The 114589-nt window shown below is 65.2% G+C and carries 115 protein-coding genes, 3 tRNA genes, 1 other RNA gene and 1 pseudogene (2 of these 120 only partly in view); 41 read left to right on the top strand and 79 right to left on the bottom strand.

Annotated elements, in window-relative coordinates; genetic code table 11:
• From R2770_13385 to R2770_13360, 6 genes are all read right to left on the bottom strand, one after another.
• A protein-coding gene (locus R2770_13385; GenBank protein MEZ5281448.1) for a GNAT family protein crosses the window boundary here: on the bottom strand, positions 1–341 show its 5' end (the start). It extends 349 nt beyond the left edge of the window; only the first 341 of its 690 coding nucleotides appear in the window; its start codon is at positions 339–341; the stop codon falls past the left edge of the window.
• A gap of 10 nt (positions 342–351) precedes the next feature.
• Positions 352–1950: an amidohydrolase family protein gene (locus R2770_13380; protein MEZ5281447.1), complete on the bottom strand. Its 1599-nt coding sequence runs from the start codon at positions 1948–1950 to the stop codon at positions 352–354.
• A gap of 38 nt (positions 1951–1988) precedes the next feature.
• Positions 1989–2726, bottom strand: coding sequence for a PIG-L deacetylase family protein (locus R2770_13375; GenBank protein MEZ5281446.1), 738 nt, complete (start codon positions 2724–2726; stop codon positions 1989–1991).
• Positions 2726–5713, bottom strand: a complete 2988-nt coding sequence (locus tag R2770_13370; protein MEZ5281445.1) for a UPF0182 family protein — start codon at positions 5711–5713, stop codon at positions 2726–2728. Before R2770_13370 ends, R2770_13375 begins: the two co-directional genes overlap by 1 nt.
• A complete protein-coding gene (locus tag R2770_13365; protein ID MEZ5281444.1) occupies positions 5692–7836 on the bottom strand; it encodes a DivIVA domain-containing protein in 2145 nt (714 codons plus the stop codon). The genes R2770_13370 and R2770_13365 overlap by 22 nt, the downstream gene beginning before the upstream one ends.
• 67 nt (positions 7837–7903) lie before the next feature.
• Complete coding sequence (locus R2770_13360; protein ID MEZ5281443.1) at positions 7904–9037, bottom strand: S16 family serine protease; 1134 nt, start codon at positions 9035–9037, stop codon at positions 7904–7906.
• Positions 9038–9155: 118 nt separating this feature from the next.
• Between R2770_13360 and R2770_13355 the strand changes: the two genes are divergently transcribed.
• Both R2770_13355 and R2770_13350 read left to right on the top strand, forming a co-directional pair.
• Complete coding sequence (locus R2770_13355; GenBank protein ID MEZ5281442.1) at positions 9156–9425, top strand: hypothetical protein; 270 nt, start codon at positions 9156–9158, stop codon at positions 9423–9425.
• Positions 9422–10000 (top strand): HEAT repeat domain-containing protein, encoded by a 579-nt coding sequence (locus R2770_13350; protein ID MEZ5281441.1) that lies wholly within the window; start codon positions 9422–9424, stop codon positions 9998–10000. The genes R2770_13355 and R2770_13350 overlap by 4 nt, the downstream gene beginning before the upstream one ends.
• 31 nt (positions 10001–10031) lie before the next feature.
• Here R2770_13350 and R2770_13345 read toward each other — a convergent pair whose 3' ends face one another.
• The 4 genes from R2770_13345 to R2770_13330 are packed head-to-tail and all read right to left on the bottom strand — an operon-like array spanning position 10032 to position 13014.
• Positions 10032–11300, bottom strand: coding sequence for an ABC transporter substrate-binding protein (locus R2770_13345; GenBank protein MEZ5281440.1), 1269 nt, complete (start codon positions 11298–11300; stop codon positions 10032–10034).
• A 13-nt stretch (positions 11301–11313) separates the two neighbouring features.
• Positions 11314–12324 (bottom strand): rod shape-determining protein, encoded by a 1011-nt coding sequence (locus tag R2770_13340; GenBank protein MEZ5281439.1) that lies wholly within the window; start codon positions 12322–12324, stop codon positions 11314–11316.
• A 2-nt stretch (positions 12325–12326) separates the two neighbouring features.
• Entirely contained in the window at positions 12327–12524 is a 198-nt protein-coding gene (locus tag R2770_13335) for a hypothetical protein (GenBank protein MEZ5281438.1), read from the bottom strand.
• 1 nt (position 12525) lies between these two features.
• Entirely contained in the window at positions 12526–13014 is a 489-nt protein-coding gene (locus tag R2770_13330; GenBank protein ID MEZ5281437.1) for a molybdenum cofactor biosynthesis protein MoaE, read from the bottom strand.
• A 93-nt stretch (positions 13015–13107) separates the two neighbouring features.
• Here R2770_13330 and R2770_13325 point away from each other — a divergent pair, with 93 nt between their 5' ends.
• Positions 13108–14445, top strand: coding sequence for a trypsin-like peptidase domain-containing protein (locus tag R2770_13325; GenBank protein MEZ5281436.1), 1338 nt, complete (start codon positions 13108–13110; stop codon positions 14443–14445).
• On the opposite strand, the gene R2770_13320 is transcribed toward R2770_13325, so the two are convergent.
• Positions 14429–15505 (bottom strand): NAD-dependent epimerase/dehydratase family protein, encoded by a 1077-nt coding sequence (locus tag R2770_13320; protein MEZ5281435.1) that lies wholly within the window; start codon positions 15503–15505, stop codon positions 14429–14431. The genes R2770_13325 and R2770_13320 overlap by 17 nt on opposite strands.
• A 68-nt stretch (positions 15506–15573) precedes the next feature.
• Here R2770_13320 and R2770_13315 point away from each other — a divergent pair, with 68 nt between their 5' ends.
• Positions 15574–16773, top strand: a complete 1200-nt coding sequence (locus tag R2770_13315) for a zinc-dependent metalloprotease (protein ID MEZ5281434.1) — start codon at positions 15574–15576, stop codon at positions 16771–16773.
• Between the two features lies 1 nt (position 16774).
• Here the strand turns inward: R2770_13315 and R2770_13310 are convergent, their stop codons facing one another.
• Positions 16775–18148: an MFS transporter gene (locus R2770_13310; protein ID MEZ5281433.1), complete on the bottom strand. Its 1374-nt coding sequence runs from the start codon at positions 18146–18148 to the stop codon at positions 16775–16777.
• Between the two features lie 112 nt (positions 18149–18260).
• Between R2770_13310 and R2770_13305 the strand changes: the two genes are divergently transcribed.
• Positions 18261–20249 (top strand): hypothetical protein, encoded by a 1989-nt coding sequence (locus R2770_13305; GenBank protein ID MEZ5281432.1) that lies wholly within the window; start codon positions 18261–18263, stop codon positions 20247–20249.
• Positions 20250–20270: 21 nt separating this feature from the next.
• On the opposite strand, the gene R2770_13300 is transcribed toward R2770_13305, so the two are convergent.
• The 9 genes from R2770_13300 to R2770_13260 form a co-directional block, all read right to left on the bottom strand.
• On the bottom strand, positions 20271–21761 hold the full coding sequence (locus R2770_13300) for a neutral zinc metallopeptidase (protein MEZ5281431.1): 1491 nt from the start codon (positions 21759–21761) through the stop codon (positions 20271–20273).
• Between the two features lie 87 nt (positions 21762–21848).
• On the bottom strand, positions 21849–22553 hold the full coding sequence (locus tag R2770_13295) for a response regulator transcription factor (protein ID MEZ5281430.1): 705 nt from the start codon (positions 22551–22553) through the stop codon (positions 21849–21851).
• Positions 22543–23739 carry an ATP-binding protein gene (locus R2770_13290; protein ID MEZ5281429.1) on the bottom strand — a complete coding sequence of 399 codons (1197 nt, stop codon included), beginning with the start codon at positions 23737–23739 and terminating at the stop codon, positions 22543–22545. Before R2770_13290 ends, R2770_13295 begins: the two co-directional genes overlap by 11 nt.
• Before the next feature lies 1 nt (position 23740).
• Positions 23741–24454 carry a phosphate signaling complex protein PhoU gene (phoU, locus tag R2770_13285; protein MEZ5281428.1) on the bottom strand — a complete coding sequence of 238 codons (714 nt, stop codon included), beginning with the start codon at positions 24452–24454 and terminating at the stop codon, positions 23741–23743.
• 34 nt (positions 24455–24488) lie between these two features.
• Positions 24489–25331 (bottom strand): phosphate ABC transporter ATP-binding protein PstB, encoded by an 843-nt coding sequence (pstB, locus tag R2770_13280; GenBank protein ID MEZ5281427.1) that lies wholly within the window; start codon positions 25329–25331, stop codon positions 24489–24491.
• A 68-nt stretch (positions 25332–25399) separates the two neighbouring features.
• Entirely contained in the window at positions 25400–26473 is a 1074-nt protein-coding gene (pstA, locus tag R2770_13275; GenBank protein MEZ5281426.1) for a phosphate ABC transporter permease PstA, read from the bottom strand.
• Positions 26473–27453 (bottom strand): phosphate ABC transporter permease subunit PstC, encoded by a 981-nt coding sequence (gene pstC, locus R2770_13270; GenBank protein MEZ5281425.1) that lies wholly within the window; start codon positions 27451–27453, stop codon positions 26473–26475. Before pstC ends, pstA begins: the two co-directional genes overlap by 1 nt.
• A gap of 127 nt (positions 27454–27580) precedes the next feature.
• Positions 27581–28720 carry a phosphate ABC transporter substrate-binding protein PstS gene (locus R2770_13265; GenBank protein ID MEZ5281424.1) on the bottom strand — a complete coding sequence of 380 codons (1140 nt, stop codon included), beginning with the start codon at positions 28718–28720 and terminating at the stop codon, positions 27581–27583.
• A 212-nt stretch (positions 28721–28932) separates the two neighbouring features.
• Entirely contained in the window at positions 28933–29181 is a 249-nt protein-coding gene (locus R2770_13260; protein ID MEZ5281423.1) for a WhiB family transcriptional regulator, read from the bottom strand.
• 312 nt (positions 29182–29493) lie between these two features.
• Here R2770_13260 and R2770_13255 point away from each other — a divergent pair, with 312 nt between their 5' ends.
• Positions 29494–29772 (top strand): hypothetical protein, encoded by a 279-nt coding sequence (locus R2770_13255; protein ID MEZ5281422.1) that lies wholly within the window; start codon positions 29494–29496, stop codon positions 29770–29772.
• A gap of 7 nt (positions 29773–29779) precedes the next feature.
• On the opposite strand, the gene R2770_13250 is transcribed toward R2770_13255, so the two are convergent.
• The 4 genes from R2770_13250 to R2770_13235 all read right to left on the bottom strand — a co-directional run bounded on the left by R2770_13250 (position 29780) and on the right by R2770_13235 (position 31704).
• Positions 29780–30559 (bottom strand): zf-HC2 domain-containing protein, encoded by a 780-nt coding sequence (locus tag R2770_13250; GenBank protein ID MEZ5281421.1) that lies wholly within the window; start codon positions 30557–30559, stop codon positions 29780–29782.
• Positions 30556–31122: a sigma-70 family RNA polymerase sigma factor gene (locus R2770_13245; protein ID MEZ5281420.1), complete on the bottom strand. Its 567-nt coding sequence runs from the start codon at positions 31120–31122 to the stop codon at positions 30556–30558. The genes R2770_13250 and R2770_13245 overlap by 4 nt, the downstream gene beginning before the upstream one ends.
• A gap of 110 nt (positions 31123–31232) precedes the next feature.
• Complete coding sequence (gene tatA, locus R2770_13240) at positions 31233–31397, bottom strand: twin-arginine translocase TatA/TatE family subunit (GenBank protein MEZ5281419.1); 165 nt, start codon at positions 31395–31397, stop codon at positions 31233–31235.
• Between the two features lie 16 nt (positions 31398–31413).
• Positions 31414–31704, bottom strand: a complete 291-nt coding sequence (locus tag R2770_13235; GenBank protein ID MEZ5281418.1) for a WhiB family transcriptional regulator — start codon at positions 31702–31704, stop codon at positions 31414–31416.
• A 288-nt stretch (positions 31705–31992) separates the two neighbouring features.
• Here R2770_13235 and R2770_13230 point away from each other — a divergent pair.
• Positions 31993–33975 (top strand): annotated as a pseudogene (locus tag R2770_13230) (DEAD/DEAH box helicase).
• A gap of 9 nt (positions 33976–33984) precedes the next feature.
• Here R2770_13230 and R2770_13225 read toward each other — a convergent pair.
• From R2770_13225 to glnII, 8 genes are all read right to left on the bottom strand, one after another.
• Positions 33985–34488, bottom strand: coding sequence for a pilus assembly protein (locus tag R2770_13225; GenBank protein MEZ5281417.1), 504 nt, complete (start codon positions 34486–34488; stop codon positions 33985–33987).
• Positions 34488–34721, bottom strand: a complete 234-nt coding sequence (locus R2770_13220) for a hypothetical protein (GenBank protein MEZ5281416.1) — start codon at positions 34719–34721, stop codon at positions 34488–34490. Before R2770_13220 ends, R2770_13225 begins: the two co-directional genes overlap by 1 nt.
• 77 nt (positions 34722–34798) lie before the next feature.
• Positions 34799–35344, bottom strand: coding sequence for a type II secretion system F family protein (locus R2770_13215; GenBank protein ID MEZ5281415.1), 546 nt, complete (start codon positions 35342–35344; stop codon positions 34799–34801).
• Complete coding sequence (locus R2770_13210) at positions 35341–36057, bottom strand: type II secretion system F family protein (protein MEZ5281414.1); 717 nt, start codon at positions 36055–36057, stop codon at positions 35341–35343. Before R2770_13210 ends, R2770_13215 begins: the two co-directional genes overlap by 4 nt.
• A complete protein-coding gene (locus tag R2770_13205; GenBank protein ID MEZ5281413.1) occupies positions 36054–37139 on the bottom strand; it encodes an ATPase, T2SS/T4P/T4SS family in 1086 nt (361 codons plus the stop codon). The genes R2770_13210 and R2770_13205 overlap by 4 nt, the downstream gene beginning before the upstream one ends.
• A 121-nt stretch (positions 37140–37260) precedes the next feature.
• A tRNA-Sec gene (locus R2770_13200) sits at positions 37261–37356 on the bottom strand.
• A gap of 62 nt (positions 37357–37418) precedes the next feature.
• Complete coding sequence (locus R2770_13195) at positions 37419–38369, bottom strand: sigma-70 family RNA polymerase sigma factor (GenBank protein ID MEZ5281412.1); 951 nt, start codon at positions 38367–38369, stop codon at positions 37419–37421.
• Between the two features lie 300 nt (positions 38370–38669).
• Positions 38670–39683 (bottom strand): glutamine synthetase GlnII, encoded by a 1014-nt coding sequence (gene glnII / locus R2770_13190; GenBank protein ID MEZ5281411.1) that lies wholly within the window; start codon positions 39681–39683, stop codon positions 38670–38672.
• 177 nt (positions 39684–39860) lie between these two features.
• Between glnII and R2770_13185 the strand changes: the two genes are divergently transcribed.
• Positions 39861–41195 (top strand): glutamine synthetase family protein, encoded by a 1335-nt coding sequence (locus R2770_13185; protein MEZ5281410.1) that lies wholly within the window; start codon positions 39861–39863, stop codon positions 41193–41195.
• A 13-nt stretch (positions 41196–41208) separates the two neighbouring features.
• Positions 41209–41901, top strand: coding sequence for a response regulator transcription factor (locus R2770_13180; GenBank protein ID MEZ5281409.1), 693 nt, complete (start codon positions 41209–41211; stop codon positions 41899–41901).
• Here R2770_13180 and R2770_13175 read toward each other — a convergent pair.
• The 5 genes from R2770_13175 to erpA are packed head-to-tail and all read right to left on the bottom strand — an operon-like array spanning position 41895 to position 44623.
• The gene (locus R2770_13175) at positions 41895–42050 is read right to left on the bottom strand and encodes a hypothetical protein (protein ID MEZ5281408.1); all 156 of its coding nucleotides are present in this window, start codon (positions 42048–42050) and stop codon (positions 41895–41897) included. The genes R2770_13180 and R2770_13175 overlap by 7 nt on opposite strands.
• Positions 42051–42059: 9 nt before the next feature.
• Positions 42060–42413, bottom strand: a complete 354-nt coding sequence (locus R2770_13170; protein MEZ5281407.1) for a Rid family hydrolase — start codon at positions 42411–42413, stop codon at positions 42060–42062.
• Positions 42414–42466: 53 nt separating this feature from the next.
• Positions 42467–44020 (bottom strand): 2Fe-2S iron-sulfur cluster-binding protein, encoded by a 1554-nt coding sequence (locus R2770_13165; GenBank protein MEZ5281406.1) that lies wholly within the window; start codon positions 44018–44020, stop codon positions 42467–42469.
• Positions 44017–44322, bottom strand: a complete 306-nt coding sequence (locus R2770_13160; GenBank protein ID MEZ5281405.1) for a GNAT family N-acetyltransferase — start codon at positions 44320–44322, stop codon at positions 44017–44019. Before R2770_13160 ends, R2770_13165 begins: the two co-directional genes overlap by 4 nt.
• The gene (gene erpA / locus R2770_13155) at positions 44303–44623 is read right to left on the bottom strand and encodes an iron-sulfur cluster insertion protein ErpA (GenBank protein ID MEZ5281404.1); all 321 of its coding nucleotides are present in this window, start codon (positions 44621–44623) and stop codon (positions 44303–44305) included. Before erpA ends, R2770_13160 begins: the two co-directional genes overlap by 20 nt.
• Before the next feature lie 147 nt (positions 44624–44770).
• Here erpA and R2770_13150 point away from each other — a divergent pair, with 147 nt between their 5' ends.
• Positions 44771–45949: a P-loop NTPase gene (locus tag R2770_13150; GenBank protein MEZ5281403.1), complete on the top strand. Its 1179-nt coding sequence runs from the start codon at positions 44771–44773 to the stop codon at positions 45947–45949.
• 21 nt (positions 45950–45970) lie between these two features.
• Here the strand turns inward: R2770_13150 and R2770_13145 are convergent, their stop codons facing one another.
• Entirely contained in the window at positions 45971–46783 is an 813-nt protein-coding gene (locus tag R2770_13145; protein ID MEZ5281402.1) for a hypothetical protein, read from the bottom strand.
• The gene (locus R2770_13140; GenBank protein MEZ5281401.1) at positions 46783–47172 is read right to left on the bottom strand and encodes an FxsA family protein; all 390 of its coding nucleotides are present in this window, start codon (positions 47170–47172) and stop codon (positions 46783–46785) included. Before R2770_13140 ends, R2770_13145 begins: the two co-directional genes overlap by 1 nt.
• Positions 47173–47232: 60 nt before the next feature.
• On the opposite strand from R2770_13140, the gene selA reads away from it, so the two are divergent.
• Both selA and selB read left to right on the top strand, forming a co-directional pair.
• Entirely contained in the window at positions 47233–48489 is a 1257-nt protein-coding gene (gene selA, locus R2770_13135; GenBank protein ID MEZ5281400.1) for an L-seryl-tRNA(Sec) selenium transferase, read from the top strand.
• A 39-nt stretch (positions 48490–48528) separates the two neighbouring features.
• Positions 48529–50247 carry a selenocysteine-specific translation elongation factor gene (gene selB, locus R2770_13130; protein MEZ5281399.1) on the top strand — a complete coding sequence of 573 codons (1719 nt, stop codon included), beginning with the start codon at positions 48529–48531 and terminating at the stop codon, positions 50245–50247.
• Between the two features lie 21 nt (positions 50248–50268).
• Here selB and R2770_13125 read toward each other — a convergent pair whose 3' ends face one another.
• On the bottom strand, positions 50269–50523 hold the full coding sequence (locus R2770_13125; GenBank protein ID MEZ5281398.1) for a WhiB family transcriptional regulator: 255 nt from the start codon (positions 50521–50523) through the stop codon (positions 50269–50271).
• A gap of 99 nt (positions 50524–50622) precedes the next feature.
• Complete coding sequence (locus tag R2770_13120; protein ID MEZ5281397.1) at positions 50623–51855, bottom strand: NfeD family protein; 1233 nt, start codon at positions 51853–51855, stop codon at positions 50623–50625.
• Between the two features lie 75 nt (positions 51856–51930).
• Between R2770_13120 and R2770_13115 the strand changes: the two genes are divergently transcribed.
• From R2770_13115 to R2770_13100, 4 genes are all read left to right on the top strand, one after another.
• Positions 51931–52797, top strand: coding sequence for an ArsA-related P-loop ATPase (locus R2770_13115; protein MEZ5281396.1), 867 nt, complete (start codon positions 51931–51933; stop codon positions 52795–52797).
• A complete protein-coding gene (locus R2770_13110; GenBank protein MEZ5281395.1) occupies positions 52794–53894 on the top strand; it encodes an ArsA-related P-loop ATPase in 1101 nt (366 codons plus the stop codon). Before R2770_13115 ends, R2770_13110 begins: the two co-directional genes overlap by 4 nt.
• A gap of 1 nt (position 53895) precedes the next feature.
• The gene (locus tag R2770_13105; GenBank protein ID MEZ5281394.1) at positions 53896–54300 is read left to right on the top strand and encodes a response regulator; all 405 of its coding nucleotides are present in this window, start codon (positions 53896–53898) and stop codon (positions 54298–54300) included.
• A gap of 75 nt (positions 54301–54375) precedes the next feature.
• A tRNA-Pro gene (locus R2770_13100) sits at positions 54376–54452 on the top strand.
• 97 nt (positions 54453–54549) lie between these two features.
• Here R2770_13100 and R2770_13095 read toward each other — a convergent pair.
• Positions 54550–55437, bottom strand: a complete 888-nt coding sequence (locus R2770_13095; GenBank protein MEZ5281393.1) for a crotonase/enoyl-CoA hydratase family protein — start codon at positions 55435–55437, stop codon at positions 54550–54552.
• Positions 55438–55486: 49 nt separating this feature from the next.
• Between R2770_13095 and R2770_13090 the strand changes: the two genes are divergently transcribed.
• The 3 genes from R2770_13090 to R2770_13080 are packed head-to-tail and all read left to right on the top strand — an operon-like array spanning position 55487 to position 56430.
• The gene (locus R2770_13090) at positions 55487–55879 is read left to right on the top strand and encodes a hypothetical protein (GenBank protein ID MEZ5281392.1); all 393 of its coding nucleotides are present in this window, start codon (positions 55487–55489) and stop codon (positions 55877–55879) included.
• Positions 55880–55889: 10 nt separating this feature from the next.
• Positions 55890–56141 (top strand): DUF2277 domain-containing protein, encoded by a 252-nt coding sequence (locus R2770_13085; GenBank protein ID MEZ5281391.1) that lies wholly within the window; start codon positions 55890–55892, stop codon positions 56139–56141.
• A gap of 4 nt (positions 56142–56145) precedes the next feature.
• Positions 56146–56430, top strand: coding sequence for a MazG nucleotide pyrophosphohydrolase domain-containing protein (locus R2770_13080; GenBank protein ID MEZ5281390.1), 285 nt, complete (start codon positions 56146–56148; stop codon positions 56428–56430).
• On the opposite strand, the gene R2770_13075 is transcribed toward R2770_13080, so the two are convergent.
• A complete protein-coding gene (locus R2770_13075) occupies positions 56423–57448 on the bottom strand; it encodes an aspartate-semialdehyde dehydrogenase (protein MEZ5281389.1) in 1026 nt (341 codons plus the stop codon). The two genes, R2770_13080 and R2770_13075, sit on opposite strands and share 8 nt — an antisense overlap.
• A 134-nt stretch (positions 57449–57582) precedes the next feature.
• Between R2770_13075 and R2770_13070 the strand changes: the two genes are divergently transcribed.
• Both R2770_13070 and R2770_13065 read left to right on the top strand, forming a co-directional pair.
• Positions 57583–58716, top strand: a complete 1134-nt coding sequence (locus R2770_13070) for a Na/Pi symporter (GenBank protein MEZ5281388.1) — start codon at positions 57583–57585, stop codon at positions 58714–58716.
• 7 nt (positions 58717–58723) lie between these two features.
• Complete coding sequence (locus R2770_13065; GenBank protein MEZ5281387.1) at positions 58724–59392, top strand: PhoU domain-containing protein; 669 nt, start codon at positions 58724–58726, stop codon at positions 59390–59392.
• A 52-nt stretch (positions 59393–59444) separates the two neighbouring features.
• Here R2770_13065 and R2770_13060 read toward each other — a convergent pair whose 3' ends face one another.
• Positions 59445–60668: an aspartate kinase gene (locus tag R2770_13060; protein ID MEZ5281386.1), complete on the bottom strand. Its 1224-nt coding sequence runs from the start codon at positions 60666–60668 to the stop codon at positions 59445–59447.
• Positions 60669–60768: 100 nt separating this feature from the next.
• On the opposite strand from R2770_13060, the gene R2770_13055 reads away from it, so the two are divergent.
• The 5 genes from R2770_13055 (at position 60769) to R2770_13035 (ending at position 66059) form a co-directional block, all read left to right on the top strand.
• Entirely contained in the window at positions 60769–61632 is an 864-nt protein-coding gene (locus R2770_13055) for a peptidylprolyl isomerase (GenBank protein MEZ5281385.1), read from the top strand.
• An 82-nt stretch (positions 61633–61714) separates the two neighbouring features.
• Entirely contained in the window at positions 61715–62557 is an 843-nt protein-coding gene (locus R2770_13050) for a 3-hydroxybutyryl-CoA dehydrogenase (GenBank protein MEZ5281384.1), read from the top strand.
• A gap of 23 nt (positions 62558–62580) precedes the next feature.
• Positions 62581–63297 (top strand): leucyl/phenylalanyl-tRNA--protein transferase, encoded by a 717-nt coding sequence (gene aat, locus R2770_13045; protein MEZ5281383.1) that lies wholly within the window; start codon positions 62581–62583, stop codon positions 63295–63297.
• Positions 63298–63343: 46 nt separating this feature from the next.
• Entirely contained in the window at positions 63344–65287 is a 1944-nt protein-coding gene (locus R2770_13040; GenBank protein ID MEZ5281382.1) for a protein meaA, read from the top strand.
• A 61-nt stretch (positions 65288–65348) separates the two neighbouring features.
• A complete protein-coding gene (locus R2770_13035; protein ID MEZ5281381.1) occupies positions 65349–66059 on the top strand; it encodes a diguanylate cyclase in 711 nt (236 codons plus the stop codon).
• Between the two features lie 12 nt (positions 66060–66071).
• Here the strand turns inward: R2770_13035 and R2770_13030 are convergent, their stop codons facing one another.
• The 4 genes from R2770_13030 to R2770_13015 all read right to left on the bottom strand — a co-directional run bounded on the left by R2770_13030 (position 66072) and on the right by R2770_13015 (position 69245).
• Positions 66072–66254: a hypothetical protein gene (locus R2770_13030; protein MEZ5281380.1), complete on the bottom strand. Its 183-nt coding sequence runs from the start codon at positions 66252–66254 to the stop codon at positions 66072–66074.
• Positions 66255–66287: 33 nt separating this feature from the next.
• On the bottom strand, positions 66288–67841 hold the full coding sequence (locus tag R2770_13025) for an acyl-CoA carboxylase subunit beta (GenBank protein MEZ5281379.1): 1554 nt from the start codon (positions 67839–67841) through the stop codon (positions 66288–66290).
• A 159-nt stretch (positions 67842–68000) separates the two neighbouring features.
• Complete coding sequence (locus tag R2770_13020; protein ID MEZ5281378.1) at positions 68001–68357, bottom strand: VOC family protein; 357 nt, start codon at positions 68355–68357, stop codon at positions 68001–68003.
• A 9-nt stretch (positions 68358–68366) separates the two neighbouring features.
• Positions 68367–69245, bottom strand: coding sequence for a 5'-3' exonuclease H3TH domain-containing protein (locus tag R2770_13015; protein ID MEZ5281377.1), 879 nt, complete (start codon positions 69243–69245; stop codon positions 68367–68369).
• A gap of 77 nt (positions 69246–69322) precedes the next feature.
• Here R2770_13015 and R2770_13010 point away from each other — a divergent pair, with 77 nt between their 5' ends.
• Entirely contained in the window at positions 69323–70048 is a 726-nt protein-coding gene (locus R2770_13010; GenBank protein MEZ5281376.1) for a hypothetical protein, read from the top strand.
• Here R2770_13010 and dapD read toward each other — a convergent pair.
• The gene (gene dapD / locus R2770_13005) at positions 70023–70868 is read right to left on the bottom strand and encodes a 2,3,4,5-tetrahydropyridine-2,6-dicarboxylate N-succinyltransferase (protein ID MEZ5281375.1); all 846 of its coding nucleotides are present in this window, start codon (positions 70866–70868) and stop codon (positions 70023–70025) included. The genes R2770_13010 and dapD overlap by 26 nt on opposite strands.
• A 31-nt stretch (positions 70869–70899) precedes the next feature.
• On the opposite strand from dapD, the gene R2770_13000 reads away from it, so the two are divergent.
• The 6 genes from R2770_13000 (at position 70900) to R2770_12975 (ending at position 78456) form a co-directional block, all read left to right on the top strand.
• Positions 70900–71370 (top strand): hypothetical protein, encoded by a 471-nt coding sequence (locus tag R2770_13000; protein ID MEZ5281374.1) that lies wholly within the window; start codon positions 70900–70902, stop codon positions 71368–71370.
• A gap of 81 nt (positions 71371–71451) precedes the next feature.
• Positions 71452–72987, top strand: coding sequence for an AMP-binding protein (locus R2770_12995; GenBank protein MEZ5281373.1), 1536 nt, complete (start codon positions 71452–71454; stop codon positions 72985–72987).
• 72 nt (positions 72988–73059) lie between these two features.
• Entirely contained in the window at positions 73060–74994 is a 1935-nt protein-coding gene (locus R2770_12990; protein ID MEZ5281372.1) for an isochorismate synthase, read from the top strand.
• The gene (gene menD / locus R2770_12985) at positions 74991–76682 is read left to right on the top strand and encodes a 2-succinyl-5-enolpyruvyl-6-hydroxy-3-cyclohexene-1-carboxylic-acid synthase (protein MEZ5281371.1); all 1692 of its coding nucleotides are present in this window, start codon (positions 74991–74993) and stop codon (positions 76680–76682) included. The genes R2770_12990 and menD overlap by 4 nt, the downstream gene beginning before the upstream one ends.
• The gene (gene menH / locus R2770_12980; GenBank protein MEZ5281370.1) at positions 76679–77494 is read left to right on the top strand and encodes a 2-succinyl-6-hydroxy-2,4-cyclohexadiene-1-carboxylate synthase; all 816 of its coding nucleotides are present in this window, start codon (positions 76679–76681) and stop codon (positions 77492–77494) included. The genes menD and menH overlap by 4 nt, the downstream gene beginning before the upstream one ends.
• Positions 77491–78456 carry an o-succinylbenzoate synthase gene (locus R2770_12975; protein ID MEZ5281369.1) on the top strand — a complete coding sequence of 322 codons (966 nt, stop codon included), beginning with the start codon at positions 77491–77493 and terminating at the stop codon, positions 78454–78456. The genes menH and R2770_12975 overlap by 4 nt, the downstream gene beginning before the upstream one ends.
• Before the next feature lie 4 nt (positions 78457–78460).
• Here R2770_12975 and R2770_12970 read toward each other — a convergent pair whose 3' ends face one another.
• The 5 genes from R2770_12970 to R2770_12950 are packed head-to-tail and all read right to left on the bottom strand — an operon-like array spanning position 78461 to position 83189.
• Entirely contained in the window at positions 78461–79585 is a 1125-nt protein-coding gene (locus tag R2770_12970) for an AMP-binding protein (protein ID MEZ5281368.1), read from the bottom strand.
• Complete coding sequence (locus R2770_12965) at positions 79582–80325, bottom strand: sulfite exporter TauE/SafE family protein (protein MEZ5281367.1); 744 nt, start codon at positions 80323–80325, stop codon at positions 79582–79584. The genes R2770_12970 and R2770_12965 overlap by 4 nt, the downstream gene beginning before the upstream one ends.
• A complete protein-coding gene (locus tag R2770_12960) occupies positions 80322–81230 on the bottom strand; it encodes a pseudouridine-5'-phosphate glycosidase (protein MEZ5281366.1) in 909 nt (302 codons plus the stop codon). The genes R2770_12965 and R2770_12960 overlap by 4 nt, the downstream gene beginning before the upstream one ends.
• A complete protein-coding gene (locus R2770_12955) occupies positions 81227–82105 on the bottom strand; it encodes a PfkB family carbohydrate kinase (GenBank protein ID MEZ5281365.1) in 879 nt (292 codons plus the stop codon). Before R2770_12955 ends, R2770_12960 begins: the two co-directional genes overlap by 4 nt.
• A gap of 7 nt (positions 82106–82112) precedes the next feature.
• On the bottom strand, positions 82113–83189 hold the full coding sequence (locus R2770_12950; protein MEZ5281364.1) for an adenosine deaminase: 1077 nt from the start codon (positions 83187–83189) through the stop codon (positions 82113–82115).
• A 51-nt stretch (positions 83190–83240) separates the two neighbouring features.
• Here R2770_12950 and upp point away from each other — a divergent pair, with 51 nt between their 5' ends.
• A complete protein-coding gene (gene upp, locus R2770_12945; GenBank protein ID MEZ5281363.1) occupies positions 83241–83870 on the top strand; it encodes a uracil phosphoribosyltransferase in 630 nt (209 codons plus the stop codon).
• A gap of 48 nt (positions 83871–83918) precedes the next feature.
• On the top strand, positions 83919–84761 hold the full coding sequence (locus tag R2770_12940) for a phytanoyl-CoA dioxygenase family protein (protein MEZ5281362.1): 843 nt from the start codon (positions 83919–83921) through the stop codon (positions 84759–84761).
• 14 nt (positions 84762–84775) lie between these two features.
• On the opposite strand, the gene R2770_12935 is transcribed toward R2770_12940, so the two are convergent.
• From R2770_12935 to R2770_12900, 8 genes are all read right to left on the bottom strand, one after another.
• Entirely contained in the window at positions 84776–86050 is a 1275-nt protein-coding gene (locus tag R2770_12935) for an amidohydrolase family protein (GenBank protein MEZ5281361.1), read from the bottom strand.
• 1 nt (position 86051) lies between these two features.
• On the bottom strand, positions 86052–87125 hold the full coding sequence (locus R2770_12930) for an adenosine deaminase (protein ID MEZ5281360.1): 1074 nt from the start codon (positions 87123–87125) through the stop codon (positions 86052–86054).
• Between the two features lie 8 nt (positions 87126–87133).
• Positions 87134–88165, bottom strand: a complete 1032-nt coding sequence (locus R2770_12925; GenBank protein MEZ5281359.1) for a nucleoside hydrolase — start codon at positions 88163–88165, stop codon at positions 87134–87136.
• Positions 88152–89450 carry an ABC transporter permease gene (locus tag R2770_12920; GenBank protein MEZ5281358.1) on the bottom strand — a complete coding sequence of 433 codons (1299 nt, stop codon included), beginning with the start codon at positions 89448–89450 and terminating at the stop codon, positions 88152–88154. Before R2770_12920 ends, R2770_12925 begins: the two co-directional genes overlap by 14 nt.
• A complete protein-coding gene (locus tag R2770_12915) occupies positions 89447–90559 on the bottom strand; it encodes an ABC transporter permease (GenBank protein MEZ5281357.1) in 1113 nt (370 codons plus the stop codon). The genes R2770_12920 and R2770_12915 overlap by 4 nt, the downstream gene beginning before the upstream one ends.
• Positions 90556–92088, bottom strand: coding sequence for an ABC transporter ATP-binding protein (locus R2770_12910; protein MEZ5281356.1), 1533 nt, complete (start codon positions 92086–92088; stop codon positions 90556–90558). Before R2770_12910 ends, R2770_12915 begins: the two co-directional genes overlap by 4 nt.
• A 113-nt stretch (positions 92089–92201) precedes the next feature.
• A complete protein-coding gene (locus R2770_12905) occupies positions 92202–93311 on the bottom strand; it encodes a BMP family ABC transporter substrate-binding protein (protein MEZ5281355.1) in 1110 nt (369 codons plus the stop codon).
• A 200-nt stretch (positions 93312–93511) separates the two neighbouring features.
• Entirely contained in the window at positions 93512–94609 is a 1098-nt protein-coding gene (locus R2770_12900) for a cupin domain-containing protein (GenBank protein MEZ5281354.1), read from the bottom strand.
• Between R2770_12900 and R2770_12895 the strand changes: the two genes are divergently transcribed.
• Together R2770_12895 and R2770_12890 are read left to right on the top strand one after the other, a co-directional pair.
• A complete protein-coding gene (locus tag R2770_12895; protein MEZ5281353.1) occupies positions 94608–97034 on the top strand; it encodes a DUF87 domain-containing protein in 2427 nt (808 codons plus the stop codon). The genes R2770_12900 and R2770_12895 overlap by 2 nt on opposite strands.
• Positions 97031–97837: a hypothetical protein gene (locus R2770_12890; GenBank protein MEZ5281352.1), complete on the top strand. Its 807-nt coding sequence runs from the start codon at positions 97031–97033 to the stop codon at positions 97835–97837. The genes R2770_12895 and R2770_12890 overlap by 4 nt, the downstream gene beginning before the upstream one ends.
• Positions 97838–97841: 4 nt before the next feature.
• Here R2770_12890 and mce read toward each other — a convergent pair whose 3' ends face one another.
• Positions 97842–98243 (bottom strand): methylmalonyl-CoA epimerase, encoded by a 402-nt coding sequence (mce, locus tag R2770_12885; protein ID MEZ5281351.1) that lies wholly within the window; start codon positions 98241–98243, stop codon positions 97842–97844.
• 17 nt (positions 98244–98260) lie between these two features.
• Positions 98261–99613: a crotonyl-CoA carboxylase/reductase gene (ccrA, locus tag R2770_12880; GenBank protein ID MEZ5281350.1), complete on the bottom strand. Its 1353-nt coding sequence runs from the start codon at positions 99611–99613 to the stop codon at positions 98261–98263.
• A gap of 148 nt (positions 99614–99761) precedes the next feature.
• Between ccrA and R2770_12875 the strand changes: the two genes are divergently transcribed.
• A complete protein-coding gene (locus R2770_12875; protein MEZ5281349.1) occupies positions 99762–100952 on the top strand; it encodes an acetyl-CoA C-acetyltransferase in 1191 nt (396 codons plus the stop codon).
• A 21-nt stretch (positions 100953–100973) separates the two neighbouring features.
• On the opposite strand, the gene pip is transcribed toward R2770_12875, so the two are convergent.
• The 6 genes from pip to dnaX all read right to left on the bottom strand — a co-directional run bounded on the left by pip (position 100974) and on the right by dnaX (position 107070).
• Positions 100974–101927 carry a prolyl aminopeptidase gene (gene pip / locus R2770_12870; protein MEZ5281348.1) on the bottom strand — a complete coding sequence of 318 codons (954 nt, stop codon included), beginning with the start codon at positions 101925–101927 and terminating at the stop codon, positions 100974–100976.
• 34 nt (positions 101928–101961) lie between these two features.
• A complete protein-coding gene (locus tag R2770_12865) occupies positions 101962–102336 on the bottom strand; it encodes a hypothetical protein (GenBank protein ID MEZ5281347.1) in 375 nt (124 codons plus the stop codon).
• Between the two features lie 302 nt (positions 102337–102638).
• Positions 102639–104111 carry a glycine hydroxymethyltransferase gene (locus tag R2770_12860; GenBank protein MEZ5281346.1) on the bottom strand — a complete coding sequence of 491 codons (1473 nt, stop codon included), beginning with the start codon at positions 104109–104111 and terminating at the stop codon, positions 102639–102641.
• A gap of 50 nt (positions 104112–104161) precedes the next feature.
• A complete protein-coding gene (gene recR / locus R2770_12855; GenBank protein ID MEZ5281345.1) occupies positions 104162–104758 on the bottom strand; it encodes a recombination mediator RecR in 597 nt (198 codons plus the stop codon).
• Between the two features lie 16 nt (positions 104759–104774).
• Complete coding sequence (locus tag R2770_12850) at positions 104775–105098, bottom strand: YbaB/EbfC family nucleoid-associated protein (GenBank protein MEZ5281344.1); 324 nt, start codon at positions 105096–105098, stop codon at positions 104775–104777.
• Between the two features lie 34 nt (positions 105099–105132).
• A complete protein-coding gene (dnaX, locus tag R2770_12845; protein ID MEZ5281343.1) occupies positions 105133–107070 on the bottom strand; it encodes a DNA polymerase III subunit gamma/tau in 1938 nt (645 codons plus the stop codon).
• Positions 107071–107111: 41 nt separating this feature from the next.
• Between dnaX and R2770_12840 the strand changes: the two genes are divergently transcribed.
• On the top strand, positions 107112–107771 hold the full coding sequence (locus tag R2770_12840; protein MEZ5281342.1) for a VOC family protein: 660 nt from the start codon (positions 107112–107114) through the stop codon (positions 107769–107771).
• A 46-nt stretch (positions 107772–107817) separates the two neighbouring features.
• Here R2770_12840 and ffs read toward each other — a convergent pair.
• Positions 107818–107916: signal recognition particle sRNA small type (gene ffs / locus R2770_12835), an RNA gene on the bottom strand.
• A gap of 108 nt (positions 107917–108024) precedes the next feature.
• Between ffs and R2770_12830 the strand changes: the two genes are divergently transcribed.
• Positions 108025–108114: transfer RNA gene (locus tag R2770_12830), tRNA-Ser, on the top strand.
• A gap of 67 nt (positions 108115–108181) precedes the next feature.
• Here the strand turns inward: R2770_12830 and R2770_12825 are convergent.
• From R2770_12825 to R2770_12805, 5 genes are all read right to left on the bottom strand, one after another.
• Complete coding sequence (locus tag R2770_12825) at positions 108182–108697, bottom strand: DinB family protein (protein MEZ5281341.1); 516 nt, start codon at positions 108695–108697, stop codon at positions 108182–108184.
• 159 nt (positions 108698–108856) lie between these two features.
• On the bottom strand, positions 108857–109519 hold the full coding sequence (locus tag R2770_12820) for a nitroreductase family protein (GenBank protein ID MEZ5281340.1): 663 nt from the start codon (positions 109517–109519) through the stop codon (positions 108857–108859).
• A 10-nt stretch (positions 109520–109529) separates the two neighbouring features.
• Positions 109530–110339, bottom strand: a complete 810-nt coding sequence (locus R2770_12815; GenBank protein ID MEZ5281339.1) for an enoyl-CoA hydratase-related protein — start codon at positions 110337–110339, stop codon at positions 109530–109532.
• Positions 110340–110353: 14 nt separating this feature from the next.
• Positions 110354–111472 (bottom strand): acyl-CoA dehydrogenase family protein, encoded by a 1119-nt coding sequence (locus tag R2770_12810; GenBank protein ID MEZ5281338.1) that lies wholly within the window; start codon positions 111470–111472, stop codon positions 110354–110356.
• A gap of 4 nt (positions 111473–111476) precedes the next feature.
• Positions 111477–112631: an acyl-CoA dehydrogenase family protein gene (locus R2770_12805; GenBank protein ID MEZ5281337.1), complete on the bottom strand. Its 1155-nt coding sequence runs from the start codon at positions 112629–112631 to the stop codon at positions 111477–111479.
• 85 nt (positions 112632–112716) lie between these two features.
• Here R2770_12805 and R2770_12800 point away from each other — a divergent pair, with 85 nt between their 5' ends.
• The gene (locus R2770_12800; GenBank protein MEZ5281336.1) at positions 112717–113325 is read left to right on the top strand and encodes a TetR/AcrR family transcriptional regulator; all 609 of its coding nucleotides are present in this window, start codon (positions 112717–112719) and stop codon (positions 113323–113325) included.
• Here the strand turns inward: R2770_12800 and R2770_12795 are convergent.
• Together R2770_12795 and R2770_12790 are read right to left on the bottom strand one after the other, a co-directional pair.
• Positions 113303–113773: a GNAT family N-acetyltransferase gene (locus tag R2770_12795; GenBank protein ID MEZ5281335.1), complete on the bottom strand. Its 471-nt coding sequence runs from the start codon at positions 113771–113773 to the stop codon at positions 113303–113305. The genes R2770_12800 and R2770_12795 overlap by 23 nt on opposite strands.
• Positions 113770–114589, bottom strand: the 3' portion of a protein-coding gene (locus R2770_12790) for a TauD/TfdA family dioxygenase (protein MEZ5281334.1). 56 nt of this gene lie beyond the right edge of the window; only the last 820 of its 876 coding nucleotides appear in the window; its start codon lies beyond the right edge, outside the window — the gene reads right to left on this strand; its stop codon occupies positions 113770–113772. The genes R2770_12795 and R2770_12790 overlap by 4 nt, the downstream gene beginning before the upstream one ends.

Raw genomic sequence — 114589 nt, 5'->3', positions numbered from 1 at the left:
TCGATGGCACCACCGGCAGGGTCGATCCGCAGGTATGAGGCCATGCCCTGGACTGCTCCACCCACCTCGATGACGAAAGGCAACCAGTCGGAGCGACTGGTGAGGTCGGCGATCAGGGGCGACCAGTCGTCGACGCGGGTCAAGGCCTCGACCGGAAGGTATGTCCACAGCGACGGTGCGGCGCCGGCAAACGCCACGGCCAGAGCATCGGCGTGTTCGGCGGCCATGGGCACCAAGCGCACCCTTGCGCCGGCCAGAGCCATAGCCGGTGGATGCTGCGGAGCCGCCCAATCGCCCAACCGCTCGCCCACAGGTTGCCCGTACTCGTTCACAACTGCCACGGTCGCTCCCTCAGACACGCCGAAGAACCCGGCCGCCACGCTCGCTGGTGCGAACTCCCCCGCTGTAGTTGACCACCCCGTTCACCAACACGTGATCGATGCCGCTGGCGTACACGGTGGGATTCTCGAACGACGAGTTGTCTCGCAGCCCACCCAGATCGAACACGACCACATCGGCAGTGGCCCCTAAACGCAGATATCCGCGGTCGACCAGCCCCAAACGGTCCGCGGGCAAACCCGACAACCGGCGCACACCCTCTTCCAGGCTCAACAAACCCTCGTCGCGCACATAGTGGCCCAGGAACTTGGGCACCCAGTTGTAGCCCAACACGCTCATCATGCGGCCCGCAAGCGGCCCATCGTTGGCCAGCGCCATCGTGTCGGACTCGATCGAGCACAGCGGGTGCTCGAGCACCATGCGATTGTCGGCCTCGTCGAACGCCTCGCTGGTCAACATCAGCCCCTTGACCCGCTGACCCTCGTCGATCATCAGGTCGAACAGTGCGTCCCAGCCGGTGGCCGCGTTGCGCACGGCGGTGATGTCTTCGATGGTGCGCCCCACCAGATCGCTGTTGGCAGACGAGGCCAACAGCCGGATCTTGTCCCAGCGCTCCTGCACCACCAGCTGCCACATCGGCAGCGGGTTCTTCCGCAACCTCCGGCGCCCGTCGGGCGACTTCATCAGCTCTACCAGTTCGTCGTTGGTCAACTCGAACGACCACGCAGGCAGCATCGACGTAGCCGAGGTGTGGTTCCAGTTGGTGGGCATCATGTCCATCGCCACATCGACGCCCTCTTCGCGGGTCCACTCGATCATCTGCAACGTGTTGCGCATGGTGTGATCTGGACGCCCGTACTTGGGGTTGATGTGGCTGATCTGCAGGCGAGCGCCCGTGTCTCTGGCCACATCGAGCGCCTCGCCGAAGCCGACGAAATAGCGCTTGTCGCGGTTGCGCGAATGGGTTGCGTACAGGGCGTCGGCGTCGGCCACCGCTGCGCACAGCGCCCTCAGCTCGTCATATGTGGCCGTCTTGCCGGGGTGATACTCGAGCCCGGTGGTGAACCCGAAAGCACCTTCTTCGAGCGACTGCTCCAGCAGCTTGACCATGTCCGCCACCTCGTCGTCGGTTGCGGGGCGAGGCTCGTTGGGCCCCATCACCGCCTGGCGAAGCGCACCGTGGCCGACCATGCCGACCACATTGGTCGCTATGTGAGCTTCGTCCATCTCGGCGAGCAACTCGCCATAGGTGTGCCAATGCCGAACAGGTCGAGACCCCAGCGAAGCGAACAACGAGGTTCGGCTCTCGGGTGTACACGGGGCCAGGCTGATGCCGCACTGGCCTATGGCCTCGGTGGTGACGCCCTGGCGGATCTGGCTCTCGGCCCGCGGGTCGATGAAGTGGGCCATGTCGCTGTGGGTGTGGATGTCGATGAAACCTGGGGCGACGACCTTGCCGGTGGCGTCGATGTCGGTGGCCGCTGCGGCCCCGGTGAGGTCGTCGATGGCGAAGATCCGCCCCTCATCGATTGCGACGTCGCCATCGCGGCCGGGCGATCCTGTGCCGTCGACAACAAACCCGCCCCTGATGATCACGTCGAAGTTGGCCATACCCAACCGTAGCGATCACCACACCCGTGCCTGGGCCGTTAGGCGGTGTTGACGACCTTGAACGCCTCGGCCAGGCGCCCGTGGTCGAGCAGACCTTGCTCGGCCGTGGCCTCGCCCCACTCGCGCAACAGCACGGGCAGCCGATCACCCATCTTCAGGGTCTGGCTCTTGTGGGCCCGCAAAGCCTCGACCTTGCGGTCGAACACGTCGGTGATGTCGACGAAGCGATCGGCATCGAGCCCCGTCACCCACACCTCGGGAACAGTGTGAGGCTGCAGACCCTCTTCGAGCAGCTCGGGGAATGCGCGGGGGTTGCGCGAATCGGGATACACCGCCGAGATGGTGGCCTCGCCGGTGGCGAGGTGGTCGGGGTGGCTTCCGTAGATGCGGTTCCAGTTGCGCACCGCCGTCTGGGTGATGACCACATCGGGCTTGACCATGCGGATGATGCGCGAGATGTCGCGGCGCAGATTCAGGTCGGCGACCACAGCCCCATCGGGATGGCCAAGCCAGTGGAGCTCGAAGACGCCGACAAGGGCCGCGGCCTCGGTCTGTTCGCGCTGGCGAAGCTCGGCCAGCTCGTCGGCCGGGACGGTCATGTCGTCGTCGCCGGCCTCACCGCTGGTGACCAGGCAATAGACAACGTCTGAGCCCGCGGCCGTGAGAGCGGCGATGGTTCCGGCCGTGCCGAAATCGATGTCGTCTGGGTGGGCTACCACCACCAGAACCTTCTCAGGTGCCTCGAGCTCGCCCGGCGCGGTGATGATGGTGCCCATCAAGCAGACGCTCCCTCGGTGGTGGTCGTGGTGGGAATCTCGACATCGAGCTCTTCACGAGCCCGAATCAGGAACTCCTCGGCGCGGCGCACAGCGTCCTGGTAGCCGGCGAGGTCACCCTCGCGCAGGGCAACGTCGGCCTCGTCGAACGCCCTGGCAGCCGCATCGAGCAGATCGGCCACCGTCTCGGCGGGGATGGTGGTTCCGGGCGGGTCCTGGCCGTCATCGGTGCCACCACCATCGTCGGTTCCTTCGCCGCCATCGCCACTGTCTGGGATGGGTTCGAAGTCGGCACGCCCGACATCGACCATCTCGGGGGTGAGGCCGGGAACGATCGCCGCCAGAGCCTCCTCGAAGGTCTGGCGCATGACGACCTCGTCGCCGACGCCCACGATGACCTGGTTCAGTTCGGGTACCGCGGTGCCGCCAGTGGCCTCGACGAACAGCGGCCGGACATAGAGCAGCGAGTTCTCGACCGGCACCAACAGCAGGTTGCCCGGCCGCACCGCCGAGCCGCTGGCGTTCAGCAGCGTGATGGTTTCGGAGATCTCGCGGTCGGTCAAGATGTTCGAGTTGAACTGCGCCGGACCGTCGACCTGGCTGCCCGGCGGCAACTCGAAGACCTCGAGCCGGCCGTACTTGCCCGGGTCGGAGTGAGCGACCATGAAACCGGCCAGATCCTTGCGGGTGTCCTCCTCGGAGAACGGCACAAACGGCCGGAAGTTCAGGAACGACTCTTCGGCCTCGTTGGGCAGCTTGATCAACAGATAGTGCGGGTCGATACGCCGCTCGGAGGTGGAGATGATGCCGGTCTCGGCGTCGATCTCCTGAGTCTCCTGGGGGGTCACACCGATCTGGTTGCCCGGATCCTGGGCGACGCTCCAGCGGCCCACGGCGTCATAGAACTCTCCGCCATCGTCGATGCGATAACGACCCCACATGTTGGTCTGAACCCGGAACAGATCCTCGGGATAACGGAACTGGGCCTGCAAAGCATCCGAGGCCGGCTCGGCCGAGAACAGATCGGGGAACATGTTGCGATACGACCGGGCCAACGGATCGGTCTCGTCGATCACGTAGAACTCGACGGTGCCGTTGTAGGCGTCGACCACGGCCTTGACCGAGTTGCGCACATAGTTGAACCGGCTGTCGAGCCCGCTTCGCGACGACACCTCGCGGGTTTCGGCGCTCTGCGAGTACGGGTAGCGGTTGGTCGTGGTGTAGGCGTCGATTATCCAGAACAGACGACCTTCGACGACCACCGGGTAGGGGTCTGCGTCGTATGCCAGGAACGGCGCCAGCTCCTTGACCCGCTGATCGATGTCGCGCACATAGATGATGCGGCTGTCGCCGGTGACCTGACCTGAGATCAACAGGTTGGTGTCGGCGAACTTCAGCGCGTAGGCGGCCCGCCGCAAGAACCCTCCGACGTCGACGCCACCCGTGCCGTCGTAGCGGGTTTGGCGGGTCGTGTCCTCGGCGGTCTGATAGTCGACCTCGTCGCGCTGGGCGCCGACGATGGCGTAGCCGCCCAGACCCTCACCGAAATAGATGCCCGGCTGTTCGATCTGCAATTCCGGAGCATTGGAAGGCGAACGCGTCGGGATGTCACCGACCACGAAGCTGGGTCGGCCTGCGACGGTGTCGTTGGCCGGCGCCACCGCGATGCTGTAGCCGTGGGTGAACGACACGTGCTCGCTCTCCCAGCTCTTGTTCGGCAGTCCAGACAGCAGCAGCTCGCGTGCCGACAGCACCACCTGGGTGACCTCGCCATCGACTACGTAGCGGTCTACGTCGACGTCGCGGAACTGATAGAAGCCGCGGATGCCCTGAAGCTGGTTGAACGTGTCGTCGATGATCTCGGGGTCGAGCAGACGAACGTTGGTGACGGTGTCGATGTTGTCGACGACCTGGGTCGAGCTGAGCGTGTCCTCGTAGGCGAACTGGCGCTCGACCACCTCGTCGAGACCGAAGGCGTGCCTGGTGGCCTCGATGTTGCGGGCGATGTACTGCTCTTCCTTGTTCGACTCGTCGGGAACCACCTGGAAGCGCTGAACGATTGCCGGATAGGCGGTGCCAGCGATGGTTGCGACCAGCGCCCACAGGCCCACGGCGATGATCGGATAGGTGAATCCGCGGCGCCAGATGTTGAAGATCAACAGCCCGAACGAGAACAAGCTGATGATGATGAGCAGCCTGATGGCCGGCAGCTGGGCGTTGACATCGGTATACGACGCGCCGTGAACGAACCCCCGGGTCGAAAGGGTCAGCTCGAACTGGTCGAGGTAGTAGCCCGCTGCACGAACCAGGGCCAGCATGCCCAACAGCAGCGACAGGTGACCCTTGACCGGCGCCGAAACCCGGCGCCCGGTGGTCTGCAGGCGGATGCCGCCGTTGAGATAGTGGGCCACAGCGGTGACGACGAAGATGATGAAGAACGCTGCGAACAGCCAGCCGACCAAGTACGACAGGAACGGCAGCTGGAACACGTAGAAGCCGACATCACGACCGAACAGAGCGTCCTCGACGCCGAAGTCTTCGGAGTTGATGAACAGCAGCCACTCTTGCCACTGCGACGACACACCCACGCCGGCGATCAGGGCGAACAGCAGCGAAACGACCACCTTGACCAGGCGGGTGCGGTTGCCTACTAGGGCGTGGTAGCGCTCGACCAGCTCTTCTTCGGGCCCGCGCGGTCGCACCGCTGGGCCCAGTCGATCGGCGACCCAGAGGTTGACGATCATCAGGACGAAGAACACGGCCGTGAACAGCACTGCCAGCATGACCCGCGAGAAGATGACCGTTCGCCAAACCGACGTGAACCCGAGCGAGTCGAACCACAGGTAGTCGGTGTAGAAACCGGCGAGGCCCCGCAGCGACATCAGCAACAAGAACGCTGCGATGGCTGCGAGCGCGAGGATGACCCGACGCCGGTTACTGGGACCCCGGCCGCCCTGCGCGGCCCTCATCTCTTCTGGTGGACGCATACTTCGTCGAGGCTAACGGTCGGACGGCACGACCAGGCATCGACACCCGGCCGACACGGGGGTACGACATGGCCCGAAGGGAACACCGAGCCGGGCGCCACGGGGCCCGCATTGGTGTTGGCCGCACACTCTTCGACAGGACAGTCGCCATCGCGCATGGTCCAAGCGACTGAGGTGCCGTCGGGAACGATCGCCAGGGCGCCCAGGTTGAACGCGGCCGTGGTCGCCTGCCTGGCGACCTCGTCGACCCGCTCGCGTCGCCACTCGCGATAAACCGCCCGCACGCGCACGTCCAGATCGTCGGTGCCCGACTCGACCAACCGAGCGACCCTGCGCCGCAGGGCCTGGCCCACCTCGGCCGACACCGCTGCTGCGACCGGCGTGGGATCCCAATCGGGCACCAGACCCCGGTGGCCCCGCTGGGCGGCCTCGGCGATCATGGTCGCAATCGCATCACCGAACACGGTGGTCTGACTGGGCAACAGGTCGTCGATGCTGACCGGGTGATCGACCCTGCGTCTGGCGTCCAGTACCTCGTTGAGTTGGTCGGCCAGAACCCGTTTGAGGGCCGAGGTGGCCGCAGCCTTGATCGGGTCGAGGTCGTCGACGGCCGCGAACATGGCCTGCCCCGTCCACAAGTGCTCGGCTGAGGTCGAAGAGCCGGCCGGATCTTCTGGCGACAAACCTCCGATGCCCTCGCGACCCGCAGCTTGCTGTGGTTCGGGCTCGGACCCCTCCGATGCCGATGGGCGAGCCGACCGAATGCGTTTGAAGAGCTCATCGATGTTGCTGTCGCGAGGCCCGAACAGCGGAGGCGACGCCATCGGACGGACCGGCGCTACCTCGCCAGACGGCGCCGGCGTATCAACTGCTGGCTCGTCGTCCGATTCTGTTGCGACAGCACTCGAGGCACCGCCGAGAGCACCATCGAGGATGGTGTCGATCATGATCGATTCGAGATCGGCCTCGCCCTGATCGGCGGTGTCATCGCTGTCGTCGATGGGCTGGATGATCGGAACAGTGCCGGGCGGCGGCTCTGGCCGGCGCTCGCGTTGAACAATGGTTCGTCGCTCGGCTTCGCGCCGCTGCCGAGCCGTCATCGGCGGCTCTGGTTCTGGCTCGACAGGTTCTGGCTCGACCAGCTCGTCCTCGATGGGCTCTGGCTCGACAGGTTGTGGGCCGGCGGGCTCTGGCTCGACAGGTTGTGGGCCGGCGGGCTCTGGCTCGATGGGCTCGGTGTGATCCGATTCTGGCTCGACGGGATCTGGCTCCTCGACTGCCTCCTGCGTCTCCAGGGGCTCTGACTCGGCGGGCTGTGGAGCGGGTTCCTCGCCCGTCGACGGTTCATCGACCTCGGGCACCGATGCCTGTACCGCTGCAGCGTCGTCTTCGGCATCGTTGCGGTCGAAGCTCTGAGCAGCCGAGATAGCCGCGTTGCGTGCGTCGTCGAGCGAACTATCGAGCACCCTTACCGACGAATCGAGCAGGCTGCGGAGCTCGTCATAGGTCTCGCGAAGCTGGTCGATTCCGGCTCTCAGCTGGGTGATCTCGCGGCGGGCTCGCTGCCTGCGATCGGCCAGATCCTGCAAGATCTCCTTGCGGGCGGTCTTGGCCTCGGCGACGACGTTTCTGGCGTACTCGTAGGCGTCGGTACGCACCTTCGACGCACCCTCGACCGCTGCCGTGTGGCGGACTTTGGCATCACCTTCGAGGTCTTTGGCGCGCCTCTCGGCGGTCTCGAGAACGTCGGCGACGTCTTGCTGAGCGTTGGAGCGAATCTCGGCGGCCTCCGAGCGTGCCTCGCGCAACATCTTCTCGACGTTCTCTTCGGCGCGGCGCTGGATGTCGCGCCCGGCATTTTCGGCCGTCTGGATGATTCGAGCCGCGTCAGCCCCGAGCAGCTCAGTGGCTTGCTGGGGTGTCAAGCTGACCGGGGCCGCCGACTGTTGCCTCGCCATGACGAGTTCGGCGCTCAGTCGCACGACCTCGTCGGTCAGCCTGGCCATCTCCGAAGCGGCCTTGCGCAGGTGAGAGCGAACCTCTTGGACGTCATAGCCCCGAAAGCCGTGTGAGAACTCCTGCGATGCCACCTCATCGGGCGTGAGTCTCGACGTTTCGACCATGCCGCGCCAGAGTACGGAATTGAACGCCGTTTCGCGGCCAAAGCCCCGTCAGCGGGCCACGAACACGTCAGGCCGCAGGGCTCAGCGCGGGCTCACTCATCACCTCGAGCCCATTTCCACCCCGTTCGGACAGCACCGTCAGCGCCTCGAGGAAGTTCTCGACCGCCACGATCTCGACCTCACCACCAGAGGCCGCCAAGGCCTCGTCATAGTTGGCCACCGGCACCAGGAACAGGTCGATGCCAGCCCGCCGAACGGCATGGGTCTTCTGGGTTATGCCGCCGATGGGCAAGACATTGCCGGCCAGGTCTATCTGACCCGTGGTCGCGACCTCGATGCCACCGGTCGCATCGCCAGGGGTCAACAGGTCGAACATCGAGAGGGTCAAGGCCAGGCCCGCAGATGGGCCGCCGACCGAAGCCGTGTCGACCTGGATGTCGAAGGGCAGCGGAACCAGTTCGATGGCCGTCGAGACCTGCACACCCATTTGGGTGGTGCCGTCGGCCTCGCTGGCGCCCAGCACCACCGACACTTCGATGCGCTCGGACTCGTCGACGCTGAGCGGGCGCATCACGACCATGTCCAGAGTGTCGCCGGGTGAACGGGCTTGAATCTGATCGACCAGGCCGTCGCGTTCGGTCACTTCGACGCCCCCGGCCTCGACCACCACATCGCCGGCCTTCACGACGTCCTGAGCGCCGGAGCCTTCGACGACACCCGCGATGAGGGCGCCGTTGGGCCTGATCACGTCGTACCCGAGGTACGACAAGGCGACCCGCTTGGCGACCTCTTGAGACTCGGTCATCAGCGCGAGGTTGTGGGCTCGCTGTTCTTCTCTGGTCTGGCCTTGCAGAACCTGCTTGCTCTCGACCAACTCGACCGAAGAGTCGAACCAGGCACCGATGTACTCGAGCACCGACAGCTCGCCGGTCAGTCGTACGGTCGTGAAGTAGACCTCGCCGTCGCTGGGGTAAGACGGCGCTCCCTCTACGACCACCAGCGATTCGAGCGGGGTGGCCGACCCGGGCGACTGTGAGAAATAGGGCACGGTCACCAGCGACATCGTCACCAGGGCGACGCCGAGCAGGCCGGCCCCAATGGCGAGGTAGCGCGCGATATTCAGCCCACCCGACCCCGGTCGTCGTTCGGTCGAGCTGGGTAGGCTGTCGCTGTTGGCCTCGATTTCGGTTATGTCGGTCACTTAGGCCTCCCGAGCCGCTCCAGCCTGCCAGAATTCTGCCGATGGGCAACCGCAGGCGGTAGCCCCAAGGCCTGCAGGTCGACCCGTCGGCTGCGACGGGCAGAACGAAACACTCGCAATGGAAGAATCGGTTACGACGTCTAACAACCGCAGAGCGGGCGATCCAGTTCCCGCAGCTGCGCCACCGCCGCCAACCAAGGGCTGGGCGGGCAGGCGCGCCCGCAGGCGCGACTGGGACGAGCAGTACCGACCCGCACCCCTCTGGAAGCGGTTGTTCTCGCTGGCCTCGCTGGGTGCCATCTCGCTGGCGTCGGGCCTGGTCATCGCCACCCTGATCGCCGCTGCGATCACCGCCGCGGCGATTGCACTGCAGTCGCTGTTCACGTGAGCGATCTGGCCCGCCAGATCGTCGCTGCCGGCCACCGCGGCGACCCCTCGCCCGCTTTGGCCGAACTCACCAACCCAGAGGCAGCAGTACGCATCGCCGCACTGGGCGCTCTGGCCAGGTGCCGAGCCCTGGAAGACCATCATCTGGCGGCCGCAATCCGCGACCCCGAAGCCGCCGCGAGGCGCCGAGCCGTCGAGTTGGCCGTTGCCCACCCCTCTATACCCCTGGGCCCCAGCCTGCGCGACAGCGACCCATTGGTGGCCGACACCGCCGCCTGGGCATGCGGAGAGCGTGTGAGCCTCAGCGACGAAGACTTCGCCGAGTTGATCACCTGTGCCACGGATCACCCCGACCCCGTGTGTCGTGAGTCGGCCGTCGCCGCGCTGGGCGCGATAGGCGACCCACGAGCTCTCGACACCATCCTCGCCGCCACCAACGACAAGCCGGCCGTCCGCAGACGTGCCGCGCTGGCGCTGGCACCCTTCGACGGCGCGGCCGTTGAGCAGGCCCTTCACCGACTGCTCGAAGACCGCGACTGGCAGGTGCGCCAAGCGGCCGAAGACCTGCTGGGTTAGACGGGTTGCCAGGGTCGCTTGGCGTCCCGCGTCACGACCCGAACAGCACCTCGAGGGCCTCCACACCCGGAGGCTCATAGGGGCCCACCGGCTGCAGACCCAGCGGATCACCACCCACCGGCACCACCTCGTGGATGGTGACCGACCTGACGTATCCCCCAGACCCTGCCGAGAAATCGGGTGAACCCACTAAGCCGTCCGTATCGATGCGGGTCAGGCTGTTCGCTAGCTGAGCCAGGTCTTCTCTGGCCACCGATCCCCGGCGAACCGACTCGGTCAAGAGAGCGTCTGTGACGTACTGGGTCGAGAAGCCGACCCGAATCCACGGATCGGGCCAGGCGTCGGGAAGGTACCGGTCGAGCGCCGAACGCAGCGCGGTCGGGCCTGGCTGGTCGTCGCCCCATCCGGGGGCGTCGGTGGCCACGATCATGCGCCCCTGGGCCCACTCTTCAGTGGCGTCGCTGAGCGGCAGAGCGATCTCGGTCCCGACCGCGACCTCGAGGTCGGCCGACGCCGCGGCAAGTGCTTCGACGATGGGCGCTGACATGCTGCCGCTGGTGGCCACAAGCAAGCGCTGGCACGCGGCACCCACCACCGCTTCGGCAACAGAGGCGGGGCTCGACTCGGCCGTGATGTCAAAGGCCATCGGGTCGGCGATGTTGGGCTGCGACGACGCCGCCAACAGCGCACCCACCAATAGGTCATCACCCACCGGCGTGGAGTCGTTGACAGTGCAAAGCGCGGCCGGCGCTGCGTCGGCACGGCTCATCCACGACACCGCAGCGAACGCTTCGACCGCGTAGCTGGCGCCCATAGGCAACAGGTTCTCTGCCACCAGCCAGGTGGACTGGCGGGTGGCCGGCACCAGCAAGACACCGTCGAAACCCGCCGCCGTGCGAATTGCGTCGATGGCAGGAGTGTCGCCAACCAGCGAGAAGAGCGAGACGTCGGGCTCGAGTTCGCGAAACGCCGAAACTGCTGCGCCCGGAGATCCACCGGTGTCGCGCACCACCAACTCGACCGGGAACCGCGAGTCGATACCACCAACGGCGTTCACGGTCGACCAGTACGCCTCGGCGCCTGCCAACAGCGATGCGCCCGACGCCGAGTTGGGGCCCGTCAGATCGACCAGTACGCCGACCCTGAACACCTCGGTGTCGAATCCAGTGGTTCGGGCGGGTGACTGGGGTCGGGGGTTCTCGATGACGACCGGTTCGGCCGACTCGTCGGGCTGGTTGCACGACGCGCCTACCAAGGCGAACGCAACCAACAGCGCGAGCCACCGCAGAGAGGCGGTCACTCGCCCAGACCCGTCATCGAGGTCCGTGCGACCCCATGAAGACACCGCTGAGGCTGTCGAAATTCTCGAGCACACGACCTGCACCAAGTACCACGGCTTCGAGGGGAGCGTCGACCACCCTGACAGGAACCTTGGTCGCATCGGCCAAACGGGCGTCGAGCCCGCGCAGCATTCCACCGCCTCCGACCAGGTGTATTCCGTTGTGAATGAGGTCTTGGGCCAGCTCGGGAGGCGCTTCGGAAAGACAATCGAGCACCGACTCGACCATGGCGGCCACGACCTCCTCGATGGCTTCGCGAGCTTGCCCTGGCTCGAGGATGAAGGTGCGAGGTAGGCCGGTGGTGAGATCTCGGCCACGAATCTCGGCCCTCATCTCGTCCTTGCCCGGCCAGGCCGAACCGATTGCGATCTTGATCTCTTCCGCGGTGCGCTCGCCGATTGCTACGCCGTGGTGTCGGCGGGCAAAGGCCTGAAGGGCCGAGTCGATCTCGAACGAGCCCAGGCGTATCGCCTTTATCGACACGATGCCGCCCAGCGAGATCATGGCCGTCTCGCTGGTGCCACCCCCAATGTCGACCACCATCGAACCGATCGGCTCGTGGATGGGAAGCCCAGCACCGATGGCGGCGGCCATGGGCTGCTCGAGCAGCCTCACGTCGGAGGCACCCGCACGTCGGGCGGCCTCGGTGACGGCGCGGCGCTCGACCGCGGTGATGACCGACGGCACACACACCACCACCCGGGTGCGACCGAAGCGACCGACGCCTACCCGCTGGAGGATCAGGCGGATCATGCGTTGCGTGGTGTCGAAATCGGTGATGGCGCCCTTGCGCAGTGGCCGCACGGCGACGATGTGGGCCGGGGTGCGGCCGATCATCTGCCAAGCCTCGTGGCCTACGGCCAGCACGTCGCCGGTCTTTTCGTTGAGAGCGATGACCGACGGCTCGTTCAAGACGATTCCCCGGCCGGCCTCGAAGACCAGTGTGTTGGCGGTGCCAAGGTCGATTGCCAAGTCGCGAGCCATCGCTAGCGCCTCCGCCTGCGACCGGACGCGGCAGCCTTGCCGTCGCGATGGTGGAAGTTGGCCAGGGCGTCTCGAGCCACCTTGAACTCGTGGATTCCGGCGTCGTGGCGGGGTCTGTTCATGAGTTGGTAAACGCCGATGCCGAGCAGGCCCAACAAGACGATGCCAACCGCTATCAACAGGAAGAAGACGTTGTGCACTTCAGGTTCCCTCGACCCCACCAGGCGAGAGGTCGTCGATGTCGGCGATGTCGGTTGCACACAGTCCCCAGTCGACCCCGCCTTCCCACGTTTCACGCTTCCAGATCGGCACCGTCGCCTTGATCGCATCGATACCGAATCGAGCTGCCTCGAATGCTTGGGGCCGATGGGGCGAACTGACGGCGACCACGACCGAAACCTCACCCAGACCCAGCGGACCGATGCGGTGCCACAGTGCCACACGCCCCAGGTCGGGCCAGCGCTCGCGCATGGACCGAGCGATGTCGTCGAGCTTTGGGATCACTTGAGATTCGTAGGCCTCGTACTCGAGAAGGCTGACACCGGTGCGGTGTTCGGCGTGGTCGCGCACCGTTCCGCTGAACACGACGACGGCTCCGCAGTGGTCGCGAACAGCCCAGTCGTGGGCTGCTCCGACGCCTAGTTCGGCTGCCGTGAGCTCTAGCCACGTATCGCCGGCGGGTGCATTCACGGCCTGCATCGTATTCGTAGAGTCACCACGGGGCACACACATGGTCACAGGGCGCGGTATTTAGTGTCGCGCGAATGGCTACAGTCGGCCCACGTGGAAGGTCCCATTCGCGGCGAAGAGCCTGGCGACTCCGACCCAGAGCCTCATGAGGCTTTCGGCTGGTGGAACGAGATCCACGGAATCGACGGTTTTGGCCTCGACGATCTGGACGACCTCGACGATGCCGACGTCGTAGGCCACACCACGGCCGATGCGCTGTCTACCGCTCCCCTTCCATTGCCGCCCGACGATCGCCTCTGGCGTCATCCCAGCGAGCTCAGCCTCATTCAAGAGGATCCACCGGCCCCAGCGTCCAACAACCGCCTTCTGATAGGAGTCGCCCTGGCCACAGGCCTGATCGGAGCGGTGATAGGCGCAGGCGCGATTCTGGCCTTCGGGTCGGGCACAGATCGGGTGGTCGAGACGGTCGTCGAGCGAGAACTCGCCGAGCCGGTGGCCCGATTTGCCTCGAACTCGGTCAACACCGTCGATGTGGTGGCGATCGCCGACAGGGCCCGCCCCAGCATCGTCAGAGTCGAGATACAGGACGCCGACGACAGGCTGGTCAGGTCGGGCTCGGGAGTGGTCTTCAGAGACGATGGCCACATCTTGACCAACGCTCATGTCGTCGAAGGCGCCTCGACCATCCAGGTGGTCACCTACGACGGTCGGATCATTTCTGCAGACCTGGTGGGTGCAGACACCCTGACCGACATCGCTGTTTTGAAAGTAGACGCCAGCAACGGCCTGGTTCCGGTGGTGCTGGGATCGACCACCGAGACCCGGGTTGGTGAACCTGCCGTGGCAATCGGATCTCCCCTGCGCCTCGAAGGCGGCCCCACGGTCACCGTTGGCGTCGTGTCGGCCATCGGGCGATCGTTGCAGCGCCAAGATTCGGGCCGGCTCTACGACTTGGTACAGACCGACGCACCAATATCGCCCGGCTCGTCCGGCGGAGCACTGCTAGATGGCGACGGCGCCCTGATCGGAATCACGACCGTCATCGCCGTTTCCGACGTAGGCGCTGAAGGCCTGGGGTTTGCCACTCCAGTCGAGATCGCTCGCGACGTCGCTGTCGACCTGATCACCGACGGTCGGGCGCTGCACGGATTCCTAGGGGTGGGCGGAGAGGACCTACCGGCCGATCGTGCCAGCGAACTGGGCGTGGCGGGTGGTTCGGTGGTGACCTCGGTGGGAGAAGACACGCCGGCGGCCCAGGCCGGCCTGGCATCTGGCGATGTCATCGTCAGCATCGACGGCACGCCGGTCGAAAACATGTCGGCCCTCGTGGTTCAGATTCGACGCGCCGATCCGGGGCAGACCATCCAGATAGGCATTGTGCGCGAAGGCACCATGCTGACCGTGGCAGCGCAGCTCACCGAGCGGCCGTGACGCTGCGGCGCCGCCGCACCACCATGGCCGCTACAGCGGCTGCAGCCGCCACGATCAACGCAACCAGAGCGCCAAGCGACAGGTATTGGCGCTGCCTGGCGTTCAGAGCAACCCACGGCGGGGCCTGATCGGCCTCTACAAACGCCTCGTCGTTCTCGGACTCGGGCTTCCAGCCAGCCCTGCGCAGACGGTCGTTCGCCACAACCCACGAATGCATGGTGTAGGGCAACAGACCCGCGGGCCTCGGAAACCGCGGCGAGCGAGCCAGGGCGGCCTCGACCCTCTCGGCCACCGCAACGGGCAACCGAACCCTGGGGCGCGGGCCGAACAGGTCGCGCAGCTCTGCACCGGTCAGCCATCCGTCGGGGGCCACGTTGTAGGGGCCGTCGAGCTTCTCGCATGCGGCCACTGCGACCGCCCGGGCCAGGTCGTTCAGATGCAGAAACTGCGACGGCGGATCGTCAAGGCCCGCCCTCATCGCCGCAGCATTCATCACTGCGTCGCCGAGCCAACTCACATGACCGTCGGCCACGGCGGGCGCAGGCCTCAGAACGCTGACGCCGATTCCGGTGCGACGACGCCACTGGACGATCATCCGTTCGTGCTCGGCCTTGACCTCTGCATAGAAAAATCCCGGATTGGGTCGCAGCGGTTCGATCTCCGACATCGGTATAGGCGAGTTTGGCCAGGCGCCATATACCGTCGCCGACGACATCACCACCAGGTGTGAAACACCGCCGGCTTCGGCGGCATCTAGCACCATCGACAGGATCGTGCGGTTGGGGTCGATTCGGTTTTCGTCGCCTGGATCGATCCAGGCGAGATGCACGATGACGTCGGCGCCCGCCGCCAACGATGCGAACCGCTGCGGATTCGCCCGCAGATCCAGCCGCACAAACTCGATGTCGGGGTCGCGCAACCCGACCGGACCACGCGCACCCACCGGGTCGATGTCCAGAGCGATCACCCGACACGAGTTGTCCATCGCCCTCAGTTCGCGCGCCACCAGCGCGCCCAGTTCACCCGCTGCTCCGGTCACCAGAATCGTTCTCGAGCTCAACTGCGGCACCCTTCCAGGCGAACTGATGGCGAGGTGTGTACCGCGCTCATCGGACCTACGATGCCCTTGTGAGCGACTCAGGTTCAAGCAACCCGGAAGATCCCTTCTCTGGCCTGCCCTTCTTCGCAGATCTGGGCAAGCTACTGGGTTCGTCGTCGGGCCCGGTCAATTGGGACGCGGCCAGGCAGTTTGCACTGGGCCTGGCTACCGACGGCGGCTCAGAACCCAACGTAGACCCAGCCCACCGGGTCAAGCTCGCCGACCTGTCACGCATCGCCGAGCTTCACGTCGCCAAGTCGACCGACCTCGACCTCACCGTCGAGGGGGCATCGGCGGTGGTTGTTCCTGTCACACGTTCTGAGTGGGCGCGCCGCACCCTCGCCGACTACAAGCCCCTGTTCGAGAGCTTGGCCCAGGGGCTCAACGCCACACCGCAGGGCGCTGGCGACGACGACCCCGCGGCCCAGCTGCTGGGCGGAATCATGAAGATGATCGGCCCGATGACCACGGCCATGAGCATCGGCTCGATGGTGGGCCACCTGGCGGCCCGCGGACTCGGCGGATACGACCTGCCGATCCCACGCCCGAGCTCTCGCGAGCTGATGGTCGTCGACTCGAACGTCACAGCCTTCGCCACCGAGTGGAGCGTGCCCTTCGACGACGTGGCTCTGTGGATGTGTATCCACGAGTTTGTGCACCACGCGCTGTTCGGCGTCGAACACGTCCGCGAACGGTTCGAGACATTGCTCAACGCCTACACGGCCGGGTTCCAGTCTGCGGATGGGTCGGCTCTGGAGGCCAAGCTCGGAGACATCGAGCCCACGACCGATCTGGCGGGCCTGCAGCAACAGCTTCAGAGCCTGTTCGGCGACCCTGAGGTGCTGCTGGGCGCAATGCGCACCCCGGCTCAAGAGGCCGTGGTCAGAGACCTCGAAGCACTGCTGGCAGTCGCCGTCGGCTGGGTCGACTACCAGATCGACCACATCGCCACCGGGCTCATCGCCAGCTCGGGCCAAATCGCTGAAGCGATCAGGCGCCGCCGCGTCACCGCGGGGCCCCAAGACCGCTTCGTCGAAAAGATGCTGGGCCTGGACCTTCGACGAGATCTGGTAGAGCGGGGCCGAGGATTTGTGTCGGGCGTGATCGAGCGCTCAGACCACGACCAGCTCGCCAAGCTGTGGCACGACCCCCGCTGGATACCCACCCCCAACGAGGTCGACGCTCCAGGCCTGTGGCTGGCCCGCATCGAGCTGCCCGACCTGGACTGAGTCAGGCATCGCCGTCGCGCGGCGAAGCCTCGTCTGGTCCTTCCGCACCGTCGCTATTGCGGAACCGCTGGCGCAGACGGTCGACGCGGGGATCGGTCATGACCCGCCGCTTGAGCCTGTCGGCAGGTGTATCGGCGCCGCGAGCGACAGCCTTCAGGCCGCCCAGGTAGAAGAACGCTCCGATGCTGGCCGCAAAGGCCAACACCAGAAAGCCGATCTGGATGGGCAACGAGGCGAAGCCGAGCACCGGCACCAGCGCCGAGATCACCCAGACCAGCTGGAAGCGGGTCTCGAACTGGGCGAATGATCGGCCCTGGTTGGCGTCGGGGGCATCGCGCTGGACTATCGCGTCGAACGAGAGCTTTCCCAAGCTGGTCGACACACCGATGCTCAGAGCCAACACCGCAGCCAGGCCGCGGGTAGGCGACGCTGCCGCTATGAAGGCTACGAACGCAGCCAGCACCAGCACGCCACCCAGGATGTGTTCTTCGCGAAGCATCCGACGCAGGCTGGGGGCCAAGATCGCGCCGGTCAGCGAACCAACCACACCCAGGGCCCCGATCAGACCGAACCAACCGATGGCGGCATCCTCGGCCCGCAGCCAGAACACGACCAGGAAGGTCAAGAAGCCGACCATGCCGCGCAGCAAGGCCATTGCGGATGCGGCCAACAAGATGCCTGCGCTTCGCAACTCGGCGCGCTCGAGGTCGTCGACGGCGTTCTCGGCAACCACGCTCGACGGCAGCTTGGATGCCATGACGGCGGCTCCGACGAACGCCGCACAAGCCAGCACCAACGGCAGTCCGCCGCTGAGCCACTGCAGGAGGCTTCCGGGCAAGAAGGCCAGCGAGCTGGCGACACCTCCGACGAGTACCAGCTTCGAGTTGGCCTCGATGAACTCGGATTCGCGGTGCACCAGGGTGGGCACGATGGCGCTCTTCGACACGTGATAGGTCTTGCCCATCACCAGCATCAAGAACGCGGCAGGGTACAGCAGGAGGCTGGTCAGGAACCTCAGCATCACCAAGGTCAGAACAGCGCGGGCGATGGTGGCCACCATCATCATCGTGCGGCGGCCGCCGCGAGCCCTGTCGATGATCGGACCTATCAGGGGGCCCACCACCGCGAACGGAGCCGCTGTGAGGGCCAGGTACAGCGCCACACGGCTTCGGGCAGCGTCTGGGCTGACCTGAAAGAACAACGACCCGGCCAACGCGATGGTGACCAGAGTGTCGCCGGCGACGCTGAGAACGTGGGTTCGGGCCAACCTCATGAAAGGCGTGACGATGAAGGCCTCGGCGCCCCGGCCGCCGCGGTAATTGCCTGGCTCACCCGACGAGTCGCTGTGACGCTGTCGGGGAGCTCGGTCTTCCACGATGCCCCACTCTAGGTTCCGCATCCCCAGACCCGCGAGCACAGCAGAGGGGTCGCGCCGCGGCTGCCCACGTATGGGCTTAAGGCAAGCCCGGGCCCGGTCGACTCACCAAATGATGTCTGGACTGAACGACGTGCTGGGCAACGTCTACGGCACCGCCGCAGACAAGCCCCAAGAGACAAACCTCGAGGATGTGAAGGAGTCCATGGACGCACTCCTCGAGCACGCGGACAAGTCGATGGACGCGCCCGCGTCCGAGTCCACAACAGAGGTCTCCGAGGCCGAGCCACCCGCCGCGCCCGAACAACCGGAAGCATTCGACGCACTACCTGACGAGATCTCCGACGACTGGGTGCCGGGCGGCGAAGACCCGATCGACGACGATTTGTTCTCGGCCGACGAAGAGATCGGCTTCGACGACGACTCGGCGTTCGTCGGTTCGGCCACACCCGAGGTCGACGACGCACCGTCGGACACCTCGGCCGATGTCGGCGCTCCTGCGGCAACCGACGACATGTCGGATGACCTGGGTTTGCTGGACCTGTTCGAGGACGAGACCTCGGCCGGAGAAGACTTCTTTGCCGGTCTCGAACCCGAAGACGACTTCTCTTCAGACCAGACCGACTCCCCAGAAGAGGCCTCCAGCAGCTGGCTGCAGGACGTCGACGTGGCCGACGACGTCGAAGGATGGATGGACGACTTCGGCGACATCGCCGAGCCCGCCCCTCCTCCATCCGCCGCAGCAGCCGCGACCCCCGCCGACCAGGACGACTCAGACGACGAGGCTCACGAGCCCCAGACGTACGTCGAGGACGGCTCCGAACTGGACGATCTAGCCGAACTGGACGATCTAGCCGATCTGGCCGACTTCGAACTGGTTGCGGCCGACTCCGAGACCGAGGCCGGAGAAGCTCTTCCCGCCAACGTCATCGAACAGGCCGCATCCGACCACTCTGACGACGCAGATCTGTTGGACGAATCGGATGAGGCCTGGCTCGACGACCTGTTCTCAGTCGAGGGGATAGAGGCCGCCGGCGCTGCCCCGACACCTGCCGAGCCCGAAACGGTTGCCCCGGCACCGGTCGACGGCACCGACACAGCATCGACACCCGAGGTCGTCGACCCGCCGGCCCCGCACGAGCCCGGCACCGCAGCCACCGTGGGATTCGACGTCGCCTCACCCCCGCCAGCCCCGGCACCCGTCGCCGGGCTCGATGCGACCGATCATCAGGCCGCGCCGCAGGTGTTGGCCGAGGTCGCCCAACCCGAGTCGACCACCGACGAGCGGCCCTTCGCCATCGCGTACAGCGGCTGGGTTCGGGTCGACGACGACATCTTGCCCAAGAAGTCAGGACGCGGCACCAAGCGTTCGAAGAAGTCTGACGATGTGGCCATCCAGATCGACACATCCCAGATCGATCTTGCCAACGCGGCATATCGCGCGCACGACGGCGACGACTATCGACCACCGGCCAACTCGCTGGCCACAGCCATCGCGACCAGTGACGAGGTCGATGCCGATGATCCGGTGCACCTGTTCTCGCCGGCCGAGGACGAGCCCAAGCGTGGGCTGTTCTCGAAGTCGGGTTCCAAGTCCAAGGCCAAGGCCAAGGCCAAGGCCCCAAAGAAGCCCAAGAAGTCGAAGAAGTCCAAAGACTCGAACGATTCGACCGACCCGAGCGACCTGTCCACAGACGAGCTGGAAATCGACGTCGAACCCGTGGTCGCCACGATTGCCGAGGTCGAGCCCGAGGCAGAGCAGCCGTCCAAGCCCAAGCGCAAGATGAGCCTGGGCCGAAAGAAGCAGAAGAACGAGTCGCCCGACGACAGCACCGAAGCCCAGCCGGACGAACCTGAGGCAGTGGAAGAAGACACGCCGAAGAAGCCGAAGAAGGGGCTGTCGTTCAGCCTCTCTCGTAAGCCCAAGAAGTCCGACGCCGAGATCGAAGCCGAACTGTTGGCAGAGGTCGACGCCGCCGAGGCGGCCGCGGCTCGCATGAACACCGAACCCGGAGTTGCGAGCCCGGACCAGCTTCCCGAGGGTGTCGCCGATCCGCTCGAATCGGCCCTAATGAAGCCGCCCCCTTCGGTCGAAGGGTAAGAGGCCTGGGCCCTGGTGGGCCTAGCTGCAGAACTCGACGGAGGCGGCTGTACCAGAACCTCCCTCGAGGAAGAAACCCCGTTTAAACGCGTCGACGCGGTCGAACAAAGACGCCGCGTCGGCGCGTTCGGGGTCATCGATCAATGTGGCCAACGCCTCGTCCAGGTCGCCGCCGGTCAGCTCGAGAGCTCTCGTCGACTCGTAGGCAACGTTTCCGGCCCACACTCCAGCCAGACAGTCGGCCACCAGGCCGGTGCGGTCGGCCACACCAGCCTCGGTCGCAGCCGCTTCGCCGTACAGGCGAGCCAGGTGTAGCCCGGTCGAGAAGTCGCCGATGTCGGCGTGCAGCCGCGCCAGCGTTGCCTGGTTCAACTGCACCGAGGCATCGCTGGCGCAATAGTGGAAGACCTGTCCGTCAGAGCCAGAGTCTGGGCACGGGATGGCCGAACCCTCGAACCATCTAGCCGAGATGCCCGAACCCAACCCGGCCTGGGCGAAGAACGGCTGCCAGAACTCGTCGAGGTCGGCCACAACGGCGTCGACAGCATCCTGGAAGGCCAGATTGCCGCCGCCAACGTCCCCCTGCTCGAGGGCGATGTCGACGATCTCGACACCCTCGGTGGCGAAGTCACGGCAGCGGGCAGCCCCGTCGGTGTACCCGCTTTGGAAGGCGTTCACCCGGTCGAAGGCCGAGCCGTGAGCGCTTTGGCTGTCGGTGGGGTTTCCGGGCGGGTCACGCAACAACAAGAAGCCCGAGACGGCCCCCTCGAGATCGTTCTCGCCCAGCTCCACCTGTCCAGATCCGTCGATGGCTCGCCTGATCCATGCACCTGCGAAACAGTCTGCCTGGAGGTCTCGGATGATGGGTGCCGCGTCGAGGCCACCTCGCGTCTGGACGGCATGACCGTACTCATGAGCCAGGACCACCCCTACGGCGGCCTTGCCGAAGTTGGCGTAGAAGTTCGGGATCAGGAAGTTGTCGTCCCAGGTGATGTAGTCCTCGGGCGGGCAGTAGATCGCATTGCTGTTCAAGATCCGCGGATCGAGCGGCTGGCCACAGCTGATCTGCTGGTTGCCCGTCGGGTCGAACGGGAAGATCGCGCTGAGCGGTTCGAATCGTGCCCCGTAAACGTCTGGATACTCGTCTGTCCAGAAGACCAGCAGGTCGTCGACCGTCGCCTGGAGGAACCGGTCGAGATCGTCTCGCTCGGCTCCCGACAGGGTCGAACGGGTCGTCTTGTCCACGTCGACAAGTTGGGTCCGCTGGCCAACGACGTCTCCGTCGCCTGTTGTCGACGTGGTGCCGCCGCCACCGCGCATGGCGAGGAAGGCCACCACCAAAGCGATCAGGATGCCCGCGACACCACCGCCCTTGCCCAGATTGCCCAAACCGCCACCCGCGCCACCCAACGCGGGCCCACGGACACCACCCGAACGGCGCTTGGGAGCATTCATGCGCTCGCCACGCGACCCGGCGGCACGGCGCGACTCACCCTCACGACGAATCCTCATCGAGACCTCTCCAGTCTTTGGCGACGATGACGCTACCCCAACGACCCCGGCAGGCGTCTCGCCGCGGGGCGCGGTTCACTGCATGCGTCAGCCGCTGCGCTCGAACCGATACCCGACCCCACGCACGGTGGTGATGAGCTCGTTGGAGCCCTGCTCGCCCAGCCGCTTGCGCAGACGCTTGATGTGGACGTCGAGCGTCTTGGTGTCGCCTACGTAGTCGTGGCCCCACACGACATCGATCAACGAACCCCGCGGCACCACCCGCCCCGCGTTGTCCATCAGGTGCTCGAGCAGCTCGAATTCCTTCAGGGGAAGGTGCACGGGAGCCCCGCCGACACGCACCTCGTGACGGCCGAGATCCAGGACGATTCCCGACACCTCGATGGTCTGATCGTCCTCGACGACCAACTCGGCAGGGCCGCCGCCCTGGCGGCGCAAGACGGCCCTCATGCGGGCGACCAACTCACGCAGCCGGTAGGGCTTGGTCACATAGTCGTCTGCGCCCATTTCTAGACCCAGAACAGCGTCGATCTCGGAGCCCTTCGCCGAGACCATGATGATCGGCACCGCCGACGTCTTTCGCACCTCACGGCACACGTCCAGCCCTGACATCTTGGGCAACATCACGTCCAGCAGCACCAGGTCGGGGTTGAGGCTCTCGAACATCTCGAGGGCCTGGACACCGTCGGCTGCAGGGTGAACTCGAAACCCTTCCCGGCGCAGCCCGGCCTCGAGCGCCTCCAGAAAGGCGGGCTCGTCATCGACGACGAGAACGTCGATCTCAGCTGGCATCTGGTTCATCCTCCGGAATCGAGATTGTGAAGGTCGAGCCCGCGCCCTCACGCGAAACGACGCGCACGTCGCCCCCGTGATTGGCTGCAATGTGCCGGACGATCGACAGGCCCAGGCCCGTGCCGCCGGTGGCTCGGCTGCGAGCCCTGTCGACGCGATAGAAGCGTTCGAAGATTCGTTCGAGGTCTTCGGCAGGGATACCTATCCCCTGATCGCGCACATAGAACTCGACCGCGTCATCGAGGTGTTCGGCTCCTACCTGAACCTTCGACCCCTCTGGCGAGTACTTGATGGCGTTGTCGAGCAGGTTCGCGACGGCATGCACCAGCAGATCGCGATCTGCCTGAACCCACACGTCGCGTTCGCCGACGATCTCGACGGGTACATCGCGGGTCCGCGACTGCAGCGCAACCCGATCTGCGGCCTCGCCGATGACGCCATACGCATCGACCCGGTCGGTGCGGATATCGCGCTCGAACTCGAGCCGCGAGAGGTCGAGCAGGTCGTCGATGATCGCAGCGACACGATCTGCCTCGGTCGACACCGAGCTCAGCAGGCGCTGTCTGACCGAATCGTCGGTCTCGCCGTCGAGCGTCTCGACCAGCAGGCCGATGGCGGCAACCGGCGTCTTCAGCTCGTGACTAAGGTTGGCCACGAAGTCGCGCCTGATTCGGCTGATGCGTTCGTCGTTGCTGGTGTCGGTGAAAACCACCACCGCTCCGGCAACCGAGCCATCCACGGCCAGGGGTGCAGCATCGACCTTGATCGACCGCGGGGGCGGGCCGACGATATGTATCGGTTCGGTGCCCGGAACCCCCCTCAAGGCGTCGTCGCCCAGGCGCTCGGCAGCGGCCCGGACGAGCGCCAGGCCTTGGCGGCCCTGCATGACCTCGCTGGCGAAACGGTTCGACGCCAGGACCGACCCGTTCTCGCCGACGACCCTGACACCCACCTCGACGCTGCGAAGCGCCGTCGCCAGTACGTCACGCTCGAGCGAACAGGCTCTGTGGTCGTGTTGGAGCCGCTCGATCTGGCGAACCAGCTCAGCGCCGCCGGGTCGAGTAGCGCCTAGGCCGACCCTTCCTGAGAGCTCCGCCAACAGGTTTGCTAGCCGGCGACGCTCGGCCAAGTAGAGGATGAACGAGGCAAGCGCCACCACACAGGCGACGATCGCCAGCGCCGTCATGTCAGTCTCCGGACCCCGCACCGTCGCGCCGGGCCTTGGCCCTTGCAGCACCTGCATGCTCGGGAAGCGACCCGGTAACCAGGTACTCGACCCGCTCGGCGATGTTCACGGCGTGGTCGCCGATGCGCTCGTAGAAGCGGCCGATCACCGCCAACTGCAGAGCCTGTTGGGTGTTCAATACGTGCTGGCTGCGAGAGTCGAAGATGCCCTGGATGTACTCGTCGTGGAGATCATCGAGACGGTCGTCGAGCTCGTGCAAGATCTTGGCCAAGCCCGCGTCGCGATCGTTGTAGGAGTCCATCGCGTGACCGAAGAGCCACACACACTGCTCTGACATCTGCGATATCAGGCCGCGCAGTTGCGGATCGAGCTCGGTGCCGTGGATCCGCGGGATCGCCTTGGCGATGTTGGTCACGAGATCACCGCTGCGCTCGATCTCGCCGACCATCTTCAGGTCGGTCACCGCCTCGCGCAGATCGGCCGCGACCGGGGCCTGGGTGGCCATGATCAGGACGATCTGCTCTTCTGTTTCGAGAGCGATGAGGTCGAGGTCGTCATCGGAGGCAACGATCTGATCGGCAGACGACACGTCGCTCGACAAGAGGGCCGCAGTGACCTTTCCGATGCCCTCGGTGACCAATGCGGCCATCTCACCCAGGCTGCGGCTGACCGCCGCCAGATCCTTGTGGAATGCACTCCTGGTGTCTTCGCTCACGAAGCTGCCCTCCCCCTGGTGCCGATGGCTCCCATCAGCCGAATCGTCCGGTCACATAGTCGGCGGTTGCCTTCTGGGTCGGATTGGAGAAGATCCGATCCGTAAGGCCGTATTCGACCAGTTTGCCCGGTTTGCCGGTGCCTTCGATGTTGAAGAAGCCCGTCATGTCGCTGACCCGCGCCGCCTGCTGCATGTTGTGGGTCACGATGACGATGGTGTACTTCTCCTTCAGCTCCATCATGAGGGCCTCGATAGCGAAAGTCGAGATCGGGTCCAGAGCCGAGCATGGCTCGTCCATCAATACGACCTCGGGCTCTACTGCGATGGTGCGGGCGATGCACAGACGCTGTTGCTGACCACCCGAGAGCCCGCTTCCGGGCTTGTCGAGACGGTCCTTGACCTCTTCCCAGAGGTTGGCGCCGCGCAGCGACTTCTCGACTATGCCGTCTGCTTCCGATTTGGACATACGACGCGAGTTGAGGCGCATCCCAGCCAAAACGTTCTCGTATATCGACATCGTCGGGAACGGGTTGGGCTTCTGGAACACCATGCCGATTTTGCGGCGCACGGCCACCGGGTCCACACCCGGACCGTAGAGATCGACACCATTGAGCTCGACTGTGCCATGAACCCGGGCGCCCGGAATCACCTCGTGCATCCGGTTGAGCGAACGCAAGAAGGTCGACTTACCGCAGCCGGATGGGCCGATCAGGGCTGTGATGCTTTGGGGCTCGATCTCCATGCTGACCGACGACACCGCCAGGAAGTCGCCGTAGTAGATGTCGAGGTCGTCCACGCGGATTCGGTGACCCGAGTCGCGTGCTGGTTCAGCGACCTTGGCTGTCGCCTTCTGGCTGTCGGTCGAGTCTTCAGACATCTGCCTAGCTTCGTTCATTTCGATCGGTCGCTCCAGGTCTGCCAAATCGATCGAGTGTGTCTGGTCTGTCATCGGAGCCCCTTGGGTTTGAGAACTCGTGCAAGCAGGCGCGCGATCGCGAACAACAAGGCCACGATCAGCACCAGCACGAGGGCGGCCGTCCAGCCGCGGTCGTAGCTCGCCTGAGGTGGAACGCCCGGAGTCTTGTACGAGTAGTAGGCCATCGTGGCCAGGGTGGTCATTCGGCCGCTGAACGGGTCGGTGTGCAGACTGTCGGCGAGGCCGGCTGTAACCAGCAGCGGCGCCGTCTCACCCACAACCCTGGCAATCGCCAGCGTGACGCCGGTGAGGATTCCGGCGATCGCTGTGGGGATGACGACCTTCACGATCGTCCTCCACTTGGTCACCCCGAGCGCATACGAGGCTTCGCGCAGTTCGTTGGGAACCAGCCTCAGCATCTCCTCGGAGGTCCGAACGACGATGGGCATCATCAAGACGGCCAGTGCCACACCACCAGCCATCCCCGATCGGTGCCCGGGGCCGGTGAACAACACAAATAGTGCGTAGGCAAACAGGCCGGCAACGATCGAGGGAATACCGGTCATCACATCAACCATGCGGGTGACGGCCTTGGCCAGCGGCCCTCGACCGTACTCGACAAGATAGACGGCGACCATGATGCCGATGGGCACCGAGAGCACAGCGGCGATGCCGGTGACGATCAGAGTGCCCGCAATCGCATGCTGGCCGCCTCCACCGTCGCCCAGTACGTTTCTGAGGCTCTCGGAGAAGAACATCGTGTCGAATCGGGCCGCACCTTTGGAGACCACGGTCCAAAGCACGGAGACGAGGGGAAACACGATGAGTGCGAACGAGCCCGTGACCACGCCTGCCATCAGCTTGTTGCTCGCCTCGCGAGCGTCCTCGAGCTTGCGCGTGAGGGCGTAGATCGAGATCAGGTACATGATGAACGACAGCAGCATCGTCATGGCGATGCTGAACCGTCCCATCAGCAGCAACGAGATCACGACGCCCGCCAAGGTCGAAGACACCGCAACCGCAGCGACGATCTTGCGGTCGACCTTTATCTGGGGCAGGGGCTCGGGTCCGAGATCCATCTTGTGATCGAGTGTGACGCCCATCAGTTTGCTCCAGAGAACTCGGCGCGACGCTCGATGACCCACCGAGCCGAGTAGTTGACTGCGAACGTGATGGCGAACAACACCAAGCCGGTTGCTATGAGGCGATTCACCTCGAGTCCCGTCGATTCGGGGAACTTGAGTGCGACGTTCGCCGCGATGGTGTTCGAGTTCTGGGTCGAGATCGTGTTGAAGCTGATCACATCTGCAGGGGACAAGACCAGAGCCACTGCCATGGTCTCGCCCAGCGCCCTGCCGAGGCCCAGCATCGCACCGCTGATCACCGCCGATCGCCCGTAGGGAAAGACAGCCATCCTGATCATCTCCCACTTGGTGGCCCCCAGCGCGAACGCCGCCTCTTCGTGCAGCCTCGGGGTCTGCAGGAACACCTCTCGCGACACCGCGGTGATTATCGGCAAGATCATTACAGCCAGGACGATTGCGGCGGTCAGCATGGTCCGACCAGACGGCGAAGTAGGTCCGGCGAACAAGGGGATGAATCCGAGGTTGTCCTCCAACCACGGATAGGGACCACGAGCGAGTGCCGGCGCCAGTACGAAGATGCCCCACAGGCCGTATACAACGCTCGGAATGGCGGCCAACAAGTCGACGAGAGCACCGAGTGATTGGGCCAGTCGCTTCGGCGCGTAGTGGCTGATGTAGAGAGCCACGAACACCGCCGGAGGCGTCGCCAACAGCAGTGCAAGGGCAGAAGCCCAGACGGTGCCGAACACCAACGGCGCCACATATTCGAAGAACGTGTCGCCTGGCTCGATCGCGGAACTGTCGTTGGTGAAGGTCGGCAGGGCCTCGGCGAACAGGAAGATCGCCACTCCCGCGAGGATCACCAGGATGGTTATTCCCGACGCGACGGCCGTCAAGCTGAACAGGCGATCGCCCAGCGACGACGGGGCCTTGTACGCGACGCCCTCGGAAGGAGTACTTCCTGTGGGTTCGGCAGGCCCTGCTTCTGTGAGGGTCAATGTGAGCACTCCTTGTCGCTGGAAGCGAGCGCCCAAGGTTGGGGCGTCGGCTTACAGCTCGTCAAGAGCAAGAGCCCGGTGGCGCCATCGACGACGCCACCGGGCCCTGGTTCGCTTCGCCGACGGCTCAGCCAGCGACGCCGATGGCGTCGATGGCTACGGCGAGGCGCTGACGGAACTCATCGCTGATAGGGGCTGATCCGGCGAACTCCGAGGAAGTCGCCTGGCCCTCGGCCGACCCGATGTAGGTCATGAACGCCTTGACCAGGTCGGCCTCCTCCTGGGTCGGATAGTCGAGGCAGACGATGTGGTACGAAACGAGGGCCACTGGATATACGCCAGCCTCTTCGGTCGTGCGGTTCACTTCGATGGCGAAGTCGAACTCGCCACGACCGGCCACGACCTCCGACACATCGACGATGCGACCGGCTGCTTCGGGGGTGAAGGCCACGAACTCGTTACCGACCTTGATGGCCACCGCTCCCAGACCGGCCACCTGGCTGGCGTCTGCGTAACCGATCGAACCCTCACCGGCGGTGATTGCGGCCACGACGCCAGAGGTGCCGTCGGCGCCCTCACCACCGAGATCGCCGGGCCATTCCTCGATCGGACCGAACGTCCATACGTCGGGAGCAGCAGCTGCGAGGTAGTCGGTGAAGTTCTCGCTGGTACCAGACTTGTCCGAGCGGTGAACCGGGTTGATCGCCAGATCGGGCAGCTCGACGCCTGGATTGTCTGCGGCGATGGCCGCATCGTTCCAGTTGGTGATGGTCTCGGCGAAGATGCCTGCCAACGTGGCGGGCGTCATGTTGAGGGTCTCGATGCCCGGAAGATTGAACGCGGCAGCAACCGGAGAGATGTAGTGGGGCAGGTTGATGGCACCGCGCTCGCCTGGGCATCGATCGACCGCAGCAGCGAGTTCTTCCTCATCGAGATAGGCGTCCGACCCGGCGAACATCGTGGCGCCGGACAAGAACTGCTCGCGTCCGCCACCCGAACCGATGGGGTCATAGTTCACGGTGACGTCGGGGTTAGCGGTCTGGAAGCCTGCCTTCCAGGCGTCCATCGCGGCTTTCTGCGAAGAGGCGCCTGCACCGATCAGGGTTCCGGCCATCGAGCCAGAATCAGAACCGGAGTCGCCAGCAGCGGTGGTGGTGGCGCCGCCATCATCGCTCGACGAGTCGTCGGAATCGCCGCATGCGGCTGCGACGAGGCTCAGGGAAAGGACAATGGTCAGGAACCAGACCAGTCGCTTCGTTTGCTTCACGGGGGTTGCCTCCTCGGCGGGATACATCGGGACCGCCGGCTTGGGGCGGTCATCGAGGCGACAACCTAGATATGGCTTATTGCGTTCAGCTGTTCGTTACCTGAACACGGCATGAACAAAGGTGAACGAAAGGCAAACTGCCTGGTCAGAAGGCATGAATGCGCTTACAGATCTCGTGTAACACCTGTCACACGCACCCTTGCGGTCTGGGTTCAGCCGGCGTTGACGGCCATGGCGGCCAGTCTGCGACGCTTCAGGATGCGGCGGCGTTCTCGCTCGCTGGCCCCGCCCCAGACGCCGTGGTCGATGCGATTGACCAGGGCGTATTCGAGGCAGACCTCCTTGACAGGGCAAGTGGCGCAGACCTTGCGGGCCCGGTCGACGCCGACTCCATCGCTTGGGAAGAATTCGCTGGGCGGACGGTCCGCACAGTTCCCCTTTGACATCCAGTTCGTGCTCATATGCGCAACCCCTCCGTTGACCTCTACGACGAACGAACTAGCCGTTCGGTTCCCGAGATCGCCAGGTTTTCCTGTCGACTGTTTTTCTGGGTTCCGCCCGCGGTCCGAACCTCGCACCCCGAGCCCAACAGAAGCTTCAGAATCTGCAACGCACGTCGGTCTCGGGTATTGCGGCTCGACCACCCCGAATCGGGATATTACAGAACGGTGACGGAATTGCTACGTTTTTGTTGAGACGATCTCGGTGCGGCACTCCCACGCAGCGTCGACGACGACGGGTAGGATTGTCGGTCGATCTCGTTAGGAGTGAGCGTGAGCAACATCGAGACCAGCGAAGAAACGATCCCGCCCGTCGCCGGCGCCCGCATCGTGTATCTGGGCCCGGTCGCGCCCCACTGGGAGGTCGAGTGCACCTTCGGAGACCAGACAGTGGTTGACGACTTCCGCACGCGCACCAATGCGAGGCTGTTGCTGCTGCCTCCCCACGATCCCCAGTTCCGCCGCAACCGCGAACGCGTTGCCCGCGACGCCGAACGCGAGAACATCGACCTGTCGTGGGACCTGGGCATCCCAGAAGACGGCCAAGACTGACCTTGGTCTAGGGCTCGAGGCCCACCAGGTCGACGAGGTGTCGGCTTGCGTCGACGACCTTGTCGCCCCATGACCGCTCGGTCTCAGGCATCATGTCGGTCATAGCCAAGATGTCGTCGATTACCGAGCCCGACAGCAGGTAGACCGAGTCGCCTCGCCCCACCACCAGGAAGTGGCGGTCTTCGATGGTGCCAAGCCATGCCGGGCTTCCGGCGACCTCGAGCCTCTCACCACCGGGCAGGCCACCCCAGTCGACGCGACCGCGCTGAACCATCACCGACACCTCCTCTCGACCGTTCGAGTAGAGGTAATGGTCGACTCCACCACGCCGCATTGCCGCAACCAGGGCAAAGCCCTCGGCCTCGGCAGGCATCGACTGATCGGCCTCCGCTGTCTCGTTCGAGCCGGCAGCCGCCTGGGCTTCGAAAGCAACCACACCGGCCAGATCGGGAAGGACCTCGGTCGATGACCCGGTTCCGACCAGCACGCCCCAGAAAGCGACCGACACCAGCGCGCTCAGTGCTGCAGCCCGGGTGCGGGTGCGGCGACGCGGTCGAGCGACCGGACCAAACGGTGAACGTCGATCGAGCGCCTGAGCGAACTCGGTGGGCATCTCGAGAAGCGGTAGATCTCGTATGCGCTGGCGGACGTCGCTCAGCTCAGCCATCCGAAGCCCCAGTTGAGGGTCTTCGAGCATCGCTGCCTCGACTGCGGCCCGTTCCGCGTCATTGAGCTCGCCGTCGATGTATGCGCTCAACAATTCAGAAACGTCGTCGGTGGATGTCACGCTTCGCTCCTGGTGGCGTCGAGCGCGTCCCTCATCTGAGACCTGGCTCGGTGGATTCGGCTTCGGATGGTGCCGAGCGGCGTGTCGAGCGCCTCGGCGATCTCGGCATAGCTGAGACCCACCACATCGCTCAGGACCAGGGCCGCTCGGAAGTCTTCGGAGAGTTCGGCCAACGCCTGTTGGACCTCGTCGGAGAAGGTTTCGCCTTCCAGGGTCACATCGGCAGGAGATGAAGTGGGCAGAACCCGTTCGGGGTTGTCCTCTGGAAGGGCGTCGGCCGGACGGCGCTTCTTGCGCCTGACTTCGTCCAGGAAGGCGTTGGTGGTGATACGCGACAGCCAGCCCTGCATGGATCCGGGCCGGTAGGTCCTGAGGCCGCGCTGCACGCGGACGAGAACATCCTGGACCAAGTCTTCGGCGTCGGCCCGGTTGCCTGTGAGTCGATAGGCGACCGTGTAGATGAAGGCACCGTGCTCGCGGGCGACCTCTTCCCAGGTGGGAACGGCCAGTCGAGCGTCAGCGTGTGATCTCGATCGCCGTCGGGCTCGCCGGGAGTCAGCCACGACAAACCTCGTGGCGGGAAGCAGAACTGTGGCGGTCACACGTCTGCAACGTCGGCCTCACTGTCGAGGTTCCCGCAGACCGACTAATTGCCCAAGCCCTGGCGAGATCGTCAATCCTGGTCGTCGCGAGGGTCCTCGGAACCCTCGCGGAGGCCGTCTTTGAACTCGCGCTGAGCCTGACCCAGCGAACGCGCCAGCTTCGGGAGCTTGGCGCCACCGAACAGCAAGAGCACGACGAGCAGGATCAGGATCAGTTCGGGCGGTCCGATATTCACGATTTGAAGGCTAGCGCTACTCCCCGGCCGCCGCGCGCCGCGCCAGTGCACGCTGGCGGCGCAGGCGCCGGCGCTCTCGCTCGCTCATTCCGCCCCAGATACCGAACTTCTCGCCCTGAACCAGCGCATACTCGAGGCAGTCCTCGCGAACCACACAGCCTCGGCAAACCTCTTTGGCTTCCTTCGTCGACGCACCCCGTTCTGGAAAGAACAGATCGGGCTCGACTCCGAGACAGTTGGCGAAGTCCCACCAGGTCTTCGGTTCAGCGTCCTCGAAATCGGGCGCAGATTCGGGGATGAGTGACATTGGGCTCCTGCTGCAACAACGGCCGGGGCCGATGTGCGCGATGGTTGGGTGTCGACCCGCTTAGGGTTTAGATGACGTCGAAGTAATTACAACCACGCGATTGTGGAGCCTTCATGACGGTTTCGCAAATAAATCCTCAAGGTCAACCACGGGTCGAGACATATCGCGCGCTCCGCAACCCACTGCCCACTCTGAGGCTTGAATCAGCCGACTCGAGCACACAAATTGACCACACCTGACGATTCCTTGGGGCTGGCGATCGAACGGCTCTCGAACGATCCCCGGCTCGTGTGGCGGGCGACCGAGCCGGCTCGGCGAGCCACATACGGTCGTCCAGCGCATCCGGGCGACGACACACCTCAGGGCCTCGCCGGTTTAGCCCCGAATGGTCTATGGCAGCACCAGGCCGAAGCGATCGACCTGATCGCAGCGGGCCGAGACGTCGTGGTGGCCACGGCGACGTCGTCGGGTAAGTCGCTGTGTTATCAGCTGCCGATAGTCGCACGTCTGAACACCGATCCGGCTGCGACGGCACTGGTCATACAGCCCACGAAGGCTCTCGCCCACGACCAGCTTCGAACGATGGCGCAGATGGTGGCGCCGGCCGTGTGCGTCGGCTACGACGCGGATACAGACGTCGAGCTCAGGTCAGAGGCCAGGCGAAGGGCCAACATCGTCTTCACCAACCCCGAGATGCTGCACACATCGCTGCTGGCAGGCCACATGCGATGGGCCCGCTTCTGGGCCAACCTGACCTACGTCGTGGTCGACGAACTCCACACCTATCGGGGCGGGTTCGGGTCGCACATGGCCCAGATCCTGCGCCGCCTCCATCGGGTGACACAGCTGCACGCATCGAAACCCCGGTTCGTCTTCACCAGCGCCACCATCAACGACCCTGGTCGCCTGGCCAGCGAGCTGCTCGGCTCGCCGGTCGAGGTCGTAGACGTCGACGGTGCTCCCAGAGGGCCCCGCACCCACGCCGTGTGGGACACCAGGCAGAGCCCGAATGGCCTCACCGAGGAGGCCGCCAGCCTGCTGTGCCACTTCGCTGCCGAAGGCCACAGAACTATCGTTTTTGCTCGATCCAGAGCCGGCGCCGAAGCGATCGCAGCCGCGGCCAAGAGACAAAACCCTCGAGTCGAGATCGAGGCTTACCGAGCGGGTTACACGCCTGACGAACGCCGGGAGATCGAGCACAGACTCAAGGACGGCCGACTTCAGGGAGTGGTGACGACCTCGGCTCTCGAGATGGGCATCGATATCGGAGACCTCGACGTGACCATTGCGGCCGGATTCCCGGGATCGCTGACGTCGCTGCGCCAGCAGACAGGGCGGGTGGGCCGGCGTGGCCAACACTCGGCCTCGATCCTGGTGGCAGGGAACAACCAACTGGACCGATGGTTCGCGACCCATCCAGACGAGTTGTTGTCCCGGCCGGCCGAGGCGGCTGTGTTGAATGTCGAGGCGCTGCACGTCGTCAGGCGTCACCTCGCGTGCGCGGCTCATGAAGTACCTCTCGACCCCATGACCGATCTCGCCTACTGGCCCAACACGCTGGACGAGGCTGTCTGCGACCTGGCAAGGGTGGGCCTGATAGAGGTCGCGGGCGGCAGAGCACGGTTGAGCGCCGGCGCCAACCCGGCCCGAGGCATTGGACTGCGGTCGAGCGACGGTGGCGTGGTGCGCATCGAAGACCGAAACGGTGCTCTGGTCGGAACGACCGACAAGTCGCGGGCCCGCAGCGAGGTGCACCCAGGTGCGAGATACGTACACCGGGGATGCGCTTGGCAGGTGGTGAGCCTGGACCTCGCCCGAGCCGTTGCCGTGGTCGAGCCCGACCAGCGAGGAGATATCTCGACTTCGCCGGTCAAGTCGATCGAGCTGGAGGTACTGGAAGCCGTTCAGCATCGATCAGGCAAGCCGGTGGCCGCCTTCGGACGAGTCGGACTGACCGAGAGCGTCGACGGCTATGTGCTTCGCCGCTCGGGGCGATCCGAGCGATTCGACCTGGCGGTCGATCCGCGCACGTGGACGACCGAGGGTCTGTGGATCGACTTCGGCGGACGCGCGCGGCCGACCTTGGCCGCGATCCACGCCGCCGAACACGCCCTTGTCGCCGCGGCCGGACTGTTCGCGATATGCGACACCGGCGACCTGATCGGCCACACCCGCCGGCAGTCGAGCCGCGTGCGGATGTGTATCCACGACGGCAGGACGGGCGGCAACGGCATCTCGGCACTGCTGTTTCGCAACCTCGACGCCGTCGCCGCCCAGGCCTCAGCCCTGGTGCGCTCGTGTGACTGCACCTCTGGTTGCCCCAGTTGTGTGGTCAGCGCCCACTGCGATCGCGGCAACACCCGCCTGGACAAGGTCCGAGCAATCGAGGTCCTCGACCTGATCGCACGATGACGCCTCGAGCATCATGGTGGCCTCGGCCGAGAGCTTCCTGTTGGCCAGTAGTGCTCCGAACAGGCCCAGCGATGTGGGAGGGCCGTAGACCACGGTGACCGTGACCACAGCTCGAGACTGCGAGCCTCGGCTCAGGTTCACCGAGAGCCTGCCCGGGTCGAGTGAGGTCGAGCCCAACGCCGCGGCACGAACCATCGACTCGTCACCTCCGACAGCGGCCGCACGCGCACCTTCGCGGGCGGCGTGAACCACCATCAATTGATCACGCCAGAGCAACCCGACCTGCAGCACCGCCAACGCGATGAACAGGATCGGGCCCAGCACCAGCGCCAATTCGACGGTGGCCTGGCCGTCGTCGTCTGCGGTCTGCATCAGCCGGCCGCTCTGACCAGACCGTCGAACACAGCGTCGAGCAGTGAAGAAACCTTTCCGGTACCTGCGGCCCAGGCGGCGGCTAGGCCCACCACCAGCGCGACGACTCCGGTCACGAGGGCGTACTCGGCCGTGGCCTGGCCGGCCTCGTCCTTGGTGCGTTGTCCGGTGGCGGGCGTTTCGCCGACAACACGGGCAGGCGCCCCGCTGTCTTGTGCGACTTCTTCGAGCATTGATCTGGTTCCCTTCGTTGGGAGGATGTGGAAGGGGGAAGTGGGGTTTGGGGATCGTGGCGACCGGTGCTGAGGCCTCATGGTCCGAGCACGGCCAGCAGCGACGGCACGACGGCAACGAGCGCGAACGCAGGCAGATGGCACATAACGAGAGGACCGCTGAGCCACACCGACAACCTGCGCGCCCGAGCAGTCAGTTCCTGCGAATCGAGCCGGCGCAGATCGGCGCCGATGCGATCGAGTTCGGCGGCCAAGGGCCGGCCCGAGGCCGCTGCATCGGCCAGGGCGTCGAGCGCCAGGCCCAGAGGGGTGGCCGGGTCGATTGCGGCCAGCCTGACGGCGTCGGTTGCACTGGTGCCCAGGGCCAAAGCTCTTTCGACAGGCGCCAACAACTCACTGCGCTCGGGGGGAGAGAAGCGGACACAACGCCCCAGGGACTCGCCGAGGCTGGCGCCACGCCGGGCCGATAGAGCCAGCAGATCGATCAGATCAGAGGCTTCACAAGCCCGGAGGGCCGGCCGGGCACGGCTTCTGCGGAGGCCGGTGGCCACGCGCCTGCGCAATGCCGGCGGCAACCACACCCAGATGGCCCAGGCAACCCCCGCCCACAACATCGAGGTCATACCGAAGCCTCGACCTGGGTTATCAACCGCAACGACCAGGCGGTGCCCACGAGCGACAGTGCAACTCCGGCGCTCAGCACCGTTGCGGCCAACGTCGCGTCGAGGTGAGGGTCGAATATGCCCGCTCGGCCGAAGAATCCGAACGCGACACCAGCCAGGGGCACGAGCGCCATCAGGAGGGCAGACGCTGTGGCTTGAGAGGCCTGTGCAGAAATCTCCGAGCGCCTGAGCCTGCGCTCGCGCATCGCCACCGCAGCACCCAAGAAGGTTGGCTCGGCATCTGACATGCGTTCGGCGGCCAACTCGATGGTGGCGCCGACGAAGCGCACGTCTGGGTCGGCGTGCGACCGCAACGGCTCGGTGGCCAGCTGATACGGCGCCCCGGCCTCGAGCCGGCCGACTACGTGACCCAACTCGGCGCCCAGGCCCGGCGCCAGGAGCGAAGCCCCTCTGAGCGCATCGGCCAGAGGCAAGCCGACCCCGAGGCTGGCCCCGGCGGCCTCGACAAACTCTGGCAACGCCTTACGAGCCCGCATCCGAGATCTGCGTTGTGCAACAGCACGCGCGATCTGGAAGCCAACCGCGACGTCGAAGGCCAGCAGCCCGAGCCAAATGGCACCCGACGCCGCGAACGCTGCCGCACCCGCAGCCGGGGGTATGAGCCGATGAGTGCGTGTCGCCGCCAGAGCCAGCACCCCGGCAACAACGGTCATCGGCGGAATCCGAGCCTGAACTCGGCCACATCGACAATGGCTCGGCGACCGTCTGGACAGCGGCCGAGCACCACCACCTTGTCGAAAGCCCTGGACAGCTGGTCGACGCCGGCGTCGTCGAGTGGACCCTCGACCCCCGCCCGGTAGAGAGAGGTCAGCCTGGCAGCTGCCGCGTGGGCATCTCCGGCATGTATCGAGGCCAGGCCGCCCCGGTGACCGGTGGAAAGGGCATGCACCAGATGGGTCGCCTCGGCGCCACGCACCTCACCAACGACGATGCGGTCGGGCCTGAGCCGCAGCGCCACGCGCACCAGATCGCCGAGGCCCACCGTGGGGTTGATGCCATCGTCGCGGGCCACCAGGCGGGCCACATCACCATGGGAGGTGACGATCTCGGCGACGTCCTCGATCACGACGACGCGCTCGCGTGGGTCGACCGCATCGAGTAGAGAGCCGATGAGGGTGGTCTTGCCGGCGCCGGTGACGCCTGCGACCAGGATCGACGAACCCTCCCCCACCAGCTCCAGGAGTTGGCCGATCAAACCCGACCGAGCTTCGACGAACGAGCCGATGCCGGCGAGGTCGGTGCGGCGTCGCCGGATGGCAACCACCGGGCCTCGCACTGCCACCGGCGCAACGACGACGGTCACCCTGTGACCCGACGGCAGCGAACTCTCGATCACGGGCGAGCGCACGTCGGGCCGGCGCCGGGTCAATGCCGAGATTCGGTCGACGAGAAGGCGCACACCGTCGGCATCGAGCACCACCGACGAAACCTCCAGCGATCCGTCGCGCTCGACCAGCACCGGGCCCGGGCCGTTGATCAACACATCCGAGACCGTCGGCTCGCCGAGCAAGGATTCGATCTCGCCCAAACCGAGCACGCGACGCCGTACTGCGGCGACCACGCTGGCCAATACGGGCTCAGAAGCCCATGGAGCGAACGAGCGGGCCAGTTCGGCCAGAGCCGAAGGATGTTCGACCCCATCGATTGCGGCACGGCGGTGAACGGCCGACACCAGCACGGATATCTCGCCGAACCCGGCATCGACACCGTCGAGCGGTTCGCTTGCAGCGACCACGCGGAGACTCCTCTTAGAGAGACGACTTCAACAGTGGGGGAAGTTGTCTGGAGGAGGAAGTTGGGTCAGACCCTATCGGGACACTGTGACGGTGACACGGCGGAGCGTGCGAGCGTGAACGTGGCGGAGGTGGACGGGAATCGAACCCGCCGGACGGGGATCACCCGTCCCACCCGCTTTGAAGGCGGGGGAGCCCACCAGGCGCTCGGACACCTCCCCGACCACGTTCGCTCGATTGGCCGAACAAGTTCGGCTGGGAGGCTCGACCGTAGCCCCGAATCAGACCGACAGGAGGTCTCGGGCACCGGTGTCGCTGGATGGATGCCTGAGCTTCGACATCGCCCGGGCCTCGATCTGGCGGATACGTTCGCGGGTGAGGCTGAAATGCTCACCGACCTCTTCTAGGGTGCGCGGCTCGCCCCGGTCGAGACCGAAGCGCAGCTTCAGGATTTCGCGCTCGCGCTCGTCGAGCGGGGCGAGAAGGCGGTTGATCTCTTCGGGCAGCAATGCCGTGGCTGCAACCTCGAACGGAGACTCGGCCGAGCGGTCCTCGACGACGTCGCCCAACTCGGCATCGCCGTCTTCGCGCAATGGCTCTGACAACGACAGCGGTTCGGCGGCGAACCGCAGGGCCTCGGTGACCTTGTCTTCTGGCATCTCGACCTCGGCCGCCAGCTCGGCCAAGGTGGCAGGGCGGCCCATCTTCAGCTCCAGGCGCGAGCGGGCCTTCTGCAGCCGGGCCAGGGTGTCGCCCGCGTGAACCGGAAGCCGAATGGTGCGGCCGGTATTGGCGATGCCGCGGGTGATTGCCTGGCGGATCCACCAAGTGGCATAGGTCGAGAACTTGAAGCCCTTGCGCCAGTCGAACTTCTCGACTGCGTGCATGAGCCCGAGGTTGCCCTCCTGGATCAGGTCCAGCAGAGGAAGGCCAGATGCCTGGTACTTCTTGGCGATCGACACGACCAGCCGCAGGTTGGACTGGACGAAGGTGCGCTCGGCCTCTTCGCCGGCACGAGCCGCCTTGCGGAACTCGCGCTTCTTGGCTGCGGTGAGCGGCTTGCCTTCCTCACAGGTTCCACGATCGAGGACCTCGCGAGCCTCGTTGCCGGCTTCTATCGCCTGGGCGAGCCGGACCTCGTCGTCCTTGGTCAGCAGCGGGTACTGACCAATGTCGGTGAGATACAGCCGGACGAGGTCTTCCTCATCCCGTTCTACCCGCTCCTTGGCCACGTGGTATCGCTCCTGTGAAGGCAGTCACTCTGCTCGTGTCGGTACCCTACCGAGACCGCACCGATTCGACACGAAACGATAGCGATCCAGTGCCGCACCAACACGGCCCCGCATCACATGCCCGCCGCCTTTTGGGAAACCCCCCGGCGACGGCCACGCGTTCAGGACAGATCGGCGAGTTTACCAGCGCGATGGAGCAATTCGCGGGGACACGCCGCCATTTGGTCGTTGCAGCCAGGCGAAAACGCGTACAGACCGGCACCAGTGGTGCCGGTCTGTATCCGAACGGAACGATCAGATTCAGGCGAGAGCGCTGCAGACCGTGTCGGTCATCAGGGCGGTGATGACGTATGGATCGGCGTTGGCGTTGGGCCGGCGGTCCTCGATGTAGCCCTTCTGGTCGACGGCGACCTGCCAGGGGATACGAATCGAGGCGCCGCGGTCGGAGACGCCGTAGCTGAACTGGTCATAGCGCTGGGTCTCGTGGGCGCCAGTGAGGCGGTCCTCGATGCCGTGGCCATAACCCGTGAGGTGCTTTTCGGGAACCCCTTCGGCGCCCAGGGCCTCGCAAGCAGCGATGATGGGCTCGTAGCTCTCGCGCATGGCCTTGGTGGAGAAGTTGGTGTGCATGCCGGCGCCGTTCCAGTCGCCCTTCATCGGCTTGGCGGCAAGGCTCATCTCGAGGTCGTACTCCTCGCCCACCCGATAGAGGAGGTAGCGGGCGATCCACATGTGATCGGCGACGGTGAGAGTGTCGGCCGGGCCGATCTGGAACTCCCACTGACCGGGCATGACCTCGGCGTTGGTGCCAGAGATCATCAGGCCCGCATCGATGCAGAGCTTGGTGTGCTCCTCGACCAGTGGGCGGCCGTGGATCTTCAGCGCACCAACGCCGCAGTAGTAGGGGCCCTGCGGTGCGGGGAAGCCGTTCGGCGGGAACCCTGCCGGCCAACCCGTGCGGGGGTCGATCATGGTGTATTCCTGCTCGAGGCCGAACAGGGGTTCCTGATCGCCGTACTTCTCGAAAGCCTCACGGGCCTTGGCACGGGTGTTGGTGGGGTGCGGGGTCTCGAGGTCGGTGAGGAAGGTCTCGCACATCACGATGATGTCGTCGCCGCCACGAATCGGGTCTGGGCAGCTGAACACCGGCTTCAAGACGACGTCGGAGTTGTCGCCGGTTGCCTGGTTGGTGCTGGAACCGTCGTAGCCCCAGATGCCGGGCTCGGCGCCGTCCTGGAGGATCCTCGTCTTCGAACGGATCTCGGCAGTCGGTTCCGTGCCATCGATCCACAAGTATTCAGCGCGATACGCCACTGCACGTCCTTAGTTGTGTGGGGGTCGAGTTCGTAGGTCGAACGCCGCAGACGTTCACTGCGACGGCCAAACTGTAGATCGGACCTGATTTCGTGAACATTGCCCGAATGTGAACGCAGTGTGAACCGATGGCCGGGGCCTTCCAAGAACCTGACGGATGGGTCGACAATGTGCGCCATGGAACGCCAAACCGAATACGTCATGCGCAAGGTGGAGGACCGCGGGGTGCGCCTGGTCCGCCTGTTGTTCACAGACGTGCACGGTCAGCTCAAGTCTCTGAACATCGGCCCGGCCGAGCTCGAGGCGGCGTTCGAGGAAGGCATGCTGTTCGACGGCTCGTCGATAGACGGATTCAGCCGCATCGCCGAAGAAGACGTTCTGGCCCGCCCAGACCCACACTCGTTCCAGCTGCTCAGCTGGACCGACAACGACGAGCGGGTCGCCAGGATGTTCTGCGACATCGACCGGGCCAACGGTGAACCGTTCGAGGGCGATACCAGGCAGGTTCTGCGCCGGCAACTGGATCGGGCCAGGGAGGCCGGATTCACGTTCTTCGTCGCCCCCGAACTGGAGTACTTCCTGTTCGAGAAGGGTGACCCCAGCCAGCCACTGGTTCCGCTGGACCAGGGTTCGTACTTCGACCTGACCACCGCAGACGTCGCCAGCTCGATTCGTCGGCGCACACTCCAGGCGCTGGAGAGCATGGGGATCAGCGTCGAGTACTCGTTCCACGAAGACGCCCCCAGCCAGCACGAGATCGACCTGCGCTATACCGACGCTCTGACCATGGCCGACAACGTCATGACCTTCCGCTTGATCGTGAAGGAGATCGCCATCGAACACGGCGTGCACGCCACGTTCATGCCCAAACCCATGGCGGCGCATCAGGGCTCTGGAATGCACACACACCTGTCGCTGTTCCGTGGCGACGAGAACGCCTTCCACGACCCCGACGACCCGATCGGGCTGACCCCGGTGGCCAAACAGTTCATGGCCGGTCTGCTGCGCCACGCACCCGACATAACCGCCGTCACCAACCAGTTGGTGAACTCTTACAAGCGGTTGGTTCCCGGTTTCGAGGCCCCGGTTTCGGTGTCATGGGCTCGGTCCAACCGGGCCGCTCTGGTGCGCGTGCCCTCGATAAAGAAGGGCAAGGCCGAGTCGGCTCGGGTCGAGTACCGCTCGCCAGACCCGGCGTGCAATCCGTATCTGACGTTCGCGCTGATACTGGCGGCCGGCCTCGACGGGATCGAGAACCAGATGGAACTGGGCCCCGAGGCCCCAGCCGATCTGTTCAAGATGGATCCAAAGCAGATGGCTGCGGCCGGCTATACCCCACTGCCCGACTCGCTGGGCGCCGCCCTCGACAAGCTGGAAGCATCCGAGCTGGCCAGAGACGTCCTTGGTGTTCATCTGTTCGAGTGGTTCGTCCGCAACAAGAGAGCCGAGTTCGCCACCTACAAGTCGCAGGTGACCCAGTTCGAGCTGGATCGCTACCTGCGCAACGTGTGAGGCTGGCAACCAAGTGGAACCGATTCTCGTCTACCCCTCACCGCCGCCGCCCGAGCTGGCTCGCAGCCTGGACCTCGCCGGCTATTCGTGGAAACCCGTCGCCGACGAGTTCGATGCGATTCGATCCGAGCCCGACGACGGCTGGTCGGGGGCAGTGATCTCAGCCGACGCTGTCGAGACCACCGACGAGGCGTGGGGCGTTTGCCGAGCGCTGCGAAGGCGCGACGACGCAGCCCCACCCTTACTGCTGCTGGTTCGCGGCAACCAGCTGGACGAGCTGGAGATGCGCGACGAGCTGTTCGACGACTTCTGCCTGGCCCCGTTCCACCCCCGTGAGCTGGAGGCCAGACTTCGTCACCTGTTCCAGCGCGAGGGCACGGCCGGCTCGGGCGAACTGGTCGAATATGGGCCGCTGGTGCTGAACCTCGAGACGTACGAGGCCGCCGTTGAGGGTCACCCGATCGACCTCACCTACATGGAATACGAGCTGCTGAAGTTCTTGGCCAGCCACCCCGGCCGCGTCTTCACGAGAGAAGTCCTGCTGAACCGGGTGTGGGGCTACGAGTACTACGGCGGCGCCAGGACCGTCGACGTGCACGTGCGACGTCTGCGATCGAAGCTGGGCGAAGAGAACGCCAACCTGATTCAGACCGTGCGCTCGGTGGGCTACAAGTTCGGCCAGTCGCGCTGGGCCCGAGATCAGTAGTTGGTTTCGAGCAATTCGCTGTCGGCGTGGCGTTCGGCGGCGTCGTTGTTCAGGACGCCGCCCAGAAGCGCTGCGACGATCGACATGCTGGCGACGATGATCACCGGGGCGACCAATAGCAGCACGACGATGATGATTCCTCCGAGCATGGCGACAGTCTAGCTCTGCTGGCCCACGTAGGCCCACGCCTCGATTTCGACCAGGCCGCCCAGTGGCAGGGCAGCAACCGCGATGGCCGATCGGCTGGGCTTGTGATCTCCGAAGGCCTCGGCGTAGATGCCGTTGATGGTGGCGAAGTCCGAGATGTCGGTCATGAACACGGTGCACTTGGCAACGTCGCCCATGGTGGCGCCCGCCGACTCGAGAACCGAGGCCAGGTTGACGAGAGCCTGGCGGGCCTGAGCTTCGACCCCCTCGACCAGGGCACCGTCGCTGAGTCCGAGCTGACCCGAGACGATCACCCAGTCACCGGCACGGTGGAACAACGAATAGTGCGCTACTGGCTTGGACATGGGTGAACCTCTGGTCGCGTCGGTCGGATGGAGCAACAGTAGCGGCGACCCGGCTAGGTCGCTGCGCTGACGGGAATGGCCTGGGGACGCCCTGCCTGCGCCCAAGCCGCCGACGCGACTGCACAGAACACCGCCTCGCCGACGGCCACAGGCGCGGCGTCAGAGTTGACGATGTCGACGTGAATCGGTGGGGTGTCGACTGCGCGAAGCACCCCGAACGAGCGGATGGTCAGGTCCTGGACCTCGCCTTGTGAGTCGACGGCCAGCGCCTCAGAGCCGACGAAACCCAACGCCTGGTGAGCGGCTCCGATCGTGTACGACCGCAACACCACCGGGTCTAGGGGTGCTCCGGCCGAGACCACGAGGTGGACTCCATCGGAGTCGACAGCAGCCCTGCACCACGCGCCTGAATCGAGGGTGACGGTCACCTCGTGGTCGTTGCGGATTGCGGCCATTGCCATCTCGAGTTCGGCTCTGATCGCCCCGCGGACATGTATCGATGTCGGCGGACCCGACACCTCGACCGGCTCGACCACAACGCCTGGAGCGATCGCGGCCACCAGGCCTTCGACCCCGGGCGTGGCTGCCACCCTGAGCACGCCAGACATGTCGGGCCGCAGCCCGAGGGCCAGCGGGGGCCGCTTGGCACCCCTGCGCACGACATCTTCACGGTCGTAGAGAACCCGCACGGGGCGACCGTGTTGGGTAGCAAGCTCGGCGGCAACGGCCCGAAGGTGGTCATCGACCTTGGCTCCGAACGCACCACCGTTGGTGAGGGGGCCGACGGGAACCCCTCCGGGCTCGCAGTAGACAGCATCTGGCTCGAGGTAGGCGGGCTCGGTCCAGCAGGTCTGCAGGGCGGCGGCCCAAGGGCCGGCCGGCAACTCGATCGGGGGCGTCGGAACAACAGACGAGCGCCGACCCTGCACCTTGCCCATGGCGGCGCGGGCCTCGCTTATCGATTCGGCGACGATCCACGAGTCTCCAGAAGGCAGCGCAACCAGGGAATCGCGACTGGCCAGGTCGTCGGCGAATCCTGATCGGCCTATGGCCACCGAAGGGCCGACCCTTTGAGGTGCGCCGCCCTCCAGCTCGGCCCGCCGTGACGCGGCTGCCACATCGCGGTCGTCTGGCTGCGTGGCACCTTGGGCCACCAGCGCCGCAGCCTCACGAATGGGCAACCAGCCCGTACACCTGCACAGATGCCCCAGCAGGGCCTTGTCGACCGTGCCGCGGTCGGTGAGATCGGCGCCCTTGGCCGCCGCCCCCTCCAGCCGGCAGATGATGCCAGGGGTACAAAAGCCGCACTGGCTGCCGCCGGTCGCAAACATTGCGTCGGCCCAAAGGTCGCGCCGCTGGGGCTCTATGCCCTCGACGGTGGTGACGGAACGTCCGCGTATGCGACGGGCCGGTGTCACGCAAGACACCCGGGGAGCTCCGTCGACCAGCACCGTGCAGCAACCACACTGGCCCTGTGGCGAGCAGCCGTCCTTGACCTCGATGCGGCCCAGCTGATCGCGAAGCACCTCCAGCAGGCTGAGCCCCAGATCGGGTACTTCGACCGGTTGGCCGTTCAGCTGGAAGCCGAGGCGCGCACCGTCGCTCACTTGGCGAGCAGCTCGCGATGGCGCGGATCGGCCGTCACGTGCCCGGCAGCGAACGAGCAAAGGGGCGTGATGGTGCGTCCTTGTTCGCGAAACATGTCGAGCATGCCGTCGAGTAGGCGAGCCGCGTATCCATTGCCACGATGTGCGTGCACCGTCTCGACATGGGGCACCACGACATTGTCGCCGTCGGCGTGAAACTCGGCGAAGCTGACCAGCTCACCGTCGCGCGTCAGCTCGAAGCGGCCGCGTGCCGTGTTCTCGAACAGGCCGAAGCCCGAGCCTTCAGCTGAAGCTGTTGCCACAACCACACGTGCGCTGGGCGTTCGGGTTGTCGATCGCAAACCCAGAACCCATCAGGCCGTCTTTGAAATCGAGGGTTGCGCCCTCGAGCAGCTGGGCGCTCATCGGGTCGGAGACGACCTTGACACCATCGAACTCGATGGCCATGTCGTCGTCGGCGAACTCAGAATCGAAGTACATCTCGTAGGAGAAGCCAGAGCACCCGCCGGGCCGCACAGCCACGCGCAGCGCCAGACCAGGCTCGTTCTCTTCCTTGATGAGCTCGCCGACCTTGCTGGCGGCACCTTCGGTCAGAGTGATCATCGAAACCTCCGATGGAGAAGCTCTTTGGGTGTCCCCGAGTGAAGGAAGCCTACCGGCACCGAGCCGCACCTCCACAAGCCGAAACCCTCGACACGAACCGACTCGAGAGCGGGAGGCGAACCAGCCCGTGCTCGGTACATTCCATTCATGGCCGAGACGAACGCCGCCACATCAGACGACGTCATCGCGATCCTCCGAGGGGTGATGGACCCCGAGCTCAACGACAACATCGTCGACTTGGGCATGGTCAGGGGTGCCGAGATCGCAGGCACCGAGGCGATCATCACGATCGCTCTCACCACCGCAGGGTGCCCGCTGCGCGCAACCATCAAGCGCGACGTGCAGCATCGGGTCGAAACCCTTCCCACCATCGACAAGGTCTCGCTGGTCTGGGACGAGCTCACCGCCGAGGAAAAGGCCCGAACCATGGAGCGCGCCCGCGCCAAGGCGCGCGAGGACGCCACACCAACGCGTGTACCCACCAACACTCGGGTGCTGGCAATCGCATCGGGCAAGGGTGGCGTCGGCAAGTCGTCGGTCACCGTGAACCTGGCTGCGGGCCTGGCTGCCCGGGGTCACTCGGTCGGCGTTCTCGACGCAGACATCTGGGGCTTTTCGGTGCCCCGCATGCTGGGGGTCAGCGACCGGCTGGAAGCCGAACGAGATCAGCAGTCGGGCCGGCCGGTCATTCGCCCCGAGACCACCCAGATCGGCGGCAACACCTTGCAGGTCGTGTCGATGGGGTTGCTTGTCGACAGCGAGGAATCGGCGCTGATGTGGCGTGGCCTCATGCTGGCCAAGGCCGTGGAACAGTTCCTGAACGACGTCGCCTGGGGCCCGATGGACTACCTGCTGATCGACATGCCTCCCGGCACCGGCGATGTTCAGATGGCGCTGGCCCGCCTGCTGCCCCAGGCCGAGATGGTGGTGGTGACAACTCCCGCGCGGGGGGCCCAGAAGGTCGCCACAAGGGTCGCCGACATGGCCCGCCGCAGCCACATGCCAGTAATAGGCGTCATCGAGAACATGGGCGCATTCGTGACGCCCAACGGCGAGACCTACGCCTTGTTCGGCGAGGGCGGCGGGCGTCGCCTGGCCGACGAGATCGGCGCTCCGCTGATCGGCTCGATACCGCTCGAAGCGGCCGTCAGCTCGGGAGGTGATGCCGGCAGCCCGGTGGCCATCGATGGTCAGGGGCCAGCCGCTGTGGCCATCCGCGACATCGTCGAGCAACTGGCAACCGAGATCGCGCCACCCAACGACCTGGGGGGCTGCAGCGCTCGGATGATGGCCGCCGTCGAGGCCGCCCTCGACGCCCTCGACTGAACCATCGAGGGGCCGTCGCGCTCAGCCGGCCTCGTCGAAACCGTCGTCACCGGGCAGCAGCGGAACGAGCTGGCCGTCTCGCTTGACCAGTCGGGGCATGATCGCCGGGATATCGCGGCGCTTGGCGACGTCGGCCATCAGGTCGTCGACGGTGTCGAACCGGGCCACGTCTTCGAGGTTCTTGATAGTGGGAAAGATCATCTCGAACTCGCCCTTACGCTGACGTTCGAGGGCCACCACCGGCGAGATCCAGGCGCTGTCGACCGTTTCGCCACCGTCGTGCAGGGGCGTCTGGCCCTCGGGCATGCGGGCTACGAAGAACCTCGTATCGAACCGGCGGGGCGGGCCCTCAGGGGTGATCCAGTGGCTGAAGTAGCCAACCTGGTCGACCTCGAGCTGAAGCCCGCGTTCGCGACACAGCTGGGCCAAACGCACCTTGCCGTCGTAGACGTCTTGGCGCGCAGATGCCCAGAACTCGGCGTCGGCGTCGAGTGCCACATGGCGACCGTCGCCATCGCGGGCCAAAAGCACACCCGCCTCTTCGAACGACTCGCGGATCGCGGCCACGTACTGGGCCAGACCGCCCGACTCGACACCGAGCCTGAGACTGGCCTCAGAGTCCGAGAAGCCTCCACAGACACCGGCCAGACCCGGATCGGTCTTGTCGGACTGGTCCACGGCACCTCCCGGAAACACATAGGCGCCGCCGACGAAGTCACTGTTGAGGTTGCGGCGCAGCATGAACACCTCGATGCCCGCGCTGGAGTCGCGTACCAACAAAACGGTCGCCGCCAGGCGCGGCACCAACTTCTCGGCACTGGGTGTTTCGGCCATCAGATCTCCTCGATATCCCAAATGACCCGGCGGGTGAACCGGCGAGCCAGCATCTGGCGTATCGCCGCCCGGATCGGGGGAATCAACAGTGACAGGCCCAGCGCATCGGTGAGGAATCCGGGGGTCAGCATCAGTGCACCGGCCACCAGGATCAGCACGCCGTTCATCAACTCGTCGGTGGGCATCTTTCCCTGGGCGAGCTGTTGACGCATGCGCATCAGCACACCCATGCCCTGGAACTTGACCAACCAAGCCCCGACAATGCTCACCGCGATCAACAAACCGAGCGTCGGCAGGACACCCACCGACGACCCGACCTGAATGATCACCGCCAGTTCGAGAATTGGCACGATGATGAAGGCCGCGAGCAGAACCGCGAGTGACGACATGACCTGACCATATCGTCGGGGCATTGTCAGTTTGCCGACGCGCTCCGTAACCTCGTGCCCGTGCGACCACCCTCCGTCGACGCCATCGCCCGATCCCGCGCCGACAGCGTGCTTCCTCACCCACTGCTGGTCGACGCCGCCCGCGCTGCGATCCGCGACGGCGCACACGAACGGTTCGACGAATACGTCACGACAGCCGAGCGCAACCTCCTGACCAGGGTCGTCAACGCCACCGGCGTGCTGTTGCACACAAACATGGGGCGCGCACCTCTGGCCATCGAGCGGGCGGCCGGCTACTCGAACCTCGAACTAGACCTGCAGACCGGCGAGCGGGGCAGCCGCCAGGACCGTGCTGGCGCCTTGCTGGCTCGTGCCTGCGGCGCCGAGGCAGCAATCGTCGTCAACAACTGCGCGGCTGCGGTGATGCTGGGGTTGGCAGCGGTGGCCCGCGGTGGAGCTGTGCCGGTATCTCGGGGTGAATTGGTCGAGATCGGCGGCGGATTCCGGGTTCCAGAGGTCTTGGAACAATCTGGATGTCGTCTGATCGAGGTGGGCACCACCAACCGCACCCGCATCGGCGACTTCGAGCGGGCGCTGGAAACCAACGACGATGTCACCGCGGTGCTGAAGGTGCACCCCAGCAACTATCGCATCGAAGGATTCAGCGAGTCGGTGTCGGTGCGCGCCCTTGCCGATCTCGATCGACCCCTCATCGTCGATCTCGGCAGCGGGTTGCTGGACGAGTCGTGCCCGTGGCTCGAACATGGACGACCCTCATGGCTGCTCGACGAGCCCGCTGTGCGACAAACCCTCGAAAGCGGCGCCGACCTGGTGATGTTCTCGGGCGACAAGCTGCTGGGCGGGCCACAGTGCGGAATCATCGCCGGCAAGGCCGAGTCGGTCGCGGCGTGCTCGCGCCATCCGCTGATGCGCGCGCTGCGGCCGGGCGACCTGACCATCGACGCTCTTCAACAGATAGCGCTGGCCTACCTGAGACGCCAGGGGAACCAGATTCCCTTCTGGGCCATGGCCACACGGCCCGTGGCCGAACTCGAGGCACGGGCAGCCGCAATCGTGCAAGCGGTCGGCACGGGAAGGGTCGTGCAGTCGCAAGCGGCACCAGGCGGTGGTTCGCTGCCCACCGCAACCATCCCGTCGGCTGCAATCGAACTGCCGGGTGATCACACCCAAACCTTGCGGGCCCACCCGACACCGGTTGTAGCGCGGGTGCACGAGGGGCGCACGCTGCTGGACCTGCGCACCGTCGACCCCGAAGAAGACGACATCGTGGCCCAGGCGCTGACCACGCTGGCGTAGCCCGCCGGTCGCCCACTGCCGACGCCTAGAGTCGTCTCGATGCATGTCGTAGCCACAGCCGGGCACGTCGACCACGGCAAGTCGACCCTCGTCAGGGCGCTGACCGACATCGACCCAGACCGCCTGGCCGAAGAAAAGGCCAGGGGCCTCACCATCGACCTGGGCTTTGCCTGGACACGCCTGCCCTCCGGGCGCGGCATCAGCTTCATCGACGTACCGGGCCACGTTCGCTTCATCAAGAACATGCTGGCCGGCGTGGGAGCGGTCGATGCTTGCATGTTCGTCGTTTCTGCCGTCGAGGGCTGGAAGCCTCAATCAGAAGAGCACCTGCGCATCCTCGAGATGCTCGACATCGCGTCTGGTGTGGTCGTGTTGACCCAGGCCGGCCTGGTCGACCCCGACCTGCTCGAGCTTGCCCACCTGGACGTCACCGAACACCTCGAAGGAACGTTCCTCGAGCAGGCACCCGTAATCGCCGTCGACAGCATCGAACGCACGGGCATAGACGACCTGATTTCGGCTCTCGACGACCTGACCGCAGCCGTCCCCACAGCGGCCGATCTCAAGAGGCCCCGAATGTGGATCGACCGTGCGTTCGCGGCCAAGGGCGCCGGAACCGTGGTGACAGGAACGCTCACGGGTGGCGTGCTTCGCGTCGACGACGAGGTGGTTGTCGAGCCCGGCCAGCGCCGGGCGCGCGTGCGGGCGGTGCAGTCGCAGGGTGCCGAGCGAACCAAGGTCGGGCCCGGCAACCGTGTGGCCCTCAACTTGTCGGGCCTCGACCGCACCGAGGTCAAGCGCGGTGACGTGGTCGTATTCGATCGTCAGTGGCACAGAAGCTCGCGGGTCGACGCCGAGCTGCGCGTGCTGGAGGGCATCGACCACGAAGTGTCCAGGCGCGGCGCGTACGCCATGTACCTGGGCGCGGCCGAGATCCCGGTGAAGATGCGGATTCTGGGGCCGTCGGCTTTGCTGCCAGGCAACACCGGAGCTGTTCGCCTGCATCTCGATCGCCGTTTGCCGCTGCTGCCGGGTGACCGCTTCGTCATCCGCGAGTTCGGCAGGGAAGAGACCATCGGCGGCGGTCGCATCCTCGACGTGGCACCGGTGCTGCCGGCATCAAAGGCCGCCCCCGACATGAGCGTCAAGCGAGTGATCTTCGAGCGAGGCTGGGTCGACGTGGCCGAACTCGAGCTGTTGACGGGTCAGCAACGGCAGCCGGATCTGGGCCGCTGGGCGGTCGACCCTCGGCTGCTGAACGACCTCACGAGTTCGGTCAAGCAGCGCGTCCAAGACAGTGGCGACCGAGGGGTCGATATCGCTTCGTTCGACGACCGCGAACGTGTGGTTCTGGAGACCTTCGAAGACGTGGTCGTCGAGTCGGGTCTGGCGCGCATGGCCACCGCGGCCGACGCGTTCTCGGATCATCCGTACGTCACGGCCGTCGACGCCTCACCGTTCAGTCCGCCAGACCCCGAAGGAGTGCCTGGCGACGAGCTGCGGACCCTGGTGCAGCGAAAGCTGCTGCTGCACATCGAGGGCCGATATTTCACGCCGACGGCCATCGAGAAGGCTGCTGCGGAGATCGCCAGGATGTTGGCAGATCAACCCGAGGGCATCACGGTGTCGGAAGTTCGCGAGCGGCTGGGGAACACGCGCAAGCACGCGCTTCCACTGCTGGCGCACCTGGACTCGACCGGAGTCACGAGAAGGCGCGGCGATGTTCGCATCGCCGGCCCGAGGTTGCCCCAGTTGTGATTTGCGGCGGTCGCCGCAGACCTAGACCGCTCTCAGGTAGCGGCGACGCTCGAGCTCGTTGTGACCACCCCAGATGCCGTGCTGTTCGCCGATGTCGATCGCGTATTCGAAGCAGGCCGATCGAACTGAACACTCGTCACAGATGGCCTTGGCGCGCCGTTCGCGCTCGAGCTTTTCGGCCTTGCGTTCATGCCGAGGCGGCGGGAAGAAGACGGCGGCCTGAGGCCCCCGGCAAGCCGCCCTGACCTGCCAATCGAGGTTTTGCGCTGCAACCAAATCCGGGCTCCCCCCAAATCGCGTTTCGATGTGTCCCCATCCGCGAATCTACCCAGCGTGTGACCGATTCCACAAGGGTTGTTTGGGCCCCTGCCAAGGTCAGCTTTTGTTGCGCATCTCGCGATAGTCGCGCGCGCCGCCGGTCTCGGGCTCGACCTCCAGGATGGTGCCGTGGATGGCGACCACACGGGCCACATCGCCTTCTCCGATGGGGGTCAAACGATTGGTTCGCGCCCGCCACTTGGCATCGCGCACCTCGACGACACCCTCGGGATCGATGCTGCTGACCGCCTTACCCATGAGCCCGATCATCCACTCGCGACCGATGGTGGTGGTCGAAAAGCGCGTCCGAACCAGAGCCGGCATTCCCGACAGCACGAACGCCACGGTGAGGCCGATGCCAGACAGCACCGGAAGCCATCCGATGCCGTAGCCGGGCAGCAGCGTGAATGTCCCCACCACCAGGGTTATGCAGCCGACCGCGGTCCAGAACCTCGGCACACCGGTCTGGATGTCGATGGCGAACGCCAACGAGGCGACGATCAGCAGGATCAGCCCAGTGGGAGACGCGCCGAGCACCCCCAGGCCATAACTCGACAACAGCAGCGAGACCGCACCGACGACACCGGCGACACCTATCCCGGCGGTATAGAAGTCGAGCAGGATCATCATCAGCCCGATCAACAACAGCAGGTAGGCGACGGGTGGGCTCGCGACCGTGTGCATGAGCTGGTCGAGCAGCCCCAGGCTCGAGAACCTGACCGTCACATCGTCCAGCAGCTGGCGCTGAGGAACCTCGGCATCGGGATCGGCGATCTCGGAAAGGGTGTCGGTGAGGTTGGCGTCTTCCAGGTAGAGCACCATGTCGCCGATGGTCGGAGCGAAGGCATCGACCATGCCCGCCTCGATGGCTGCGACGTCCTCGGCGCTGCGATCTACGTAAGAGTCGAACGGCGCTGGAAGGTCGATGTCGAGATCATCGCCGACGTCGCCGATGCGGCTGCCGGGTGCTATGCCCGAAACATCCGCGGCAGACGCCAGCAGAGCCGATGCACCCAGTGCGTCCGAGCCGGCTTGGCCCACCCACACGGCGACCAACACCGGCGAAGAGTCGATGCGGTCGAGCAGTTCGACGAACTCGTCGGTGCCGACCGTTGCGCCCGGGCTGTTCAGCTGGATGATGACCGCGGTGGCGCCTTCGCTTTCGGCTCGGTCGAGGTGGGCGTTGATGGACGCGACCTGGATCGGATCGATCAGCCCGCTGACCTCGAGCACGTCGATGTAGCGCCGCTGCGGCTCCTGGGCACCCGCTGGGGTGGCACCGATGAGCACCGTCGCCAACAGGGCGCACGTGAGTGAGATGAGTGTCGCTAGCCTGAGCAAGCCGAGGCCTCCGGAGATCGTTTGGTGCCAACGAATTACATCGCCGACTCGCAAGTCGTCATCGTCGCCGGAAAAGGCGGGGTCGGCAAGACCACGATCGCCGGCGCTACTGCGGTCGCTGCAGCCGAGGCCGGCCGCGATGTCCTCGTAGTGGAGGTCGACGGTAGCCGAGCCATGCGTCGTCTCCTCACAACTCCCGACGCGTCGTCGGATCCACAGCCCACGCCCACCCACGGCGATCGCCTGCTGATAGCCGCGATCGACCCCACCGAAGCCCTCGCTCTGTACCTCGAAGAGCACGGCTTGGGCCGCTTCGGAAACAGGTTGGCCAAGTCGGGCACGCTCGAACTGATCGCCACGGCCACGCCTGGCATCCCCGACCTCGTCCTGCTGGGCCGCCTGCGTCAACTCGCCGATCAACACAGCGACAGGCTGGTTGTCGTCGACGGCCCCGCGGCCGGTCACGCCATCGCTCTGTTGAGCACCCCGGCCGACATCATCGACGCCGTGCGCAGCGGCCGTTTGAGAGATCAGGCCGAGAGCTCGCATGCGTTCCTCAGCGACCATGATCGCGTCAGCGTCAACCTGGTCACCCTTCCGCAGACCACACCGGTGAACGAGACGATCGAAACCGCATTCGCCATCGAGGAGCGGCTGGGTGTGAGGCTCGGTCCGCTGGTCGTCAACATGGTCGAGCGCCCTCTGCCGCAGGGCGCGGGCCGGTCTCTGTCACAGCGATTCCTGGCCGAGCGCATCACATCCGAAGACGCCGAGATGCAGCGTCTGAGGTCGCAACTGCCGCTTCCGACCGTGATCGCGAGCCGACTCGACTCGGCTCCGGCTGCCGCCGCCGACCTGGCCGATCTGGTCGCAGAACTGGGGGCGGCATGAGCTCGACGGCCGACGACGACCCCGTCGCAGACGTTCAGGGCATCGATCTCGATGGCGTCGAGGTGCTGGTATGCGTCGGAAGCGGAGGGGTCGGCAAGACCACCACCGCAGCCGCTTTGGCCATCGTGGCCGCCGACCGTGGCAGGCGAGCGGTCGTCATCACGGTCGACCCCGCACGCAGGCTGGCCGACGCGTTGGGCCTCACCGGGGGGCTCACCGACGAACCCCAGAAGCTGACCGACACGCCGGCGGGTGGCCAGCTGTGGGCGATGATGCTGGACCCGCGCGCCACATTCGATCGCGTGGTGGCCGCCGAGGCGTCTGCCCAAGAGGCTGCCAGGATCTACGCAAACGGGCTGTACAACAACTTCGCCGATGGGATGTCGGGAACCCACAACTATCTGGCCACTGAGGAACTCTTCCGCCTTTCCAACGACGATCGCTTCGACCTGGTTGTGGTCGACACGCCGCCGTCGACCACCGTGCTCGACATCGTCGATGCGCCGCGGCGCCTGGTGAGGCTGATCGACAACCGGATCTATCGGGTGCTCAGCGGCCGAAGCACCGGAGTGGTTGGCGTCATGACCAAGGTCGCAAATCGCTTCGTGCGCTCGCTTGCGTCCGTGGTCGGCGCCGACGTCATCGAGGACGCCGTCGAGTTCTTCGGCCTGTTCAAACCGCTCGAGCAGGGCTTCAAGAACCGGGCGCTGGCCGTCGAGGAGTTGCTGGCGGGTGACGTCACCAAGGTCGTACTGGTCACGACGCCCAGGCCGGATGTGGTCGCCACCGCCAGTTCGCTGGCCCAGGACCTCGAGGCGAGATCGCTGATGCCCGACACCGTCGTGGTCAACATGGCACATCCCGACTTCGGCGAAGACCCCGCCGAGTTCGAGTCGGACGCCGACGTGTTGGCGGTGACCCGCCTCGCTCATCGGGTCTCGGCAGAGCATGCCGCCGTGCAGCCCCTGAGCCAGTTGATCGGCGTTGGTCGGGGCGGCGAAATGTTGTGGGTACCAGCCCTGTCCGGTGACGTTCACGACACCGAGGGCCTGCAACACGTGGCGTCGCACCTCGGCGCGGGCGACTACCCTTTGTGACGTGGCAGACGTACTTCTAGCAGCCGACGCCGATTGGCTAATCGCCGACGTCCGGTCGGCCCTCAGCGGGCCCGAGCACACCTTGCGCGCTGTACGCACCGGTGCCGAGGTGCGCGGTCAGGTCGAACAGCAGACCCCCGACCTCGTCATCCTCGATCTGCAGATCGGCAATATGGGTGGCATCGCCGCCTGCCTCGACCTGCGGCTCGAAGAGTCGGGTGGTCGTCTCCCCCACGTTCCGGTGCTGTTGCTGCTGGACCGTGAGGCAGACGTGTTCCTTGCCGATACCACCGACGCCGAGGGTTGGCTGGTCAAGCCGTTGAGCGCATTTCGCATCCGCAAAGCCATAAACGCCCTGCTCGCCGGAGGCACCATGCACGAGAATCGAGCCGCAGGGGTTTCCTGACGCCAATTCGGCTGGCACAATTTGCAGTCCGGTTCGCCGCTTCCAACCAGGTAGCGTTGGCCGGACTAAAAACATCGGGATGTGGCGCAGTTTGGCAGCGCGCTGCGTTCGGGACGCAGAGGTCGGGGGTTCAAATCCCCCCATCCCGACCAAAACAACTGAGACACCGCAGATCCCACCCGATCTGGGGTCGAATTCAGCCCACATGCGGCACATATTCGACCCCAGATCGGGTGGGCTCGTTTCTGGCTAGTGGTCGACCGCCCAATCGGCGTAGAACGGCGGCAAATCGCGCGGCACCTCAGAGCCGAACGCCGGATCGCGCTTCTCGAGGAAGGCTGCAACGCCCTCCTTGCCATCGCCGATGCTTGTGTAGAACATCGACAGCGAGTCGACCTTGTGCGCTTCGATCGGGTGGGCGGTCGCCGAGTTGCGGTACATCATCTGGCGGGTCATCGCGACCGCGACCTTCGACCTTCCCGCCACGAACTTGCGAGCCAACCCTTGTGCCGCCGCCAGAAGGTCTTCTGGCTCGTGGACAGATCGAACCAGACCACCGGCCAGGGCTTCGTCGGCGGTGAGGATGTCGGCGCTGTAGCACCACTCGAGCGCCCTCTGCATGCCCACGATGCGCGGCAAGAACCACGTCGAGCAGGCCTCGGGGGTGATGCCGATGCGACCGAAGACAAATCCGATGCGGGCTTGGGTGGACGCCATGCGGATGTCCATGGGCAAGGTCATGGTTGCGCCGATGCCCACCGCAGCTCCGTTGATCGCGCCGATCACGGGCTTGGTGCACCTGTAGATCGACAAGGCGACCCGGCCGCCGGTGTCGCGCACCCCCGACACGATCTGTGGATCGTCGAGGCGCTCGTCCATGTCGGCCATGTCGGGCTCGAGAGACTCGTCGAGGCCGAACACGTTGCCCTCACGGGTGAGGTCCATACCCGCACAAAAGGCTCGTCCGGCACCGGTGACGACCACGGCGCCCACCGACGGGTCTGCGCTGGCCCGGTCGAAGGCTTCGACCAGTTCGTTGGCCATCTCGACCGTAAAGCTGTTGAGTGCGTCTGGCCGGTCGAGGGTGAGGGTCAAAACGCCGTCGTCGACAGACCAATCGAGGGTGTGGAAAGACATCGCACCGTTCTACACGCTGGCGCCGGGGCGGCCGGTAGCGTTCGACCACGTGAACATCGACTTCGACTCGAGAATGCGTCGCTTCGCATGGCCGCTGGTCGGCTGGACCGTGTTCGTCTGGATAAGCCGTATCCGCAACGTCTTGAACGCGGATGGCATCGACACCACGGGCAAGTTCCTACGCCTGGTCGTCGTAGCCGTGTTCCTGGGCTTCGCCGCACTGGTGGGCGCCTGGATCGTCAGAGGAACGCCCCGATGGGCTCTCGCGGCCGGATCGTTGTGGTCGGTGGGGTTCTGGCTGGTGCGCGGCATCGGCATCCTGGCCGACCCCAATCACGATGCGGGCTTCAAGGCAATACACACCGCCTTGATGCTGGCGACCTTCGCCGTCGTGGCACTGGCTTGGTACCCAGCCCGATCTCGCCGACCCGTCGCGGCCTAGCATCGAACCCATGTGCCGCAACATCACCACCCTGCGGGGCCTGGAACCCGCCGCGACGCCCGACGAGATCGAGGCCGCTGCCCGCCAATACGTACGAAAGGTAAGCGGGGTTCAAAAGACGTCGGCCGCCACCGAGGAAGCGTTCGAGATAGCGGTCGAAAAAGTCACCCGGGCAACCCTGGAGTTGCTGTCACAACTGCCCCCTCGCAAGCAACCACCAAAGACCGAGCCACCGCTGCGCCGCATCGCCAGAACCGCCTGATCTGATGCATCTGGACGAACTGCGCGACCTGATGGACGCTACCTACGGGTTGCAAGACACCCAACGGGGTGTCCCGGCGACCATCGCCTGGCTCACCGAAGAACTCGGAGAGTTGGCACAGGCGGTACGCAAGGGCACACGCGAGCAGCAGCTACACGAGCTGGGCGACGTGTTGGCCTGGCTGGCATCGCTGGCAGCCCAGCTCGACCTGTCTATGGACGAGGCGGTCGGCCGCTATGCCGACGGTTGCCCCAAGTGCGCCATGCTCCCCTGCCAGTGCGCTAGCTGAGCCGAGGAATCAGCGCCTCGGCGATCTGCACCGTGTTCAACGCCGCGCCCTTGCGCAGGTTGTCGTTGGACACGAACAGGTCGAGGCCATTCTCGAGCACCTCGTTGCGGCGGATGCGCCCGACGTACGACGGATCGTTGCCGGCGGCCTCAAGCGGCGTGGGCACGTCGGTGTAGACGACCCCAGGGGCGCCCGACAGAAGATCAATCGCCCGCTCGACCGAGATCGGGTTGGCGAACGCACACGAGATGGCGAGTGAATGGCCGGTGAAGACGGGAACCCGCACACAAGTGCCCGAGACCTTCAAGCCGGGAATACCCAGGATCTTGCGGCTCTCGTTGCGCAGCTTCTGCTCTTCGTCGGTCTCGTGTGAACCGTCGTCGACGTAGCTGCCCGCGTAGGGCAACACGTTGTGTGCGATGGTCTTGGAGAACGAACTGGGTGCCGGGAAGTCGAGGGCGCTGCCGTCGTAGGTGAGTTCGGTGGCGCGGTCGACCGTCTTGGCCAACTGCTCGCCCAGCTCGGATACACCCGCAAGCCCGGCGCCGGAAACTGCCTGGTAGGTGCTGGCGATCATCGCCGTGAGTCCAGCCTCGTCGTGGAGGGGCTTCAGCACGGGCATGGCGGCCATGGTGGTGCAGTTGGGGTTGGCGACTATGCCCTTGGGAATCGAGTCGAGAGCCGCCTCGTTCACCTCTGTGACCACGAGCGGCACGTCAGGATCCATGCGCCACCCAGAAGAGTTGTCGACAACGATGGCCCCGGCGGCTGCCACCTTGGGGGCCAAGGCCTTGGATGCCGTCTTGCCGGCCGAGAACAGGACGATGTCGAGCCCGCTGTAGTCGGCCGTGTCGGCATCTTCGACGACCACCTCGGTTTCGCCGACGGGCAGCTTTCGCCCTGCCGAACGCGCCGACGCAAAGAGGCGGATTTCGGTGAACGGGAAGTTCCGCTCGACCAGGATGCTGCGCATGACGCCACCGACCTGGCCGGTGGCTCCAACGATGCCGATTTTCATGGGCGTCAGGCTACAGGCCACCTTCTGTCGGCTGCGGTGCAATATCGGCACGACGACCCGAGCGGCGTGCCCCGTGACCTAGTGTCTGAACGTCAGGTGACTGGCAGGTGAACAGAGCACAAACGCAGGTACCGATGACGAGCACCGTTGCCAGGATCGACCAGAAGCTGCCACCCCCACTGAGAGGGGTGCTGGTGGTGGGCCTGATCTACGTATTCCTAGTGGGTGTTTCGAGCCTCGAAGCCGGCATCAAGGTGATGGGCGCCGACACCCAAGAGCGCCTCTTCTCGGCCGTCACCAACCCCATCGCTGGCCTGTCGATAGGCATCCTCGGCACGGTGCTGGTTCAGTCGTCGTCTGCGAGCACCTCGGTGATAGTGGGCCTGGTCGCGACAGGCCAGCTGGGCGTGGCCGATGCGGTGCCGATGGTGATGGGGGCCAACATCGGCACCACGGTCACCAACACGCTGGTGTCGTTGGGCCACGTGCGTCGCTCGACCGAATTCAAGCGAGCATTCGCCGCCGCCACCGTCCACGACTTCTTCAACGTGTTGGCCGTAGCGCTGCTGCTGCCCCTGGAACTGGCCTTCGGCGCCGTGTCCGAGCCGGCGAAGTGGATGAGCGAAAGGCTGGTCGGTGCCTCGGGCTCCGACTGGAAGAGCCCGGTGAAGGAGTGGGTGAAAGAGCCCGTCAACTGGGTGAAGGACTTCTGGGGTCAGTTCAGCTCGGGAAACGTCGAGGGCACCCTGGTCGTGCTGACCGGCCTGGTGATCATCCTGCTGGCCCTGACCCTGATCACCAAGAACATGCGAAAGCTCGTCGCCGAGCGCATCGAACAATCGGTCAACACCTTGCTCGGCAAGGGCGGAGGCGCAGTTGCACTGCTGCTGGGCCTGGTGATCACCGTCGCCGTCCAGTCGTCGAGCATAACGACCTCGATACTGATTCCGCTGTCGGCGGCAGGGGTGCTGTCGCTGCGCAACGCCTATCCGGTGACCCTCGGCGCCAACGTCGGAACCACCATCACCGCCCTGTTGGCTGCGCTGGCCGCGTCGAGCCCCGATTCGCTGACCGTGGGCCTCGCGCACACCACCTTCAACGTGTTGGGGATACTGGCGCTGTACGTTCTGCCGTTCTTTCGCGAGGTACCAATACGCCTGGCCGAAGGTCTCGCCGACATCGCCATCGAGCGAAGACCGTTGGCTCTCGCATACGTCCTGATCATGTTCATCGTGGCACCGCTCGTCGGCGTTGCCCTTTTCCGGTAGGTGCAAGATGGTGATGTCGTTCTTCCGCAAGGAGTCCGTGGGCCTCGATCACGTCATAGCAAAGGCGGTAGCGATGCTCAGCGACGCCAGGCATTCATTCGACCTCGCATCGAGCGCCCTGTTGTCGGGAGCCGACGCATCTGCGGTGGCCTCGGACATCCGCGACACCGACCAGCGGATAAACGAGGCCGAACGCGAACTGCGGACCGAACTCGTGGTACACGTCAGCGTCCAGGGCTCGGCCGACATAGGAGAGGTGCTTGGCCTGATCCTGTTGATCAAGAAGATCGAACGCATCGGCGATCAGGCCAAGAACATCCTGGACCTGTCAGAGAGCGGGGTGTCCTTGGCGCACTCCGATGACATCGCGGACCTCATCGCCGGACGCCAGACGGTGTCGTCTTTGTTCAACGAAGCAGCGCGCATCATCGGCGAAGAAGAAGACGTGCCCGCGGCCTTCATAGAAGCATGCACCTCGATCGGAGCCGCGTTGCAGGCCGAGATCGACAGCTACCTCACCTCGGATCGGCCGGGCCGCGAGGTGGTGCCCCGGGCCATCTATGCCCGCTATCTGAAGCGCGTCGTCGCCAACCTGCTGGGCGTTGTGCGCAGCGCCAACGAGCCCATAGCCCGCGGTGACGACAACGCCGACGCGTACAACGACCTCGACGACTGAACCCGCACCGGATCGCGCCTAGACGGCGCCTTCGTCCAAGCCGAAGTCTGAGCTAGACGGCGCCTTCGTCCAAGCCGAAGGCGGTGTGCAACACCACGGTGGCCTGATCGACGTCGGAGTCTCGCAGCACGCAGCTGATGCGGATGGCGCTGGTCGAGATCATCTCGATGTTGATGCCGACGCGCGCCAGCTCCTCGAACATCGTCGCGGCCACACCGGGGTTGGATGCCATCCCGGCGCCCACCACCGACACGCGGCCGATGGTGTCGTCGGTCGACACACCCTCGAATCCCATCTCGGCGGCCATGCGGAAGCAGATCTCCTCGGCATCGCGAGCCGATTCCTTGGGAACCGTGAACGAGATGTCGGTGCGACCGTGGTCGCTGACGTTCTGGACGATCATGTCGACGTTCACGTTGGCGTCGGCCAGGGTCCGAAACACGCGGGCGGCGATGCCCGGCTCGTCGCTGACGCCGGCAAGGGTGACCTTGGCCTGAGACGTGTCGGGCACGATGCCCTTGATGATGGCTTTCTCCACTTCGGGGCCTTCCTCGACCACCCAGGTTCCGGGTTCCCAGGTGAATGCAGAGCGGACATGGAGCGGGACACCGTATGCCCGCGCGACTTCGACCGATCTCATGACCGGCTTTGGACATCCGACGGCGGTCATCTCGAGCAGCTCGTCGAAGGAGATCTGGCTCATCTTGTGAGCCGAAGAACAGACCCTGGGATCGGTGGTGAAGACACCAGAGACGTCGGTGTAGAGCTCGCAGGCGTCTGCACCCAGACCGTGCGCCAAAGCCACGGCGGTGGTGTCGGACCCGCCACGACCCAAGAAGGTCACGTTGTGGTCTGTGGAGACGCCTTGAGCGCCGGCGACGACGGCCACACGCCCCTGATCGACGCTCTGGCGCACCCGATACGGGTCGACCGACAAGATCTTGGCGTTGCGGTGGACCGTGTCGGTGATGAAGCCGGCCTGGCTACCGGTGAACGAATCGGCCGGCACGCCTACCTCGTGCAACGCCATACACATGAGCGCGATGGCCTTGCGCTCGCCGGCGGTGATGAGCATGTCCATCTCGCGCCCGGGCGGATTCCTGGACACCGACGCGGCGAGGCGGAGCAGCTCGTCGGTCTCCTTGCCCATGGCGCTGACCACCAGCACGACCTGATCGCCGCGCGAGCGACAGCGCTTGACGTGATCGGCGACCTCGCGCATGCGATCTGGGTCGGCAACCGAAGTACCGCCGAACTTCTGAACGACTAGAGCCACGGGAGACAAAACTAGCGCCCGCGGAGCTATCGCCCGACTGTGATTTCGAGCACCCGCGCGCTGATCGCGCCAGCCCCCGATGTTGGTACCGTTTCCCGCCATGGGAACCGAGAAGCGTGAACGCCAGAAGGCCGGCCGCCAGGCCAGGCGCGAAGCCGAGATGAAGGTCGCCGCCGCCCAGCGCCGCAAGCGCGCAATCATCCGCGGCGTGGTGATAGCTGCGGTGGCGATCGGCCTGGTGCTGCTGTACAGCGTGTTTGCAGGCGACGACAACGACGACGTGGCAGCGACCGCCTCGACCACCACCGCGATCGCCGAAGGTGACACAGCCACCTCCACCACCCAAGCCGAGGCAGATGCCGCCGCCCCCGAGTGTCCACCCGAGGATGCCTCGGGCCCGCAGCTGGTCAGCTTCCCCGCTGCCCCGCCGAACTGCATCGACCCAACGGAGAAATACGTCGCCCACTTCAACACGTCGATGGGCGAGTTCGAGGTGCTCCTCGATCCTGAGATGGACGAGGTCACGGTGAATAACTTCGTGTTTCTGGCCCGCCACAACGCCTACGAAGGAGTGCTGTTCCACCGGATCATCAACGACTTCATGGTGCAAGGCGGTGACGTGCAGTTCCTCGGTGGCCGAGGCGGCCCCGGCTACAGCTTCACCGGCGGTGTGCCCGATGCGGGCCAATATCGCATCGGATCGATCGCAATGGCCAACTCGGTGGGGCCGTCCAGCAACGGAAGCCAGTTCTTCATCGTCACCGGCCCCCAGGGCGTCGGCCTGCCGCCCAACTACTCGCTGTTCGGCCAGGTGATCTCGGGCATCGAGGTGCCACTGGCGATGCAAAAGGTCGAAACCAACGCCGACGACGCACCCCTGGAGGACGTCGTCATCGAGTCGATCGAAATCAGAACCGCCACCGACGACGACATCGCCGCCTACGACGAGGCCATGGCCGGCTGACGCCTGCGGCGGCGCGCCGATTTGCCACCGACCGGGCCCTCTGCTCTGATTACCGGACAGTAAGTTGCATTAGGGGTGCAAGATGCGTATCGGAGTAGTCGGCTCAGGAATCATGGGCTCGGGAATCGCCGAGTTGGCCGCCAGCGCAGGCCACGACGTGGTGCTGAGGTCGCGCGTCGAAGAAACCGCCCACGCCACGGTCCAAAAGACTGCCAAATCGCTCGAGAGACAGGTGGGCCGAGAGCGCATCACCCGTGAACAGGCAGATGAGATTCTCGACCGAATCACGGCCACGGCTCACCTGGGCGACCTGCACGATTGCGACCTGGTGATCGAATCGATCGTCGAGGACCTGCCGACCAAGCTCGAGATGTTCGAGTACCTGGGCGAGGTGTGCAGGCCAGACACCATCATCGCGACCAACACCTCGACCTTGCCCGTGGTCGACATGGCAATGGCGACCCTGCACCCCGAGCGTGTGTGCGGAATCCACTTCTTCAACCCAGCACCGGTGATGAAGCTGGTCGAGATCGTACGGCCCATAACCGCATCGGACTCGACCATCCAGACCGCCGTCGAGTTCGCCGAGAGCTGTGGCAAGGACGTGGTCCAGGTTCACGACGAGGCCGGTTTCATCGTCAACGCACTTCTGTTCCCCTACCTGAACAACGCCGTCAAGATGTTCGAGCGAGGTATGTCCGACGCCGCTGGCATCGACCGTGCCATGAAGGGCGGGTGTGGCTTTCCGATGGGCCCACTCGAACTGCTCGACCTTGTGGGCCTGGACACCACGGTGGCCATCCTCGACGCTCTCTACGCCGAGTTCGCCGACCCCAACTACGCCCCAGCCCCCACTCTGCGCCGGATGGTGTCGGCGGGCCAACTGGGTCGCAAGTCGGGCAAGGGATTCCATAGCTACGGCTGACCAGTCCGTGGCAACATTGCGATGTGATTCGAGGCGCACACACGGACCCGGGCAGCGAGCCGATCGAGCCCCCACCCACCCGATGGTCCTTTCCACCACCCGACACCGCCGACCCAAACGGTCTGGTCGGTGCCGGTGCCGACCTCGAGCCCGGAACCTTGTTGTATGCGTACCGAACAGGGCTGTTCCCCATGCCACTGGGGCGCACCATCGGTTGGTGGTCGCCCGACCCACGGGCGATCATCCCGCTGTCGCGGTTGAAGGTCTCAAAATCGCTTCGGCAGTCGTGTCGCCGCTACAACGTCACGATGAACCGGGCCTTCGAAGAGGTGATCACCGCGTGTGCCGACCCCAGCCGGCCACACGGTTGGATCAACCAGCCAATCATCGACGCCTACACCGAACTGCACCGCGCCGGCTGGGCTCACAGCATCGAGACCTGGGACGGCGACGAACTGGTGGGCGGACTCTACGGAGTGGCCATCGGCGCATTCTTTGCGGGCGAGTCGATGTTCCATCGGGCCAACGACGCCTCGAAGGTGGCTTTGGTGGCCCTGGTCGATGCGATGAAGGCCACCGGTGGCGCCCTGCTGGACGTTCAATGGCCCACACCACACCTGCGAAGCCTCGGCGCGGTCGAGATAGACCGCAAGGACTACGTCGAGCTGCTCGAGGCAGCAGTTGCCAGGCCACTGGCCGCTGTTTGGCGCCAGCCGATGGTGTTCGCCGCCCGTACCTGACCTCATGCGCGCTGGGCTATCGCAAGCCAGCGGAAAGGCAGTCCTCATGACCGACAGACCGTGGCTGATGCGCACCTATTCGGGCCACTCGACCGCAGAGGCCTCGAATCGGCTCTACAGAACCAACCTGGCAAAGGGCCAAACCGGGCTGTCGGTGGCCTTCGATCTGCCAACCCAGACCGGCTACGACCCCGACCACCCGTTGGCGGCGGGCGAGGTCGGCAAGGTCGGGGTTCCGGTGGCGCACTCGGGTCACATCGATGCTCTCTTCGACGGAATACCGCTCGATCAGATGAACACTTCGATGACGATCAACGCCACCGCAGCATGGCTGCTGGCGCAATACATCGCCCATGCAAGGCGCAACGGCATCGAATCGACCGCGCTTAGGGGCACCACCCAGAACGACATCGTCAAGGAATACCTCAGCCGGGGCACCTACATCTTCCCGCCCGAGCACTCGCGTCGCCTGATCGTCGACATGATCGCCTACTGCTCGACACATGTCCCCAAGTGGAACCCGATAAACATCTGCAGCTATCACTTGCAGGAAGCCGGAGCCACACCAGTTCAAGAGATTGCATTCTCGCTTGCGACGGCAATCGACATCCTGGACGCCGTCCGCGACAGTGGCCAGGTGCCGGCCGATCGTTTCCCGGCGGTGGTCGGCTCGATCTCGTTCTTCGTCAACTCGGGTATCCGGTTCGTCGAGGAGGTCTGCAAGATGCGGGCCTTCACCCAGATGTGGGACCAGATCACGGCCCAGCGTTATGGCATCGAAGACCCCAAGATGCGCCGGTTCAGGTACGGAGTGCAGGTCAACTCGCTGGGCCTCACCGAACCTCAGCCCGAAAACAACGTTCAGCGCATTGTGCTGGAGATGTTGGGGGTCACGCTGTCCAAGGCCGCCCGGGCGCGGTCGATACAGCTACCAGCGTGGAACGAGGCCCTGGGTCTGCCGACCCCGTGGGACCAGCAGTGGTCACTTCGGATGCAGCAGGTGTTGGCCTACGAAAGCGACCTGCTCGAGAACGAAGACATCTTCGACGGGTCACACGTGATCGAGGCCAAGACCGCACAGCTGATCACCGACGCACTCGCCGAGATGGACGAGATCGCCGAGATGGGTGGGGCGTTCGCCGCCATCGCCGAGCTGAAATCGAGGCTGGTGCAGTCACACACGCAACGTATGCGCCGCATAGAGTCCGGCGACCAGATGGTCGTAGGTGTCAACGCCTTCACCGAAACCGAGGCGTCGCCTTTGAGTGGCGGCGACAGGATCCTGAAGGTCGACCCCGAGGTCGAACCCACCCTCATCGCCGACGTGCGACGCTGGAAGGCCAACCGCGATCAGGCTGCTGTCGACGCGGCGCTGGCGTCGGTGCGACAGGCCGCCGAAGACGGTTCGAACATCATGGAGCCGACCATCGCCGCCGCCGAAGCCGGTGTAACCACGGGCGAATGGGCCGACGTTCTGCGCTCGGTCTTTGGTGAGTACCGCGCGCCGACCGGTGTCGGGGCACCCACGGTCACCTCAGGCGACCTTCGCTCGATCGCCGACAGGATCTCGGGGTGGCCCGACGGCCCGCCCAGGTTCTTGGTAGCCAAGCCCGGCCTCGACGGCCACTCGAACGGAGCCGAGCAGGTAGCCATCGCCGCGCGCGACGCGGGCATGGAGGTCATCTATCACGGCATACGAACCACGCCCGACCAGATCGCGATAGCAGCACGCGACGAAGACGTCGACGTCATAGGCATATCGATCCTGTCTGGCTCGCACCTGCACGCAGTCCCCGAGGTGGTGGCCAAGGTTCGAGCCCTGGGTGTGGAAGCTCCCGTGATCGTCGGTGGCATCATCCCCGACGAAGACCGCGCCGTACTGATCGAGGCCGGCGTTGCGCGTGTTTATACGCCGACCGATCACGATCTGGGTTCGATCATGTCCGACATTGCCGATCTGGTCGAGACCACCAGGTCCGACGGCGCCTAGACCCAAACCAGCGCAGGGCCAAAACCTTGAGGCGACCCCTGCGCTGGTCGACGAGGAAGATGTGGCGCTGGACCCCATAACGGCCGAACGCGAATCTTCCCGAGTTGCCGACCACATCGTTCTGGTGTGGCCGAGCATCGGAGTCGTGGGTCTTGCCCTGGGTGTCGCCGGTCTGTTCTTCGAGGCTCCGGGCCTGGGATTGGCCGCCGGAATGTGTGCACTTGCGGCAGGCATCGGCGGAATGAGGCGGTCATCGGCAGCCATCTCGCCAGAGCCCAAGCAGTTGCAGGCAACCGAGATGCCCAATGTGGTCGTGCCCTCACAGGCGGCCGTGATTCAGGGTGAATTGCTCAGCGGCGAGTACTTCGATCTGGCGGTTCGCAGCAGGGTCACATCGGCCCGCAGGTTTTTGAAGCCCGTGGCCGTGGTTCGGATACGCATGGCAGGCGTCGAGGTCTCGGCACCCGCTCAGGACACCACCGTCGCCTCGATCATCGCCGAGACCCTGCGCGAGTGCGACAGCGCGTTCGTGCTGGGAGATGACGACGCGGCACTGATTCTGGAAGACACCCCCGAAAGTGGCGCAATCTGGGTCGTCGAGCGCCTGCGCCGGGCGTTCAGCGAGCAGATGTCGATGAGCGTCTGGGCGGGGGTTGCGTGTTATCCAGCCCATGCCATGGACGCCACCGAACTCCAGGCGCAAGCCGATGGGGCTTTGACGCGTGCACGCGAATGGCCTCAAGACCGCATCGAAGTCGCGTTCGCAGAGTAGGTACCGGGGTGCTCAACGCGCTCGCGCAGGCCAGCCCATCTGCGAAGTCCAGCTGCGACCGCTGAAGCGCCAGGCCACATCGGGCAAGACAGGGGCTTGTGCCGACGTGGCCACCGGGGTCAGGAACTCGAGGGCCGCAACTATCGCTGCAGCTTGCTCTTCGGTCGGAACCGGCTGGATCGAATAGGCCGTCATGGCAACTTGCACCTTGTCCACTGGAGGGGTCGGCTAGAGGGGCACGTTGCCGTGCTTGCGCTTGGGCAGCTGCTCGCGCTTGGTGCGAAGCATGCGGAAGCCCGCGACCACTCGACGCCGGGTGTCGACGGGATCGATGACGTCGTCGACGTAGCCACGCTCGGCTGCCAGGTACGGGTTGGCGTACTTCTCGGTGTACTCGGAAACCAGCTCGTCGCGGCGCTTGACCGGATCGGCGGCCTGCTGCAGCTCGCGCCTGTACAGGACCTCCACAGCACCCTGGGGGCCCATGACCGCCAGCTCGGCCGTGGGCCAAGCGAGCGCCAGGTCCGAGCCAACCGACTTGCTGTCCATCACCACGTAAGCACCGCCGTAGGCCTTGCGCGTGATGACCTGGATGCGTGGCACGGTCGCCTCGCAGTAGGCATAGAGCAGCTTGGCCCCGTGGCGGATGATTCCGCCGTGTTCTTGGTCGACGCCGGGCAGGAACCCGGGCACGTCGACGAAGGTCAGCAGGGGCAGGTTGAACGCATCGCAGAAGCGAACGAACCGGGCCGCCTTCTCAGACGACTCGATGTCGAGGACTCCGGCCAAAACGAGGGGCTGGTTGCCGACGACGCCTACCGGATGGCCGTCGATTCGAGCGAAGCCACACACGATGCTGCCGCCGAAAGAAGCGTGATATTCCATGAAGTCACCGTCGTCGACGACCTCGTGGATGACGGCCCGCATGTCGTATGGCACGTTGGGCGAGTCGGGCATGATCGCGGCCAGGCCGTCGCAGGCGCGGTCGGGGTCGTCGGTCGGTTCCTCGTAGGGCGGCAGTTCGAGGTTGTTCGACGGCAGGAATCCCAGCAGATACCTGACCTCGTCGAGTACGTGTTCTTCGTCGTCGGCGACGAAGGTGGCGACACCGGACTTGCTGGAGTGCGACTGTGCGCCACCCAGTTCTTCGAGGGTGACGTCTTCGCCGGTGACGGTCTTGACCACGTCGGGGCCGGTGATGAACATGTGCGACGTTTCGCGCACCATGAAGATGAAATCGGTCATGGCCGGCGAGTACACAGCCCCACCGGCGCACGGCCCGAGGATCACCGAGATCTGGGGGATGACACCCGATGCTTTCACGTTGCGACGGAAGATCCCGCCGTAGCTGGCCAACGACACCACACCCTCTTGAATGCGGGCGCCGGCGCCGTCGTTGAGCCCGATCATCGGGGCCCCGACCGACTCGGCCAGATCCATGACCTTGTGGATCTTCTCGGCAAATACCTCGCCGAGAGCGCCACCGAACACGGTGAAGTCCTGGGAGAACACGAACACCTTGCGACCGTCGACGGTGCCCCAGCCGGTGATGACACCGTCGGTGTAGGGACGCTCGGCCAAGCCGACATCGTGGGCGCGGTGCCGCGCCAGCAGGTCGAGTTCGTTGAAAGAGCCGGGGTCGAGCAGACGCTCGATGCGCTCGCGAGCCAGCAGCTTGCCCTTGTCGTGTTGGCGCTGCACCGCCCGCTCGGATCCGGCGTGGAGCGCCGCCTCACGACGCTCGGCCAACTCGGCTATTCGGCGTTCCATGTTGCTCGACACGGTGGTGGATCGTAGCCGTTCGGCGAGACTCGCAGAATCTCGACTCAGACTCTGTGCCCGGCGACAGGCAATCGTCTTCGGTAACACTCGAACTGCAGCACGACGATGAGCCCGAGGACCAGCACCGCGTCGCCCATGCGGCTCGATTTCAGCAAAAGGTCAAACCGATGACTGATTGAGCTCCAAACGGTTACCTGCGGGATCGTCGAGAAACGCTTGACGGCCGGCTCCGGGGATGGGCACAGGGTCGCCGACCTGAACACCCCGGCCACGAAGTTGTGCCACTGCCGCTTCGACGTCATCGACAGCAAAGGCGAAGTGTTGTCCCTTGGGTGCAACCCACCCCTCGATCTGTATGAGATGAACCTGCACCCCGTTGGCCGCCTCGAACCATGCTCCGGGGAAACCGAAGTCGGGACGGTCGATCTGGCGCAACCCCAGCACTTCGGCGTAGAAACGACTGCAGGTGGCCGCATCGTCGACGTTTATCGAGACGTGGTGTATTCCCCCGAGCATGGCGCAACGCTACCCCTTGGTCCGGCTTGCCGCCCGCTGCGCGCGCTCGGCCAGCCCAGGCGCATCGAGAGCGGCGGCGAGTTCACCGAACTCGGGCCCAGCACCCCTCCAGCACATCTCGTCCACCGAGGCGCTGACCGGCGCATCGGTTTCGATCGTGGCGATGCGCCGAAACAACAGTGCCAGCTCGAAGTCTTGGGCCAACGTGGCGGCCAGTTTTGCGGCGCCGCGAACGTTGACGTCCCACTCGGCCGAGTCGAGGGGAATCTGTTCGATCTTGCCGTAGCGCGCCAGCACGGTCGCAGCCGACTTGGCCCCCCATCCCGCCAGCCCAGGAAAACCGTCGGCGGAGTCGCCCACCAACGCCAGATAGTCGGCGATCGACGCCGGTTCGACGCCGAACTTGTCCTTGACGGCGGCCGCGTCGTAGACGACGCCCTTGCGCCTGTCGAGCTGAACCACCTTGCCGCCGACACACTGGCCCAGGTCCTTGTCTGGCGTGCAGATGAACACTCGATCGACCCGCTCGTCGGCCGACGCCATCGCTGCGGCCGCACCAAGTGCATCGTCGGCCTCGAACTCGACCATGGGCCATACCGTCACCCCCATGGCTCGAAGGGCTTCCTCGAGGGGATGAAACTGTTCGAGGATGGCTGCCTCCATCCCCGAGCTGTCCTTGTACCCGGCCCACAGCTCGTTGCGGAAGCTCTCGACGACGTGGTCGGTTGCGACCCCTACGTGGGTCGCGCCGTCTTCGATCAATCCGAGGACACTGCCCAGCACACCGCGAATGGCACCGACCTCCCGACCGTCTCCGGTGACGTGTGAAGGCAGGGCGAAGTAATACCGGAAGAGCTCGTAGGTGCCATCGATGAGGTGAACGTCCATCAACCGATGCTTGCACGCACTGGCCATACGCGCTCGCAGAACCTCAACAACGACCGCCAACCCTCCGATCGGAGGGGGTGTCAGATCGTCGCCGACAGATATCGCTGACTCGCCAGTTGCGGTTGGTGCTGCCTCTGGTGATGTTGTGGATGGTCGGAGGCGCCGCCCTGGCCGTGGCCGGCCTGCAGACGGCAATCCCCCGCGAAGAGCTGTTCCTCGACACCACGGCCATATCGGGACTCCCGTGGTACGCCGGCGTTCTGTCCAACGTCGGAATCCTCGCCTGGACGGTTGCTGCGGTGGCTGCGCTCGGCGGGGGTTGGGTCTCGTTCCAGACCCTCAGGCCTTCGGCGGGGCGCTTCCTGACCGCGGGCGGGTTGGTGGCGTCGATACTGCTGCTTGACGACCTTCTGAGACTGCACTCGAGCGTCATACCCAAAGTGCTCGGAGTGCCGAAGGCGATCGCCATGCTGCTGGTGGTCGCCCCCGCCATCTTGTGGTTCCTGGGATTCATCGACGAGGTCTTGCGTACCCGGTGGTTGGTCCTGTTGGCCGCGCTGGGAGCCTTCTTCGGTTCGGTGGCAGCCGACCAGTTGCTTCCATCTGGGCCCAACACCTTGCTCATCGAGGACGGAGCCAAGTTGCTGGGCGTATTGGCCTGGAGCCTGTACTTCGTTCTGACGACCCGCGACATCGCAACGTCGACGATCAGGGCGGCGACCACGGTCGACCCGGTGACGAGATTCGCCACCGAAACAACAGGCGAAGCTCAGCGGGTCAGCCGTGCCGAAGCAGTTCGTTGATCGAGGTCTTCGATCGGGTCTGCTGGTCGACCGTCTTGACGATGACGGCGCATGACAACGACGGCCCTGGCGTGCCGTCCGCAAGCGAGCCTCCTGGCATCGAGCCAGGCACCACCACCGAGTAGGGCGGCACCTTGCCCGTGAACACTTCACCGCTGCTGCGATCGACGATCTTGGTGCTGGCCGACAAGAACACACCCATGGCCAGCACAGACCCCTCGCCGACGACCACGCCTTCTGCCACCTCCGAGCGCGCTCCGATGAAGCAGTTGTCCTCGACGATGACCGGCTGAGCCTGTAGCGGCTCGAGAACGCCGCCCAGGCCCACCCCGCCCGAGATGTGGCAGTTGGCACCGACCTGGGCGCACGAGCCCACCGTCGACCACGTGTCGATCATCGTGCCCGACCCGACATAAGCGCCGATGTTCACGAACGAGGGCATCAGCACCACATCGCGCCCTATGTACGCGCCATGTCTAACAACGGCCGTGGGAACGGCTCTGAACCCGCCGCCCTTGAAACTCTCGGCCGTCCACCCGTCGAACTTCGAGGCCACCTTGTCCCACCAGGTTCCATGACCCGGACCGCCGCCGATGACTTGGTTGTCGTGCAGGCGAAACGACAACAGCACCGCCTTTTTGACCCACTCGTTCACAACCCATTCACCGCCGACCTTCTCGGCGACCCTCAACTCGCCGCTGTCGAGCAGATCCAACGCCTGCAGCACTGCGTAACGAACGTCACCGGTGGTGTCGGATCCGATCGATGCGATCTCGTCGAAGCCCGCTTCGACGATGGCCTGGATGTCGGTGGTTGGCATGGCTCAAGTGTTGCTCAGGTATCGTCGCAACGTGAGCATTCGTGGAGTCCACACCTGGAACGGCACGTGCACCGTACGCTGGCCGTGGGTGATGGCGGGAATCATCGCCGTCGCCGGTGTCATCTTCGGGCTGACCCTGTCGGCATGGTGGCTCATATTGGTCTTCTTCGTCACCGCCGTGCCCGCTCTGTTCTTCACCCGCCTCGACGTCACCGTCGACATGGACGGATTGGCCGTCAGCTTCGGCAGCTTCAAGTGGCCGACCAAGCGCATTTCACTGGACCAGATCGCTTCGGCCGAATCGGTCGACCTCAACCCGTGGGCGTGGGGCGGTTGGGGATATCGATGGGCTCCAGGCAAGAAGACTGCGGCCGTTCTGCGCAAGGGACCAGCCATCATGGTCACCAAACACGACGGAAGGCGCTTCGCAGTCACCGTCGACGACGCGCCGCTGGGCGCGGCGACACTTCAGTCACACATCGACGCCTTGCCTCCCAGGTAGCTCCAGGGGTGACCCGTTTCACAGCCCCTGCAGCGCGCGGTAGCTTGGGCACCCACCGCTGACCACCAAGAGGGGGCCGCCATGAAGGTGCCGTTGACGACGATGGACTTCATCCGTCGCGCCGAGCAGGTCTACGGAGACCGCGTCGGGCTGGTCGATGAACCCGACATGCCCGGCGGCGGGCTGGGTGAACTCACCTGGCGTCAGATCGCCGAGTTGGGGCGGGCCCAGGCAGCCAAACTCGACCAGCTGGGTATCGGGTTCGGCGACCGGGTTGCCATGGTGTCCCAGAACGCGGGCCGGCTGCTGACCTCGTTCTTCGGGGTGACGCCTTACGGGCGCATTTTCGTTCCCATCAACTTCCGCCTCCAGCGTCCCGAGATCGAGTACATCGTCGAACACTGCGGGGCACGCATGTTGCTCGTCGACCCGTCGCTGGAAGACATGTGCAAAGACCTCGATGTCGAGCACTTCATAGTGATGGGCACCGATTCCGATCCCCAGATGTACCTGCACGGCGTCGATCCTCAACCGTGGGAACCAGACGAGGATGCAACCGCCGTAATCAACTACACGTCGGGCACCACGGCGCGTCCCAAGGGTGTCCAGCAGACGCACCGTGCCGAGTGGCTCAACGCCACGACCTTTGGCTGGCACACAGGCGTCAGCGACTGGGACAACTATCTGCACACGCTTCCCCTGTTCCACTGCAACGGCTGGGGTATGCCCTTTGCCCTGGCCGGCATGGGCTGCAAGAACGTCATCATCCGCGACGTGCGGGGCCCCGAGATTCTGCGCCGTGTGCAAGAACACGATGTGACCTTGCTGTGCGGCGCACCCGCGGTGGTCCAGGCGATCATCGACGCGGCCGCGGAATGGGACGGACCAATCCCCGGGGCGGGCCGCACCCGCATGGTCGTGGCGGGCGCTCCGCCCCCCAGCCGAACCATCCAGCAGCTCGAGCAGGAGGTCGGCTGGGAGTTCATCCAGATCTACGGCCTCACCGAAACCGCTCCGCTGATCACCATGAACCGCAACCGCCGCGAGTACGAGGGCATGAACCCCGAAGACAAGGCGAAGGCGCTGGGACGCGCCGGCGTTCCCACGATCGGCATCCAGATCCAGGTCGACGGTCAGGGTGAGGTTCTGGCCAGGGGCAACCACATCCTCGAGGCCTACTGGGAACAGCCCGAGGCCACGGCCGAGGCCATCGTCGACGGCTGGTTCCACACCGGTGACGGTGGTGTGATGAGTGACGACGCCTACGTCACCATCTCCGACCGCAAGAAGGACGTCATCATCTCGGGCGGCGAGAACGTGTCGTCGATAGAGGTCGAAGACGCACTGTTCAGCCACCCCGATGTCACCGAGGCCGCGGTCATCGGTGTGCCCCACGAGAAGTGGGGAGAGACGGTAAAGGGTCTGGTGGTCTTGGCACCGGGCTCGACGGTGACAGAAGCCGAGCTGATCGAGTACTGCCGCACCCGTATCGCTCACTACAAGTGCCCGACGTCGATCGAGGTCCGCGACGAGTTGGCCCGCACGGCCACCGGCAAACTGCAGAAGTTCAAGCTGCGCGCCCCGTATTGGGAAGGCATGGAGCGCCAGATCAACTGAGCTCGCTGCGTGGCCTGAACGCCAAATCAATAGAGCGTTTGCTCTGGGAGTTATTGCTCCTACAATCGGTTCATGGTCTACCGGGTCGACGAGCTTGCCGCGTCATCCGATCTGTCGGTTGACACCATTCGGTACTACCAGAAGCTGGGCCTGCTGCACCCGCCGCGCCGCGATGGGCGAGTGGCGCTGTACGACCGATCGCACGCCGAACGCCTGGCCGAGGTAAAGCGTCTGAGCGACCAGGGTTTCACCCTGCAGCAGATCAAGCTTCTGGGCGAAGAAGCCGCCGACCCGCGCCTGGTTGCGCTGGCGGGTTCGACGTCGGATTACCTGACCCTGGAGGACCTGGTCGCCCGCACGGGCCTCGACAAGGACCTCGTTCGTCTGGCCGTCGATGCCGGGCTCATCGCTGCGGTGCAGGGCCAACCAGGACGCTTTGGCCACGACGCAGAGTCGATGCTGGCTGCGGCCGCCACCATCATCTCGTCGGGTCTGCCGGTCGACGAGCTGGCCGCGTTGGCGTTGCGCCATGCCGACCACGTCGACGAGGTGGTGGATGCTGCCATCGAGATCTTCCGTGGCCACCTGCCCAGTCACGACCCGGCCGAGCAGGCCGCTGCGGTCGAGCGGCTGGTTCCTGCCGTGACCGAGCTGGTCTCGCAGCACTTCCGCCGAACGCTGCTAGACAAGGCATCTGAGCGGGTCATCGCAGAGCTCGGGGCAACGACCGGCGCCCAACCCATCGAGTGTGTCTGGAGCGAGGTCGACGAGCCGGTCGACCTGGTTGCCGTGGGGCACTTCGTACGCGACGACCACCGGTTCTTGTGGCTGCGCCCGGGCGGCGGCGAGGGCATGATCACCTGGGGCCACATCGCGTCTTGGTCGCCAGACGACGGCGACGCCAACACCTTTGTTGCCACGCTCAAGCGGCGCCTGCCCGACACTCCGATGCCCCCCGTGCTTGTCGGGGGCATGGCCTTCGACCCCCACCGAACGCGCTCGCTGCCATGGTCGGGGTTTGGCTCGGGGCGGCTGATCATGTCGGCCATCCAGCTGATCAGACGGCGGGGTCGCCTGGTTCTGATGGCCTTTGGCAATGACGCAGAGCAAGCTCGGCTGCGCCACGACCACGCGTTGACCATGATCGAGGCCGCCGTGCACCGAGGTGTGCTCGACCTCGCACCGATACCACTCGACATCGTCGACCGCACCGCTGACCACTACCGCACGATCGTCGCATCCGCGGTCGAAGCCATCGGGGCCGGGCTCTTCGAGAAGGCCGTTCTGGCAAGGTCCATCGAGCTGAACGCCGAGGTGCCCCTTGGCGCCTGGCTGACCCGCCTTCGCGAGCGATTTCCCACGTGCGCTGTGTTTGCCCGAGGCGAGGGCTCACGCACCTTCTTCGGCGCGACGCCCGAAGTGTTGGTGAGGGTGGTCGGCGACCGGGTCGAGACGGCTGCTCTGGCGGGCACACGTCCGCGCTCGGCCGACCCAGACATCGACGCAAAGCTCTCGGAAGATCTCTGGAACTCATCGAAGGACCGACACGAGCACGCCCTGGTGGTAGACGAGATTCGTTCTCGGCTGGCCGACGCCGGAGTGATGCTCGATGAGGTACCAGACACCGCCATCATGAAGATCCCGGGCATACAGCACCTGCACACACCCATCTCGGGAACCCGGCCAAGCGACGTCGGCATTTTCGATCTGGTCACGCGGTTGCATCCCACCCCGGCGGTAGGCGGAAAACCCAGTGCCGAGGCGTTGTCGTGGATAGCCGACAACGAAGACCTCGACAGAGGCTGGTACGCGGCTCCGATCGGATGGTCTGATCTGGATGGTGCCGGCGAGTTTCGGGTGGGTCTGCGCTCTGGGTTGCACGGCCCCGAGCGAACGATCCTGTATGCCGGATGCGGCATCGTCGCCGGGTCTGACCCCGACGACGAGCTGGCCGAGACCAGAACCAAATTCGGTGCCCTGCTGGACGCAATTGGAGACTTCAGTTGAACGATCGCGTATACGCGTCGACCCGTGGGGCGATGGCCGAGTTGGTCGCCCATGGGGTGACACACGCAGTGGTTTCCCCAGGCTCTCGTTCCACGCCATTGACCATCGCCGCCAGATGGACACCGGGCCTGGAGGTCTCGATGCACATCGACGAGCGCTCGGCGGGCTTTCACGCTCTTGGTCTGGCCCGTGCCTCTGGCCGCCCTGTCGTGTTGATCTGCACTTCGGGCACGGCGGCTGCCAACTATCTCCCGGCCGTGATCGAAGCCCACTACACGGGCGTGCCCCTGTTGGTGTTCACAGCAGACCGGCCACCCGAGCTGCGCGACTGGGGCGCCGGGCAGACCATCGACCAGATACGGCTCTACGGGGGCCATGTGCGCCACTTCGCCGAGTTGCCCGTCGCCGGCGAAGTCGATCCTGTCCATCACCGTCTGGCAACTGTGCGGGCCGTCGAAGCCGCCATGGCTCCGCGACCGGGGCCAGCACACCTGAACTGGCCGTTTCGCGAACCGCTCGAGCCGCTGGCCACCCCCGACCAGGCACCCATCGATACGAACACAGTGCGACCGATAGCCAGGACATCGGCGCCGGCAGCGATCGACCCGGGCGAGTTGGCGCTGGTCCGCGAACTCGCCCAGCACCGGCGTGGGCTGATCGTCGCAGGTCCCCAGGACATCGACCCTCAGACCGCTGGCCACATCGGCCTGCTGGCCAGCCGGCTCGGGTGGCCCATAGTCGCCGAACCGCTGTCGCAGCTTCGACGTTCTGGAGGGGTTGCACTGGCCACCGGCGATCACCTGTTCAAGACCGGTTGGGCCGACGACCACGTCCCCGACGTGGTGCTTCGAATCGGCAACTCTCCTACGTGCAAGCCGTTGCGCCTGTGGCTCGAGCGGTGCCGGCCGAAGCACCACGTGCTGATCGATCCAGATGGCCGCTGGAACGACGCCACGTTCATCGGCGGACCGGTCCTGACGACCCCGCTTCAGGCGCTGGCTACGGCTCTCGACGTCGAACGCGGCACCACCGACTGGACCTCGACCTGGCTGGACGCCGAGGCTGCAGCCACCGAGGCCCTCGAAGGCGTCCTCGCCGGCGAACCCATGCTGGAGGCGTTGGTTGCGCGAATCGTCGCCACCGTAACGCCGGGCGAAGCCGTCCTGTACGTCTCCAACTCGATGCCGGTTCGTGACCTCGACTCGTTTGCGCCGCTGCACCCAGATCCCCCTCTGATCTTGGGCAACCGAGGGGCGTCGGGCATAGACGGTGTGGTGTCGAGCGCTGCCGGTGCGGCCAGAACCGGGCGTCCGACGGTGCTGTTGATCGGCGATGTCGCCGTCACCCACGACATCGGTGGCCTCATCGACGCGGCCCGACGCGACATCGACCTCACCTTGGTGGTTCCCAACAACGACGGCGGCGGGATCTTCTCATTCCTGCCCGTGGCGGCGTTGGGCCAGTCGGTTCACTTCGACGAGTTGTTCCACACGCCGCACGGGCCACAGCTGGCCGCTGTGCCTGGTGTGAGGCATCGCACCGTCACCACCGCTGCCGAACTGGAGCTTGCGCTGAACGAATCAATCGGTGCCGGCGGGGTCGACCTCATCGAGGTGCCCATCGACAGGCACGAGAACCTGGCCCAACATCGGCGCGTCACCGCAGCGATAGCCGAGGCCCTTCGATGACCGACAAGGTCCTGAAGATGGGCGAGGTACAGCTCGCCTACACCGAGATCGGCAATGGCCCCACCTCGGTGTTGCTGCACGGATTCACCGGCAACCGCCACACGATGGCCGACTTGGGAGATCGCCTGGGCGGCAGACGCATCCTGGTAGACCTCCCCGGACACGGCGACACCGTCTGCCCCGAAGGCGACCCCGCGTACACGATGCAAGGCCACATCGCCCTGCTGGCAGAACTTCTCGAGCAGCGCTGCGACGATCCGGTCGACCTGATCGGCTATTCGATGGGTGCCCGGGTTGCGCTGTCACTGGCGCTAGAGCGGCCCCGGCGGTTGCGCACGCTCACGCTCATCGGCGGTTCGCCCGGCCTGTCCAGCGCCAAAGAGCGCAGGCTGCGGATTGTGGCCGACACCAAGCTGGCTCACATGCTTCACGCCGAAGGCATCGAGAAGTTCGTCGATCACTGGATGGCACTGCCCATGTGGGCTTCACTGTCTGAGGCGCTGGGGCCTCAAGGTTGGGAAGACTCGAAGCGTCAGCGGCTGCAGAACGACGCCGCGGGCCTGGCCGAGAGCCTCATCGGCATCGGCACCGGGCAGATGCCCCCGCTGCACGACCGCTTGCACGAAGTCGGAATGCCCGTGCTGTTGATCGTCGGCGAACTGGACGAGAAGTTCCGATCGATAGCCGCCGAGATGGCGGCGAAGATGCCCAACGCCAAGGTCAAGGTCGCGGGCGGAGCCGGACACGCAGTGCACACCGAAAGGCCCGACGCCACCGCACGGGTCGTCAGCGACTTCCTCGGCCGCGGATGATGCTGCTGTCGCGGGCCCACTACGCGCTGCGCTCGCCGCTGGTGACGGCGCACGGTGCCATCAACAACCGCGAAGCCCTGCTCGTCGGTGCGCAGGACGGAGCCCTCATCGGATGGGCCGAGTACAGCCCGCTGCCCGGTTTCGGCATGCAGATGGACCTCAATCAGGTCGCCGCTGAAATCTCCGGCGGGCTGATCACCCCCACCGTCGAGTGGGCCCAGGCCGATCTGGCAGCGCGCTCATCTGGACGTTGGTTGGCCGAACTGTTCGGCGCCTCAGCGGTCAACCCGTCCGTTCCCGTCAATGCGACGATAGGCGACCTATCGGCACGAGAAACCGGCCAGCGGTGCCGGCAGGTGGCCGCCGAGGGCTACACGGCGGTCAAGCTGAAGGTCGCAGCCGGCGACGTCGAACGAGACATCGGCCGGGTCGAGGCCGCCCGCACGGCCCTGGGCCCGACCATCGAATTACGCCTCGACGCCAACCAGGGGTGGAACCTAGGCCAGGCACATCTCGCGCTGTCGCGGCTGGGTCAGTTCGGGGTGGCTTTCGTCGAGGAGCCCACCGCAGACACGGACGACATGGCTGAGCTGTCGGCCCACGGCGTGGGCCTGGCGCTCGACGAATCGCTCACGTCGGGGTCGGCGCTCGAGCTGGTTGCGGGGTCACCGGCCTCGGTCGTGGTCTTGAAGCCGGCCGTCGTCGGGGGTCCGGCCGCGGCGCTCGAGCTGGTGGGCTTGGCCGAGGCGGCGGGCAAGCGGGTCGTCGTCACCTCGTTCTTCGATGGCCCGATCGGCCTTTCCACCGCGTGCCACCTGGCCGCGACCCTCGACGCGCACGGTCCACATGGGGTGGGCACGGCCGGCCAGGTCGACGCGGCCTACCCGCCAGAACTCATCGCCAGGGATGGCAAGGTGACGTTGCCCGACGCGCCCGGCATCGGCATCGAAGTCGCAATTTGACGCGCTAGCGATTGGTGCCTGGCACCAGATCGTCGAGCGAGGCGCGCGCCACCTTGCCCAACGCGGTGCGGGGGATCGAAGCCACACGGTGGACTTCGCGAGGCGCGCACCAGGGTGGCAACGATGCCTTGACGTGGTCGCGAATCGCGTCGAGATCTGGCATGTCGTGCGAGCAAGCGATCAACGCGACCACCCGCTGGCCCCACTCGGCGTCGTCCAGACCCAGAACGGCGGCGTCGTCGATGGCGGGGTGTTCGGCCAAGCAACGCTCGATCGGCTCGGGGAACACGTTCTCGCCGCCGGTGATGATGAGGTCTCCCGCCCGACCATGAACCGAAACGACACCGTCGTCGAAGGTTCCGAGGTCGCCTGTGGGATACCAACCGTCGGAGGTCTTGGGGTCGGTTCCGTCGCGGTAGCAGCGCAACAACATCGGGCAACGCAGCTGCAACTCCGCGTCGACGACCCTCACCTCGACACCTTCGAGGGGCACGCCGTCGTACACCACGCCGCTGCCCGACTCGGTCATTCCATACGTTGCCACCGAGTTGGCCGGACGGTCAGCGGGTATCGCCGAGCCGCCCAACAAGATGACCCGAAACAGCGCGGGGTCGACCCGCTGAAGAGCGGTGGTGACCAGCGACACCGCTGTCACACCCTGCCTGGCGGCACGCTCGACGGCGGTGGCTTCGAAGCCGTCATGCACGACGAGTTCGGTTCCGGTGACCAACGACCTGGTGACGACGGACAACCCGCCCACGTGAGACAGCGGCAAACAGGCGAGCCACACATCGGCTCTGGGGTCGATGCCCAGCCGCGCCGAGGTCGCCTCGGCCGAGGCCTTGACTGCATCGATGGTCAGCACGACACCCTTCGGGGAACCCGTCGAGCCGCTGGTGGGGACCACCAAGGCATCACCGCTCTCGACAGGGCGTTCGCCGGCCAACCGGGTAGAACCGGTCTCGTCGACCACCACAGCAGCCTGCATGCTCGCGGCCAACAGGCGTCGGGCCGAAAGCGGCAGTCGCCTGTCGAGCGGCAGCACCGCGTCGCCGTCTTCCCAGGCGTCGACGAGCGCTTCGACGAAACGTGCTCCGCCGGGCAGATCCAGTGCAACGAGGCGATTCATGACGTAACAGCTTGCACCACGAGGCTGACCGCCGAGACCCCGAGGACACCCAGTATGAGGCGGTCGAACCAGGTGCCCGTGATCTTGCGGCCCATGCGCATGATGACCGGGGTGATGAACCCGACCACCGCAGCGCCGACCACGGCGACTGCGAACCGTTCGACCGTCCACAGGCCCAGAGCTGTCATCGACACAATCTGCACCGCACCGGTGATGGCGAACATGACCGTGATCGCGAACACGAACGCATGCTTGGACATTCGCATGCCGTGGGTCCACGACACCACGATGGGTCCTGATATTCCGGCCGCGCCCTGGAACACGCCGCCGACGAATCCGGCTACCGGTGTTCCGCGCCGTGCGACGTTGTCGCTCCAGGCGAAGGCCGGGTTTCGGATGCTGACCACCAGGAACACACAGACTGCAAACGCCAGCATGACCAGCAGCACTCGTTCATCGAGCGTCGACAACAGCCACGTGCCAACCACAGCGCCGGCGATGCCCCAAACGACCATGCGCGGCAAGAACGTCGCCTCGCTGCGCCCTTGGCGGTGTTCGCCTATCAGCAATGCGTTCGACACCATGTTGGGCAAAGACACCGCGACAACGGCCGTTTCGACCGGCACGAACAACGACGCGATGGGTATGGCCACCAGGGGCAGGCCCATGCCTGTGAGCGCCTTGACCGTTGCGCCCAAGGTGAGGGCGCACAAGACGACTGTGATATCGCCGGCGCTCAACGAGTTGCCAGAGCCACGGCTATCTGGGCGGCAACCGAGGCGTTGTTCTCGGCCAGAGCCAGGTTGGCGGGAATCGACCGGCCGTCGGTGGCTTGCATGATGCGACCCAAGACAAACGGGGTGACTTCGGGCCCGCTGAGTTTGGCCTGGTCGGCGTCGGCCAACGCTTGGTCAAGCGCAGCACCGAGGCGCTCGGCGTCGAGTTCGGCTGCCTCGGGGATCGGCACCGCGAACAGCACCCCACCCTTGTGGCCGATCTCTGGCATCGCTGCCAGGACCGCGGCCGCGGTCGCGGCGTCGGGCACGGTGTGGGGCACGGGCAGACCCGAGTCTCGGGTGTAGAAGGCCGGAAAGCGGTCGGTGCCGACACCGACCACGGGCACACCCAGAGTCTCGAGATACTCGAGCGTGCGCGCCAGGTCGAGGAAGGCCTTGGCCCCTGCCGACACGCAAGCCACCGGGTAGGTGGCCAAGGCCGTCAGGTCGCTGCTGACGTCGCCCGTGGTTTCGCTGCCGCGGTGAACCCCGCCGATTCCTCCGGTGGCGAACACCTTGATGCCAACCGATGCGGCAATGGCCATCGACGCCGACACGGTCGTCACGCCGACGTCGAGGCCGGTGCCCATGGCCACCGGCAAACCCTTGGCGGCGACCTTCGCGTCACCCTGCAATACGCGGTCGAGCTCGTTTGGTTCTATTCCGGCACGAGGCACGCCGTCGAGAACGCACGTCATGGCGGGCACTGCACCGGCGGCGCGGATCGCCGCTGTGCACCGCTCGTAGGCGCTGAGGTTGTCAGGGGAAGGAAGGCCCAGATTGCTGAAGATCGTCGACTCCAGGGCAACCACTGCCCATCCGTCAGAGAGAGCCTGGCCCACCTCGTCACTGGTTCTGGTTGCCGTCATGGTTCGACTCCTCGGAGAGCTCCTGTGCGCGAGACCGCCTTGGCGGCCAACTGGTGACCTCGAGCGACCGCCTGAACCCAGTCGGCACCAGAACAGACCGAAGCTAGCGTTCCGGCCGCGAAGGCGTCGCCGGCACCGGTCGAATCGACGACATCGGCGACCGCCGTCACCGGCACCTCGACCCGGCCACCATCGATGTGCACCACCGCCGGGTGCGGTCCGCGCTTGTGCACGACCACCATGTCGCCCCGCCCATCGGCGGCGCCGTCGAGCGCCAGGTATTCGTCGTCGTTGCAGAACAACACCGAGACCCCGCGCTGGACACACCAGTCGACAAGGTCGATGGCACCGAACTCTTCGACCACGGGCACGCTGGAGGCATCGACGCTTGCCAACACTCCAAGAGAAACCGCAGTCTCGATCGCTTGACCCACCAGCGACGCCAACGGCTCGACCGCAAGGGCATACAGCGGCACGTGCAATGCCGATGCCCCTTCCAGAGCACCCGGCGGAAGGGCGGCCAGGTCGCCGGCAGACCCCCGGTCGGTCAACAGCGAACGCTCGCCGTCGAGATGAACGATCGAAACCACCGAACCGGTTCGGCCGCCGCGCTCGACAACCGCTTCCACGCCGAAGCGGTCGAGCTCGGCCAATAACTCGTCGCCCAGCGAGTCGGCGCCCACGCGTCCCACGAAGCGGCCACGAGCCCCGGCGGCTGCCGCTGCCGCGGCGACATTGGCCGCCGACCCGCCGCGACGGCGGGTGATGGTGGCCTGGGTGTCGGTTCCTGGCCGGTACTGAGATTCGAGTTCGACCACAACATCGCCGATCAGGTCGCCGAGTGCGACGATGAGCGGCTGGTCCGAGGTTGACACCAGGGCGTCAGCCCTCTTCGCCCAGGGCCTTGGCGTAGGCCGGCTTGATGATGTCGTTGATGATCCGCAGGCGATCGTCGAAGGGCCAAAAGCTCGACTTCATGGCGTTGATGGTGAGCCATTGGATGTCTTTGATGTCGTAGCCGAAGGCATCTACCAGTGCCTTCATCTCGCTGGTCATGGTGACGTTGCTCATCAGGCGGTTGTCGGTGTTGACCGTGACGCGGAACTTGAGCCGCTTCAGAAGGTCGATCGGGTGGGTCTCGATCGACTCGGCAGCACCGGTGTGGACGTTGGAGGTCGGGCACACCTCCAGCGGTATACGCCGGTCTCGAACGAACGCGGCCAGCTCGCCGAGCACGATCTCGCCGTCGTCGTCTGTGTAGATGTTGTCGACGATTCTTACCCCGTGGCCCAGACGCTCGGCACCGCAGTACTGGAGGGCCTCCCAGATAGAGGGAGGGCCGTAGGCCTCGCCGGCGTGGATGGTGAAGTGGAAGTTGTGGCGCTGGATGTAGTGGAACGCGTCGAGGTGACGGGTCGGTGGGTTACCGGCCTCGGCACCCGCGATGTCGAACCCCACAACGCCGCGATGCCTGTGCCTGACGGCCAACTCGGCGATTTCCAGAGACCTCGCCTGGTGGCGCATCGCAGTGCACAAGATTCCCAGCACGATGCCCGTTTCGGCCGAGGCGCGCTCGAAACCAGCGTTGACCGACTCGACGACCTCGTCGAGGGTCAAACCGAGTTCGGTGTGAAGCTCGGGGGCAAAGCGGACCTCGGCGTAGACGACACCGTCGTCGTGCAGGTCGACGCCGCATTCGTACGCGACACGCTCGAGCGAATCCTTGGTCTGCATGACGCCGACCGTGTGGGCGAAGGTCTCCAGGTACAAGACCAGATCGAGCCGGTTGGCACCCCGCTGCACCCACTGAGCCAATTCGTCGGGATCTGATGTGGGCAAGCGGTCGTAGTTGTTCTCGGGTGCCAGGTCGATGATCGTCTGGGGCCTGACACCGCCGTCGAGGTGGTCGTGCAAGAGGACCTTGGGAAGAGAACGGATCGTTTCCGTATCGATGGCCATACGACACGATACCGGCGGGGGTCCGGCGGCCCGTGTGGGAAGATCGGGACCATGGCCAACGTGACGGTGATCGAGCACCCACTCATCCAGCACAAGCTGACCAACATGCGCCGCAAGCAGACCAGCACGTCCAAGTTTCGTGCGTTGCTGCACGAGATAGCGATGTTCCTGGCGTACGAGGCGACCCGCGACCTGCCGGTCACCACCGAGGCGATCGAGACGCCGATGGGGCCGATGGACGCACCCACCATCGATGGCAAGAAGTTGTGCTTCATCTCGATACTGCGTGCCGGCAACGGCCTGGTAGACGGGATGTTGGCGGCTGTTCCTTCGGCCAGGGTCGGCCATATCGGGCTATACCGAGACCACGACACCCTGCAGGCCATCGAGTACTACTTCAAGGTGCCCGCCGACCTCGAGATTCGCGATGTGATCGTGGCCGACCCGATGTTGGCAACGGGCAATTCGGCTATCGCGGCCTTGGAGAAGATCAAACAGCTGCACCCCAAGTCGCTCAAGTTCATCTGTCTGTTGGCCGCACCAGAAGGGATAGAGGCCCTGCAAGCGGCCCACCCCGATGTGCCCATCTACACCGCGGCCATCGACAGCCACTTGAACGAGCACGGCTATATCGTTCCGGGTCTGGGCGATGCCGGCGACAGGATCTACGGAACGAAGTGAGCTCCGCGAACGCAGAGACCCAAGAGCACCTAACGAAGTGAGGCTGCAGTGTTGACAGAAGAGCAGATCGAGACCTTCGACAGGGACGGATTCGTCGTGATCCCCGATCTGATCGACCCGCAGGATTGTCAGCTGCTACGCGACCGCACCTCGGAACTGCTCGATGCCGTCGACCCCTCCGCGGTGGCGGCGGTGTTTTCGACCAATGAGGCCGACTCGAACATCCGCGACAGCTATTTCCTAGATTCGGCTGCGGGCATGAGCTTCTTCTGGGAAGCCGAAGCCGTCGACGAGGATGGTCAGCTGAACCGCCCCAAGGAGCTGGCGGTCAACAAGTTCGGCCACGCTATGCACGACCTGGACCCCGTCTATGACCGTTTCGCTCGACGGCTCGGCCTGGCCGAGGTGGCAACCGACCTGGGTTATGGCGACGCCATGCTGGCCCAGTCGATGTACATCTACAAGCAGCCGGGTATCGGCGGCGAGGTCGTGTTGCACAACGACCACGCCTTCTTGTGGACCGAGCCGATGCGCACGATGGGGTTGTGGGTGGCTCTCGAACCGGCAACGCTCGAGAACGGGTGCCTGTGGGCCGAACCGGGCGGTCACCGCCGGCGCCAGCAGAGGTCTCGCATGCGGCGCAACGGCGACACGACCTTCCTCGAAGAGTGGGCTCCGCCGTACCAAGCCGACGACACGTTGGTGCCCTTGGAGGCTTCGACCGGCACCGTGGTGGCGATCAACGGAATGTGCCCACATCGCAGCGACACCAACCGCAGCGACAAGAGTCGGCACGCCTACACGCTGCACATCTTCGATCCGAAAGCCACGTGGGTCGAGGACAACTGGATCCAGCGCCCATCCGATCTCCCATTCCGCAGCTGGAACTGACCAGAGACCAGCTGTCAGACCCGTGCAAACAGGTCGGCTCGGGCTCGTTGGGCCGCGGCGGCCACGTCGGTTTCGTCGACCATCGTCAGGCGGCCTTGCTCGACAACCCGCCGACCGTCGACCCAGACGCTGTCCACCAGGTCGGCGCCCGACACCGTCCACGCCGCCATCGGGTCGGTGAAGGGCTCGACCGCCGCGCGGTCCAGGCGATGTGCGACCAGATCGGCCTGCTTGCCCACCTCGATGCTGCCCACCAGGGTCGCGAGGCCCAGCGCATTGGCGCCAGCGGCAGAGGCCATCTGGAAGGCCTGGGCCACCGACAGGGCTCCGGCGTCGGTTTCGAGAACCTGTTGAGCAACCGCTGCGACCCTGGCCTCGGTTGCGATGTCGCGGCGCTGGGTCGGGACAGCATCGGTGCCCAAGGCGACACGGCCGCCCAGCCGCATCAGCCGTGCCGCGGGAAGGGTGCGGCCCAGCCCGGCGTGAACGGTTGGGCAATATACGGTGGTGACGGCTTCGCTGCTGGCCAGTAGCTCGAGCTCGGCGGCAGAGGCGTGCATTGCGTGAGCGGCCACGAGTGGCTGATCCAGCAGGCCCAACTCGGCGATCTTTTCGACCGATCCGCACCCATACTCCGAACGGATCAGAGCGACCTCGCGTTCGGATTGGGCCACGTGCATGTGCACTATGACGCCTAGTCGTCTGGCCTCGGCTGCGACCTCGCCCAGCGCCTCGGCTCCCATCGTGTCGAGGGCGTGAGGGGTCAAGGCCGGATGCACCAGCGGCGTCGCCGAGTGGCGTTCGACAAAGTCGATGCCACGCCTGACCGACTGTGGCCCGTGATGGGGAACGTGACGGGTGGCCATCGTCTCGCCGACCACCGAGCGAATGCCTACCGAGGTCGTCGCCTCTACCGAAGCGTCGGCGAAGAAGTAGTGGTCGGCCACGCAGGTGGTGCCACAAAGCAGTGCCTCGGCGGCACTGGACGCGGCGAAGGCCCTGACCAGGTCGTGGTCGAGCGAGCTCTCGCGCGGCCAGAAGACGTCATAGACAGGATGACCCTGGGTCGGCCCGAGGGCCTTGGCCCACGACAGGCCCAGGTGGGTGTGCGAATCGATCAGACCGGGCGCAACGAGCCCCCAAGTGCAGTCGACTACGCGCTCGGCCGATGGAGCATCGCCGGTCGGCCCGACCCACGTGATGCATCCGTCGACGTCGAACACCACAGAGGAACTTGCGATCGCACCCGATGGGGTGATCACCCATCCGGCGTCGATGCGAGTGCTCATCTCAGATCCCGTAGGCCGGACGGATGACGTCGTCGACGATGCGCCTGCGTTCGGACCAGTCGCTGAACGACGACTCGACACCGGCCACGGCCAGCTGACCCAACTCGGCCATGGTCAGATCGAATGCCTGCGCAAGATGGAAGGTCTCGCTGCTGACGCTGACCCCGCTCATGAGACGGTTGTCGGTGTTGACCGTCACCACGAAGCCGTGTCGGTGAAATGCCGCCAGCGGGTGTTGGTCGAACGACTCGACGGCTCCGACGTGAACGTGACAGCTGGGGGCCATCTCGAGAGGCACTTGGCGTTCGAGCACGTATCTGGCCAGCCGACCGAGCTGGGCAATCCGGCCATCTTCCCAGGTGATGTCCTCGCGAAGGCGCACCCCGTGCCCGATCCGCTCGGCACCGCAGTAGAGAGCCTGATCGATCAGTTCGAGCCCGGGTGGCTCGCTGGCGTGCAGGGTCAAGTGCAGGTGCGACCGGCGCACCGTGTCTATTGCCTGCATGTGATCGGTCGGGGGGAAGCCCGTCTCGGGGCCGGCCAGGTCGAAGGCGACGACCCGGTCGTCGCGTCGGCTCCAATCGACGGCCAGCCGAGCTATCTCTCCAGAGCGATCTGCCTGACGCATGGCGCAGACGATGGTGTTGACGATGATCGGGTTGCCCGCCGAGCGGGCCTGGGCCATTCCGTCCCTGAAGCCGTCTTGCACGGCCTCCATGACATCGTCGAGACCGAGCCCACCGAGCTGGTGATTCTCGGGCGCGAATCTGACCTCGGCGTATACGACACCGTCGGCTGCCAGGTCGAGAGCGGCCTCTCGGGCGACCCGATGCAGATGTGCCGCCGACTGCATGACGGCGATCGTGTGCTCGAAGGTGGCCAGGTACTGCAGCAGATCCTTCGTGTTGGCGCCACGAACGAACCATTCAGCGAGCTCGTCGAGATCGGTGGACGGCAGCGGGTGACCGATCTCGTCGGCCAGCTCGAGGATGGTGGCCGGTCTCAGCCCACCATCGAGATGGTCGTGGAGAAGTGCCTTGGGCAAGGCTGCGATCTGCTCGAGCGAGAACGACATGGCCGGCCTCAGATCCCGAGCCACGAGTGCACGAACGCCCTGAACCGCTCGGCGTCGGCCGACATGGCGACCTTCCAGCGCGCAGGGGCAAACCCGAGCAGCTCGAACAGTTGGGCCCGCTGTTCGTCTGGCATCGGCGCCTGTTCGAGCATGGGCATGCGGCGATCGCCGACGGTCATGCCCCACGCCGGACCGCCGGCGGTGTCGACCGAAACAGGCATGGTGACCCACTGGCACAGTTGGTCATCGACACAGCAGCACACCGCGAGCAGGTCGTGCACCGGCAGACCGTCGCCGTGTTCGAGGTGGGCGAAGTTCCAGCTGGCCTGCCAGATTGCGTGCAATGCCTGGCCGCCGGTCAAGGCCGTGGCATCGGCTGCGGCGATCTCGGCCTCGGAGATGGTGCCCACATGGGTGGCGTCGAGCGGCACCATCCTGGGAGCCCGGCCACTGGCAAGCACCCCGGGCACGCCGAAGGCGTCGACCATCTTTGCTGCGGCCGCTGGGTCGTTTCCGACGTTGGCCTCGGCCACCGCACCCAGGTTGCCTCCCGAGGCGATGGCGCCGCCCATGATGATGACGTCCCACAGCTTCGAAGGAAGCTCCGGGTCGAGATCCAACGCCGCTGCCACAGGTGTGAACGGGCTGACGGCCACCAGCGTCAGCTGCCCTGGTCGCTCGTTGGCCAGCTTCACCAGCGCCTCGGCACCGCCGAGGTCTTCGGCCTGTCGTGGCGCACGAGCCAACCGCACACCGTTCAAACCGTCGGTGCCCATCACGATGGAAGCATCGAAGCGAGCCGGATTGGCTCCGGCCGTCGACTTGCCTCCGCCACGAAATACGGGCACGTCGTCTCGCCCGGCGGCGTGCAGGACGTCGAGGGTGTTGCGCGCGGTCAGGTCGACGTCGACGTTTCCCCAGTCGGCGACAACGGCAACGAGGTCGACGCGCGGATCGGTTGCCGCCCAGATGAGGGCGCCGGCATCGTCGGTTCCCGTGTCGACAACGAGAACCAGTTGGGGCCGATCAGTGTTCGCCACGACGATAAGGAATGCCGTCGGCGCGCGGAACCCTGAGCTTTTGCACGTTGAAGATCAGCACCAGCAACACCAGCGCATAGGGCATGGCATCGGGTAGCCAAGCGGGCGCCGCGTCTGTGAACAGGTACCAGACGAACACCGTGATGCCGATACCTGCCGCGATGAACGCATCGATGACCCGCTCGCGATGCACGCTCCAAGCAGCCATTGCGCCCAGACCCAGTGCGATCACCAGCAGCAGGGCACGCGTCGCCTTGCCGTCGAAGTCGGTGAGGGCCAGGCTGAAGGGATAGGCGAACAGCAGGGCGCCGATCAGGATTCCGCGCACCTTGTAGTTGCCGAAGATCAACGCCGCCAGGGCAATGAACCCACGCCCGTTGGTTTGGCCACCCTTGTAGATGTTGGCCAGTTCCATGGAGATGAACGCGCCGGCCAGGCCGGCCAGCGCACCAGACATGGTTACGCCCAGGTACTTGTAGAGGTAGATGTTGACGCCGAGGCTCTCGCCCGCCCATGGGTTCTCACCCGCCGAGCGCAGTCGCAGACCGGTGCGGGTGCGCCACAGGAGCCAGGCCAGGAACAGCGTCAGGGCCAGCGAGATGAGCGTGAAGTAGGCGATGCTGAACGTCAGACCCTTCACGAAGCCCGCGATGTCGGAGATCCAGAACCAATCCTTGTCGACGAACCACCCGAGCATGTCTGGCGATTTCCAGCTGCCGATCGATCCGCCGGACAGGAAGGGAAGGGTGAAGTTGCCGAGCCCGTCGACCCTGGGTGACTGGGTCTGGGATCCGCCTGGGTATGTGGTGAAGATGCGCTCGGACAAATAGCGCGTGAGGCCTGGCCCCAGGATGTTGATGGCCACACCCGACACGATGTGATCGACCCGGAACGTCACCGTGGCGATGGCGTGCAGAAGGCCGCCGAACATGCCGCCGACGAGGCCGGCGATCAGCCCACCCCACGGGCCCCAGTTGAAGGCGCCGTAGGCACCGCACCAGGTTCCGAGGATCATGATGCCTTCGAGACCGATGTTGACGACACCGGCGCGCTCGGAGAACAGGCCACCCATTCCGGCCAGCAGCAGGGGCACCGACCACTTGAGCATCGACTGGCTGGACCTTGGGGTGGTGAGGCCCTCAGTTCCCGAGATCACCTGGACGATGGCCACGACCAGCATTCCCAATGCGGCCACGAGCATCCACCGAGCCCAGCCCGGCAGCGCTGCATAGCGTTGGGTGAGGCTGGGGCTCTGGTCGGTTGGGAGTTGAGCGGTGGTTGTCATGCTGCGGCTCCCGTCGCCAGAGCGGCCCGTTTGACCTCGTCACGCTGGCGGTACTGATCGACCACCTCGTAGGCAACCACGGCCGCCAGCAAGATCGTGGCCTTCATGATCACGACGATCGACTGCGAGGCAGACCCGCTGACCTGCAGCACGGCCGAGGACGAGTCGAGGAACCCGAACAACAGCGCAGCGAACATGATGCCCGGCGATGTCTTACGGCCCAGCAGGGCAATGCCCAGCCCCTCGAAGCCAAGGCCCCTGACGAAGCCCTGGTCGTAGGAGTGGTTGTCGCTGAGAATCTCGGGCATACCGATCAGACCCGCGACAGCGCCCGACAGCAACATGGCGATGATGATCATGCGCCCGGGTGGAACACCGCCGACTCTGGCCGCGAACGGATTCATGCCGCTGGCCCGCAGGTCGAAGCCGAACACTGTGCGGTTGACCATGACCGAATACGCGACACCGACGACGATGGCAACCACCAGCACACCGGTGAGCTCGCGACCCTTGCCGATGTCGCGGGTGAAGATCTCGACGAAGCCGTTGAGGTCGGGGATCCAGCCCGACTCGGGTATCTGCTTGGTGCCGGCGTTGGTGGCCTGCCCGCTGCTCATGTCGATGACGCTGGGAAAGATCGCTGCGATGAGGCCACCGATGGCCAGGAAGTTCAACATGATGGTCGCGATGACCTCGTTGACGCCCCTGTAGACCTTCAGCACTGCGGCGAGACCTGCCCAGGCCGCGCCGACCGCCATGGCTACGAACAGCATGACGCCGATGTGCAGGGGGCCTGGCAGTGCAAGCTCGGCGCCCACGACCGCTGCCGCGAACGCCGCCAGGAAGTACTGACCCTCGACACCGATGTTGAACAGGTTCATGCGGAACCCGATCGCGGCGGCGATGCCACCGATGAACAGCGGGGTGGCGCGGTTGAGGGTGTCGATGATGACCTCGAGTTGCGTGCCGTTGTCGATCATCGTCTTGAAGGTGTCGATGGGGCTGCTGCCCGACACCTGCAGCACGATCGACGACACGATCACTGCGAACACGAATGCAATGCCGGGGGCAGCCAAGGCCAGGCCCAGCCGACGCATGGACGTATTCACGAGGCAACCTCCGAGTCCTGAAGTGCAGCGCCGGTCATGTAGCTGCCGAGTAGCCGCGAATCGATTTCGGCTGGATCCAGCGAAGCCACCAGGCGGCCGTGGAACATCACAACTATTCGGTCCGACAAGCCGATCAACTCCTCGAGGTCGGCCGACGATAGCAACGTCGCCAGGCCCTGTGCCCTGGCCTCACGGATGTCGTTCCACACGTCGGCCTGAGCTCCGACGTCGATGCCCCGTGTGGGATGAGCAGCGATGAGCACCTTGGGGTTGGCGGTTAGCTCTCTGCCGATGATGAGCTTTTGCTGGTTTCCGCCCGACAGCGCCCGGGCGGTCACGTCGACGTTGGGCGAACGAACATCGAAGTCGCCACGGATGGCCTCGGTGCGTTCCCTCGAGCCCGCCTTGTCGATCCACATGCCCTTCGAGAAGGGTCGGCGGGTCTGGTGGCCAAGCGCGGTGTTCTCCCACAGCGGTGCGTCCAGCAGCAAGCCCTCCGACTGGCGTTCCTGGGGCACGTAACCCAAACCCATCTCGCGACGGTGCCTCACCGATACCTGGGTGACGTCGTCGCCGTCGAGTGAGATGGTGCCCGCCGAGGGGGTCAGCACACCGATGATCGCCGCTATCAACTCGGACTGGCCGTTGCCCTCGATGCCTGCGATACCAAGCACCTCACCCTCGTGAACCTGGAACGACACGTTGTCGACCACCGGACGCTCGTCAGCGTCGAGGACGGTTAGACCCGACACGTCGAGCTTCACCACATCGGTGGCGGTTGCCTCTGTAGTGGCGGGCGATGGCAGCTCGGAGCCCACCATCAGCTCGGCGAGGTCTTGGGCCGTCACCTCGTCGGCATCGACTGTGGAAACCGTCTTGCCGCGACGAATCACCGTGATCCGATCGGCGATCTCGAGCACTTCTTGGAGCTTGTGGTCGATGAAGATGATGGTGGCGCCACCGGCCTGCAGCTCACGCAGGTTGCGGAATAGTTCTTCGACCTCTTGAGGAACCAGCACCGCTGTGGGCTCGTCGAGGATCAAGATCCGCGCACCCCGGTACAACACCTTGATGATCTCGACCCGCTGGCGTTCGCCGACCTCGAGTTCTTCGACGAGGGTGTCGGGATCGACGGCCAGGCCATAGGCCTCACCGACCTCTGCCAGGTGCTCGCGAGCCTCTTTGTAGTCGATGCGCCCTCCGGCCGAGACCGGCTCGGAGCCCAAGATCACGTTCTCGAGGACGCTCAGCTGGTCGGCCAGCATGAAGTGCTGGTGGACCATGCCGATGCCGGCGTCGATGGCGTCGGTGGGTGACTTGAAGTGCACCTCTTGCCCGTTGACCTTCATGACGCCCTCGTCGGCGGGCTGCATGCCGAACAAGATCTTCATCAAAGTCGACTTGCCCGCACCGTTCTCGCCGCAGATCGCGTGGATCTCGCCCTGCTCGACGGTGAGGTTGACGTCGTCGTTGGCGATCACCCCGGGGAAGCGTTTTGTGATGCCGATCAACTCGATGGCTGGTGCCATAGATGCCGCTCCTGGTTCACCCCGTCCCCGAAAACGCGGAGACGGGGCCGAACCTTAGTCCGGCCCCGTCTCCCAGGTTTACCCAAAGCTCCGACAGCTATCGGAGCGACTCATCAAGGAGCGGTCGGGACGACGATGTCGCCGGCGACGATCTGCGCCTTGTAGTCCTCGAGCTGGTCGACGATGTCGTCGACGAAGCCACCGGAGGTCGAGTAGCCGACGCCGTCGACAGACAGGTCATAGACCACGTTGCCAGCAGCGAACATGCCGTCTTCGTGGGCCTTGGTGATCTCGAACACGGCGTTGTCGACACGCTTCAGCATCGAGGTCAGCACGTACTCCTGAACGTCGGTCGACACGGTGTTGTACTGGTCGGAGTCGACACCGATGCCCCAGACCTTCGAGCCGGTGGCCTCGGACTGCTCCTTGGCGGCCTCGAACATGCCGGCACCAGCGCCACCAGCGGCGTGGTAGATGATGTCAGCACCCTGGTCGTACATGCCGAGGGCGATGTCCTTGGCACGGTCGGGGGCGTTGAAACCATCGAAGTTCGGGAACTCGGTGATGTACTGGGGAATGATGACGATGTCGGGGTTGACCGCATGGACACCGGCGGTGAAGCCGGCCTCGAACTTCTCGATCAGACCGAAGCCAGACACACCACCGATGAAGCCGACGGTGCCGGTCTCGGTCTTCAGCGCCGCAGCAACACCGACAAGGAACGAGCCCTGCTCTTCGGCGAAGGTCAGGCCCGCGATGTTCTCACCGAGCGGGCTGGGCGGATCGGTGTCGAAGTTCAGCATCGCATCGTCGATGACAGCGAAGTTGACGTCAGGGTTCTCGGCGGCAACGGCGGTGACATCGCCGGCGAACAAGAAACCGACGGCGATTACGAGTTCGCTGACGTCGGCCTGGGTCTGAAGCAGCTCGGCACGGTTCGATCCGTCAGCGTTGGGCTCGGCCTCGGTGAACGAGACGCCCAGTTCGTTGGCAGCACGATCGATGCCGGCAGCGGCCGAGTCGTTGAACGACTGGTCGCCACGGCCGCCGATGTCGAAGGTGAGGCCGACGTTGGTGTCGGACTCGGGACCAGCGGCAGTCGTGGTGGTGTCGCCGTCGGACGGCGCGGCCGTTGTGTCGCTCGATTCGTCGCTGTCGCCGCAGGCCGCGGCGATCATCATCAGGGCCAGCAATAGGCCCATCAGCTTCATGAGTTTGTTCATCTGTCCCTCGCAGGTTCCGCACCGATCCCGTTGATCTGTGCTCAAAACGCGCCCATGTGGCGCATTCCAATCTTTGAACCCTATTGCGGCGGGGCACTCGATTCCAACGATCCGCCCAGAACAGGACCAAAGTCACAGTGCTGGACCTGCTAGACGACAGACCTCCGATCGCACCCGACGGGCAGATCCGGCAGGCAGATCTAGCTGCGGAGCCTCACCTCGGCCGCCCACGCCGGATACTGCGCCGCCAGGGCGTCGGCATCGCCCAACTCGAAGTCGTCTTCGCGAAACGCCGGTGCCATCGCGGTTGACATCAGGCTCCACTCTCCGGTGGTCACCGCGCCCTGCCACGACCCGCCAGGCACCGTGACGTGGGGGCGCTGACCGGCCGACAGGTCCGAGCCCAGCACTTCCAGGCGAGCGTGATGTGCATCGAGGATCAGCAGTTCGACGGGCGATCCTCCGTGATGGAACCACGTCTCGGGCCCGGGAAGCCGGTGCATCCTGGACACCTCGCCCGGTGCCAACAAGTAGTAGATGACCGAACCATGGGCGTCGGCAAAGGTTCGCCTGAACCAGCCTCCCTCCACCGCCAAAGGCGACAAGCCGAGGTGTTCGATGACCCGGTCGGCGGTTTGCGCCGCGGTCTCGCCGTTCTGGACGATCCACCGATGCATGGCTATTCCGCTGGCCACGCCCGCATTGATGGAGCGCGTCGACCCGAACTGGCTGATCGACACCACCAGGTCCACCGCATCTCTGACCTGATCGGACAACCCCGGCCCCTCCTGACCGAACACCAACACACATTGCCTCGGCAGATCGACAGTCTCTATGGGCACCGAGCCAGGCAGGTTGTCGACACCCACGATCGCCAGTTCGCTCGCCCTGGCGAAACCGATGAACTCCTCGACCGTGGCATGGTGGCGCACGTGTTGGTACCGGTCGGTGACCATCGCTCCACGACGGTTCCACCGTTTCTTGCCGACGATGTGCACCTCGGCGGCCAGAAAGGCGTTGGCGTTTCGCACCACCGTCCCGATGTTGAGGTCGTGCTCCCAGTTCTCGATCGCGACATGGAATGGGTGTCGACGGCGGTCCAGGTCGGCAACGATTGCCTCGCGCCGCCAATAGCGATAGCGGTCGACCACATTGCGCCGGTCGCCGTGCTCGAGCAGCTCGGCGTCTAGACGTTCGTCGTCGGGCCACGGTCTGGGGTGGGGACCAACCCCCACACCTGGCGCCTCGGCCGGGCGTCCGTCGTTGTCATTGCTCTCGCTGTCTACGCTGGCGGCCATGGTCGAGGTTCCAAGAGGCTCTTTCTATCTGGGCGAGACGGTTGCTGACGGTGAGCGCACCGGCCAGCCCCTGTTCTACGACAGCGATCATCTGACCACACATGGCGTCATCGTCGGCATGACCGGCAGCGGAAAGACCGGCTTGGGCGTCGGTCTCATCGAGGAAGCGCTGCTGTCGGGGATACCAACCATCGTGCTCGACCCCAAGGGCGACATGGGCAATCTGGCGCTGACGTTCCCCAACCTGGCGCCGGCCGATTTCGAACCATGGGTATCGGCCGATGCGGCCTCGTCCGAGGGCCGCACGCTCGCGCAACAGGCCGCAGCCACCGCCGAGATGTGGAGGTCGGGGTTGGCCGGCTGGGGAATCGAGCCAGACCGTATCGCCCAACTGCGCGAGGCCCCGGTGACCATCTACACACCGGGCTCGACCGCGGGTCTGCCGCTGAACGTGGTGGGGTCGCTGGCTGCGCCGGATGGTCTCGACGATGTCGAGACCATGCGCGACGAGATCGAAGGTTTCGTCACCAGCCTGTTGACGCTGGTCGACATCGACGCCGACCCGCTGTCGAGCCGCGAGCACATCTTGTTGTCGAACCTCATCGAGAACGCGTGGGCGGCCGGCCGTGACCTCGACCTCGCCGGCTTGGTCGGCCAGGTCATAGACCCTCCGATCCGCAAGTTGGGCGTGTTCGACCTGGACCAGTTCTTCCCAGCAGACGATCGCATGAAGCTGGCGATGCGCCTGAACGGCGTCATTGCGTCGCCCTCTTTCGCCACCTGGACCGAGGGTCCGGCGGTCGACATCGACGCCCTCACCCGCACCGCCGACGGCAAGCCCCGGTGTGCGGTCATCACGCTGTCGCACCTGACCGACCAAGAGCGCCAGTTCGTGGTGACGTTGATCCTGTCGAAGCTCATCACCTGGATGCGCAGTCAGCCGGGCAGCAGCGACCTGCGGATGATGCTGTACATGGACGAGGTCTTCGGGTTCCTGCCCCCCACGGCCCAGCCACCGACCAAAAAACCGCTGCTGACGTTGTTGAAGCAGGCCCGCGCATTCGGGCTGGGCGTGGTGTTGTCCACCCAGAACCCGGTAGACCTCGACTACAAGGCCCTGTCGAACACGGGCACTTGGATGATCGGGCGCCTGCAGACCGAACGCGACAAGGGCCGCCTGCTCGATGGGCTCACAGCGGCGAGCGGCGACGTCGACGTGGCCGCACTGACCGAGACCATCAGCGGGCTTCCCAAGCGCACCTTCGTTCTGCACGAGACCCGCGCGAAGGCACCACAGATCTTCAACACCCGCTGGGTGATGTCGTATCTGGCCGGGCCACTCAGCCGCGCCCAGATCGAGGTGGTCGCAGCCGATCAGGACGTACCCGACGTCGCCTCGAGTGCACCCCTGATCGGCGGCACGTCGCCAGCCCCAGCCGACGCAGATCCAGTCGACGCCCAGCCGCCGGCACCTCAACTGGCCGACGACGAGAGCGACGTGATGCCCGAGGTCGCAGACGGCACGCGGGTCGTATACGTCGACCCGGCCGCGACCTGGGCCGGCGAGGTCGGAGCGGTACCAGGCGGACGCCTGCTGGTGCCCTCGCTGGTGGCCCGGGTCGACCTGCTGTTCGACGACGAGAAGGCCGGCCTTCGCCAGACCATGGAGTTCGAGTCGGTGCTCGTGCCACTGGACGAGTTCCCAGACCCCGAACAGGCGACAGTGGTCGACTATGACGACCGCGACCTGCGCGACAAGGCGCCCGAAGGCGCTGTCTACAAGCTGGTCGACGCGCGCATAGACACCAAGACGTTCTTCAGCAAGTACGGCACGGCATTGCGCGATCACCTGTGGCGCAACCTGTCCGTGGACCTGCTCGCAAACGACGAGCTCGACCTCTACGGACGCCCGGGCGAAACGGCCGACCAATTCGCTGCTCGCTGCCGCGACGTGGCCAACGACCGCGCCGACATGGAGGCCGCCGAGCTGCGCCAGAAGTACGACGACAAGCTCGATCGCGCCGAGCTGGCGCTCGCCAAGGCCGAAGACCGCTTGCGCGAGCTCGAAGAAGCCGCCGACGACAAGAAGCGCAACGAGTTGTTGTCTGGTGCCGGCAACCTGCTGTCGGTGTTCCTCGGCGGAAAACGAAAGGCCCGCAGCCTGGCAAACAAGATGGGCGGCCTGGGCCGACGCCGCAGCCAGAGCAGCGCCGCCGATCGACGTGTCGACTCGGCCGAGAACCGGGTCAGCGAGGCCGTCGAGAAGATTCGCGACCTCGAAGACGAACTGGCCGAGGAGCTGCGCGGCATCACCACCGAATGGGAGGCCAAGGCCGCCGCCGTCACGGTCAAGGAGATCGGCCTGGAGAAGGCCGACGTTGTCGTCGACGAGGTCGCCTTGGCCTGGATACCCGTCGACAGGTGACCAGGTTCGCCGTCGACGACAAGGGCCGCACCCTGACTCTGGCGGTCGCGTTGGCAGCCGTGGCCCTGGTGGTGGGCAGCGCTGTGGCCGGACTGGCGGGGTTGGGCGCGGGCTATGTACTGGCCCCGATCTGGGCGCTGATCGCCGTCGAGGCCGGTCGCGTGGCTTGGACGACCAGAGCCGAGCTGGTCGTCGACGGCGACAGCTTCACCGTCGAAACGCCGCTCGGCTCAGGTGGCGCCCCGCTCGGCGAGATCAGCTGGTTCGGGCTCACCGCCCGGGGCCTGGTCATCGAAACCGCGACAGACCGGTTCGTTTTGTTCGACCAGTTTGCGGCGTTGTCGGCCGACGCGGCATCGACCTTGGGCGGCGTCGTCGATCGAACCTTTCCTCCCCCGGTTGTGTCGCACGACGCGGGCAGACGCGTCGTCGGCTCGGTTGCGGCCGCACTGTTTGGGGTCGCGAATCTGACGGTCGCGGGAGCAGCCATAGCTGCCGATGTCGACGCACTCGAGCGGGCGACCGCGCTCGTGTTGTCGCTGGTCTCGGCGGGCGCAGGCATCTACTTGCTGCACCGCTGGGCGGTGCGGCCATACCGGGTCAGGTTCGACGGAAACCGGATGGTGACCCAGAGCCTGCTGTGGCCCGATCGCACCCTCGAAGGGGTGTCGGTCGCGACAGGCAGGGATCAGACCGTGCTCCAGCGCCTCACCAACTCGCCGGCCGGCGAGTACGTCGTCGTGGCGCATGGCGACCGAACCTGGCGTGGGCCCGTGGCCGCACCAGGTTCGTTCGAATGGTGAGCAGCTACTCCTGAACCAGCTCGATGAGCGTTCCGAACGAACCCTTCGGGTGAACGAACGCAACGGTGGTGCCTCGCGAGCCGGGCCGCGGCCCCTTGTCGATGGGGGTTGCCCCCGCGTCGATCATCGACTGCAGGGCCTGCGCACAGTCGTCGACGCGATAGCCCACATGGTGCAGACCCTCGCCCCGCTTCTCGAGGTACTTCGCGATGGGCGAGTCGTCTCTGGTGGCGGCGGTGAGTTGGATGTACGAGTCGGCGACCTTGACCAGGGCTTCCTCGACACCGTCGCTGTCGACGATCTCGCGGTGATGCACCTCGGCGCCGAAGGCGGCCTGGTAGTAAGCGATGGCGGCCTCGAGGTCCTTGACGGCGATCGCGATGTGGTCGATCTCGGTCAGCAGCATCGATCTGTTCCTTTCGATCACTTGCTCAGAGAGGCTGCGTGACGCTCGAAGGCGGTGATCTTGTCCTCGCCGATGCGCTCGCGCTTCTCTGGATCCTGAATGCCCATGCGGGGTTCGGGGGCCAGGCAAAGCACACCCAACTTGCCCTCGTGTTCGTTGTGGTGAACCGACAGGGCGGCCTCGCCCACCTGGTCGAGGGTGAAGGTCTTGCTGAGGATCGGATGCACCCGGCCCTGATCGATGAGCTTGTTCATCGCCCACGCCTCTTGATAGTTGGCGAAGTGGCTGGAGACGATCCTCTTCAGCTTCATCCACAGGTGACGGTTGTCGTACTCGATCATGTAGCCCGACGTCGCGGCGCAGGTGACAACGGTGCCGCCTCGCCTGACAGCGAACACCGAAGCGCCCATGGTCGAGCGGCCCGGGTGTTCGAAGATGATGTCAGGATCTTCGCCGATGAGGCTGCGGATCTTCTTGCCGAATCGACGCCACTCGGATTCGTCTTGGGTGTGTGGATCTGACCAGAACTGGTAGTTCTCGGCCTTGCGGTCGATGACGTTTTCGCAGCCGATCGAATGCAGCAGGTCTACCTTGTCGGGCGAGCTGACCACGCCGATCGGCGTACCACCCGCGGCCTTGACGAGCTGCACGGCGTATCCACCGATGCCGCCGGTGGCGCCCCACACCAGCACGTTGTCGCCCAGCGTCATGTCGGCGCCGTTGGGGCTGATGAGCATGCGATACGACGTCGAGGCGCACAGCGCGTTGACCGCGGCCTCTTCCCACGTGAGGTGGGTTGGCATGGGCATCAGCTGGTTGGCCTTGACGATAGACAGGTCGGCCAGGCCTCCGAAGTTGGTCTCGAAACCCCAGATGCGCTGGTTGGCGGCCAGCATCGAATCGTCGTGAGCGCTGGGGTCCTGGTCGTCGACGTGGTTGCAGTGCACGGTGACCCGGTCGCCCGGCTTCCAGCTGCGCACCGCACTGCCGACGCGCAGCACCACACCCGCCGCGTCAGATCCGATGATGTGTTCTTCGCGAAGATGCCTCGACGACAGGTGGCTCTCTTTGGCAAGCCGGTCGAGGAAACCGAAGGTGGGCAGGGGTTCGAAGATCGAGGTCCAAACGGTGTTGAAGTTGATCGAACTCGCCATGACGGCGATGTAGACCTCGTCGGGCGCCAACTCGGGCGTTGCGACCTCGCCAACATGCAGCGACTTTCGAGGATCCTTGTCCCAGGAGTCGAGGCCTTCGAACATGTCGACCTCGGATCTGGTGACGTATGCCGCTCGATACGACTCGGGAATCGGTATGGCGGCGATCTCGTCGGAGGAGGCACCGGCGTTGATGGCTTCGAGGAACTCCTGCATCGCGAGATCGTACGATGAACCGGGTCTCCGGCACAAACTTGCGTACCGAATGCAACCACCTTCTGGCCTGCGGGGAAGCGTGTATCTAGACTCGTGATCACGCAGCCGCTGGCGAACCTCGCAGTGGCCACGATTTGGGGAGGCCCACATGTCTGGTTCGGTGATCGTAAACGGAGCTCGCACACCGATTGGGCGCTTCAACGGCGGCCTTACGTCGTTCTCGGCGATGGAACTCGGCGGTTTCGCCATCGCTGCGGCACTCGAGAAGTCGGGTGTAGCACCAGATCAGGTCGATTTCGTGTTGATGGGCCAGGTGGTACAGGCCGGACAGGGCCAGATCACCGCCCGCCAGGCCGCGGTCAACGCCGGCATCCCGATGAGTGTCCCGGCCACCACCATCAACAAGGTGTGCCTGTCGGGCCTCAACACCATCTACCTGGCAGATCAGATGATCAAGGCCGGCGACGCCGAAATCGTGGTGGCAGGCGGCATGGAGTCGATGTCCAACACGCCTCACCTTCTCACCAACGCCCGGCGTGGCTACGGCTATGGCAACGGTGAGCTTCTCGACTCGCTGCTGCACGATGGCCTGTTCTGTGCCTTCGATGCATGTGCCATGGGGCTGGGCACCGAGCGCTATGCCGCGGCCGATGCCTCACACGTGACCCGCCAGATGATGGACGAGTTCTCGGCCCGCTCGCACGAGCGCGCGGCCAACGCCCAAAAAGACGGCCTGTTCGACGACGAGATCGTCGCCGTCACCGTTCCCCAGCGCCGAGGCGACGACCTCGTGGTCGACACCGACGAGGGAGTACGCCCCGGCACAACGGCCGAGTCGCTCGGCGGCCTGCGCCCTGCGTTCGACAAGGACGGCAACGTCACCGCAGGCAACGCGTCGCAGATCTCAGACGGCGCCAGTGCGGTTGTGATGATGAGCGCCGCCAAAGCCGAGGAACTCGGGCTGAGCCCCCGAGCTCAGCTGCTTGGCTATGGCCAGGTGGCGGGCCCCGACTCGGCGTCGCTGCTGACCCAGCCCTCGAACGCCATCCGCGCCGCAGCCGCTCGAGCCGGAGTCGACCCCTCCGGACTCGATCTCTACGAGATCAACGAGGCCTTTGCGGCTGTGGGCATCTGCTCGGTCGAAGACCTGGGCATCAGCGACGACATCGTCAACGTGAACGGCGGCGCCATCGCCCTGGGTCACCCCATCGGCATGAGCGGCAACCGTCTGGCACTGCACTTGATCAACGAACTTCACCGCCGCGGCGGTGGCGTCGGTGCAGCAGCACTGTGTGGCGGCGGCGGACAGGGCGACGCCGCCATCATCAGGACCCTCTGACGCCGCCGCGACTGGCCGGCCCTAGGCGCCGGCCAGCTCGTCGAGCACGCCCTTGACCCACAGGCTCATCTCTGGCCCACCGTGACCGTTGGCCTCCACTATGTGAAGGCGCGCGCCCGGAATGGCGCGGGCGAGCTCGTATGCAATCGACACCGGCGAGCTGACGTCCATCCGGCCGTGGACCATGAAAGTCGGCACGTCTGCAAGACGGTGGGCATGGGCCAACAGCTGCCCGTCCTCCAGGAAGGCACTGTTGGCCCAGTAGTGCGTGACCAGCCGGGCGAAGCACACCTGGAAATCGATGTCGGAGCCCGACAGGCGCGGCGCGAAGCCGTGCTGCAACGACACATGTGTGTCTTCCCACAAACACCAAGCTCGGGCAGCAGGCCGATGAACCTGGGGATCGGGATCCATCAGCAACTGGTTGTAGGCCAGGGCCAGGTTCTGCTGCCTGGCCCCAGCGGGCAGATATTCGACGAAGTCGTTCCACCGTTCGGGGAACAGGCGCGCCATGGTGCGGGTGATCCACTCGACCTCAGCGCTGGAGGTCGTGGTGATGCTGGACATCACCAGCTCTGACACCCTCTCCGGATACGCCTCGGCGTAGGCCAGCGCCAAGGTCGTGCCCCACGAGCCACCCCAAACCAACCACCGCTCGACACCCAGGTGGGATCGAAGCGACTCGATGTCGCTCAGCAGATGCTGGGTCGTGTTGGCAGCCAGGTCGACCAAGGGCTCTGCTGCACTGGGTGTGCTCTGGCCACAGTTCCGCTGGTCGAACTGGATCGCGCGATACAGCGTCGGATCGAACATCCGCCGGGTGTTGGGAGAAGAACCCGAACCCGGGCCGCCATGCAGGATCAGAGCGGGCTTCCCGACCGGGTTCCCAGCCTCTAACCACGCCACCCGGTGGCCATCGCCGACATCGATGAATCCGCTGCTGAACGGTTCGGCGAGTTCGTGCAGCTCAGTCACACCGGAACTATGGCACGGCCGCCCAGCCGCGGGCCTAGATCGGCACCGGCAACGTGACCCATCCGTCCAACTCGATGTCGTCGATTCCGAAGGCCGCGCCAAGTGTTCTTTGAGCCACGATCTCGGCCGAACCGTCGACAGTGACCGTCGGAACCAGGTGCCCGACGATGACATGTTTGGCACCGCAGCCCGCGGCCAACATGACAACCGGTGCTGGATCCTCGACGATGGTCGCCAGGTCGACGTCGTCGAAAGCCAAGATGGCCCGAAGCTCGCGATCGGGCCCCAAGGCGGCGATCATCACCTCGTCCATATCGGTCGAGAAGATCTCGAACAAGAGTCGGGCATCGTCGACGTCGTGGCACCGGATCGGATGCTGGCGGGCAGGGGGCAGATAGACCTCGACCATTGAGGCTCCAAACGTTGTTGGATTCGTCGAGGGGAAGCTGCCGAGCACACTAACGAGGGGCTGGGACAATGCTGGTTTGCCAGTTCGCGACGCCCGAAGCGTCACTCTGCCCAAAACTGACGAAGCGCCACCCCGCCGGGGCCTGAGCTTGGCGCGGGCGGGTATCCAGCCCAAGCTCCGACGAGGAGACGCTTCATCTGGAGGGAGTGGGTAACCCCTCTCCCGATGACGATTACGTTACGGAATTGTCACGAAGATGACAAGTCCATTTCGAAGATTTCTTTTGTGACGGCTGAAGCCGCTCAGATCGCCCCGATGGTTGGGTACAGCGGGTTCGCCTGGAGAAGCGCTGCCGACCGCTCGCGACAACGCTCGGCGACATCGTCACCCATCACATACTTGGCCTTGGACGGCCCGCTCTTGGCCGCTGCGGGCTCGGCGTTGGCCAGCACGTCGCAGATGATGTCCGCGACCTGGTCCATGTCGTCGGAGTTCATACCCAGCGTGGTCAGCGCCGGTGTTCCAAGCCTCACGCCGCTGGTGTACCAGGCGCCATTGGGGTCGTTCGGAATCGAGTTGCGGTTGACGATGACGCCACTGTCGTTCAGTGCCGATTCGGCCTGACGGCCAGTGAGGCCGAAGGGGGTCACATCCACCAACAACAGGTGGTTGTCGGTGCCGTCGGTCACCAGCCGTGCACCGCGGCGCTTGAGACCCTCGCCCAGAGCCGCCGCGTTGTCGACGATGCGTTGGGCGTACTGAGCGAACGAAGGCTGCTTGGCCTCGGCAAAGGCAACGGCCTTGGCCGCCATGACGTGTCCCATCGGCCCGCCGAGAACCATCGGGCATCCCTTGTCGATGAACTCGTTGAGTTCGGTGCCATCGCGCCCGGCCAGAACCATCCCGCCCCGCGGCCCGCGCAGCGACTTGTGCGTGGTCGTGGTGACGATGTGGGCATTAGCGATGGGGTCGAAATCGCCGGTGAACACGCCCCCGGCAACCAAGCCTGCGAAATGGGCCATGTCGACCATCAGATAGGCGCCGACCTCGTCGGCGATCTCACGCATCTTGGCGAAATCGACCTTTCGTGGGTAGGCCGAGTAGCCAGCGACGATGACCATGGGCCTGAACTCGCGGGCCAGCGCAGCGACGTTGTCGTAGTCGAGCAACTCGGTCTGGGGATCTACGCCATAGCTGCGCTGGTTGAACATCTTGCCCGAGATGTTGGGCCTGAAGCCGTGGGTGAGGTGGCCGCCTGCGTCCAGCGACATGCCGATCATCTTTTGATCACCCAACGAATGGCGCAGCTGGGCCCAGTCGGCCTCGGTCAGGTCGTTGACGTGTTTGACACCCTGTTCGGTCAGGAAGGGTGCTTCGACCCGCGCCGCCAGCATCGCCCAGAAGGCGACCAGGTTGGCATCGATGCCCGAGTGCGGCTGCACGTAGGCATAAGGGGCGCCGAATACCTCACAGGCCAGGTCGGCTGCCAACTGCTCGACGGTGTCGACGTTCTGGCAGCCGGCGTAGAACCGATGACCGACGGTGCCCTCGGCGTATTTGTCGCTGAACCACGTTCCCATGGTCAACAACACGGCCGGGGACGCGTAGTTCTCGGACGCGATCAGCTTGAGGTACGAGCGCTGGTCGGCGATTTCGCCACGGATCGCATCGGCGACCCTGGGCTCGACGGCACCGATCGCATCGAGCGCATTGCGGTAGGCCACGGCCTCCGGCGTGTTCTGCTGAATCGACAGTGGGTTGGGCTGCGAGGACATGGCCGCTCCTTGGGGCTTCCTATCGGGCCAACGGCCAAGCTACCCGTGTTTCAGTCGAGGGCGCGTCGATGTTCGAGCGCACGTCCCAGGGTCAGCTCGTCGGCGTACTCGAGATCGCCGCCGACGGGAAGACCCGAGGCGATACGCGTCACCGTGACGCCGAGCGGTCGCAGCAGACGGCCCAGATACATGGCCGTGGCCTCACCCTCGATGTTGGGATTGGTGCCCAGAATCACCTCGGTGACCGACTCGGGTTCCAGGCGGGCCAACAACTCGGAGACCCTCAGCTGTTCGGGGCCGATGCCCTCGATGGGGTTCAGGCACCCCTGGAGCACGTGATAGCGACCTCGAAACTCGCGGGTCTTTTCGATGGCGACCACATCTCGAGGTTCTTCGACCACGCACAAAACACCCTCGTCACGACGTGGGTCCGAGCAGATGTTGCACACCTCGTGAGCGCTGACGTTGAAACAACGCGAGCAGAACCGAACGAGCTCTTTGGCCGTCGCGATGGCATTCGCCAAACGAAGAGCGTCCTGCGACGGCAGCTTGAGAAGATGGAACGCGATGCGCTGAGCTGACTTGGGCCCGATTCCAGGCATCTTGCCCAGCTCGTCGATGAGGTCTTGTACCGGACCCTCGTACATGTTCGAAACGAACCGATCAGCCGAGCAAGCCGCCAAGACCACCGATGTCGCCGAGCGGGCCCATGGCCTCGCTCTGGACCTCGGCGCCCTTGGCCAGAGCGTCGGCTATGGCGGTGTGGACGAGGTCTTCCAGCATCGAGACATCGGAGGGGTCGACGACCTGGGGCGAGATGGAGACCGAGCGAACCTGCCCACCAGCGGTCATGGTGACCGACACCAATCCGTTGGCCGCAACACCTTGGACCTCGGTTGACGCAGCTTGTTGCTGAGCGGCCATCAGCTGGGCCTGCATGCTCTGGGCCTGCTGAAGCAGGCTGTTCATATCGAATCCGTCGCTCATGTTTGCTCCGAGGGTCGAGGAATTGTGGGGCCGATCACATCTCGTCGACATCGACGATACGGGCACCGGGGAATGCATCGGCCAAACGCTCGACTCCGGTGCGTCCGTCTGGTGGCGCATCGGTGAGCTCGGAGAGGTCGTGAACCTCGTCTTCGGCCTCGCTGGGTGCCGCCGAGGTGCCCGGAGGCTGAGACACCCCGGAACCTCCCTCGGAAGCGATACGAAGCTCTACCGAAATCGCACAACCGAAGTGGTTCGACAGCAACTGCTCGATCGTGGATAGGTGCTCGACGCACCGGTCGCGGGTCATCTCGTTGGGGAACGAGCAGACGACCTGTCCGGGCTGGTCAGCTGAAACGTCGGCGCCCAAGAACAGCGCCCGCGCCCGGCCCGAGGCCACCGAGATGAGGTCGGGCCACTGCTCGATGACCTGGGTGGGCGACGGTGCGTTCGACGGTGCCGTGGCCTCGGGGGCAACCGGTTGTGTATCGACGGGCTCGGCGATCGGTTTGAGCGGTGGATCGTCGACCACTGGAGCGGGTGCTGGAACCGGAGACGCAACCTGCCCAGGAGACGGCGGAGGAGGTGGCGCAGACGGGGCCACGCCGGTCGGTGGTTGAGGCCGGGCAGGCGGCTCGGGCTGTTGAGGGCCTGCCGACGCGCCCGTGGCATTGGCCAAGGCCGCACGCGCCGCTCCCACCTTTGACGAGCCGACCGAGCTGCCCCGTCGCTGAGCTTGAGGCGGTGCAGATGCCGAAGGAGCCGGGCCGGGCGATGGAGCCGGAGGCGGCGACGAGGCCGGCGCAACCGGAGCAGAAGGTGCAGCCGCTGGGCCGCCCGCTGCCGGGGGTGCGGTGGCCGAGACACCGGACGCCAGCGCGGCCTCGAGCCGCTCGATGCGCGCTATCAGGGCATCGACCGAACCCGAGGCCTGCGCCGAGGTCAGCTTGACCAGTGCAACCTCGACAACCAGGCGAGGATCGGCAGCCTGGCGAGCGTCGACCAGAGCGGTACCCAGCGTCTCGAGGGCTCGAACGATGAGGCCGGCGCCAAGCCCTGACGCCTGCTGGTCGAGGTGCTCGACCATGGAGGCGGGTAATTCGGGCGGCGCCGCACCTTGCTTGACCAGGAACATGTCGCGCAGATGCCGGGTGAGCGCCTCGACCAGCTCGCGAGGGTCGGCGCCAGAGGACACCGCGCCGGCGACGGCCTGCAACGCCGCGGCGCTGTCTGAGCTGGCGAGCGAATCGACCAGGGCGTCGACCGGGATGTGGTCGTCGGCGATGCCGCCCGCAGCAATGACCTGATCGAGCGCCGAAAGTGTGTCGCGCGCAGATCCTCCACCACGCTTGACAACGTGATCGATGACGTCGTCGCCGACCTCGATCCCCGCCTTGGATGCGATCTCGCGCACATGCTGCGAAAGCTCGGCCGAACCGATGAGGCTCAACTCGACGTGCTGGGTGCGGCTGCGGATCGTCGGCAGCACCTTCTGAGGGTCGGTGGTTGCCAACACGAACACCACATGGCCCGGAGGTTCCTCGAGCGTTTTCAACAACGCATTGGAAGCCTCCTTGGTCAGCATGTGAACCTCGTCGAGGATGTACACCTTGCGCCGACCAGGCGTGCCCATTGCGACGCTGCGGACCAGGTCCTTGACATCGTCGATGCCCCGATTGGACGCTGCGTCGAGCTCGTAGAGGTCCATCGAGTTGCCGTTCTCGATGGCCAAACAGGCCGGACAGTTACAACACGGTTCACCGTCGGCGCCCAGGTTCTCGCAGTTGAGAGCCTTGGCCAGGATGCGCGCCGTCGAGGTCTTGCCGGTGCCGCGCGGTCCGCTGAACAGATAGGCGTGACCCACCCGATCGTCTCGCACCGCGTTCTTCAGAGCCGCAACCAGGTGCGATTGCCCCACGACCTCGTCGAAGCGCTGCGGGCGAAAGCGTCGATACAGAGATTGATAGGCCACGGAGTCCGAGCCTACCGGCGCGATGTGACAGCCTGAATCGTATGGCGCCCACACCCGTAGACCCTGACCGATTCGCCCAACTCGAAGGGCTCGAAGACTGGCGCTACCACCTCGGCGCCATCCACTCCGACTTCCGCGCCGGATCGTTCCCCGCCGCCGCCAACCTCGCCGAACGAATCGCTGACGCTGCCGAACAAGCGGTTCACCATCCCGACATCACGATCCTCTACCCCGACCGCGTCAGGGTCACATTGACCACGCACGAGATCGGCGGTCTCAGCGAACTAGACGTCGACTTGGCCCGCGAAGTCTCCCGGCTCTCGTCGGCCGCCGGTGCCACCTGCGAACCCACGGCGTCGCAATCGATCGAGGTCACCATCGACGTGACCGACATCGAAGCCTGCGCTCCGTTCTGGGCTGCTGTCATGGGCGGCTATCGCCGTGTAGGCGATCGGCTTCTCGTAGATCCGCTTCGAAGCGGCCCCACGATCTTTTTCCAGAAGATGGACGTTCCGCGCCCTCAGCGCAGCCGCATGCACATCGACGTGTCTGTTCCCCATGACACAGCCGAGGCCCGGGTAGCGGCTGCAATCGAAGCCGGTGGGCGGTTGCTCGACGACTCACACGCCCGGGCGTTCTGGGTCTTGGCGGACCCCGAGGGCAACGAAGCCTGTGTGTGCACCTGGCAGGACCGGAACTGACCAGCCGTCGCTAGGCGATCGGAAAACGGCAACCGCCTCCTCACGAGGCGGCCAGGCTACCCGCGGCACACGATCGGTTTCGCTGAGGGCTGCTGCCTCCCGGCCCTGACCCGATTCACGAGCAATCGTTGCACGGGACCCGGCCGCCACGTCAGGAGGCGAGTCCGGCGCAAATGGTACAGGCACCCCGGCCGCAGACAACGCCGGAACTGGGTTTGATTCCCGGCCCGATCAGCTACTCTCTACCGAAATTGGAGAGGTCGCATAGTCTGGCTTAGTGCACCATCTTGGAAAGGTGGCGTGGGGCAACCCACCGGGGGTTCGAATCCCCCCCTCTCCGCCAGAACCCGTCGCAAGACACCTGCAAGGCCCGAACCGGATCCGGTTCGGGTTCTTTGGTGTTGGGTCGCTCAGCGGGCCAGGTCGCCGTCGATCGCCTCGCGGATCAGATCTGCATGGCCGCAGTGACGGGCGTACTCCTCGATCATGTGGATCAGGATCCAGCGCATGCTGTGGCGCTGTTCGCCGCCACCAGCCGCGAGCTGATCCAGTGACCCCGTCGCAGCAACGACCCGTCGAGCCCTCTCGACAGCCAGATCGAATCGAGCGATCAGCTCGTCGCGCCCCTGGCCCTCGGCCCAGGTCATCTCGGCGTCGGCATCGGCGTCCCAATCGAAATCGGCCCACGGTTGCTCGGGTTCGTCACCGCAGAACCTCACGCAGAACCACGTCTCTTCGACCAGGGCCATGTGCCCGATGAGCCGGGCCAGACTCAACGTCGACGGTGGGTGGGTCGCGCGCAACTGTTCATCGGACAACCCAAACGCCCGGTCGATCAGCTCGAATCGGTAGAAGTCGAGGAACGACGTGAGCATCGTCGCCTCGTCGGCATCCAGCGGGATGGGTGGGGCATCGGGTCTTTCCATGGACGGAAGCTAGGCCACGGCCATCCGAATGGTCAGGGGAATTGTGTCGTCAACACCTGAATCTGGGGTCACCTGGCGGATCTGGGGTCGAATTCGGGTCGGCGGTGGGCAGAAACCGACCCCAGATTCGGAAGGCGCGGGAACGAGCGAGCAGGCGGGTCAGTCCTCGAGGGACGGGCGCTTTTCGCCGAAGCGGTTCCAGCTGGTGAGGCTCTCGGCCGGGCGTCTCGACGCGACGCCCCACTTGCCGGTAGGCACCCCGAGCGGCAGGAGAGCAACGATCTCGTAGCGGTCGGGGACACCGACAACCTCTCGAACCTCGTCTTCGTAGATCCGAAACACCGAAGTGAGCACGGTTCCGACACCCTCGCTGCGGGCGGCCAGGATCAGGTTCTGCACGGCCGGATACACCGACGCATACACGGGACCGACGTCCATGACACCCTCATCGTCCTCGATCGCCATCGAGATCTTGGGGACGATCACCAGGATCATCGCCGGCACTGAAGCCAGACTGCGAGCCAGATCGTCGGTGGCCTTCCAGTTGCGCTGATGGCGCTTCTCGGCGTCGGCGTCCTTGAAGGGCGGCACGTACTTCTGGATGGCGGGCTCGTAGCGCTCGTGGGCCTTCAGATAGATGGCCGCGATGCGGTCTTTGACGTCTTGTTCGGTTACGACGAGGAACTGGTAGGGCTGGATGTTTCCACCGCTAGGGGCCTGCACCGCGGCGCGCAAGATGCGCTGGATGGTCGCGTCGCTTACCGGCTCGTCGCTGTAACGACGCATCGCGCGCGTGGTCATCAACGCTTCGTAGAGCTCCATGGGTATCCGCCTATCGATTCTTGAACTCGGGCTCGCGCCGCTCCTTCAGAGCGGCGAGGGCTTCCTTGTGGTCTTCGGTGCCGAACGTGACGATCTCGAGCGCGGTGGCCAGGTCGAACGAGGCATTGGCCGCGTCCTTGAGCAGCTTGTTGACCGCCATCTTCGTGTATTGGATGGCTCGTGGTGCGCCGGCCGCGATGCGGCGAGCGAACGCCAACGCCTGATCGACACATGCATCGTCTGGGGTGACGAAGTTGACCAGGCCGATGCGATGGGCCTCGGCCGCCGAGATCGGGTCGCCGGTGAACAGATACTGCTTGGCCAAAGCCGGACCGACAGCGAGGGGCCAGGCGATGGTTCCACCGTCGCCGGCCACGATGCCGACCTTCACGTGGGGGTCACCGATGGTGGCCGACTCGGCTACGAAGATGATGTCGCACAGCAGGGCGATGGATGCGCCCAGCCCCATGGCGTGGCCGTTGACCGCCGCGACGATGGGAATCTGCACATCGAGCATGTCCCAGATGAGGTTCTTGCCGTCGCGATGCACCTCGTCGAGCAGCTCGCGATCTTCGAGGGCAGGGAACCAGTCGAAGTCGCCGCCGGCCGAGAACGTCTTGCCGGAACCGGTGAGCAGGATGCACCGAGCCTCGGTCTCTTCCTGTAGCAGCGGGAAGAGCTGAGCCATCTCCTCGTGCATGGTGGCGTTGACCGCGTTCAGCCAGTTGTCGGGCCGGTCGATGGTGACCTTCAGAACGTGGCCGTCGAGGCGTTCGAAGTGCAGGTATTGGAACTCGTCGAACGAGCGTCGCTGTCTCATTGACCCCCCTGAGGTCAGCTGGGCTCGCGGGGCAAACCCAGCAGTCGTTCACCCAAGATGTTCTTCTGGATCTGGGTGGTGCCGCCACCGATTGTCAACGCCCGGCTGAACAGATATCCCCAGTGCCACACGTCGAGGTGTTCGGCTTGTTCGTTCTGGAGGCCGATCATGCCCTGTGGACCGGCCAGGTCTTTCACCAGGCCGGTCAGCTCCTGTCCGAGAATGTCGGCCAGCGTCTTGCGGATGGATGCCTCGGGCCCAGGGTCGCGGCCAGCCAGTATCGCCTCGACGATCTTGTCGCCCAGCAGGTTGACGATGAAGGTGTTGGTATAGGCACGGGCTGCCCGCTGGCGCATCACCGGGTCGGCACCGGCACCACGAGCCTTGATCTCGTCGAGGCATTCGGCCGGAGTTGGGCCCATGCCCCACAAGACGCCGCCCTCGCTGAGCGAGACCCGCTCGTTGCCGAGGGTCACCTTGGCCAGGCGCCAGCCATCGTTCTCTTCGCCGATGCGGTTGGCGACCGGTATGCGGACGTCGTTCAGGAAAGTCTCGTTGAAGTGGTTGCCACCGGTCATCTCGATGATCTTGCGAACCTCGATGCCCGGTGTGTTCATGTCGACCACGAAGTACGAGATGCCCTTGTGTTTGGGCGCGGCCGGGTCGGTTCTGGCCAGCAGGATGCCCCAACGCGATCGGTTGGCCCACGTCGACCAGATCTTCTGGCCATTCACCACGTATTCGTCGCCGTCGCGTTCGGCCCGGGTTCGAAGCGACGCCAAGTCGCTGCCCGCGTCGGGTTCGGAGAACAGCTGGCACCACTCGTCGGACCCGTCGAGGATCGAGGGCAACCAGCGCTGTTGCTGGGTTTGGGTGCCGCCGGCCACGATGGTGGGGCCGGCCCAACCGATCGCTATGGGGTTGTCTGGCCGCTCGATTCGGGCCCTGGCCAACTCGTCGTCGATGATCAGCTGAAGCTCGGGGTCAGCCCCCAGACCCCATGGCCTGGGCCAGTGCGGCGCGACGTAGCCCGCCTCGGCCAGCTCGCGCGCCGATGCATCGGGGTGCGCCTCGACCCACGCCCGGACCTCGAGTCGGCGGGGATCATCCTGTGGTGGCAACGAGATGGGCATCGCCTCAAAGCTGCCTTACATCGGTGTCCAAACCCAACTTGATGCGGCCCGGCGCCTCGTAGGTACGAGGGGCGATCATGGCGTGCTGGGTGGCCACGAACACATCGCGGAAGCAGCGCTGAATCGGGCTGGTCTTGTAGACGGCCGCACCACCGGCGGCCAGGTACATCATCTGGGTGACCTCGGCCGCTGTCTGGGTGGCGTGGGTGGCGGCCAGGCGCAGCAAACGCTTCTGTTCGGCGTCGGCAGGTTTGCCCTCCAAAGCGTTGGCCCACGCGGCCTCGACCGTGTCTTCCACGAATACCCAGGCCGATCGCATCATGGCTTCGGCGCGGCCCACATCGTGTTGGATCGTCATCCGATCCGCGAGGGGTCTGGAGCTGCCCTGAGGCTTCTTGGCCCCGGCCAATTCAACCAGCTCGTCGATGGCGCGCCGGCCGATGCCCGCCGCGGTCGAGGCGATGCCCAGTGCCAGGATTCCGAACAGGGAGAAGTTGGTGAACGGGTTCTCTCGTTTGGGTAGGTCGCGACCGAACTGCACCCAGCGCCCCTGCGGAACGAACGCCTCGTCGGTCGAATAGTCGAGCGAACCGGTGCCAGACAGTCCCGACACATCCCAGGTGTCGATGAACTGCACGTCTTCGATGTCGAACAACACGTAGGGCGCCATGAGCCCGTCGTCGCCCACCGTGGGGTTGCCGTCCTGGTCGACGATTATGCAGCCGCCACCAATCCAGGTGCAGTGCTTGGTGCCAGACCCCCACGACCAGCGCCCGGTGACTCGCAGGCCGCCGTCGACCTGACGGGCGCGCCCCATGGGTCCAACGAATCCGCCGGTGATCGACATCGGGTCGCCGAAGATCGCCTGGGCGTACTCGTCGGAGAGGTACGAGGCAGCTACCGAGCTGGTTGACGAGATGGCGACGCTCCAACCGGCCGAGCCGTCGTGGTAGCCGTACTCCTCGATGACCTGCAGGCCCTCCCAAGCCGATATCCCCGGCCCGCCCAAGGAGGGTGGCACGTACATCCGGAAGGCCTGGCTGGGACGAATCGCATCAACGATGTCGAGAGGCAGGGTGCCCGCCTGCTCGATCTCGTTGCCGCGCTCGGCAATCCAAGGCCCCAGGCGGCGCGCTTCTTCCAGTATCGAGTTGCCCATGGACGAAATCTAGAGTGCTACTCCAGATTTTTCAAGGCAGGCGCGAGAAGCTCTCCAGCTTCAGAGCGACCCTAGACTGCGCTGAATGGCGCCTAGCGATCGACCCAGCACACGGGCCCAACGGACAAAGGCCGATCTCAAGGCCGCGATTCACTTCGAGATCGCTCGGTCCGGAACCCTGGATGTCGCCGCCGTGACCGAAGCGGCGGGGCTCTCGCAGGCCACCTTCTACAGCCACTTCGGCTCGCACGACGACGCCCTGGCAGCGGCCCTCGACATCAGCCTCACCAACGTCACCGAGGTGAGCCGGAGCATCGTCAACATCGAGACGATTCTCGAAATGGGCCTCGCCGACATGATCGACCTCTTGGTCGAACAACTCGTGGTCGCATTCGGAGTCGAAGCACCGGTCTTGCGCGTTGCGCTGGCCCGACTCTCGCAGAACACGACCATTCGCGATGTCTACCGCAGCCACCAGTCAGCTCATCACCTTCACCTGACCAAACAACTCGAGCTCGGCCAACGCGCGTCGGTGGTCAGGGCGGGCGAGCCAGACCAACTCGCCGCAGCGCTGCTCGTGTCTGCTCAGGGCCTGAACAACCCGCTGCTGCTGCGAACCGACGCCAACGACGAGACCATGAGCGCTCTGAAGCGGGCCCTGTTGGCGATCCTCAAGCCTGACGCAACATCGTGACCGAGTGCCCATCGGCTGCGACCGGCTCGAAGCCGAACCGAGCGTAGAGCGCTGTCGCCGGGTTTCGATCGTCGACCGACAGGCTCATCCGAGGCGCCAGTTCGAGCAAGGCGGCGAGCAGCTTCGAACCGATGCCTTCCCCGCGTCGCTCGGCCACGACCGCGATCCCCAGCTCGGGAGTATGTTCATCGACCCATCCGTAGCCCGGATCGTCTGCGGGCAGACGACGGCCCCACGCCGCGCCAACCCGCTGGCCGGCGACCTCGGCGACAAACCCGACATCACCAGCGAGGTCACCGAAGTCGACGATGTAGTGGGCGATACCCGGCTCGTCCAGCACCGACCGCGGATAGGGCTTGGCTCCGGGAGCAACGTACAAAGCCTCGTACTGCATGTCCCACAGGAAGTCTCGGTCGCTGGGTTCGACCGCCCTGAGGCGGATGCTCAAGCGATGACGCCGGCCGGGCGGTGATCGCCGACGATCGACACCCGCTCGCCATAGCGTGAATAGGGGTGGTAATCCCACACCGCATGGTGCTGGGTGCAGCGGTTGTCCCACAGGGTCACCGTGTTGGGCTGCCACTCGACTCGGCAGTAGAGCCGGGGATTGGTCGCGACCAGGTCATAGAGGCTGTTCAAGATCGCGTCGCTCTCCCAGCGACGCAGGCCCTTGATGTGCGATGTGAAGGCCGGGTTGACGTAGAGGACCTTGCGGCCGGTCTCGGGGTGAACCGCTATGACCGGGTGTTCGTTGCGCGGGTAGCCGCCCTCAGGTGGCTCGGTGTTGTATGCACCGACGTAGGGAATGCCCCCGTCGTGCACGGCGGTGAGCCCCTCGAGGAACTGCTGCATCGATGGCGACAGCATCTCGTATGCCAGGTACATGTCGGCGAACAAGGTGTCGCCGCCCCCACACTCGGGTGGTTCGGTGATGTACAGCGCCGACCCCATCGGAGGGATTTCGTCGCAGGTGACGTCGGCATGCCAGGCGTCGCCTGCTGTGTAGGCCGAGTTGGCCGTTGTCTTGACGACCAGGATCTCGGGGTCGCCGCTGCGAGAATGGTTCAGCGGATGCACATGAAGCGTTCCGAAGTAGCGGCCAAACGCCTTGTGCGCCTCGCGATCCAGTTGCTGGTCGCGAAACACCAAGACCTGCCAGTCGAGGAACGCACGTCTGAGATCGGCCAGCTGGTCGTCTGACAACGGCTGCGACAGGTCGAGACCTTCGACTTCGGCGCCTATGTGCGGGGTAAGGGTGGAGATG

This window comes from Acidimicrobiales bacterium (genome assembly GCA_041394185.1).
Classification (GTDB): Bacteria; Actinomycetota; Acidimicrobiia; order Acidimicrobiales; family Poriferisodalaceae; genus JAAETH01.
Note: the sequence above shows the minus strand (reverse complement) of the source record. Positions and strands in the feature narration are given on the sequence as shown.

What these genes read in the sequence shown, in the direction of transcription:
- R2770_13380 (MEZ5281447.1), bottom strand. Translation starts at nt 1,950, where the DNA reads ATGGCCAACTTCGACGTGATCATCAGGGGCGGGTTTGTTGTCGACGGC.
- R2770_13375 (MEZ5281446.1), bottom strand. Translation starts at nt 2,726, where the DNA reads ATGGGCACCATCATCACCGCGCCGGGCGAGCTCGAGGCACCTGAGAAG.
- R2770_13370 (MEZ5281445.1), bottom strand. Translation starts at nt 5,713, where the DNA reads ATGCGTCCACCAGAAGAGATGAGGGCCGCGCAGGGCGGCCGGGGTCCC.
- R2770_13365 (MEZ5281444.1), bottom strand. Translation starts at nt 7,836, where the DNA reads ATGGTCGAAACGTCGAGACTCACGCCCGATGAGGTGGCATCGCAGGAG.
- R2770_13355 (MEZ5281442.1), top strand. Translation starts at nt 9,156, where the DNA reads ATGGAAGAATCGGTTACGACGTCTAACAACCGCAGAGCGGGCGATCCA.
- R2770_13340 (MEZ5281439.1), bottom strand. Translation starts at nt 12,324, where the DNA reads ATGGCTCGCGACTTGGCAATCGACCTTGGCACCGCCAACACACTGGTC.
- R2770_13305 (MEZ5281432.1), top strand. Translation starts at nt 18,261, where the DNA reads ATGATGTCTGGACTGAACGACGTGCTGGGCAACGTCTACGGCACCGCC.
- R2770_13300 (MEZ5281431.1), bottom strand. Translation starts at nt 21,761, where the DNA reads ATGAGGATTCGTCGTGAGGGTGAGTCGCGCCGTGCCGCCGGGTCGCGT.
- R2770_13295 (MEZ5281430.1), bottom strand. Translation starts at nt 22,553, where the DNA reads ATGCCAGCTGAGATCGACGTTCTCGTCGTCGATGACGAGCCCGCCTTT.
- R2770_13290 (MEZ5281429.1), bottom strand. Translation starts at nt 23,739, where the DNA reads ATGACGGCGCTGGCGATCGTCGCCTGTGTGGTGGCGCTTGCCTCGTTC.
- pstB (MEZ5281427.1), bottom strand. Translation starts at nt 25,331, where the DNA reads ATGTCTGAAGACTCGACCGACAGCCAGAAGGCGACAGCCAAGGTCGCT.
- pstA (MEZ5281426.1), bottom strand. Translation starts at nt 26,473, where the DNA reads ATGGGCGTCACACTCGATCACAAGATGGATCTCGGACCCGAGCCCCTG.
- R2770_13260 (MEZ5281423.1), bottom strand. Translation starts at nt 29,181, where the DNA reads ATGAGCACGAACTGGATGTCAAAGGGGAACTGTGCGGACCGTCCGCCC.
- R2770_13235 (MEZ5281418.1), bottom strand. Translation starts at nt 31,704, where the DNA reads ATGTCACTCATCCCCGAATCTGCGCCCGATTTCGAGGACGCTGAACCG.
- R2770_13225 (MEZ5281417.1), bottom strand. Translation starts at nt 34,488, where the DNA reads ATGCAGACCGCAGACGACGACGGCCAGGCCACCGTCGAATTGGCGCTG.
- R2770_13220 (MEZ5281416.1), bottom strand. Translation starts at nt 34,721, where the DNA reads ATGCTCGAAGAAGTCGCACAAGACAGCGGGGCGCCTGCCCGTGTTGTC.
- R2770_13215 (MEZ5281415.1), bottom strand. Translation starts at nt 35,344, where the DNA reads ATGACCTCGATGTTGTGGGCGGGGGTTGCCTGGGCCATCTGGGTGTGG.
- R2770_13210 (MEZ5281414.1), bottom strand. Translation starts at nt 36,057, where the DNA reads ATGACCGTTGTTGCCGGGGTGCTGGCTCTGGCGGCGACACGCACTCAT.
- R2770_13185 (MEZ5281410.1), top strand. Translation starts at nt 39,861, where the DNA reads ATGGAACGCCAAACCGAATACGTCATGCGCAAGGTGGAGGACCGCGGG.
- R2770_13175 (MEZ5281408.1), bottom strand. Translation starts at nt 42,050, where the DNA reads ATGCTCGGAGGAATCATCATCGTCGTGCTGCTATTGGTCGCCCCGGTG.
- R2770_13170 (MEZ5281407.1), bottom strand. Translation starts at nt 42,413, where the DNA reads ATGTCCAAGCCAGTAGCGCACTATTCGTTGTTCCACCGTGCCGGTGAC.
- erpA (MEZ5281404.1), bottom strand. Translation starts at nt 44,623, where the DNA reads ATGATCACTCTGACCGAAGGTGCCGCCAGCAAGGTCGGCGAGCTCATC.
- R2770_13150 (MEZ5281403.1), top strand. Translation starts at nt 44,771, where the DNA reads ATGGCCGAGACGAACGCCGCCACATCAGACGACGTCATCGCGATCCTC.
- R2770_13145 (MEZ5281402.1), bottom strand. Translation starts at nt 46,783, where the DNA reads ATGGCCGAAACACCCAGTGCCGAGAAGTTGGTGCCGCGCCTGGCGGCG.
- R2770_13140 (MEZ5281401.1), bottom strand. Translation starts at nt 47,172, where the DNA reads ATGTCGTCACTCGCGGTTCTGCTCGCGGCCTTCATCATCGTGCCAATT.
- selB (MEZ5281399.1), top strand. Translation starts at nt 48,529, where the DNA reads ATGCATGTCGTAGCCACAGCCGGGCACGTCGACCACGGCAAGTCGACC.
- R2770_13110 (MEZ5281395.1), top strand. Translation starts at nt 52,794, where the DNA reads ATGAGCTCGACGGCCGACGACGACCCCGTCGCAGACGTTCAGGGCATC.
- R2770_13095 (MEZ5281393.1), bottom strand. Translation starts at nt 55,437, where the DNA reads ATGTCTTTCCACACCCTCGATTGGTCTGTCGACGACGGCGTTTTGACC.
- R2770_13085 (MEZ5281391.1), top strand. Translation starts at nt 55,890, where the DNA reads ATGTGCCGCAACATCACCACCCTGCGGGGCCTGGAACCCGCCGCGACG.
- R2770_13080 (MEZ5281390.1), top strand. Translation starts at nt 56,146, where the DNA reads ATGCATCTGGACGAACTGCGCGACCTGATGGACGCTACCTACGGGTTG.
- R2770_13075 (MEZ5281389.1), bottom strand. Translation starts at nt 57,448, where the DNA reads ATGAAAATCGGCATCGTTGGAGCCACCGGCCAGGTCGGTGGCGTCATG.
- R2770_13070 (MEZ5281388.1), top strand. Translation starts at nt 57,583, where the DNA reads ATGACGAGCACCGTTGCCAGGATCGACCAGAAGCTGCCACCCCCACTG.
- R2770_13065 (MEZ5281387.1), top strand. Translation starts at nt 58,724, where the DNA reads ATGGTGATGTCGTTCTTCCGCAAGGAGTCCGTGGGCCTCGATCACGTC.
- R2770_13055 (MEZ5281385.1), top strand. Translation starts at nt 60,769, where the DNA reads ATGGGAACCGAGAAGCGTGAACGCCAGAAGGCCGGCCGCCAGGCCAGG.
- R2770_13050 (MEZ5281384.1), top strand. Translation starts at nt 61,715, where the DNA reads ATGCGTATCGGAGTAGTCGGCTCAGGAATCATGGGCTCGGGAATCGCC.
- R2770_13040 (MEZ5281382.1), top strand. Translation starts at nt 63,344, where the DNA reads ATGACCGACAGACCGTGGCTGATGCGCACCTATTCGGGCCACTCGACC.
- R2770_13030 (MEZ5281380.1), bottom strand. Translation starts at nt 66,254, where the DNA reads ATGACGGCCTATTCGATCCAGCCGGTTCCGACCGAAGAGCAAGCTGCA.
- R2770_13020 (MEZ5281378.1), bottom strand. Translation starts at nt 68,357, where the DNA reads ATGCTCGGGGGAATACACCACGTCTCGATAAACGTCGACGATGCGGCC.
- R2770_13015 (MEZ5281377.1), bottom strand. Translation starts at nt 69,245, where the DNA reads ATGGACGTTCACCTCATCGATGGCACCTACGAGCTCTTCCGGTATTAC.
- dapD (MEZ5281375.1), bottom strand. Translation starts at nt 70,868, where the DNA reads ATGCCAACCACCGACATCCAGGCCATCGTCGAAGCGGGCTTCGACGAG.
- R2770_12995 (MEZ5281373.1), top strand. Translation starts at nt 71,452, where the DNA reads ATGAAGGTGCCGTTGACGACGATGGACTTCATCCGTCGCGCCGAGCAG.
- R2770_12990 (MEZ5281372.1), top strand. Translation starts at nt 73,060, where the DNA reads ATGGTCTACCGGGTCGACGAGCTTGCCGCGTCATCCGATCTGTCGGTT.
- menH (MEZ5281370.1), top strand. Translation starts at nt 76,679, where the DNA reads ATGACCGACAAGGTCCTGAAGATGGGCGAGGTACAGCTCGCCTACACC.
- R2770_12975 (MEZ5281369.1), top strand. Translation starts at nt 77,491, where the DNA reads ATGATGCTGCTGTCGCGGGCCCACTACGCGCTGCGCTCGCCGCTGGTG.
- R2770_12970 (MEZ5281368.1), bottom strand. Translation starts at nt 79,585, where the DNA reads ATGAATCGCCTCGTTGCACTGGATCTGCCCGGCGGAGCACGTTTCGTC.
- R2770_12960 (MEZ5281366.1), bottom strand. Translation starts at nt 81,230, where the DNA reads ATGACGGCAACCAGAACCAGTGACGAGGTGGGCCAGGCTCTCTCTGAC.
- R2770_12950 (MEZ5281364.1), bottom strand. Translation starts at nt 83,189, where the DNA reads ATGGCCATCGATACGGAAACGATCCGTTCTCTTCCCAAGGTCCTCTTG.
- upp (MEZ5281363.1), top strand. Translation starts at nt 83,241, where the DNA reads ATGGCCAACGTGACGGTGATCGAGCACCCACTCATCCAGCACAAGCTG.
- R2770_12935 (MEZ5281361.1), bottom strand. Translation starts at nt 86,050, where the DNA reads ATGAGCACTCGCATCGACGCCGGATGGGTGATCACCCCATCGGGTGCG.
- R2770_12930 (MEZ5281360.1), bottom strand. Translation starts at nt 87,125, where the DNA reads ATGTCGTTCTCGCTCGAGCAGATCGCAGCCTTGCCCAAGGCACTTCTC.
- R2770_12920 (MEZ5281358.1), bottom strand. Translation starts at nt 89,450, where the DNA reads ATGACAACCACCGCTCAACTCCCAACCGACCAGAGCCCCAGCCTCACC.
- R2770_12910 (MEZ5281356.1), bottom strand. Translation starts at nt 92,088, where the DNA reads ATGGCACCAGCCATCGAGTTGATCGGCATCACAAAACGCTTCCCCGGG.
- R2770_12905 (MEZ5281355.1), bottom strand. Translation starts at nt 93,311, where the DNA reads ATGAACAAACTCATGAAGCTGATGGGCCTATTGCTGGCCCTGATGATG.
- R2770_12895 (MEZ5281353.1), top strand. Translation starts at nt 94,608, where the DNA reads ATGGTCGAGGTTCCAAGAGGCTCTTTCTATCTGGGCGAGACGGTTGCT.
- R2770_12900 (MEZ5281354.1), bottom strand. Translation starts at nt 94,609, where the DNA reads ATGGCCGCCAGCGTAGACAGCGAGAGCAATGACAACGACGGACGCCCG.
- mce (MEZ5281351.1), bottom strand. Translation starts at nt 98,243, where the DNA reads ATGCTGCTGACCGAGATCGACCACATCGCGATCGCCGTCAAGGACCTC.
- ccrA (MEZ5281350.1), bottom strand. Translation starts at nt 99,613, where the DNA reads ATGCAGGAGTTCCTCGAAGCCATCAACGCCGGTGCCTCCTCCGACGAG.
- R2770_12875 (MEZ5281349.1), top strand. Translation starts at nt 99,762, where the DNA reads ATGTCTGGTTCGGTGATCGTAAACGGAGCTCGCACACCGATTGGGCGC.
- R2770_12865 (MEZ5281347.1), bottom strand. Translation starts at nt 102,336, where the DNA reads ATGGTCGAGGTCTATCTGCCCCCTGCCCGCCAGCATCCGATCCGGTGC.
- R2770_12860 (MEZ5281346.1), bottom strand. Translation starts at nt 104,111, where the DNA reads ATGTCCTCGCAGCCCAACCCACTGTCGATTCAGCAGAACACGCCGGAG.
- recR (MEZ5281345.1), bottom strand. Translation starts at nt 104,758, where the DNA reads ATGTACGAGGGTCCGGTACAAGACCTCATCGACGAGCTGGGCAAGATG.
- R2770_12850 (MEZ5281344.1), bottom strand. Translation starts at nt 105,098, where the DNA reads ATGAGCGACGGATTCGATATGAACAGCCTGCTTCAGCAGGCCCAGAGC.
- R2770_12840 (MEZ5281342.1), top strand. Translation starts at nt 107,112, where the DNA reads ATGGCGCCCACACCCGTAGACCCTGACCGATTCGCCCAACTCGAAGGG.
- R2770_12825 (MEZ5281341.1), bottom strand. Translation starts at nt 108,697, where the DNA reads ATGGAAAGACCCGATGCCCCACCCATCCCGCTGGATGCCGACGAGGCG.
- R2770_12820 (MEZ5281340.1), bottom strand. Translation starts at nt 109,519, where the DNA reads ATGGAGCTCTACGAAGCGTTGATGACCACGCGCGCGATGCGTCGTTAC.
- R2770_12815 (MEZ5281339.1), bottom strand. Translation starts at nt 110,339, where the DNA reads ATGAGACAGCGACGCTCGTTCGACGAGTTCCAATACCTGCACTTCGAA.
- R2770_12810 (MEZ5281338.1), bottom strand. Translation starts at nt 111,472, where the DNA reads ATGCCCATCTCGTTGCCACCACAGGATGATCCCCGCCGACTCGAGGTC.
- R2770_12805 (MEZ5281337.1), bottom strand. Translation starts at nt 112,631, where the DNA reads ATGGGCAACTCGATACTGGAAGAAGCGCGCCGCCTGGGGCCTTGGATT.
- R2770_12800 (MEZ5281336.1), top strand. Translation starts at nt 112,717, where the DNA reads ATGGCGCCTAGCGATCGACCCAGCACACGGGCCCAACGGACAAAGGCC.